The organism is Streptomyces sp. NPDC101151, assembly GCF_044768335.1.
GTDB lineage: Bacteria > Actinomycetota > Actinomycetes > Streptomycetales > Streptomycetaceae > Streptomyces.
Window position 1 is genome coordinate 1 of the sequence record NZ_JBIWPP010000030.1, and the last position, 102,136, is coordinate 102,136.

General features: G+C 71.7%; 80 protein-coding genes, 1 tRNA gene and 1 rRNA gene. 27 read left to right on the top strand and 55 right to left on the bottom strand.

Features of this window, described 5'->3' with window-relative positions; all coding sequences use genetic code 11:
• Nucleotides 1-130: 130 nt before the first annotated feature.
• Nucleotides 131-3,031 carry a vitamin B12-dependent ribonucleotide reductase gene (locus ACIRU3_RS36170; protein WP_404065770.1) on the bottom strand — a complete coding sequence of 967 codons (2,901 nt, stop codon included), beginning with the start codon at nucleotides 3,029-3,031 and terminating at the stop codon, nucleotides 131-133.
• A 164-nt stretch (nucleotides 3,032-3,195) separates the two neighbouring features.
• Complete coding sequence (nrdR, locus tag ACIRU3_RS36175; RefSeq protein WP_404065773.1) at nucleotides 3,196-3,747, bottom strand: transcriptional regulator NrdR; 552 nt, start codon at nucleotides 3,745-3,747, stop codon at nucleotides 3,196-3,198.
• 565 nt (nucleotides 3,748-4,312) lie between these two features.
• On the opposite strand from nrdR, the gene lexA reads away from it, so the two are divergent.
• Entirely contained in the window at nucleotides 4,313-5,092 is a 780-nt protein-coding gene (gene lexA, locus ACIRU3_RS36180; RefSeq protein ID WP_404065775.1) for a transcriptional repressor LexA, read from the top strand.
• A gap of 144 nt (nucleotides 5,093-5,236) precedes the next feature.
• Here the strand turns inward: lexA and ACIRU3_RS36185 are convergent, their stop codons facing one another.
• The 4 genes from ACIRU3_RS36185 to ACIRU3_RS36200 form a co-directional block, all read right to left on the bottom strand.
• Nucleotides 5,237-7,213 carry an ATP-dependent DNA helicase gene (locus ACIRU3_RS36185; protein WP_404065777.1) on the bottom strand — a complete coding sequence of 659 codons (1,977 nt, stop codon included), beginning with the start codon at nucleotides 7,211-7,213 and terminating at the stop codon, nucleotides 5,237-5,239.
• A gap of 192 nt (nucleotides 7,214-7,405) precedes the next feature.
• The gene (locus ACIRU3_RS36190; RefSeq protein ID WP_404065780.1) at nucleotides 7,406-8,251 is read right to left on the bottom strand and encodes a GNAT family N-acetyltransferase; all 846 of its coding nucleotides are present in this window, start codon (nucleotides 8,249-8,251) and stop codon (nucleotides 7,406-7,408) included.
• Nucleotides 8,252-8,319: 68 nt separating this feature from the next.
• Nucleotides 8,320-10,341 (bottom strand): IucA/IucC family protein, encoded by a 2,022-nt coding sequence (locus ACIRU3_RS36195; protein WP_404065783.1) that lies wholly within the window; start codon nucleotides 10,339-10,341, stop codon nucleotides 8,320-8,322.
• A 173-nt stretch (nucleotides 10,342-10,514) separates the two neighbouring features.
• Nucleotides 10,515-11,987 carry a diaminobutyrate--2-oxoglutarate transaminase family protein gene (locus tag ACIRU3_RS36200; RefSeq protein WP_404065786.1) on the bottom strand — a complete coding sequence of 491 codons (1,473 nt, stop codon included), beginning with the start codon at nucleotides 11,985-11,987 and terminating at the stop codon, nucleotides 10,515-10,517.
• Nucleotides 11,988-12,477: 490 nt separating this feature from the next.
• Between ACIRU3_RS36200 and ACIRU3_RS36205 the strand changes: the two genes are divergently transcribed.
• A complete protein-coding gene (locus tag ACIRU3_RS36205; protein ID WP_404065788.1) occupies nucleotides 12,478-13,704 on the top strand; it encodes a trypsin-like serine peptidase in 1,227 nt (408 codons plus the stop codon).
• A gap of 134 nt (nucleotides 13,705-13,838) precedes the next feature.
• Nucleotides 13,839-15,032, top strand: coding sequence for a trypsin-like serine peptidase (locus ACIRU3_RS36210; RefSeq protein ID WP_404065791.1), 1,194 nt, complete (start codon nucleotides 13,839-13,841; stop codon nucleotides 15,030-15,032).
• A 76-nt stretch (nucleotides 15,033-15,108) separates the two neighbouring features.
• Here the strand turns inward: ACIRU3_RS36210 and hflX are convergent, their stop codons facing one another.
• The 6 genes from hflX to miaA all read right to left on the bottom strand — a co-directional run bounded on the left by hflX (nucleotide 15,109) and on the right by miaA (nucleotide 23,325).
• Complete coding sequence (gene hflX, locus ACIRU3_RS36215; RefSeq protein WP_404065795.1) at nucleotides 15,109-16,602, bottom strand: GTPase HflX; 1,494 nt, start codon at nucleotides 16,600-16,602, stop codon at nucleotides 15,109-15,111.
• Between the two features lie 148 nt (nucleotides 16,603-16,750).
• Nucleotides 16,751-18,271: a M1 family metallopeptidase gene (locus ACIRU3_RS36220; protein WP_404065797.1), complete on the bottom strand. Its 1,521-nt coding sequence runs from the start codon at nucleotides 18,269-18,271 to the stop codon at nucleotides 16,751-16,753.
• A 114-nt stretch (nucleotides 18,272-18,385) separates the two neighbouring features.
• Complete coding sequence (locus ACIRU3_RS36225) at nucleotides 18,386-20,569, bottom strand: RelA/SpoT family protein (protein WP_404065800.1); 2,184 nt, start codon at nucleotides 20,567-20,569, stop codon at nucleotides 18,386-18,388.
• Between the two features lie 281 nt (nucleotides 20,570-20,850).
• Entirely contained in the window at nucleotides 20,851-21,720 is an 870-nt protein-coding gene (gene dapF / locus ACIRU3_RS36230) for a diaminopimelate epimerase (RefSeq protein ID WP_404065803.1), read from the bottom strand.
• Nucleotides 21,721-21,765: 45 nt separating this feature from the next.
• Complete coding sequence (locus ACIRU3_RS36235; protein ID WP_404065971.1) at nucleotides 21,766-22,278, bottom strand: hypothetical protein; 513 nt, start codon at nucleotides 22,276-22,278, stop codon at nucleotides 21,766-21,768.
• 108 nt (nucleotides 22,279-22,386) lie between these two features.
• Nucleotides 22,387-23,325 carry a tRNA (adenosine(37)-N6)-dimethylallyltransferase MiaA gene (gene miaA / locus ACIRU3_RS36240; protein WP_404065806.1) on the bottom strand — a complete coding sequence of 313 codons (939 nt, stop codon included), beginning with the start codon at nucleotides 23,323-23,325 and terminating at the stop codon, nucleotides 22,387-22,389.
• Between the two features lie 175 nt (nucleotides 23,326-23,500).
• Between miaA and ACIRU3_RS36245 the strand changes: the two genes are divergently transcribed.
• The gene (locus tag ACIRU3_RS36245) at nucleotides 23,501-23,773 is read left to right on the top strand and encodes a hypothetical protein (RefSeq protein ID WP_404065808.1); all 273 of its coding nucleotides are present in this window, start codon (nucleotides 23,501-23,503) and stop codon (nucleotides 23,771-23,773) included.
• A 25-nt stretch (nucleotides 23,774-23,798) separates the two neighbouring features.
• Entirely contained in the window at nucleotides 23,799-24,071 is a 273-nt protein-coding gene (locus ACIRU3_RS36250) for an antitoxin (RefSeq protein WP_404065811.1), read from the top strand.
• A 147-nt stretch (nucleotides 24,072-24,218) separates the two neighbouring features.
• Here the strand turns inward: ACIRU3_RS36250 and ACIRU3_RS36255 are convergent, their stop codons facing one another.
• Entirely contained in the window at nucleotides 24,219-24,932 is a 714-nt protein-coding gene (locus ACIRU3_RS36255; protein ID WP_404065813.1) for a class III extradiol dioxygenase subunit B-like domain-containing protein, read from the bottom strand.
• A gap of 200 nt (nucleotides 24,933-25,132) precedes the next feature.
• The gene (gene miaB, locus ACIRU3_RS36260) at nucleotides 25,133-26,659 is read right to left on the bottom strand and encodes a tRNA (N6-isopentenyl adenosine(37)-C2)-methylthiotransferase MiaB (RefSeq protein WP_404065816.1); all 1,527 of its coding nucleotides are present in this window, start codon (nucleotides 26,657-26,659) and stop codon (nucleotides 25,133-25,135) included.
• Between the two features lie 103 nt (nucleotides 26,660-26,762).
• On the opposite strand from miaB, the gene ACIRU3_RS36265 reads away from it, so the two are divergent.
• A complete protein-coding gene (locus tag ACIRU3_RS36265; protein ID WP_404065818.1) occupies nucleotides 26,763-27,188 on the top strand; it encodes an SRPBCC family protein in 426 nt (141 codons plus the stop codon).
• Nucleotides 27,189-27,246: 58 nt separating this feature from the next.
• Here ACIRU3_RS36265 and ACIRU3_RS36270 read toward each other — a convergent pair whose 3' ends face one another.
• From ACIRU3_RS36270 to ACIRU3_RS36350, 17 genes are all read right to left on the bottom strand, one after another.
• Complete coding sequence (locus ACIRU3_RS36270) at nucleotides 27,247-27,525, bottom strand: hypothetical protein (RefSeq protein WP_404065821.1); 279 nt, start codon at nucleotides 27,523-27,525, stop codon at nucleotides 27,247-27,249.
• A 124-nt stretch (nucleotides 27,526-27,649) separates the two neighbouring features.
• Nucleotides 27,650-29,200 (bottom strand): hypothetical protein, encoded by a 1,551-nt coding sequence (locus tag ACIRU3_RS36275; protein WP_404065824.1) that lies wholly within the window; start codon nucleotides 29,198-29,200, stop codon nucleotides 27,650-27,652.
• A 6-nt stretch (nucleotides 29,201-29,206) separates the two neighbouring features.
• Nucleotides 29,207-31,705 (bottom strand): GTPase-associated protein 1-related protein, encoded by a 2,499-nt coding sequence (locus ACIRU3_RS36280; protein WP_404065827.1) that lies wholly within the window; start codon nucleotides 31,703-31,705, stop codon nucleotides 29,207-29,209.
• Nucleotides 31,702-32,892 carry a hypothetical protein gene (locus tag ACIRU3_RS36285; RefSeq protein ID WP_404065830.1) on the bottom strand — a complete coding sequence of 397 codons (1,191 nt, stop codon included), beginning with the start codon at nucleotides 32,890-32,892 and terminating at the stop codon, nucleotides 31,702-31,704. The genes ACIRU3_RS36280 and ACIRU3_RS36285 overlap by 4 nt, the downstream gene beginning before the upstream one ends.
• A complete protein-coding gene (locus ACIRU3_RS36290) occupies nucleotides 32,892-35,093 on the bottom strand; it encodes an Hsp70 family protein (protein ID WP_404065833.1) in 2,202 nt (733 codons plus the stop codon). The genes ACIRU3_RS36285 and ACIRU3_RS36290 overlap by 1 nt, the downstream gene beginning before the upstream one ends.
• Nucleotides 35,090-37,324 carry an AAA family ATPase gene (locus ACIRU3_RS36295; RefSeq protein WP_404065835.1) on the bottom strand — a complete coding sequence of 745 codons (2,235 nt, stop codon included), beginning with the start codon at nucleotides 37,322-37,324 and terminating at the stop codon, nucleotides 35,090-35,092. The genes ACIRU3_RS36290 and ACIRU3_RS36295 overlap by 4 nt, the downstream gene beginning before the upstream one ends.
• On the bottom strand, nucleotides 37,321-38,790 hold the full coding sequence (locus ACIRU3_RS36300) for a hypothetical protein (RefSeq protein WP_404065837.1): 1,470 nt from the start codon (nucleotides 38,788-38,790) through the stop codon (nucleotides 37,321-37,323). The genes ACIRU3_RS36295 and ACIRU3_RS36300 overlap by 4 nt, the downstream gene beginning before the upstream one ends.
• Nucleotides 38,787-39,437 (bottom strand): 4Fe-4S single cluster domain-containing protein, encoded by a 651-nt coding sequence (locus ACIRU3_RS36305; RefSeq protein WP_404065840.1) that lies wholly within the window; start codon nucleotides 39,435-39,437, stop codon nucleotides 38,787-38,789. Before ACIRU3_RS36305 ends, ACIRU3_RS36300 begins: the two co-directional genes overlap by 4 nt.
• Nucleotides 39,425-40,576: a hypothetical protein gene (locus ACIRU3_RS36310; RefSeq protein ID WP_404065843.1), complete on the bottom strand. Its 1,152-nt coding sequence runs from the start codon at nucleotides 40,574-40,576 to the stop codon at nucleotides 39,425-39,427. The genes ACIRU3_RS36305 and ACIRU3_RS36310 overlap by 13 nt, the downstream gene beginning before the upstream one ends.
• 2 nt (nucleotides 40,577-40,578) lie before the next feature.
• Nucleotides 40,579-41,427 carry a protein phosphatase 2C domain-containing protein gene (locus ACIRU3_RS36315; protein ID WP_404065846.1) on the bottom strand — a complete coding sequence of 283 codons (849 nt, stop codon included), beginning with the start codon at nucleotides 41,425-41,427 and terminating at the stop codon, nucleotides 40,579-40,581.
• On the bottom strand, nucleotides 41,424-42,194 hold the full coding sequence (locus tag ACIRU3_RS36320) for a VWA domain-containing protein (protein WP_404065849.1): 771 nt from the start codon (nucleotides 42,192-42,194) through the stop codon (nucleotides 41,424-41,426). Before ACIRU3_RS36320 ends, ACIRU3_RS36315 begins: the two co-directional genes overlap by 4 nt.
• Nucleotides 42,191-42,385 carry a hypothetical protein gene (locus tag ACIRU3_RS36325; RefSeq protein WP_404065852.1) on the bottom strand — a complete coding sequence of 65 codons (195 nt, stop codon included), beginning with the start codon at nucleotides 42,383-42,385 and terminating at the stop codon, nucleotides 42,191-42,193. Before ACIRU3_RS36325 ends, ACIRU3_RS36320 begins: the two co-directional genes overlap by 4 nt.
• Before the next feature lie 151 nt (nucleotides 42,386-42,536).
• A complete protein-coding gene (locus ACIRU3_RS36330; RefSeq protein ID WP_404065855.1) occupies nucleotides 42,537-43,682 on the bottom strand; it encodes a macro domain-containing protein in 1,146 nt (381 codons plus the stop codon).
• Nucleotides 43,683-43,744: 62 nt separating this feature from the next.
• Entirely contained in the window at nucleotides 43,745-44,416 is a 672-nt protein-coding gene (locus ACIRU3_RS36335) for an RES family NAD+ phosphorylase (protein ID WP_404065858.1), read from the bottom strand.
• Nucleotides 44,416-45,108 carry a hypothetical protein gene (locus ACIRU3_RS36340; protein WP_404065861.1) on the bottom strand — a complete coding sequence of 231 codons (693 nt, stop codon included), beginning with the start codon at nucleotides 45,106-45,108 and terminating at the stop codon, nucleotides 44,416-44,418. Before ACIRU3_RS36340 ends, ACIRU3_RS36335 begins: the two co-directional genes overlap by 1 nt.
• Complete coding sequence (locus ACIRU3_RS36345; protein WP_404065864.1) at nucleotides 45,105-48,587, bottom strand: CHAT domain-containing protein; 3,483 nt, start codon at nucleotides 48,585-48,587, stop codon at nucleotides 45,105-45,107. Before ACIRU3_RS36345 ends, ACIRU3_RS36340 begins: the two co-directional genes overlap by 4 nt.
• Nucleotides 48,588-48,685: 98 nt before the next feature.
• A complete protein-coding gene (locus tag ACIRU3_RS36350) occupies nucleotides 48,686-49,228 on the bottom strand; it encodes a hypothetical protein (protein ID WP_404065867.1) in 543 nt (180 codons plus the stop codon).
• 424 nt (nucleotides 49,229-49,652) lie between these two features.
• Here ACIRU3_RS36350 and ACIRU3_RS36355 point away from each other — a divergent pair, with 424 nt between their 5' ends.
• A complete protein-coding gene (locus ACIRU3_RS36355) occupies nucleotides 49,653-50,402 on the top strand; it encodes a CHAT domain-containing protein (protein WP_404065870.1) in 750 nt (249 codons plus the stop codon).
• On the opposite strand, the gene ACIRU3_RS36360 is transcribed toward ACIRU3_RS36355, so the two are convergent.
• The gene (locus ACIRU3_RS36360; protein ID WP_404065873.1) at nucleotides 50,368-51,117 is read right to left on the bottom strand and encodes a PP2C family protein-serine/threonine phosphatase; all 750 of its coding nucleotides are present in this window, start codon (nucleotides 51,115-51,117) and stop codon (nucleotides 50,368-50,370) included. The genes ACIRU3_RS36355 and ACIRU3_RS36360 overlap by 35 nt on opposite strands.
• A gap of 131 nt (nucleotides 51,118-51,248) precedes the next feature.
• Between ACIRU3_RS36360 and ACIRU3_RS36365 the strand changes: the two genes are divergently transcribed.
• The 5 genes from ACIRU3_RS36365 to ACIRU3_RS36385 all read left to right on the top strand — a co-directional run bounded on the left by ACIRU3_RS36365 (nucleotide 51,249) and on the right by ACIRU3_RS36385 (nucleotide 55,425).
• Complete coding sequence (locus tag ACIRU3_RS36365) at nucleotides 51,249-52,205, top strand: MerR family transcriptional regulator (RefSeq protein WP_404065876.1); 957 nt, start codon at nucleotides 51,249-51,251, stop codon at nucleotides 52,203-52,205.
• A 22-nt stretch (nucleotides 52,206-52,227) separates the two neighbouring features.
• Nucleotides 52,228-52,908: an FMN-binding negative transcriptional regulator gene (locus tag ACIRU3_RS36370; protein WP_404065879.1), complete on the top strand. Its 681-nt coding sequence runs from the start codon at nucleotides 52,228-52,230 to the stop codon at nucleotides 52,906-52,908.
• A complete protein-coding gene (locus tag ACIRU3_RS36375) occupies nucleotides 52,905-53,264 on the top strand; it encodes a DUF6204 family protein (RefSeq protein ID WP_404065882.1) in 360 nt (119 codons plus the stop codon). Before ACIRU3_RS36370 ends, ACIRU3_RS36375 begins: the two co-directional genes overlap by 4 nt.
• A gap of 45 nt (nucleotides 53,265-53,309) precedes the next feature.
• The gene (locus ACIRU3_RS36380) at nucleotides 53,310-53,750 is read left to right on the top strand and encodes a MarR family winged helix-turn-helix transcriptional regulator (RefSeq protein ID WP_404065885.1); all 441 of its coding nucleotides are present in this window, start codon (nucleotides 53,310-53,312) and stop codon (nucleotides 53,748-53,750) included.
• A gap of 244 nt (nucleotides 53,751-53,994) precedes the next feature.
• Entirely contained in the window at nucleotides 53,995-55,425 is a 1,431-nt protein-coding gene (locus tag ACIRU3_RS36385) for a hypothetical protein (protein WP_404065888.1), read from the top strand.
• Between the two features lie 3 nt (nucleotides 55,426-55,428).
• Here the strand turns inward: ACIRU3_RS36385 and ACIRU3_RS36390 are convergent, their stop codons facing one another.
• A complete protein-coding gene (locus ACIRU3_RS36390) occupies nucleotides 55,429-55,836 on the bottom strand; it encodes a MazG nucleotide pyrophosphohydrolase domain-containing protein (RefSeq protein WP_404065890.1) in 408 nt (135 codons plus the stop codon).
• A 107-nt stretch (nucleotides 55,837-55,943) separates the two neighbouring features.
• Here ACIRU3_RS36390 and ACIRU3_RS36395 point away from each other — a divergent pair, with 107 nt between their 5' ends.
• On the top strand, nucleotides 55,944-56,942 hold the full coding sequence (locus ACIRU3_RS36395) for a TAXI family TRAP transporter solute-binding subunit (protein ID WP_404065893.1): 999 nt from the start codon (nucleotides 55,944-55,946) through the stop codon (nucleotides 56,940-56,942).
• Between the two features lie 219 nt (nucleotides 56,943-57,161).
• Here the strand turns inward: ACIRU3_RS36395 and ACIRU3_RS36400 are convergent, their stop codons facing one another.
• Both ACIRU3_RS36400 and ACIRU3_RS36405 read right to left on the bottom strand, forming a co-directional pair.
• The gene (locus ACIRU3_RS36400) at nucleotides 57,162-58,574 is read right to left on the bottom strand and encodes a sensor histidine kinase (protein ID WP_404065896.1); all 1,413 of its coding nucleotides are present in this window, start codon (nucleotides 58,572-58,574) and stop codon (nucleotides 57,162-57,164) included.
• A gap of 9 nt (nucleotides 58,575-58,583) precedes the next feature.
• A complete protein-coding gene (locus tag ACIRU3_RS36405; protein ID WP_404065899.1) occupies nucleotides 58,584-59,270 on the bottom strand; it encodes a response regulator transcription factor in 687 nt (228 codons plus the stop codon).
• A 295-nt stretch (nucleotides 59,271-59,565) separates the two neighbouring features.
• Here ACIRU3_RS36405 and ACIRU3_RS36410 point away from each other — a divergent pair, with 295 nt between their 5' ends.
• The 8 genes from ACIRU3_RS36410 (at nucleotide 59,566) to ACIRU3_RS36445 (ending at nucleotide 65,850) form a co-directional block, all read left to right on the top strand.
• Nucleotides 59,566-60,342, top strand: a complete 777-nt coding sequence (locus ACIRU3_RS36410; protein ID WP_404065901.1) for an amino acid ABC transporter ATP-binding protein — start codon at nucleotides 59,566-59,568, stop codon at nucleotides 60,340-60,342.
• A 77-nt stretch (nucleotides 60,343-60,419) separates the two neighbouring features.
• Entirely contained in the window at nucleotides 60,420-61,253 is an 834-nt protein-coding gene (locus ACIRU3_RS36415; RefSeq protein WP_404065904.1) for a glutamate ABC transporter substrate-binding protein, read from the top strand.
• 75 nt (nucleotides 61,254-61,328) lie between these two features.
• On the top strand, nucleotides 61,329-61,994 hold the full coding sequence (locus ACIRU3_RS36420; protein ID WP_404065906.1) for an amino acid ABC transporter permease: 666 nt from the start codon (nucleotides 61,329-61,331) through the stop codon (nucleotides 61,992-61,994).
• Nucleotides 61,991-62,884 carry an amino acid ABC transporter permease gene (locus ACIRU3_RS36425; protein WP_404065908.1) on the top strand — a complete coding sequence of 298 codons (894 nt, stop codon included), beginning with the start codon at nucleotides 61,991-61,993 and terminating at the stop codon, nucleotides 62,882-62,884. Before ACIRU3_RS36420 ends, ACIRU3_RS36425 begins: the two co-directional genes overlap by 4 nt.
• A gap of 176 nt (nucleotides 62,885-63,060) precedes the next feature.
• The gene (locus ACIRU3_RS36430) at nucleotides 63,061-64,662 is read left to right on the top strand and encodes an FAD-dependent monooxygenase (protein WP_404065910.1); all 1,602 of its coding nucleotides are present in this window, start codon (nucleotides 63,061-63,063) and stop codon (nucleotides 64,660-64,662) included.
• A 115-nt stretch (nucleotides 64,663-64,777) separates the two neighbouring features.
• Nucleotides 64,778-64,825, top strand: a complete 48-nt coding sequence (locus ACIRU3_RS36435; RefSeq protein WP_309506048.1) for a hypothetical protein — start codon at nucleotides 64,778-64,780, stop codon at nucleotides 64,823-64,825.
• Between the two features lie 69 nt (nucleotides 64,826-64,894).
• Nucleotides 64,895-65,440 carry a cysteine dioxygenase gene (locus tag ACIRU3_RS36440; RefSeq protein ID WP_404065913.1) on the top strand — a complete coding sequence of 182 codons (546 nt, stop codon included), beginning with the start codon at nucleotides 64,895-64,897 and terminating at the stop codon, nucleotides 65,438-65,440.
• A complete protein-coding gene (locus ACIRU3_RS36445) occupies nucleotides 65,437-65,850 on the top strand; it encodes a rhodanese-like domain-containing protein (protein ID WP_404065915.1) in 414 nt (137 codons plus the stop codon). The genes ACIRU3_RS36440 and ACIRU3_RS36445 overlap by 4 nt, the downstream gene beginning before the upstream one ends.
• A 38-nt stretch (nucleotides 65,851-65,888) precedes the next feature.
• Here ACIRU3_RS36445 and ACIRU3_RS36450 read toward each other — a convergent pair whose 3' ends face one another.
• The 3 genes from ACIRU3_RS36450 to recA all read right to left on the bottom strand — a co-directional run bounded on the left by ACIRU3_RS36450 (nucleotide 65,889) and on the right by recA (nucleotide 70,527).
• Complete coding sequence (locus ACIRU3_RS36450) at nucleotides 65,889-68,417, bottom strand: FtsX-like permease family protein (RefSeq protein WP_404065917.1); 2,529 nt, start codon at nucleotides 68,415-68,417, stop codon at nucleotides 65,889-65,891.
• 172 nt (nucleotides 68,418-68,589) lie between these two features.
• Complete coding sequence (gene recX / locus ACIRU3_RS36455) at nucleotides 68,590-69,408, bottom strand: recombination regulator RecX (RefSeq protein WP_404065920.1); 819 nt, start codon at nucleotides 69,406-69,408, stop codon at nucleotides 68,590-68,592.
• A gap of 3 nt (nucleotides 69,409-69,411) precedes the next feature.
• Nucleotides 69,412-70,527 carry a recombinase RecA gene (gene recA, locus ACIRU3_RS36460; RefSeq protein WP_404065922.1) on the bottom strand — a complete coding sequence of 372 codons (1,116 nt, stop codon included), beginning with the start codon at nucleotides 70,525-70,527 and terminating at the stop codon, nucleotides 69,412-69,414.
• Between the two features lie 313 nt (nucleotides 70,528-70,840).
• On the opposite strand from recA, the gene ACIRU3_RS36465 reads away from it, so the two are divergent.
• Nucleotides 70,841-71,584, top strand: a complete 744-nt coding sequence (locus tag ACIRU3_RS36465; protein WP_404065924.1) for a hypothetical protein — start codon at nucleotides 70,841-70,843, stop codon at nucleotides 71,582-71,584.
• Nucleotides 71,585-71,606: 22 nt separating this feature from the next.
• Here ACIRU3_RS36465 and ACIRU3_RS36470 read toward each other — a convergent pair whose 3' ends face one another.
• Together ACIRU3_RS36470 and ACIRU3_RS36475 are read right to left on the bottom strand one after the other, a co-directional pair.
• Entirely contained in the window at nucleotides 71,607-72,854 is a 1,248-nt protein-coding gene (locus tag ACIRU3_RS36470; RefSeq protein ID WP_404065926.1) for an AI-2E family transporter, read from the bottom strand.
• Between the two features lie 60 nt (nucleotides 72,855-72,914).
• Nucleotides 72,915-73,109 carry a DUF3046 domain-containing protein gene (locus ACIRU3_RS36475; RefSeq protein ID WP_404065929.1) on the bottom strand — a complete coding sequence of 65 codons (195 nt, stop codon included), beginning with the start codon at nucleotides 73,107-73,109 and terminating at the stop codon, nucleotides 72,915-72,917.
• A gap of 80 nt (nucleotides 73,110-73,189) precedes the next feature.
• On the opposite strand from ACIRU3_RS36475, the gene ACIRU3_RS36480 reads away from it, so the two are divergent.
• On the top strand, nucleotides 73,190-74,134 hold the full coding sequence (locus ACIRU3_RS36480; protein WP_404065931.1) for a hypothetical protein: 945 nt from the start codon (nucleotides 73,190-73,192) through the stop codon (nucleotides 74,132-74,134).
• Between the two features lie 12 nt (nucleotides 74,135-74,146).
• On the opposite strand, the gene ACIRU3_RS36485 is transcribed toward ACIRU3_RS36480, so the two are convergent.
• From ACIRU3_RS36485 to ACIRU3_RS36495, 3 genes are read right to left on the bottom strand one after another with little or no spacing between them, the layout of a single operon-like run.
• The gene (locus tag ACIRU3_RS36485) at nucleotides 74,147-74,455 is read right to left on the bottom strand and encodes an AzlD domain-containing protein (protein ID WP_404065933.1); all 309 of its coding nucleotides are present in this window, start codon (nucleotides 74,453-74,455) and stop codon (nucleotides 74,147-74,149) included.
• The gene (locus ACIRU3_RS36490; protein ID WP_404065935.1) at nucleotides 74,452-75,315 is read right to left on the bottom strand and encodes an AzlC family ABC transporter permease; all 864 of its coding nucleotides are present in this window, start codon (nucleotides 75,313-75,315) and stop codon (nucleotides 74,452-74,454) included. Before ACIRU3_RS36490 ends, ACIRU3_RS36485 begins: the two co-directional genes overlap by 4 nt.
• A 23-nt stretch (nucleotides 75,316-75,338) precedes the next feature.
• Complete coding sequence (locus tag ACIRU3_RS36495) at nucleotides 75,339-76,178, bottom strand: AraC family transcriptional regulator (protein ID WP_404065938.1); 840 nt, start codon at nucleotides 76,176-76,178, stop codon at nucleotides 75,339-75,341.
• Nucleotides 76,179-76,331: 153 nt separating this feature from the next.
• On the opposite strand from ACIRU3_RS36495, the gene ACIRU3_RS36500 reads away from it, so the two are divergent.
• From ACIRU3_RS36500 to ACIRU3_RS36510, 3 genes are read left to right on the top strand one after another with little or no spacing between them, the layout of a single operon-like run.
• Nucleotides 76,332-81,335, top strand: a complete 5,004-nt coding sequence (locus tag ACIRU3_RS36500; protein ID WP_404065940.1) for an ATP-dependent helicase — start codon at nucleotides 76,332-76,334, stop codon at nucleotides 81,333-81,335.
• A 57-nt stretch (nucleotides 81,336-81,392) separates the two neighbouring features.
• Nucleotides 81,393-82,247: an Fpg/Nei family DNA glycosylase gene (locus tag ACIRU3_RS36505; protein ID WP_404065943.1), complete on the top strand. Its 855-nt coding sequence runs from the start codon at nucleotides 81,393-81,395 to the stop codon at nucleotides 82,245-82,247.
• 36 nt (nucleotides 82,248-82,283) lie between these two features.
• Nucleotides 82,284-83,048 (top strand): SDR family NAD(P)-dependent oxidoreductase, encoded by a 765-nt coding sequence (locus ACIRU3_RS36510; protein WP_404065945.1) that lies wholly within the window; start codon nucleotides 82,284-82,286, stop codon nucleotides 83,046-83,048.
• Between the two features lie 361 nt (nucleotides 83,049-83,409).
• On the opposite strand, the gene ACIRU3_RS36515 is transcribed toward ACIRU3_RS36510, so the two are convergent.
• The 9 genes from ACIRU3_RS36515 to ACIRU3_RS36555 all read right to left on the bottom strand — a co-directional run bounded on the left by ACIRU3_RS36515 (nucleotide 83,410) and on the right by ACIRU3_RS36555 (nucleotide 97,868).
• Nucleotides 83,410-83,880, bottom strand: coding sequence for a Dps family protein (locus ACIRU3_RS36515; protein WP_404065974.1), 471 nt, complete (start codon nucleotides 83,878-83,880; stop codon nucleotides 83,410-83,412).
• Nucleotides 83,881-84,075: 195 nt separating this feature from the next.
• Complete coding sequence (locus tag ACIRU3_RS36520) at nucleotides 84,076-84,450, bottom strand: helix-turn-helix domain-containing protein (RefSeq protein WP_404065948.1); 375 nt, start codon at nucleotides 84,448-84,450, stop codon at nucleotides 84,076-84,078.
• A 109-nt stretch (nucleotides 84,451-84,559) separates the two neighbouring features.
• Nucleotides 84,560-85,105 (bottom strand): CinA family protein, encoded by a 546-nt coding sequence (locus ACIRU3_RS36525; RefSeq protein ID WP_404065951.1) that lies wholly within the window; start codon nucleotides 85,103-85,105, stop codon nucleotides 84,560-84,562.
• Entirely contained in the window at nucleotides 85,102-85,905 is an 804-nt protein-coding gene (gene pgsA / locus ACIRU3_RS36530) for a CDP-diacylglycerol--glycerol-3-phosphate 3-phosphatidyltransferase (RefSeq protein WP_404065953.1), read from the bottom strand. The genes ACIRU3_RS36525 and pgsA overlap by 4 nt, the downstream gene beginning before the upstream one ends.
• The gene (gene rimO, locus ACIRU3_RS36535; RefSeq protein ID WP_404065956.1) at nucleotides 85,902-87,374 is read right to left on the bottom strand and encodes a 30S ribosomal protein S12 methylthiotransferase RimO; all 1,473 of its coding nucleotides are present in this window, start codon (nucleotides 87,372-87,374) and stop codon (nucleotides 85,902-85,904) included. Before rimO ends, pgsA begins: the two co-directional genes overlap by 4 nt.
• Nucleotides 87,375-87,467: 93 nt before the next feature.
• Nucleotides 87,468-88,310: a helix-turn-helix domain-containing protein gene (locus ACIRU3_RS36540; protein ID WP_404065959.1), complete on the bottom strand. Its 843-nt coding sequence runs from the start codon at nucleotides 88,308-88,310 to the stop codon at nucleotides 87,468-87,470.
• Between the two features lie 279 nt (nucleotides 88,311-88,589).
• Nucleotides 88,590-91,331 carry a DNA translocase FtsK gene (locus tag ACIRU3_RS36545; protein WP_404065962.1) on the bottom strand — a complete coding sequence of 914 codons (2,742 nt, stop codon included), beginning with the start codon at nucleotides 91,329-91,331 and terminating at the stop codon, nucleotides 88,590-88,592.
• Nucleotides 91,332-91,455: 124 nt separating this feature from the next.
• A complete protein-coding gene (locus tag ACIRU3_RS36550) occupies nucleotides 91,456-92,136 on the bottom strand; it encodes a two-component system response regulator (protein WP_404065964.1) in 681 nt (226 codons plus the stop codon).
• 272 nt (nucleotides 92,137-92,408) lie between these two features.
• Nucleotides 92,409-97,868, bottom strand: a complete 5,460-nt coding sequence (locus ACIRU3_RS36555; protein WP_404065966.1) for a HAMP domain-containing protein — start codon at nucleotides 97,866-97,868, stop codon at nucleotides 92,409-92,411.
• A gap of 412 nt (nucleotides 97,869-98,280) precedes the next feature.
• Here ACIRU3_RS36555 and ACIRU3_RS36560 point away from each other — a divergent pair, with 412 nt between their 5' ends.
• Nucleotides 98,281-101,037 (top strand): SpoIIE family protein phosphatase, encoded by a 2,757-nt coding sequence (locus ACIRU3_RS36560; RefSeq protein ID WP_404065968.1) that lies wholly within the window; start codon nucleotides 98,281-98,283, stop codon nucleotides 101,035-101,037.
• Nucleotides 101,038-101,111: 74 nt separating this feature from the next.
• Here the strand turns inward: ACIRU3_RS36560 and ACIRU3_RS36565 are convergent.
• The 3 genes from ACIRU3_RS36565 to rrf all read right to left on the bottom strand — a co-directional run.
• Nucleotides 101,112-101,184: transfer RNA gene (locus tag ACIRU3_RS36565), tRNA-Thr, on the bottom strand.
• Nucleotides 101,185-101,267: 83 nt separating this feature from the next.
• The gene (locus tag ACIRU3_RS36570) at nucleotides 101,268-101,930 is read right to left on the bottom strand and encodes a DegT/DnrJ/EryC1/StrS family aminotransferase (protein ID WP_404065976.1); all 663 of its coding nucleotides are present in this window, start codon (nucleotides 101,928-101,930) and stop codon (nucleotides 101,268-101,270) included.
• Between the two features lie 114 nt (nucleotides 101,931-102,044).
• A 5S ribosomal RNA gene (gene rrf, locus ACIRU3_RS36575) occupies nucleotides 102,045-102,136 on the bottom strand; the annotation flags it as partial.

The following is a 102,136-nucleotide window of genomic DNA, read 5'->3' on the forward strand; positions in this document are numbered from 1 at the left end:
GGTGTGTGTGGGGCCCCGCGCCCCGCGGGGCCGGCTGCGCGGGGGGGGGGGGGGGCCCGGCCCCCCCCCGCATCGTGGGGGGGGCGCCCGGCCCGGCCCCCCCCCCCCTCACCTCAGGAACCGCGTGTCATCAGCTGCAGCCGCTGGTCGAGCCGCAGCCCTCGCAGATGTAGCAGGAGCCGGCCCGCTGCATCTTGGTGCCGCAGGAGAAGCACAGCGGGGCGTCGGCCTGGATGCCCAGCTGCATCTCCACGAGCTCGGCGCTGGTGTGCGCCTGCTTCGGGGCGGGCTCGGCCACCTCGGGCTCGGCCTTCGGGGCGGCGACGGCCTTCAGGTCGGTCTGACGCGGCGCCGACTGGGCCAGGCCCTCGACGTCGACCTCGTCGTCCTCCATGGACTGCTCGTAGGACCCGGTCTCCAGGTGCCGCTGGCGCTCCTCGGCGGAGTGGATGCCGAGGGCGGAGCGGGTCTCGAAGGGCAGGAAGTCCAGCGCCAGGCGACGGAAGATGTAGTCGACGATCGACTGCGCCATCCGCACGTCCGGGTCGTCCGTCATGCCGGCCGGCTCGAAGCGCATGTTGGTGAACTTCGAGACGTACGTCTCCAGCGGCACGCCGTACTGGAGGCCGACCGAGACCGCGATGGAGAAGGCGTCCATCATGCCCGCGAGGGTCGAGCCCTGCTTGGACATCTTCAGGAAGACCTCGCCGAGACCGTCGTCCGGGTAGGAGTTGGCGGTCATGTAGCCCTCGGCGCCGCCGACCGTGAAGGACGTGGTGATGCCGGGACGACCCTTCGGAAGGCGCTTGCGGACCGGGCGGTACTCGACGACCTTCTCGACCGTCTCGCGGATGGTCGCCTCGGTCTTCTGCGTGATCTCGGCCTTCTCCTTCTGCTTGGTCTTGGCGGAGAGGGGCTGGCCGACCTTGCAGTTGTCGCGGTAGATCGCGAGCGCCTTGACGCCCAGCTTCCAGGCCTTGAAGTAGATCTCCTCGACCTCCTCGACGGTCGCCGACTCCGGCATGTTGACCGTCTTGGACAGGGCGCCGGAGATCCACGGCTGGATCGCGGCCATCATGCGGACGTGGCCCATCGCGGAGATGGAGCGCTCGCCCATGGCGCAGTCGAACACCTCGTAGTGCTCGTGCCTGAGGCCCGGGGCGTCGACGACATTGCCGTGGTCGGCGATGTGGGCGACGATCGCCTCGATCTGCTCCTCCTGGTAGCCCAGGCGGCGCAGAGCCTGCGGGACGGTGCCGTTGACGATCTGCATCGAGCCGCCGCCGACCAGCTTCTTGAACTTGACCAGGGCGAGGTCGGGCTCGAGACCGGTGGTGTCGCAGGACATGGCGAGACCGATGGTGCCGGTCGGCGCGATGACGGACGCCTGCGAGTTACGGAAACCGTTCAGCTCGCCGAGGCGGACGACGTCCTGCCAGGCCTCCGTGGCGGCGGCCCAGATCGGGGTGTCCAGGTCGTCCATGCGGACGGCCTTGCCGTTGGCGTCGGCGTGCTGCTTCATGACGCGCTTGTGCGCGTCGGCGTTGCGGGCGTAGCCGTCGTACGCGCCGACGACCGCGGCCAGCTCGGCGGAGCGGCGGTACGACGTGCCGGTCATCAGGGAGGTGATGGCACCCGCCAGGGCGCGGCCGCCTTCGGAGTCGTACGCGTGACCGGTCGCCATCAGCAGGGCGCCGAGGTTGGCGTAGCCGATGCCGAGCTGGCGGAAGGCGCGGGTGTTCTCGCCGATCTTCTGGGTCGGGAAGTCCGCGAAGCAGATGGAGATGTCCATCGCGGTGATGACGAGCTCGACGACCTTGGCGAAGCGCTCGACGTCGAAGGACTGGCTGCCCTTGCCGTCGTCCTTGAGGAACTTCATCAGGTTCAGCGAGGCGAGGTTGCAGGACGTGTTGTCCAGGTGCATGTACTCGCTGCACGGGTTCGAGCCGTTGATGCGGCCGGACTCCGGGCACGTGTGCCAGTGGTTGATCGTGTCGTCGTACTGGATGCCCGGGTCGGCGCAGGCCCAGGCGGCCTCGGCCATCTTGCGGAACAGGGCCTTGGCGTCGACCTCCTCGATGACCTCTCCGGTCATCCGCGCGCGGAGGCCGAACTTGCCGCCCTGCTCGACGGCCTTCATGAACTCGTCGTTCACCCGGACCGAGTTGTTGGCGTTCTGGTACTGGACGGACGTGATGTCGTCGCCGCCCAGGTCCATGTCGAAGCCCGCGTCCCGCAGGGCGCGGATCTTCTCCTCTTCCTTCACCTTGGTCTCGATGAAGTCCTCGATGTCGGGGTGGTCGACGTCGAGGATGACCATCTTGGCGGCACGACGGGTGGCACCGCCCGACTTGATCGTTCCCGCCGAGGCGTCGGCGCCGCGCATGAAGGAGACCGGGCCGGAGGCGTTGCCGCCGGAGGAGAGCAGCTCCTTGGAGGAGCGGATCCGGGAGAGGTTCAGGCCGGCTCCGGAGCCGCCCTTGAAGATCATGCCCTCTTCCTTGTACCAGTCGAGGATCGACTCCATGGAGTCGTCGACGGACAGGATGAAGCAGGCAGAGACCTGCTGGGGCTGCGGGGTGCCCACGTTGAACCACACGGGGCTGTTGAAGCTGAAGATCTGGTGCAGGAGGGCGTACGCCAGCTCGTGCTCGAAGATCTCGGCGTCGGCGGGCGAGGAGAAGTACTTGAAGTCCTCGCCGGCCTTCCGGTACGTCTTCACGATGCGGTCGATGAGCTGCTTGAGGCTCACCTCGCGCTGCGGGGTGCCGACGGCACCACGGAAGTACTTGCTGGTGACGATGTTGACCGCGTTCACCGACCAGAAGTCGGGGAACTCGACGCCACGCTGCTCGAAGTTGACCGAGCCGTCGCGCCAGTTGGTCATGACGACGTCACGGCGCTCCCACGCCACCTCGTCGTACGGGTGTACGCCGGGGGTGGTGTGGACGCGCTCGATACGCAGCCCCCTGCTGGCCTTGGACCCCTTGGCTCGGGAACCTCGTGCCGGGCCGCTCGCCGTCTCTGTCATGCCGCCTCCCTGTACGGGCTAAAACGCCCTGAAGTGCCACGATGTTCCCGTGGCACGGTGTTCTGTCTGGTGTTGCGGGCACCCTCACGCTTCCGCCCACAACAGGTCCTGGTCGCCGCGTCCCGGCCGGAACCCGGGTCTCCATCCGGTTTCCGGCCCGCCGGTCAGTCGGCGGCGTGGGCGGGCACGGGAACCTGAGAGGTCCCTCCGCGCCCGCGATCGTCTTCCTGGCTCCCCGCTCCCGCGTCTTCGTCGTCCGCGGCGGGGTCCCGCGTCGCTTCCCTCAGCTCCGCGATCGCGGCCTCGAAGTCCTCGAGCGAGTCGAACGCCCGGTACACGGAGGCGAATCGCAGATAGGCGACGAGGTCGAGTTCCTGCAACGGGCCGAGTATGGCCAGGCCCACGTCATGGGTGGTCAGCTCGGCGCTACCGGTGGCCCGCACCGCCTCCTCGACCCGCTGGCCGAGCTGGGCGAGTGCGTCCTCGGTGACAGGCCGCCCCTGGCATGCCTTGCGCACGCCATTGATGACCTTGGTACGGCTGAAAGGCTCGGTGACTCCCGACCGCTTGACCACCATGAGCGAGCACGTCTCCACGGTCGTGAAACGACGGGAGCAGTCAGGGCACTGGCGGCGCCTGCGGATCGACGTGCCGTCGTCGGTCGTACGACTGTCGACCACACGGCTGTCGGGGTGCCTGCAGAAGGGGCAGTGCATGATCTCCAACCCTCCTCACAGCAGACTAAACAGCCCCCAGGGACCTCAGGGGCCCCTCGAAGCAGCCTCAAGCATAGGCGATCGCGGAGCCGTCTCAGACCCGGGGGACCACAACTTGTGGGCTGCTGTAGCAATCCAACCACTAGATGTGGGGATTGGCTGATACACCGACAGCTCTCGCGTGTCGCGGCCGCGGACACCCGGACGGCGGATCCACCCCCGCCACACGTGAGAACACGCGCGCGCGGACGTACCACCAGGACACTTACGGAGATAGCGTGGGCGCCGCACGGAGGACGCGTAGGACTCCGGCGCAGAAGGGACCCGAATCCCGGTCGACGGGGTTCCGGATGGCAGACTGGGGAAGCAACCCACGAGGTGACCCACCCCGGCGGTGAAGCGTACAACAATGGGCGCTTTTGTCTGTCAGGCGTCGCGTGAGCCATACACCCAGACACATGACCGCGTCAGGTGAATCGCACTTTTTCACTCGAACGTGTGTTTGGCGCAACCTTTCGAAAGCAACTACCGTTGTCCAGCAGGGAGACCATCGAGAGGGGCCGACGTGACCACCACCGCAGACAGTGCCACCATCACTGCCCAGGACCGCTCCCAGGGCCGAGTCGAGCCGGTACATGCGATGAACGAAGCCACGAATCCCGAGGGGCCCAAGCGCTCCCTGCCTGGCCGACCTCCAGGCATCCGGGCGGACAGCTCGGGGCTCACCGACCGGCAGCGCCGGGTGATCGAGGTCATCAGGGACTCCGTGCAGCGGCGCGGCTACCCGCCGTCGATGCGCGAGATCGGCCAGGCCGTCGGTCTCTCCAGCACGTCCTCGGTCGCGCATCAGCTGATGGCGCTGGAACGCAAGGGCTTCCTGCGCCGCGACCCGCACCGCCCGCGCGCATACGAGGTGCGCGGTTCCGACCAGGCCGTGACCGTGCAGCCCACGGACACCGCCGGCAAGCCCGCGGCGTCGTACGTCCCGCTGGTCGGCCGTATCGCGGCCGGCGGCCCGATCCTCGCCGAGGAGTCGGTCGAGGACGTGTTCCCGCTCCCCCGGCAGCTGGTCGGTGACGGCGAACTCTTCGTCCTCAAGGTCGTCGGCGACTCCATGATCGAGGCCGCGATCTGTGACGGCGACTGGGTCACCGTCCGCCGTCAGCCGGTCGCCGAGAACGGCGACATCGTGGCGGCCATGCTCGACGGCGAGGCCACCGTCAAGCGCTTCAAGCGCGAGGACGGCCACGTCTGGCTCCTCCCGCACAACTCGGCCTACGAGCCGATCCCTGGCGACGACGCGACCATCCTGGGCAAGGTCGTCGCAGTGCTGCGGCGCGTGTGACGGCTGCGGCGGGCAGGCCGGACAGGCCGCCTGCCCCCTGACCGGGCCCCGGGACCCCTGCGCCGGTTCCGGGGCCCTGTGCGTTCGGCTCCGCCCAGAGCCGGCGTCAGCCCACCTGGGCCTGGCGGCCCAGGTGGGAGAGCTTCATTGGGCTTCCGCCTGCTTCGCGGCCGCGTCGATCGCCGCGAGCGACCTGCGCACCTGATCACGGTCCGTGGTGTACCAGAATTCGGGCAGTGACGCCTTGAGGTATCCGCCGTACCGCGCGGTGGCGAGCCGCTGATCCAGTACGGCGACCACACCGCGGTCCCCGGTCGCCCGAACGAGACGGCCGGCGCCCTGTGCCATGAGCAGGGCAGCGTGAGTCGCGGCCACCGCCATGAAGCCGTTGCCGCCCGCCTCCTCGACCGCCTTCTGGCGGGCGCTCATCAGCGGGTCGTCGGGGCGCGGGAACGGGATCTTGTCCATGACCACCAGCTGACAGCTGGCTCCTGGGACATCGACGCCCTGCCACAGCGACAGCGTGCCGAAAAGGCAGGTCTCGGGGTCGGCGGCAAAGTTCTTGATCAGCTCACCGAGCGTCTCCTCGCCCTGGAGCAGGATCGGGAATTCGGGGATCCGGGAGCGCAGCTCCTCGGCGGCGAGCTGGGCGGCCCGCATGGACGAGAACAGTCCGAGGGTGCGGCCGCCTGCCGCCTGGATCAGCTCGGTCAGCTCATCGAGCATGTCGGTGCGCTCACCGTCCCGTGCCGGGCGCGCGAGGTGCTTGGCCACGTACAGGATGCCCTGCTTGGGGTAGTCGAAGGGTGAGCCGACGTCGACGCCCTTCCACTGCGGCAGGTCCTCGCCCTCCACACCCTCGGGTCCCAGTCCCAGGGAGGCACCGACGCCGTTGAAGTCGCCGCCGAGCTTGAGGGTCGCCGAGGTGAGGACGACGCTGCGGTCGGCGAAGAGCTTCTCCCTGAGCAGTCCGGAGACCGACATGGGGGCGACGCACAGGGAGGCGCCGAAGCGGTCGTGGCGCTCGTACCAGACGACGTCCCATTCCGAGCCGTTCACGACGCGCTCCGCCACGTAGTGCACCGTCTCCACCGAGGCCAGTGCCTGCTTGCGCACCGCGTCCTCGTCCTGGACGGACTTGTCGCGGGTCGCGCCGATCGCGGAGATGACCGTACGGGCCGCGTCCCGCAAGGCCATCAGGGCGTAGCCGAGGTCCTCCGGGATCTCCTCAAGGCGGCCCGGCAGGGCCAGCTCCATCACCCGCTCGAAGCCCTCGGCGGCGGTCTGGAGCTGGTCGGCCGCCTTCTCGTTGACGAGCTTGGCGGACCGGCGCACGGCCCGGTTGACCTGGCCGGGTGTGAGTTCGCCGGTGGCGACGCCGGTGACGCGGGAGACGAGTTCGTGCGCCTCGTCCACGATCAGCACCTCGTGCTGCGGCAGCACCGGGGCGCCCTCGATCGCGTCGATGGCGAGGAGTGCGTGGTTCGTGACGACGACTTCGGCGAGCTTGGCACGCTCGCGGGCCATCTCCGCGAAGCACTCGGCGCCGTAGGCACACTTCGAGGCGCCCAGGCACTCCCGGGAGGACACGGACACCTGCGCCCAGGCGCGGTCGGAGACACCCGGCGTGAGATCGTCGCGGTCGCCGGTCTCGGTCTCGTCCGACCAGTCCCGCAGGCGCAGCAGGTCCTGGCCCAGCTTGCTGGTGGGCGCGGCGGCCTCGAACTGGTCGAAGAGTCCGTCCTCCTCGTCCTGCGGCATGCCCTCGTGCAGGCGGTGCAGACACAGGTAGTTCGACCTGCCCTTGAGCATGGCGAACTCCGGGCGGCGGCGCAGCAGCGGGTGCAGGGCGTCGACCGTGCGGGGCAGGTCGCGTTCCACGAGCTGCCGCTGCAGTGCGAGCGTGGCCGTGGCGACGACCACTCGCTCCCCGTGCGCCAGCGCGGGCACGAGATAGCCCAGCGACTTTCCGGTGCCGGTGCCGGCCTGGATGAGCAGGTGGGATGCGTCGTCGATCGCCTCGGCGACCGCTTCGGCCATGGTCACCTGGCCGGGACGCTCCGTACCGCCGACGGCTGCGACCGCGGCATGCAGGAGTTCGGGGAGTGGGGGCTTCGTCATAGCCCGACCACCCTACGGCCCGGCACTGACATTCGGGCGATCACGGCTGGGACGAGGGGTGGGATCACTGCCGGGACTCCTGGGGCGGGACGGGGGCCGGTCGGGTCGGCCGGGGTCTGCGGATGTCGTGAGGGAGGGAGAGCCGGATCGGCGCAACCCGCCCACCTTCTGCGACACAAGAACCACGCAGCGCTACAGCAGACCGCGCAGGCCTCGGTCCCGGATCATGAGGGCGGCCCGCTTGCCCGGCAGGTCGACCTCTGCCCCGAACCGGAATCCGGCGGTCAGGAAAGCGGCCACGGAGGGGGTGTTGCCGAGGTCGGGCTCCGCGACGACGCGGGAGCAGGCGGGGCGACGGTCCAGGACCAGGTCGGCCACGGCTCTGAGCAGGGCGGATCCCAGCCCTCTCCCCCGGTCCGCGGCACCACCGATGAGGAGGTGGATCCCGGTGTCGTGCGGACGGGACGGATAGTGGCGGGCCAACGGATCCAGGTCCGCCCGGTAGATCTCCCAATAGCTCATGGGGGTGCCGTCCAGCATGCCGAGACACGGCATGCTGCGTCCGTCGCTGTCGAGTTGGGCGCGCACATGCCTCGCCGTCTCGTTGTGGGATCCGGCCAGCTCCCAGAACGCGGCGACAGCTGGGTCGTTCATCCAGCCGTGGATGAGCTGCAGGTCGTGCTCCACGTCCACCGGCACCAGCTGGAACCGGCCTACGGGTGTGACGGTCGGCCCCCACGCGGGGATGTCGTCGAGGAGGTCGTCCGTGACCTCCGTGAGATGCGCGCGGCCTGGGCCGAGCTTCGCCGCGGCCCACGCGGATCCCTGCCCCGCTCCCCGAGCACCGCTGCCCGCATCGGCCGTCCCTCCGGCGAAGAGAGCGACGAACTCGTCGGGCAGCCGGAGGTCCAGCGTGTCCTCGCCGTCCCCGAAGGATGCGGTGTCCCTGGTGCCCTCGGTCTCTCGGGGGCCGGAGCGGCCCGGGGCGACGGGGACGGAGGCGGGGCCTGGGCCGGCGCTCGCGTCGGTGGGAGGCACAGTGCGCTCCTCTCAGGAGACGAAGGGGGTCATGGTCCTCGGCGATGCAGGCAGAGAGTGCGGTTCGTTCAGGAGTGAAGGGGGTTGGCGATGGTGACGTAGACGGACTGGGTGTCGACCGGGCCGACGAGTTCGTCGAGACCGTGCAGCCGGGTCAGCAGGTTGGCCTTGCAGCGCAGGACGGGTGAGTCGAGCAGCAGGCCGGGCAGTGAGGAGCCCAGCGCGAGGGGCCCCGAGGCGACGTCGGTGAGGAAGCGGCGGGACGCCGCGAGGAGCAGGCGCTCGTCGGCGAGGCGCTGGGAGCCGAAGGCGCCGATCAGGCCGAGCACATTGTTGACGGCGAGGTAGTAGGCGAAGCGTTCGTCGGTGACGTCGTCGGAGACGAACGTGTCGCTGCGCTCGCCGATGCCGGGCAGCCGCGCGTCGAGGTCGGCGCGCCGGGACTCGCGGAAGTAGTAGCCCTGGTTGTCGCGGTAGCGGCCGCCGGCGGGCCAGCCGTTGGGGTCGAGCAGGAGGAGGGTGTTCTGCTGGTGGGCCTCGAGGGCGATGCCGGCCTCGCCGTCCAGCCACAGCACGGGCCGGACGACCTGTTCCAGGTAGCGCAGGAACCACTCGGCGGCGACGGCTTCGACCGGCCGGCCGGTGCGTGCGGCCAGTCCTGCCACGAGCTGGGCCAGCCGGGACTGGTGGTGCCAGGAGTTCTGCGCCGGTGAGGCACCGGGTTCGGCGAGGGGCCGGGGCGTGACGAGACCGGCGACGCAGCTGACGTCGTCGGCCGGGGTGAACGGGTTGTGCCGGATCACGACATCGAGGCCGGGCACGGGCCGGCCGTCCGGGTCGTCGACGGCGAGCCAGGCCGGGTCGCGGACGACGTCGAAGCCGGGGTGCACGGCCTGCCACTGCTTGAAGAGGCCGCTGCGCAGCAAACGGTGCACCTCGACTCCGCGGTGGAGTTCCTTGCGCAGGTTCTCGCGGCGGGAGTTGGTGATGCGCAGGCCCAGCGACAGTTTGAGCATGGCGGGGCCGCCGGAGCGGTGGACGGTGCGTACGGAAGAGGTGGGGTGCCATGGAGAACCGAGAGGACCGAGGTCGCGGAGGGCCCCGGTGTCGAGCAGGGCGGCGACGCCTTCGCGGTGCCTGACCTCGCGCGCCTGCCAGGGATGCAGGGGCAGGGCGGCGTATCCCTCGGGCAGGGGCAGGGCCGGTCCGGCGAGACGCTGGGTCAGGTGGTCCGCGGGGACGGGACGGCCGCGCTCGGTCCACGCCGAGTCGGTCGCGAGCAGGGAGGGAGCGACCGCCATCCAGTGCAGGGGGAAGGAGCCGCGCAGTTCCGGTGAGTACAGCCGGGCTTCGGCTTCGGTCAGGCCTTCCCGGCTCTTGGGGGTCGGGTGCAGGGGGTGTCCGAGGACGAGGGCCTGTTCGGCGCCGAGGAAGAGGTCGGGGCCGTCGGCCGGGTGGGCGCGCCGGTCGCGGATGAAGGTCGCGGTGCGGCGCAGGGAGTCGGCCACCCCGGCGACGAGGTCACCGTCCGGGTCGACGGGCTTGGGGGTGCCTGCGGTGGAAGTGCCAGTGGCGCTGGAGGTGCTGGTGGTGCTGGTGGAGCCGGGTGCGCCGGTGGTGCCAGTGGCGCCGGGTGCGCCGGTGATGCCCTTGCCGCCGGGCGTCTCCCTGGCGAGCAGGGCCGCGAGGGTGACCGCGTCGACGGGTGGCGCCGTTTCGGGGGCACCCGCGAGACAGGGAGGTCCGAAGCGGTGCCAGCCCGTCGGGGACCAGTGGCGGACCGGTGCGATCAGGGCGGTGCCGCTGGTGGGCAGCGGGATGCGGAGCGTGCTGGTGGTGGGGGCGGCGAGGTCCGTCTCACGTACCCAGCAGCGGAGCAGGTTCTCCACGGCGGCGGCCTGGGCGGCGGTGTGGGGGTCGGGATCGTCCAGTGGGTCGGCGCCAAAGGCTCCTGTGCGTGCGGCGTCCGGAGTGCGCCGCTTCTGCTGGGGAACCGACTCGGCGAGTGGCACGGGCGAGGGCTGGGCGGCGGAGTCTCCCTGTTCGTCGGGGCCACCGGAACGGCCGTCGGGTGCGGGGGTGGCGTTCAAGACGGCTCCTTGAGGGCTGGGCTGGGGTTGTTCGGGGGTGGTACTCGCTCGGTCTCGTCCGCTCGGTCGTCGTGCCGTCGCCGATGGGGGTCCTGGTGGGAGTGCAGTCGTGACGGTGTGTGGTGCGGGTCGTCGTGTGTCGGCCTCGGCGGCGGGGCGCCGCCGTGCGGCCGTTATCCGGTGTGTCGGGCAGGGCTGTCGTGCTGTCGATCGCGGCGGCCGTGGTCCTGCCGTTGGCGGGCCGCCGCTGCCACCGCGTCGGCCAGGCGGTCGAGCACCGCCGCAGCCTGTTCGTCGCTGATGGTCAGAGGGGGCAGGAGCCGTACGACGCCGTCGTGGCGACCGCCGAGTTCCACGATGAGACCGCGGTGGAGGCACTCCCGTTGAACGGCCGCGGCGAGTTCGGGGTCGGCGGGGCGAGGGGTGCGGAGGGGCTCAAGCCCGTTCATCACCACGCGGTCGTCGCCGGTGGTGGGATCTTCGCCGGGTCCGGTGGTCTCGCCTTCCGGGTTCACCAGCTCGACCCCGATCATCAGGCCGCGTCCCCTGATGTCTCCCACGCACGGGAACTCCGCCTGGAGCTGTCGCAGTTGGGACAGCATCCGGGAGCCGAGGGCGGCGGCCCGTTCGGCGAGGCCGTTCTCGCGGACGTGGGCCAGGGTGGCGGTGCCCGCGGCCATGGCGAGCTGGTTCCCGCGGAAGGTGCCCGCGTGGGCGCCTGGCTGCCAGACGTCGAGGTCGTCGCGGTAGACGACCACGGCCAGCGGGAGGCTGCCGCCGATGGCCTTGGACAGGACCATGACGTCGGGCGTGACACCGCTGTGTCCGACACCCCAGAAGGCGCCGGTCCGGCCGACGCCGGTCTGGATCTCGTCGGCGATCAGCGGGATGGAACGCTCGGCCGTGATCTGCCGCATGCGGCGCAGCCAGTCGTCCGGCGCCGGGATCACTCCCCCCTCGCCCTGGACGGGTTCCATGATCATCCCGGCGGGCAGCGGCACGCCCGACTTGGGGTCGTCGAGGAGGGACTCGGTCCAGCGCGCGGCGAGTTCGGCGCCGCGCGGTCCGCCGATGCCGAAGGGGCAGCGGTAGTCCTGCGGGTACGGCAGGCGCGCGACCCGTACGTCGCCGGCACCGCCGGAGGCGGCCAGGGCTCCGGACGTCATGCCGTGGTAGGCGCCGGTGAAGGCGAGCATGCCGGTGCGTCCGGTCGCGGTCCGGACCAGTTTGAAGGCGGCCTCCACGGCGTCGGTGCCGGCCGGTCCGCAGAACTGGACGCGGGCGCGGTCGGCGAGGCCGGGCGGCAGAGTGCGGAACAGCTCGGTGATGAAGGCGTCCTTGACGGGGGTCGCCAGGTCGAGGACGGAGAGCGGGGCGCCCGAGTCGAGGACCCGGCGGATGGCTTCCAGCACGACCGGGTGGTTGTGGCCGAGGGCGAGGGTTCCGGCGCCGGAGAGGCAGTCCAGATAGCGGCGGCCGTCGGCGCCCTCGATGGTCAGCCCCCGCGCTCGCACGGGCACGATGGGGAGGGCCCGCGCGTAGGTGCGCGCCGCGGATTCGCGCGCCGACTGACGCCTCAGGATCCCCTCGTGCACGGCGCGCGGCCCCCCGTACGTGCCTTCGGCCACCGACTCGGTCACAGCCACGGCTCGCTGTCCTCCCCGCTGTCCAGAGGCGAGTTGATCCGCGGGGACCGGGCACAGGCAGCAGGCCCCCCACCGCTACAACAGCGGACCGGCCCGCGGGTTACGGGTGACCGCGAGATCAATGTCCGTCGACGGTCCGCTCCGCCGTCGTAGGGGGGTTCCGTTGTCTCTGGATTCGTCCGGCACGGGGGTCCGGCCGGCGGAAGCCGTCCGAGTGGCGCGTGCGGCCCCGGAGCTGTGCGCGGGCGGGGATTCGGACGGGCTTCGGGAGCAGCAGGCGGAGCTCGCGGGCCTGCTGCGAGAGCTGAGGACCAGGTCAGGCAGCTCGTAGCGAAACCGTTGCCGTTCCGTCGGAACTCCCCCACAGCGACCGCATAGTGTGTGGTCCCGTTCCCACAGGGTCCTGGGACCGGCATGAACTCCCCGTGAGTTCCGCGCCGGTGCCGGGGTCGAAGCGCCGAGTTCCTTTACAGCAGGGGGAGTCAACACCATGCGATCCATACGGCCGTCGTTCACCGTTCGCCGAGGGAGGGGCGCGTCACGCAGAACCTCCCCCGTGCTGGCGACGGTCGCCCTCGTGTCGGCGCTGGCGCTGACCGCCACCGCCTGCAACGGCGACGGTGACGACAAGGCCGACAGCAAGCCGACCGCCACCGCTACGGCGGCCGGCGACGGAAAGATCCAGATCCCGGACGACATCAAGAACAAGCTCAAAGAGCACGGGATCGACATCGACAAGTGGAAGAACGGCGCCTGGAAGAACTGGAACAGGGACGACTGGCTGCGCGAGGCCAACGACTTCGTCAACCCGATCATCAAGGGCTTGTGGGACCCGGACCGGATGCGGGACGCCGACGACCCGGACAAGGGTGTCGACGACAACGACATCTCCGGTGACCAGGGCGTGACGGACCCGACGCCGGCGCCGGTGAAGGCGCAGGCGGTCAGGCCGCCGTACCACACCAACGCGGCCACGTCCGGCAAGCTCTTGTTCGACTCGCCCGAGGGCACCATGGTCTGCTCGGCGACGGTCGTGGAGGACCCGGCTCACCCGGGCAAGTCCAACCTCATCTGGACGGCGGGCCACTGTGTGCACGCCGGCAAGAAGGGCGGCTGGTACCGCAACATCGCCTTCGTGCCGTCGTACAACAACGCGGGCAAGTCGGCCGACCAGATGCAGAACGCCACCCGTGAGGAGATCGCGCCGTACGGCGTCTGGTGGGCCGATGCCGCGAAGACGTCCCAGCAGTGGATCGATCAGGGTGGTCAGACCGGCGGCAACGGTGCCTCCTACGACTTCGCCGTGATCCATGTGACGCCGGAGCAGGGCAACGCCGGCAAGTCCCTGGAGGAGACGGTCGGCGGCGCGCTTCCGGTGAACTTCGACGCCCCGGCCGTGCCGAAGGTGCAGAACATCACGGCGACCGGCTACCCGGCGGCGCCGCCGTACGACGGTCAGCTGGCGTACCAGTGCCAGGACAAGCCGGGCCGCCTGTCGATCAACAAGTCGGACCCGACGATGTACCGCATCGGCTGCACGATGACCGGCGGCTCCTCCGGCGGCGGCTGGGTGGAGACGGGCTCGGACGGCAAGCCGGCGCTGGTGTCCAACACGTCCATCGGCCCGGTGACTTCGGGCTGGCTGGCCGGTCCCCGTCTGGGCGATGTGGCCAAGGGCGTGTACGACTCGGTCAGCAAGAAGTTCGCCGGTCGGTAACGACTGCCGGCACAGCGGGGTCACGGGTGGCGGCGAGGCGTCTCACAGGAACCTTCACCGTCTCGCCGCCGTCCGTCCCCAGTCCCACGGGCATAGTGGGGTGTCACCAACGCTTCAACGGGGGTAATCGCACCATGCGTTCCGCACGTAGGTCCTCGACGCGCCGTCGTCGTACCGTTCTCGCCGCGACCGGACTCGTCGCCGCTCTGGCGCTCACCGCCACGGCCTGCAACGGCGACGACAAGGCGGACGGCCAGGCCGGCGCCGGCGCTTCCCAGGCCGCCGACGACGGCGGCAAGGTCCACATCCCGGCCGACATCGCGAACAAGCTCAAGGAGCACGGCATCGATGTCGACAAGTGGAAGAACGGCGGCTGGAAGGACTGGGACAAGGACAAGTGGCTCAGTGAGGCCAAGGACTTCGTCAACCCGGTGATCCAGGGCCTGTGGAAGCCTGACCGGATGCAGTCCGCCAAGGAGGCCAACAAGACGGTCTCGACGAAGGACGCCGCCGCCGACCAGGGGGTCAGCGACCCGGAGCCGCAGCCCGTGCAGGCGCAGGCCGAGAAGACGCCGTACCACGACAACGCGGCCCCCGTGGGCAAGGTCTTCTTCGACTCGCCCGAGGGTTCGATGGTCTGCTCCGGCACGGTGGTCAAGGACGTCAACCACCCGGGCAAGTCCAACCTGGTGTGGACGGCCGGTCACTGTGTGCACGCCGGCACGAACGGCGGCTGGTACCGCAACATCGCCTTCGTGCCGTCGTACAACGACCTCGACAAGTCGGAGTCCGACCTGGCGAACGCGACGACCACGCAGATCGCCCCGTACGGCACCTGGTGGGCGGACTGGGCCTCCACCTCGAACCAGTGGATCCAGGGCGGCTCGGAGACGGGCGGTGCGGGGGCGGCGTACGACTACGCCGTGCTGCACGTGAAGCCCGAGTCCGGGGCGAAGTCGCTGGAGGAGACCGTCGGGGCCGCCCTCGACGTCGACTTCTCGGCGCCGTCCGCGACCGAGGTCCCGAGCATGGGCGCCTGGGGCTACCCGGCGGCGCCGCCGTACAGCGGGCTGAAGATGTTCAAGTGCCTCGACCGGCCCGGCCGGCTGTCGCTGAACGCGTCGCTGCCGACGATGTACCGGATCGGCTGCACGATGACCGGCGGCTCCTCCGGTGGCGGCTGGTTCCGCGTGGTGAACGGCAAGACCGAGCTGGTGTCGAACACCTCCATCGGCCCCTCGAACAACACCTGGCTGGCCGGCCCACAGCTGGGCCAGGAGGCGCAGGGGCTGTACGAGAACATGAGCAAGACGTACGGCGGCCGGTGACACCTGCCGCATGCCGAAGGCCCGCTCCCGGTGACAGGGAGCGGGCCTTCGGGCTTGATGAGTGCGCTGCGACGGCTCAGGCGAGCGACGCCGGCACGTACGGTGCCAGGTCCGCCGCCAGCTCCTCGTGCACCCGGACCTTGAGCAGGGTGCCCTCCGCGGTGTGCTCCTCGGAGATCACCTCGCCCTCGGTGTGGGCACGGGCGACGAGCTTGCCGTGCGTGTACGGCACGATCGCCTCGATCTCGACCGAGGGACGCGGCAGATCGTTGTCGATCAGCGCGAGCAGCTCGGCGATGCCCTGGCCGGTGCGGGCCGAGACCGCGATGGAGCGCTTCTCGTTCCGCATCAGCCGCTGGAGCACCAGTGGGTCGGCCGCGTCCGCCTTGTTGATCACGACGATCTCGGGCACCTTGGTGGCCCCGACATCCCGGATCACCTCGCGCACGGCGGCCAGCTGCTCCTCCGGCACGGGGTGCGAGCCGTCCACCACGTGCAGGATCAGGTCGGAGTCGCCGACCTCCTCCATCGTGGAGCGGAACGCCTCGACCAGGTGGTGCGGCAGATGGCGGACGAAGCCGACGGTGTCCGCCAGCGTGTACACGCGGCCGCTCGGGGTCTCCGCGCGGCGGACGGTCGGGTCCAGGGTCGCGAACAGGGCGTTCTCGACCAGGACTCCGGCGCCCGTGAGGCGGTTGAGCAGCGAGGACTTGCCAGCGTTGGTGTAGCCCGCGATGGCGACGGACGGCACCTTGTTGCGCTTGCGCTCCTGGCGCTTGATCTCGCGGCCGGTCTTCATCTCCGCGATCTCCCGGCGCATCTTCGCCATCTTCTCGCGGATCCGGCGCCGGTCCGTCTCGATCTTGGTCTCACCGGGACCACGGGTGGCGAGGCCGCCGCCCTTGCCGCCGCCCATCTGCCGCGACAGCGACTGACCCCAGCCGCGCAGCCTCGGCAGCATGTACTGCATCTGCGCGAGCGCGACCTGCGCCTTGCCCTCTCGGGACTTGGCGTGCTGGGCGAAGATGTCGAGGATCAGGGCCGTACGGTCGATGACCTTGACCTTGACGACGTCTTCGAGCTGGATCAGCTGGCCCGGGCTCAGCTCACCGTCGCAGATGACGGTGTCGGCGCCCGTTTCGACGACGATGTCGCGCAGCTCCAGCGCCTTGCCGGAGCCGATGTAGGTGGCCGCGTCGGGCTTGTCGCGGCGCTGGATCACGCCGTCGAGCACGAGCGCGCCCGCGGTCTCCGCGAGGGCGGCCAGCTCCGCGAGGGAGTTGTCCGCGTCCTGCACGGTTCCCGTGGTCCACACCCCGACGAGCACGACCCGCTCCAGACGGAGCTGTCGGTACTCGACCTCGGTGACGTCTTCCAGCTCGGTGGAGAGGCCCACCACGCGACGCAGGGCCGCGCGCTCGGAGCGGTCGAACTGATCACCGTCCCGCTCGCCGTCGATCTCGTTGCTCCAGGCGACGTCCTCTTCCATCAGGGCATCGGCCCGAAGACCTTCGGGATAGTCGTGCGCGAGGCGCTTGGTGTCCTGGGAAGGGGAAGAAGAGGAGGTCATTGGATCCTTACGTCGATGGGATTGCCGAGTCGGCGGTGCTGACATCAGCCTTCATCTCTGCAACGCACGAGCGCCCCGCGAGATTCCCGTGTCCCGTGCCGCGCCGACCTGAAGATGGTCGCACGGAACGGGGCGTCTCGTCACCGCCTTATTTCCGGGCCGGGGCCTTGGCGCTCTTGGCCTGCTTCTTGGCGCTCTTGGTCTGCTTCTTGGCCTTCCAGTCCGGGTGGCCGGGCATCGGCGGGGTCTTCTCGCCGTACAGCCAGTTCTGGAAGAAGCCGCTCAGGTCGCGGCCGCCGACGGCCGAGGCGAGGCGGACGAAGTCGGCGGTGGAGGCGGTGGAGTCACGGTGCTCCTTGACCCACTGCTTCTCCAGCCGCTCGAAGGCCTGTACGCCGATCTCCTGGCGCAGGGCGTACAGCACCAGCGCCGCTCCGTCGTAGATGTTGGGACGGAAGATGCTGATCTTCTGGCCGGGCGCCGGTGCCTTGGGCAGGGCGGGCGGGCCGCCGGAGGCGCGCCAGCCGTCGGAGGAGGCGTATGCGGCCTTCATGCGGTCCTTCAGCGGCCGCTGCGCCTTCTCGTCCGCGTAGAGGGCCTCGTACCAGGTGGCGTGCCCCTCGTTCAGCCAGACGTCGGACCAGGAGCGGGGGCTGACGCTGTCGCCGAACCACTGGTGCGACAGCTCGTGCACCATGATCGACTCCAGGTACCACTTGGGGAAGGTGGGCTCGGTGAACAGGTCCTTCTCGAAGAGCGAGAGGGTCTGTGTCTCCAGTTCGAACCCGGTGGAGGCCTGAGCCATGAGCACGCCGTACGTCTCGAACGGGTACGGGCCGACCTTGCTCTCCATCCAGGCGATCTGGTCGGGCGTCTTCGCGAGCCACGGTTCGAGCGCCTTGCGGTCCGCGCTGGGCACGACGTCGCGGACCGGCAGTCCGTGCGGGCCCTCGCGGTGCAGGACGGTGGAGCGGCCGATGGACACCTGGGCGAGTTCGGTGGCCATGGGGTGCTGGGTGCGGTAGGTCCAGGTGGTGGACCCGCCGACCCGGTTCACTCCCGTCGGCACGCCGTTGGCGACGGCGGTGTAGCTGTTCGGGGCGGTGATCCGGAAGGTGAACATCGCCTTGTCGGACGGATGGTCGTTGCACGGGAAGACCAGGTGCCCGGCGTCGGCCTGGTTGGCCATGGCGAGGCCGTCGGCGGTGCGCACCCAGCCGCCGTCCTGGTCCTTGCCGGCGACGGGATCGCTGGTGTGTTTCACGGTGATCCGTGTCCAGCTGTCCTCGGGCAGGCGGTGGTCCGGCGTGACCACCAGGTCCTCACCCGCGCTGGTGAAGGCGGCGGGACGGCCGTCGACCTCGACGGACTCGACCGTGCCGTGCGCGAAGTCGAGGTTGACGCGGTCCAGGTCCTTGGTCGTCCAGGCGCTGATGGTGGTGACGGCCTGGAGCGGCTTGTCGTTGGTGTCCGGGTAGGTGAAGGACAGGTCGTACGACGCCACGTCGTATCCCGGGTTGCCCAGGTACGGGAAGAGGCGGTCGCCGACACCCAGGGGCGTGGCGGGGGCCCCGGCGGCGAGGAGGCAGACGGAGACGGCGGCGGCGAGCAGGGCCGCCTTGCGGTGGCGGAGCCGGTGGCTCGCGCGCGGGCGAGGGTTGAGCGGCATGCATCACCGCTACCAGCGCGCGCATGCGCCGCAGCGGCGGCGCGCGATCGGCCCACCCGAACGGGTTGGCCTGGGGCGCCTTCTGAGGCAGGGCCACCCTCGGCCGGCTTCCCCTCAGGAGGCCGGCGCCTGGTGCTGGGCCCTGCTCACGTCGTACACCCCGGGCACGTCGCGCATCGCACGCATGAGGGCCGGGAGGTGTGTCGCGTCGGGGAGCTGGAGGGTGTAGGTGTGGCGCACCCGCTGCTGGCTGGGCGGTTCCACGGTCGCGGAGACGATCTCGGCGCCCTCCAGGGCGATCGCCTCGGTGAGGTCGGCGAGCAGATGGGGGCGGCCGAACGATTCAGCGACCAGCGTGACCCGGCACTCGGTGGTGTCTCCCCAGCGCACATCGACCTCCGCGCGCCCCCGGCTCTTCATGTGTGCCACCGCGGTGCACCCCACACGGTGCACGGTCACCACTCCCCCGCGTACGGCGAAGCCGGTGATCTCGTCGGGGGGTACGGGCGTGCAGCACCCGGCGAGGCGTACCGCGGCTCCCGGCCGGTCCACCAGGACGTCCGCGCCGCGCGGGCGGGCCATGGGGGCGCCCTCGGTCTCGGCGGACCGCACGGCCGAGCCGCCCGCCCCCGCCGTGCCGCTCTGCGCGCCCGCCGCGCTGCGCCCCGTGCCGTCGGATTCGCTCCCCCCGCCCCCGCCCGGATGCGTCGCCAGCCACCGTTGGATGGCGATGCGGGCGGCCGCGGTGTGGGCGTGCTCCAGCCACTCGCGTGAGGGCTCGGAGGCCGGGTCCTGGCCCATGAGGAGCTGGACCGTGTCGCCGTCTCTCAGGACCGTGCTGAGGGTCGCCAGGCGGCCGTTGACGCGGGCTCCGATGCAGGCGTGGGCGTCCTCGCCGTACTGCGCGTAGGCGGCGTCCACACAGCTTGCTCCCTCGGGCAGGCCCAGGGTGCCGCCGTCGGGCCGGAAGACGGTGATCTCGCGGTCCTGGGCCAGGTCCTCGCGCAGCGTGGACCAGAAGGTGTCGGGATCGGGCGCGGCCTGCTGCCAGTCGAGGAGACGGGAGAGCCAGCCGGGACGGGTGGGGTCGGCGCGCTCGCCGTCGGCCGTCGTGGCCTGCTCCTCCGCAGGAGGAGCGTAGGGATTGCCGAGCGCGACGACTCCGGCCTCGGCGACCTTGTGCATCTGGTGGGTGCGGATGAGGACTTCGGCGACCTGGCCGCCCGCGCGGGCGACGGCGGTGTGCAGGGACTGGTAGAGGTTGAACTTCGGTACGGCGATGAAGTCCTTGAACTCCGAGACGACCGGCGTCATACAGGTGTGCAGTTCGCCGAGGACGCCGTAGCAGTCCGCGTCCTCGCCGACGAGCACCAACAGGCGGCCGAAGTCGGCGCCGCGCAGCCGTCCGCGCTTGCGGGCCACGCGGTGCAGGGAGACGAAGTGGCGCGGGCGGATGAGGACTTCGGCCGGGATGTCGGCCTCGCGCAGTACCCCTCGGACCTCGTCGGCGATCTCCGCCAGGGGGTCGTCGCGGCGGGCCGCGTTCTCGGCGATCAGTTCCCGGGTGTGTGCGTACTCCTCGGGGTGGAGGATGGCGAAGACGAGGTCTTCCAGTTCGGTCTTCAGGGCCTGTACGCCCAGGCGTTCGGCGAGCGGAATGAGGACGTCGCGGGTGACCTTGGCGATCCGCTCCTGTTTCTCGGGGCGCATCACGCCGAGGGTGCGCATGTTGTGCAGGCGGTCGGCGAGTTTGATCGACATCACGCGCACGTCGTTGCCCGTGGCTACGAGCATCTTGCGGAAGGTCTCGGGCTCGGCGGCCGCCCCGTAGTCGACCTTCTCCAGCTTGGTGACTCCGTCGACCAGATAGCGCACCTCCTCGCCGAACTGCTCCCGCACCTGATCGAGTGTCACATCGGTGTCCTCGACGGTGTCGTGGAGCAGGGAGGCCGTCAAGGTGGTGGTCTCCGCGCCGAGTTCGGCGAGGATCAGGGTCACCGCCAGCGGGTGCGTGATGTACGGCTCACCGCTCTTGCGCATCTGCCCACGGTGCGAGGACTCGGCCAGGACGTAGGCGCGGCGCAGGGGTTCGAGGTCCGCGTCGGGATGGTGCGCACGGTGCGCCTCGACGACATGGCCGATCGCGTCGGGCAGCCTGCCGCGGGCGGCCGGGCCGAGCAGCGCGGCCCGGCCCAGCCGGCGCAGATCGATCCGGGCCCGGGACTTCCTGCGGGCCGCTGCGGGCGCCGGGGGCGCTGCCGGGCCAGGGGTCGCAGGGTTCGTGGCCTCCGCACTCATGGGCACCTCCGGCTCGTGTACCGGCGTACGGAGCCCAGGGCATGCGCGGCTCAGGGATGGCGACGTTCCCCCGTCCGTGCCGGTGCTTGATGCTACCGAGCCCACCACGCGCGACTGACCGTCTCTCGCCGAGCGTGAAACGGATCACCCATTCGAGCGATGAGGAGGAGGTTTAGAGTTTGCGCCAACTGCCCTGCACTCGGCCGCGGTTTCGAACGGCTCCGGCCGCCGGGAATCGCTGATCCAGGCGTCCGGAGCCGCTGAGGCACGGTTTCCCGAGGTCAGCGAAGCGCGTTTTCCAGCCACTCGCCGTCGATCTCGCCCTCGGCGACGATCACGGCGGGTCCGGTCATCTCGACCTCTCCGTCGGGCCGCTCGGTGATGACCAGGCGGCCGCCGGGCACGTCCACCGTGTACGTCGCCGGAGCGCCGGTGACGGCCGGGTCGACGCCGTCGCGCCGGGCGGCGGCCACGGCGACCGCGCACGCGCCCGTGCCGCACGAGCGGGTCTCGCCGGCGCCGCGCTCGTGCACACGCATCGCGACATGGCGGGGGCCGCGGTCGACGACGAACTCGACGTTGACCCCGTCCGGGTAGGCGGCGGCGGGACTGAAGGGCGGCGGGGCGTACAGGTCGCCGGCGTGCGCGAGGTCGTCGACGAAGGCCACGGCGTGCGGGTTGCCCATGTTCACGTTGCGCGCGGGCCAGCTGCGCTCGCCGACGCTCACCGTGACGTCCCCTTCGGGCAGGCGTGCGCTGCCCATGCCGACGGTGACGTCACCGTCCTTGGCGATGTGGACGGTCTTCACCCCGGCGCGCGTGGCGATCGCGATGTCGCCCTCGCCCGCATGTCCGGCATGCAGGAGGTAGAGGGCGAACACACGCGTGCCGTTGCCGCACATCTCCGCGATCGATCCGTCGCCGTTGCGGTAGTCCATGAACCACTCCGCCTCGGCGGCCATCTCCCTGGCCTCCGGGTGGGCGGCGGACCGCACGACGCGCAGCAGGCCGTCGCCACCGAGGCCGGCGCGGCGGTCGCACAGGGCGGCGACGGCGGCCGGGGTGAGGTCGAGGGCGTTGTCGGGGTCCGGGAGGATCACGAAGTCGTTCTCGGTGCCGTGACCCTTGAGGAAGGCGATCCGCGTGCTCATTCCTCGATCGTAAGGGGTCCGTACGACAACCCCGCCGGACGGGCCCTAGCGCAGCCGGGCCACCCGCCACACGGCGAGGACGGCGACGACCGCCACCAGCAGGACGTAGGCCAGCACGACGCGCCAGTCGGGGCGCCCGCCGGAGCCGCGCGCGGGCAGGCCCGGCCAGGTGTATCCCACGCGGCGGGCGGCCATCATGCCCCAGCCCGCGGCACAGGAGCAGATCAACAGGCCCAGCATGGCGATCACCGCGCCGCTGTCGCCGAAGTCGAAGGCGAGCGGGAAGGCGAACATCAGGGAGCCGCCGGCGGCCAGGGCCACGATGGGCGCGAGCTGCCAGATGCGCAGCCGCCGCTGCGGGCGCAGCTCGACCTCGACCTCCGGACCGCCCGCGTACATCTCCTCGGGCGTCGGACCGTCGGCGGTCACACCGCCCGAGGTCTCGTCTGGCCCGTCGTCGGTCAGGTCGGCCAGACGGTCCTCGCCCTGTTCCGGTTCGCCACTGTCGGTGGTGACGTGCTCGGTACTTCGTGCGGTGTCGCGAGGGCCGGCCTCCATCGCCACGCGCCCTCCCAACTAGGACTCCACTTGGTCGATCGAAGCTCGATGATGGCACGGCGCCGAAGGCCGCGCTGACCGGCGGCGCATCCCGATGCCATGACGTGATCAGGCTGTAACCGGTCGTTCGACGAACGCCAGAGCCAGTCGGGGAAGTTCCCCGCGGTCCGCCACGGCTCCGCTCAGCCAGTGCACCCGGGGATCGCGCCGGAACCAGGAATCCTGGCGGCGCGCGAAGCGCTTGGTGGCGCGAACGGTCTCGGCGCGCGCCTCCGCTTCGGTGCACTCCCCGGCGAGCGCCGCCAGTACCTGCTGGTAGCCCAGCGCGCGCGAGGCCGTGCGGCCCTCGCGCAGTCCCTGCGCCTCCAGCGCACGCACCTCGTCCACGAGCCCCGCGTCCCACATCCGGTCGACGCGGCGCGCGATGCGCTCGTCGAGTTCGGGGCGGGCCACGTCGACACCGATCTGGACGGTGTCGTAGACGGAGTCGTGGCCCGGGAGGTTGGCGGTGAAGGGCTGCCCGGTGATCTCGATCACTTCCAGGGCACGGACGATACGGCGGCCGTTGCTGGGCAGGATCGCGCGGGCGGCCCCGGGGTCGGCGGCGGCCAGGCGCGCGTGCAGCGCACCGGAGCCGCGCAGCGCCAGCTCCTCCTCCAGACGGGCCCTGACCACAGGGTCGGTGCCGGGGAATTCCAGGTTGTCGACGGCTCCGCGGACGTACAGACCGGAGCCGCCGACCAGGATCGGCCAGCGGCCCTCGGCGAGCAGGGCGTCGATCCGGGCGCGGGCCAGTTTCTGGTACTCGGCGACGGAGGCGGTGACCGTCACGTCCCAGATGTCCAGCAGGTGGTGCGGGATGCCGCCGCGCTCCTCGGGCGTCAGCTTGGCGGTGCCGATGTCCATCCCTCGGTAGAGCTGCATGGAGTCGGCGTTGACGACCTCGCCACCGAGTCGCTGGGCCAGGAAGACACCAAGATCGGACTTTCCGGCCGCTGTGGGTCCGACGACGGCGATGACGCGGGGGGCGGGGGGTGCGCTGCTCACCGCACCAGTCTCGCAAACCTCACGGCCGGGCCTCGAACGAGTTACGTGACGGCACGTGTCCCGGGTCGTTGCACCGAGGTGCCCGCCGATGGCCGGACACGGTGACCGGGGTGGCGCAAATGGACGCACCGTGTGACGCGGGATTTCGCCCGCACGAGTAACGTATGGAGTGGATATGGGCGTTTTTGCACGGCTCCTCGGCAGGTCTAAGGCGACGCAGGAGGCGGCGGCCGTCGAGGCGCAGCCCGGCACCGAGCCGGGAGCGACCGAGGCGGAGGAAGCGGATCGGGCAGCGGAGGCGAAGGGGTCGGCGCAGGACGGGCGCGAGGCCGCGGCGGAGGAGTCGGAGACCGCCGAGGCCGGCGCGGCCGAGGGCGCCGAGATCCCCAAGCAGCAGTCCGCGGACGAAGCCGCAGACAGCGAGGCCGGTGAGGGCGCCCGCACATGACTGTCCCCGTGAGGGAAGGTGGACCATGGGTCTTATGGACAACGTGAAGGCCAAGCTCGCCCCGGCCAAGGACAAGGTGTCGGACCTCGCGCGCCAGCACGGGGACAAGGTCCAGCACAGCATCGACAAGGCCGCCAAGGCCGTGGACGACCGGACCAAGGGCAAGTACCACGAGAAGATCCACGCGGGCACGGGCAAGGCGAAGGAGGCGATGGACCGCCTTGCGCACAAGGAGGGTCCGCAGGTCGGCGACGCCACGACTCCTACCCGGCCGGAGGGCCCGCCGCCGGCTTCCTGAACGGCACGCAGATCGGCGGACGGCCGCGGAGCCCCAGAGTTCCCGGCCGTCCGCCGTTTCGCGTCCGCCGCCGGGCGGGCCTCCGCGGCTGCCGGGCCCCCACGACCGGGTGGGCCTCCGTTGCCGGGGCGCCCGGCCGGGCAGGACCTAGGACCAGGTGGCGACCAGGTATCCGACGCCGTACGGGGCGTCGTCGTACAGCAGTGTCCCGCTCAGCCCCGCGCCCCCGGCCGCACCGGCGAGGACCTGCCAGGGCGCGCGGCCGGAAGCCTTCAGTTCGTACGCCAGCTCGGTGTCCAGCGCCTCGAGGGCCGCCACGTCCGCCGCGCCCAGCGCCCGCGCGACCTCGGCGTCGAAGGGCGCCGCCCGCTCGTCGAGGTATCCCGGTGCCTTGAGCGTGCGGCACGCGCTGGCGTCCCCCATCACCAGCAGCGCCACCCGCCCGGCCCGGGTGCCGATGCCCCTTCCGACCTCGATGCACCGCTCGGGTGCGAGCGGTTCCCCGACGCCGAGTCCCTCGATCGGGGCATCCGCCCAGCCGGTGCGTTCCAGCAGCCAGGCGGCGACGGCCAGTGAGGGCGGCAGCTCGCGCTCGGGTACGGCCTCCGTGGGGGGCCCCAGCCGTACGTCGAGGTCGACGCCGAAGCCCCGGAAGGAGCCGGGGGTGCCCTGGGGATGCGGGCCGCGCCCGCTCTGCTCGGCGGGTCCGACGACCACCAGCGTGTCGGGCCGGGCGGCGGCGAGCACGCCGAGCGCGTCGGTGCACGCCACGCGCGCGGGGTCCAGTTCGGGTGCGGCACCCGCGGCGACCTGGGGCACCAGCAGCGGCGGGCAGGGGCAGACTGCGGCGGCGACAAGCATGATCGGCAGGGTACGCCGTACGACGGCCGGGCGTTACCGGCGCCGAGCGGGCGCGGACGCCCGGTCACACCACCGCCCACGACAGCGGGCGGGCCCGCGGCGCGGCCACGAGGCCGCGCCACCGCCACCGCCACCGCCACCGCCACCGCCACCGGCGGATCGGAACCGGGCGGCAGCCGGCCGGGACGAATCCGGTCGTCCTAGTCGCAGCCGCAGGCGCTCGTCGCCGCCGGGAGAGGCGCCGGGACGCCGATCTTCGGCAGGCCGAGCATCACGCCCGCCGGCTTGGCGGCCTCCGCCGCGTTGCGCTTCTCCCAGGCGTCACCCGCGCCCGTGCGGCGCACGCCGAGGACGGCGCCCTCGGCGAGGAGGTGGTGCGGGGCGGCGTACGTGACCTCGACGGTGACCACGTCGCCCGGGCGGACCTCCTGCTCCGGCTTGGTGAAGTGGACCAGGCGGTTGTCGGGGGCGCGGCCGGAGAGGCGGTGGGTGGCACCGTCCTTGCGGCCCTCGCCCTCGGCGACCATCAGCTCCAGCGTGCGGCCGACCTGGTTCTTGTTCTCCTCCCAGGAGATCTCCTCCTGGAGGGCGACGAGACGCTCGTAGCGCGCCTGGACGACCTCCTTGGGGATCTGGTTCTCCATGGTGGCGGCCGGGGTGCCGGGGCGCTTGGAGTACTGGAAGGTGAACGCCTGCGCGAACCGCGCCTCGCGCACCACGTGCAGCGTGTCCTCGAAGTCCTCCTCGGTCTCTCCGGGGAAGCCCACGATGATGTCGGTGGTGATCGCCGCGTGCGGGATGGCGGCCCGCACCTTCTCGATGATCCCGAGGTAGCGATCCTGCCGGTAGGAGCGGCGCATCGCCTTCAGGACGGTGTCCGAACCGGACTGGAGCGGCATGTGCAGCTGCGGCATGACGTTCGGCGTCTCGGCCATGGCGGCGATGACGTCGTCCGTGAAGTCGCGCGGGTGCGGAGAGGTGAAGCGGACGCGCTCCAGGCCCTCGATGGCGCCGCAGGCACGCAGCAGCTTGCTGAAGGCCTCGCGGTCGCCGATGTCGGAGCCGTAGGCGTTGACGTTCTGCCCGAGCAGCGTGATCTCCGAGACGCCCTCGGCGACCAGCGCCTCGACCTCGGCCAGGATGTCGCCGGGGCGGCGGTCCTTCTCCTTGCCGCGCAGGGCCGGGACGATGCAGAAGGTGCAGGTGTTGTTGCAGCCGACGGAGATCGAGACCCAGGCCGCGTACGCGCTCTCGCGCCGCGTCGGCAGGGTGGAGGGGAAGGCCTCCAGCGACTCGGCGATCTCGACCTGCGCCTCCTCCTGGACGCGGGCGCGCTCCAGCAGGACGGGCAGCTTGCCGATGTTGTGCGTACCGAAGACGACGTCCACCCAGGGCGCCTTCTTGACGATGGTGTCCCGGTCCTTCTGCGCCAGGCAGCCGCCGACCGCGATCTGCATCCCGGGCCGGCTCGCCTTCCTGGGCGCGAGGCGGCCGAGGTTGCCGTAGAGCCGGTTGTCGGCGTTCTCACGCACGGCGCAGGTGTTGAAGACGACGACGTCCGCGTCGCCGTCCGACCCCTCGGGGGCTCGCACGTACCCGGCGTCCTCGAGCAGCCCGGACAATCGCTCGGAGTCGTGGACGTTCATCTGGCACCCGTAGGTACGGACTTCGTAGGTCTTGGGTGCTGAGACGTCCACTGCCGGGCTCCGGTCGCTGCTGATGGTCATGCCTCAAGGGTAGGCGGTCGCGGGAGAGCCCCGCCCCGGCTCCTCCCGGGCGCACACTGGAAACCGAAGGCCATGGGTCATGAGCCGCACCTGGAGGTGAGCCATGAGCACCCTCGAACTACATGTCGACGTCGCAGTTCCGGTGGATACGGCCTGGGAGAACCTGCACCAGGTGGAGAACTATCCGAGCTTCGTGGAAGGGGTGCGGGGCGCGCGTACGGAGTCGGGGGGCCGAGCCCGTCTGGACGTCGACTCCGGCGGCCGGGCGCGGGAGGTCGAGGCCGAGGTCTCCGACCGCGGGGAGCGGGTGATGGAGTGGCTCACCACGGGCGCCCCCGAGCTGACGGGTTCCTTCTCGCTGCAGCCGATCGAACAGAACCGCACCCGGATCCAGGCGCGGCTGGAGTACGACCCCGACACCGTCCGGGACGCCTTCGGCGGGCCGAAGGGGTTCGCCCAGACGAACGCGATCGAACGGCTCGTCCGCACCGATCTGGAGCACTTCAAGGAGTACCTGGAACGCGGGTGAGCGGCAGGAAGCGGTAGGAAGAGGCGGGCACGGCGGCGTCGGGCGGCCGGTACGCCGGTCAGGTCTCGATCACGGCATCGCAGTCGGGGCAGACCACGGAGGCGTATTCCGCCGGGTACCAGGCCGCCCCGGGGTGCTCGGAGGGATTCCAGCCGGCCGTCTCCATGGCGAACGTGTCCTTGCCGCAGAGGGTCCGCGGTCCCGTGGCGGTGGGTGTCCCCGGGGCGGCGGGTGCCGCGTGCACCCTGCGGACGCGCCGTTCCGCCCCGTCCGGTGTTCCCGGGAGCGAGCCCGTTGCCACCGTCCTGTCGAGTTCGTAGACGACGATCTCGGTCATGTCTCCACCGTAGGCGGTCGCGCGGCCGAACCGCCTGCGGCCAGGGGCGAACCGCCGCGGCCAGGCCGCAGGGGCGCCCACGACAACGCCGAGAGGCGGGCGCCTGCGGTCACCCCCTGCCGCGTCAGCCCCGCAGGCACCAGTCGACGAATCCGGAGACGCCGGCGTCCACCTGGCCGTCCTCGTCCGCCACAGCGGCCGTGCAGAAGAACCGGACCTCATGGAAGTGCAGGTCCATGGCCTGCACGAGGCTGTGCAGGCCCAGCTTGTCGCGGACCCAGGCGCGTGCGGCGTCGCTGTCGTCGAGACGGTCGGGGACCAGGCCGTGCTCGGCGAGCAGGTCCGTCTTGCTGACGGCGACGGCGAGGCGTGACGCGTCCACCGGCGCGCCCATCGCGGCCACCGCGAGGACCGACCGGCCGAAGACCTCCTCCGGATCGACCGTCGAGGCGAGGGTGCGGTCCACCAGAGGGCCGGGCGACGGCTCCAGCCTGGTCCAGAAGTCCGCGACCGCCATCGGGTCGAGCACGAAGACGAAGGTGCGCGCGGCCCGGGCGTAGCGCAGTGCGTCGGTCTCGTCCCGGTCGACGAACCGCTCGCCGGCCGTGTCGAACAGGTGGACCAGCCGCTCGGAGCGGCCGGTGCCGAGGACGAAGGAGTGTGCCCGGGGCAGGTCCTTCTGGGTGCCGCGGGTGTGGCCCCGCATCCGCAGGACCTCGCGGAGCACCTGATAGCCGGCGTCGGACTCGGCATCGGCGGGACGGATCGCCGGACCGCCGTTCTGGGCCGCGTTCTCCAGCGACAGCAGCATGGCCGCCATCAGCCGGGTCTTGCCCGCGGCCTGGCCGCCGATCAGCGGAAGGACCACCTCGGGCATGTGCCCGGCGTCCGCGTTCATCGGCTTTCCGCAGTTCGTGTGGGTGCAGTACGCCTGCAGGCGCGCCTCCCTGCTCATCAGCATCAGCAGGGTGGGCATCCGCTGTTCGCACTCGCAGCGCCGCCGGAGGATGCCGTACGTCCCCGGGCGGATGTCCGCGTGCCGGCGTCGGCAGGTCGGGCGCGGGCAGTCGTACGCCGGGTAGGGGACGCGTTCGTAGCAGTGCGGGCAGATCATGCCGGTGGGCAGTCGCCTCCGGTACAGCAGGGCCCGGTCGACGGCCCGCAGGGAGCCGGCGGCCACACGGGCCCCGCCCATCAGCAGGGCGAGGACGAGTGCGTGCAGCCCCAGCAGCAGGACGAGCGGCGGCACCGCAAGGCCCGCGCCCAGGCCGAGGCCCACGTGCAGGGTCACGCCGTAGGGGACGGTGACAGCCCGGCTCCTCGCGGGGGCGAGGAACTGCCGCGAGGTCACGTTGCGGAAGGAGTCGCCGACCGTCCTGACGTACGACCGCCTGTCCAGCGTGCCGAGCTGACGCAGGTCCCGGGCGCCGGGTCCGAAGAAGTAGTTGCGGTACGCCTTCACCTCCTCGTCCTGCGGACGGTACGGCGGCAGCGTCCGGAACTCGGGAGTGCGCCGGTACAGGACACCGGTCAGCAGCCGTATGTGGCCCCGGAGGAGTTCCATCACGAGGGCGAGGGCCCGCAGGGCCACCAGGGCCGGGGCGACGACCAGGTACACCGTGAGCGCGGCGGCATAGAGCAGGGGGACGAAGACGTACGCGACGATCTCGGGCACGGCGGGTCACTCCTCCTCGTTCTTGCGGGAGTTGCGCCGGGCGGGCCAGAGGGCCGGGAGTCTGCGCGCCAGCTTCCGCGGGCCGCTCCGGCGGGACTCGGCCCATTCGCGGTAGTACTCGGCGAGCCGTGCGTGGTGGGGGCGCACCGCGCGCTCCAGCCGTTCCAGGTCCGCCGGCGGCCAGTGCTGGGCCGTGTGGATGCGGACCGCGTCGACGACGTCCCGGTGGGTCTGCGCGAGCCCGCCCTGCGTGCGCATCGCGGCGACCGCGGCGACATGGCTGAGCCGGACGTCGTCGATGCGGCCGCCCTGCACCGCCGCCCGGTGTACGGCCGCGAGATACCGGTCCAGGAGCGAGTGGCCGAAGTCCGGGAGCCGGTCGCTCAGCCGGCCGACCTCGGCGGGCAGGCGCAGCATGGCGGGGACCAGGCGGTACCGCTTCAGCGCCTGCGGACCCGACCACATGTCGGCCTCCAGGATCGTGAAGGCGCGGGCGAGTTCCGTGGCCTCACGGGCCTCGTGCAGCCCGGTGTCCAGATCCAGCGTGGTCGTCACCCGCCGCTGGGCGTCGGCCGGCAGCCGGGCGAAACGGGCCGGGGCGGAGAGCACCTCGCACAGCTCCAGGCAGAGTTCGAGCTGCGCTTCGTCGTCAATCGTCCGGTTGACCGCACGGTCCAGCCACTGGCCGACCGCCTCGTCCAGGAACCCATCGGGGGTGAGCCCGCGGGCGATGTCGATCGCTTCCCGGTGGGTCCACGTCCGTGAGGGGTGCCGCCACAGTTCGCGCAGCAGCGCCCCGTCGGGCGAGGCCTGACCGCGGACCCGGAGGATCCGGAACATCAACTCCACCGTGCGCGCGGGCTCCCGCTCGGCCCGTGCCCGCAGGTGGTGTTCCAGAAGCAGCGGACGGCCCTGCAGGTCCCGCTCGTCGAGCAGTGCGGCGGGGAACTGCGAGAAGAGCTGCTCCTGTCCGTCGCGCCGCTCCAGCGCCTCCTGCACCGCAATCGCCAGGGCTTCCCGCATCCGGGGCATCGCGCGTACGAGCCGCTCGGCCTCCTGCCGGAGGCGGGCGCCGGGAGAGGACGAGCCGAGCAGGGCGCGGGCCACGGCGAGCGTCTCGCGTTCCACGGTCTCCGGTGCCGGGGCCAGCCGGGCACCGAGAGCCCAGAGCAGGAGCCGTATCCGCTGCCGGGTGGTCGTCACCTCCGTCTGGAGCAGCCGCTCCCACAGGGCGGTCGCCCGCTCTCGTAGGTCCGCGTCGACGAGGGGTGCGGGCTCCGGGGCGCCCTGGTCGTCGCTCATGTGGGCCCGCATCCGGGACTCGTGCAGTTTCCCCTCGATCTCCTGGTGCAGTGCTATGTCCCCGGCGGCCTCGGCGACGGAGCTGAGCACGGCCAGTCGGCCGTCGTCCAGGGCCCGGTGCCCGCGGTGGATGTCCGCGGCGACGTGGGCCCGGCGCGGCCCCAGGTGGTCCGCGCCGGCCAGCCAGCCGATCAGTGCGTGCACGTCGGCTCCGGTGAGGGCGATGCCGCCCGACAGGGCCGCCGCGGCGACCGGGGCGTGCCAGTCCCCCGGCCGTTCCTCCCGGCCGTGGGTGAAGTCCTGCGTCCAGGCCCAGACCGGGCGGACGGACCCGACCCCGATCCTGGTGAGGAGCCCCACCAGATGGCGGACGCCGGCGTCGACGGCGACATCCTCCGGGAAGCGGCCCCGGGAGAAGTCGAAGACGGTGTAGGCGTCCTCCTCGTCCGGTCCGAAGTCGAGCTGTGCCCCGGGCAGCGTGCCGATCAGGTGCAGCCTGCTGCGGGCGGGCCGGAAGACGTAGGTGGCGAAGGAGAGCCGGCGGGCGAGCGGCGGCGGCAGCAGGTAGGAGACCGCCGCGAACCAGTGCGCGATCCGCTCGGTGGTGTCGTCGGCCACGACGACCGAGCCGTGGTCGGTGAGGGCGGCGAACACGGCGGCCAGCAGCTTCGGCAGCTGCTCGCCGTGGGGGTGCGCGCGCAGGAAGTCGCGCACGGCCGGGGTGCCGAGCGGGCCGCGCCGGGGCGCTATGACGACCGGGATCTCCGTGGTCGGGGACGCCTGACGGGTCCACACCGGCGAGCCCCACAACTCGATGCCGAGCAGCCCCCGGCCGGCCGCCGGGAAGTCCTCGCTGTGCAGCGCGTGGGCGAAGTAGTTGCCGAAGCGGCGGGCCGAGTCCCGGCCCACGTAGTGCACGCACAGCGCGGTGGCCCGGCGCCCCTGCGGGTCGTACGGCCGGTAGCACAGGTTGACCGGGCAGCGGTCGAGCAGCTCCGGGGTGTCCGACTCCACCATGGAGCGCGGCGGCTCGTACCCGGCGAGCGCCTCGACGGCCTGCCGGGTCTCGGCGGTGACACCCTCGCTGACGGCGTTGAACTGGAACCCGGAGAACCCGGTGAGCCCGTGCTCGCAGGAGGTGTAGTACATCTGCTGGAAGTGCGCCCCGGCGCCGGGCGGCCGGGGAGCGGCGCCGTCGGTCATCCACGTCCCGCCTTCGGCACCGAACCGAACTCGCTCAGCAGCCACAGCAGCGGGTCGGCGACCCGGTACGGCTGGATGCCGGTGGGGGCGACCCGGGCGTCGGGGGTGGGGTTGCGGCCGAGGGAGGAGACGCCGAAGTAGCGGTAGCGGGTGTAGTGGTTCTCCAGGAGCTGGTCGATCGGGACGCCGTCCCAGTCCTTGAGGAGTCTGCGCACCTCCTCGTGCACGCTGAGGCTGTCGCCCACGTCGAACCGGCCGCGCGGGGGTGCGTAGTCGCGCAGCGGGCTGGCGCTCTCCAGCAGGTGCCAGAAGGCGTCCATCTTGGAGAAGACCACCGCGATCGGGGTGTCGATCTTCTGCGCGGACCGGCCGCTGCGGGGCGCGAGCAGCAGACCGGTCACCCGCGACAGGACGTTCATGGGCGCGTCGAGTCCCTCGGTGCCCGGCAGCGGTGTACCGGGCAGCGCGCCGTCCCGGGCACCCGGCATCTGCAGCGGGTCGAGCAGCAGGATGATGCCGTCGGCACCCGCCAGATAGCGGGTGTTGAGTTCCACGCTCTCGCGGGAGCTGAAGTCCTCTCCGGCGGTGTCGAAGAACGACAGCACGGTGTGCTGCGGGCGTTCGCCGAGCAGGGTGCGCCGGCGCATGCTGAAGCGGAAGACCAGGGGGTCCACGCGGTTGAGGTTGGTGGAGGCGGTCTGTGTTCCGGGGAACATCTGGTTGTCGCGGTAGAGGCGGTCCTCGTAGTCGGCGCTGTAGCGGCGCATCGTCGCGTCGTCCAGGCCCATGAGGGCGGCTCCGAACGCCTCGCCCACCCGGTTCCTGATCTCGTGCAGCAGCACCGTCATATACACCGTCTTGCCCGACGCCTTCGCACCGACCATCGCTATCAGGCGGTTGTCCACCATGCCGAACTGCACGGGCAGTTCGGAGTGGCACACCGGGCAGATCCGGTACGTCGTCTCACCGTCGCAGTCCGGGCAGACGGCCGTGGGCCTGCGGCCGTCCGCGGCGAAGTCGGGGCCTAGGTCGTGACTGCGGCGGGGGCCCATCCGCTCGTCGAGCACCTGGTCGCGGCGCCGACCGCACTGCTTCCCGGTCCGGCTCAGGCGGCTGTTGCAGCGGAATCGGATCTCGCCCGGGGCGAAGTTCTCGTAGCAGTAGGGGCAGGTGAGCCGTCTGGCCATCACGTCACTCGCAGTCTGTGCAGCGCCGTCGGGCGGATGTCGATACCGGAGTCGGCGACGGCGTCGCCGTCCGCCGGGAAACAGACCAGCCAGGAGGGACCCCTGGTGGCGGGCAGGGGGAACTCCACGGTCAGCGGGGTACGGGCGGGCAATCGCTGGGCGGGCACCTCGTGCAGGACGGTGCCCTCGGCCGTGCTGGTGGGGCGGAACCGGCCAAGGCCGTGGACGATCCGGAGACCGGGCAGTTCGCAGCCGGTCTCGGAGGTGAACGTGACCGTCGCCATCCGGCCCTTGACGCGCCGGCGCACGCTCGGCTCGTACTCCACCACCGGCGGCTGCGGGGGCACAAGCAGCGCCGAGCGGCCCTCGCAGTCAACGCCGGAGGCCGCGACCAGGGCCTCCACCGTGAGGGTGACCGCCTCCCGGCCCACGGCCAGGTCGAGGCCGCCGTCGTGCTCGTACACCCGGCGCCGGCAGATCATGTCCCCCTCCCTCGGCCCGCCGCCCGCGGTGCTCCCCTCGCGCCGCCAGCGGACGCGCGCGCTGAGGGAGCCGTCGGGCCAGGCCCACAGGACGAGGAGGTGGTCTCCGCGCCGGACGGCCTGGAGTTCGCCGACGGGGACGGCCAGCAGGGTGTGCGGATCCGGGGCGGCGTCCGGGGAATCCGACGTCGTGACGCCCCGGGTCGAGGGGGCGGGCCTCGCCGCGCCAGGGGCTGAGAGGCCCGGGGCGGAGGTGGCCGGCTCGGGAGGGGTCGGGGGCGACGGGGGTGACGGGGGCTCCGCCGATGGTGGTTGGGGCGACCTGGACGGTTGGTACTGCTGGGACGGCTGGGACGGCTCTGCCGGTCGCCGAGGGCCGGGGACTGCGGTCGGCGAGGGGCCGGATCCGCGGGTGGGGCCGCTTTCCGGCCGGGAACCCGGGCCGGGTACGGCGCCCCCGCCGCGCGGGGAGCCCGAGCCGGGCCCGGCAACGGATCCCGGTGTGCCTCCCACACCGGACAGGGGCCCTGTTCCCGGCGACGAGTCCGTGCCCGGCGTGGCCCCGGTGTCCGCACCGGACAGCGACCCGAGGCCGGGCCGGGTACTGGATCCCGGCAGGGAATCCGCTCCCGACACGGGGTCCGAGCCCGGGCCCGAGCCGTACGTGGCACCGGTGCCGGTCCGCACCCCGGCGCCGGCGGCGGTGCCGGCAGCCGCGTCTCCCCGGTTGCCGAGAGGGTCAGGGTCCTCCGGCACCGGAGGCCAGCCGCGGGGGTCCGGGTCCGACAAGGCAGCGGGCTCGGGGAAGACGTATCCGTCGTACGTCGGGGACGACCTGGCGGCCGGGCCGGTGACGATGCGCAGGACATCGAACTCCTGAAGTCGCAACAAGCCCTGTACGACGGCCGGAGCGGGCCTCTCGCAGCGCACCGTCAGGCCCTGCGCGGCCGGCAGCTCCTCGATCTCGGCCCGTCGGCCGGGCATGGCGCACAGGCCGCCGGCCAGCAGGACGGCGTCGACGGCCGGGTCCCCGGCGGTCAGCTCCGCCGTCACCGCGGCGAGGGTTTGCGCCCGCAGCGGCGCCACGGCCGCCTCGAAGTCGGCCCGGTCCAGGGTCAGCCGGTGCTGTCCGCCGGCCGGGTCGCTCACGTCCGCGGTGACGCTGTCCTCATCTCCGAGCCCGCGCCGGAGGAGCTCCGCCGTCCGGCGCGGGTCGACCCCGTCCGGCAGCCCTCGGGCGAGACGGGCGGCGAGTGCGGCATCCCAGTCGTCGCCGCCGAGTCGGTGGCTGCGGGTGCGCACGACGCGCACGGTGAGGTCGGGGGTGATGGCGAGCACGGTCAGGTCGAGCGTCGTCGCCCCCTGGTCGCAGACGAGGACCGTGCGGTCGACGCCCTCGGCGACCGCACGGTAGTGCAGGGCCACGGCCACCGGGTCCGGAACGACTCGCTCCACGCGGAGCCCGAGGCCGTCCGCGGCCCGCCGCACCTCGTCCTCCCGTCCACCGGACGCGGGCAGGCCGAGGACCACCGCCCGGTCGGCCTCCGCTCCCCCGGCCGCCGTGCCGCCCGGGACGAGCCCGGCCAGCGCGTGCAGCGCCCGGGCGGGGTCGAGGACGCCGTCGGCCGCGTCGAACTCGGTCTCGGTCACGTCCGGTTGTCCGTCGGGGCCGATCCGCCCGACACGCCCGAACCGGTGCCCGAGGTCGATGGCGATCATGTCCACCCGCTCCCTTCCGCCGTGACGCGTACCTCGCCGTCCGGTCCGGCCGCGGCCCGGATCCGGCTGCCCGGGGCCGGGCGGTGCGCCAGCAGATGGCCCACGACCGCCGCCCGCACCCGCTCCAGTTCGTTGCGGATCTGCCGCCCGCCGTATGCCTGGTGCTCGGGATCCGACATCTGCTCGGTGATCCACGGGTGCAGGGTCGCCGTGTCGTGGACCAGCTCGACCCGGTGGCGTTCGCGCACGGACTCGGTGAGCTGTCCGAGCAGCCGGTCGGCGATCCTGACGATGTGCTCGCGGCGCAGCATGTCGAAGACGACCACGCCAGGCTTGAGCCGCCCGTAGATCTCCGGCCTGCCGATCTGCCGGAACTTGTCCTCCACGGCCCGGGTGAAGTGGGCCTCCAGCTCGGCGTAGGACAGTTCCTCGTCGCGCTTCTCCAGCAGGGTCTGCAGCTGCTCGGCTCCCGTGTTGGAGGTGAAGATGATCAAGCACTCCGAGAAGTACGCCGTCTGCCCGCGTCCGTCGGTGAGCCTGCCGTCCTCCAGGACCTGCAGGAACTTGTCCAGCACCTTGGGGTGGGCCTTCTCGATCTCGTCGAAGAGCAGCACGCTGAAGGGCCGTTCCTGCACCCGCCGGGTCAGCTCGCCACCCTGCTCGTAGCCGATGTAGCCGGGCGGTGCGCCGGCGAGGCGTTCCGCGGCGTGCTCCTGCTGGTACTCGCTCATGTCGAAGCGGGCGTACGCGCTCTGGTCGCCGAACATCATCTCGGCCACGGCCTTGGCGAGTTCGGTCTTGCCCACGCCGGTGGGACCGACGAAGAAGAACGCTCCCCGGGGCCGGGCGGTGCCGGAGTTCCCGAAGTCGACGCCGACGAAGGCGGACTGAAGAGCCGAGGCCACGGCGTTCACGGCGGTGCTCTGGCCGACCACCCGGGCGCCGAGCAGATCGGCGGCGCGGGCGATGGTGTCCCGGTCCAGCTGGGTCCACGGGTCGACGCTCACATTGAGCCGGTGCAGTTCCAGGAGCTTGTCCGGCTTCTGTACGGGTGCGCCGCGCAGCCAGGAGGTGCGGGCGAGGGACTCGATGTCCCAGCCGGCCATCCCGTCGGTGGCTCCGACGAGGGCTTCGAGGTCGGCGCGCGAGGCGTCCGGCGCGCCGTTGAAGCGCTGCAGCAGCCAGGTCAGCCAGAGACGCCGCTCGCTCGGATCGGGCGGGCCGATGTGCAGCGTCGCGATCCGCGGGTCCTCCAGGTGGAACCAGCCGGGCAGTCGTCCGACGTCACCCACCGCGCACAGGACGGCGTTGCGGGCGTGCGGGTGAGGTCCTTCCGCGGAGTGCGGGGTCACGGCCCCGGTCATCGCGGCGCGCAACCGCAGATACCCCAGATGTGCCTCGGGCTGGCCGGGCGGCAGGTGGTGGTCCACGTCCTCGAAGACGAAGGCCGTGGTGGACTCGGGCGAGGCGACGAGGCGCTGCACGGTGGCGACGACGTCGTCGAAGGACCGGGGCCGTCCGGGTGGGCGGGCGGCGAACAGGCGCTCACGGCTGCGCTGCCGCTCTTGGCCGCGCCGATCGTGATCCGTCGGGGCTTCGCCGTCCGGCCGCCGGCCCGGGGCGCCGCCGCTCTCCCCGGGGCGTGCCCCCGCTCCATCGGCCGGGGTGCCGTCGCTCCCCCCAGGTGGTGCACCGGATCCGTCGGCCGCGGGGCGCTGTTCCGGCCGGCCGGCCCCGCCGCCGGTCTCCCACGGCCGTGCGTCCGGTCCGCCGCCGTCGGCGCGCTGCGCCGGCCGGCCGGCCGTGCCGCCGGGCTCCTGGTCCGCGGGCAGCCCGGCCACCAGGCGGTCGAAGCGTTCCGCGTGCCCCGGCAGCGGGAAGCCGAGCCCGCCCACCGGATCCCACCAGCCGACCACGTCGGCGCCGCGCACCGTCAGCAACCCGGCGACCACCTCCCGGAAGGAGGCGGGCCGGTCGTCGAACCACCAGCGGTCCCGGATGTGCCCGTTGAGGATCACCTGCCGCCCGCGCCTCAGCTCCCAGCCGAGGGAGACCGCCCACAGGGGCATCATGCCGTCGGCGACGGCGGGCTCCCCCTCCCGCGCGGGGCCACCGTCGTGGGTGTGCGGGGGCCGCCGCACACCGCCGCCGCTTGTCTCGTGCTTGGACCAGTCGACCTCGTTCACCGGGTCCGTGTTCACCGGTTCCCTGTTCACCGGTTCCTCGTTCACCGGGACCACTTCCACTCCTCCGCACCCGGCAGCTGCTTGGCCTGCCGCCCCGGCGGCTTGCCCTGCCAGGTGAGTTCACCCGGGACGAACCCGTCCTGCTCGACGATCGCCTCGTGCACCCGCTCCAGGAGGTCCTCGGTGCGGTCGCAGACGGCGCCCTCCGGGGCCGGGTACAGCATCACGTCGGGCTCGCCGTCCACGTGGTAGACCAGCACCGGGGTGCCGTCGGCCTCGGTGACGACCGTGGTCTCGTACGTCGCGCCGCTGGGGCGTGCGAAGTGCAGCACGACGGAGTCGCCGCGGTCGCCGCCACCGGTGAAGGCGAACCCCTCGCCGAGCATGGCTTCCTGCAGGGCCTCCGCGAGATCGCTGCGCCGGGTGTGGGCGAGATGCAGTTCGTCCAGTCGGGCCTCGGCCCCGGCGAGCAGCCCCTCCAGGGCCCCGACCGCGCGCAGTGCGTAGTCCGCAACCGCGGTCCCGAGCGCGCCCGTGGCGGCGCGCAGTGCCGCCTCGATCCGCTCGGCGAGGTCCGGGTCGGCGAGGTCATGTGCCTCGGCCGCCGCCTGCTCGGCGGACCGGTGCACGACGCCGAGGCGGTCCGTCGCCTCGGCGAGCGCCGCGGCGACGCGCTCGCGTTCGGCCTCCTCGGCGGCAGCGGCGCGCTCACGTTCCGCCTCCTCGGCGGCGGCCTGTGCCGCGGCGCGTTCCTCCGCCTGCCGTCGCGCCTCCTGCATCCGCAGCCGCTCCTCGTCGGCCTGCTGCACCACGGTCGCGGCGTGGCGGGTGAGCGCGTGTTCCGCCGTGCCGAGCAACGCCTCGAACCGGGTCTCCGCGCCCGGGCCGGCCGCGTCCCGCAGCCGGTCCAGCAGTTCCTCGCAGCGCCGACGGCCTTCCGGGTCGTAGGCCGGAGCATCCGGTCCGGTGAGGGCCAGCCGCTGTTCGAGGCCGGCCAGTACGGCGGCACGGTCGTCGGACCCGGGTGCGGGAGTACCGCCGGGACGGCTAAGCAGGACGACGCGGCCGCGGACGTCCTCGATCGCCCCGCCGAGCTGCTCCGAACGGCCGATACCTTCCTGGAGCCGGTCCAACTGCCGCTCCAGTGCATCGAGTTCGGCGACCGGGGCGCCGGGCTGGGCGGCCCGCGCCTGTGCGAGCAGGTTCCGTACCTCGCCGAGACGACGGGTGTCGGCGCCGGCCTGCTCCTGATGGATCCGGGAGGCATGCGCCTCCTGCTCGGCGGCCCGTCGGGTCGCCAACTCGTTCTTCCTGCGCGCGGCCTCGACCTTCGCCCGCTCCCGGCGGGCCGCCGCCTCCTGGGCCCGCCGCGCGGCGAGTTCGGCACGCTGATCGGCGCGTTGTTTCTGCTGCCTGCGGCGTTCCTCCTCGCGTTGCCGACGCCGCTGCGCCTCGCGCAGCGCGTAGGCGGAGGCGACCGCGACGGTGCTGTACTTCGGTGATCCGCTCATGCTTCCCTCCGGGCCTGGGCGTGCAGGACGAAGCCCCGCGCCGCGAGTTGTGCCTCAAGTCCCTCCCGGAAGCCGGGAGTCGGCGGTACTCCGGCCCAGGAGAGCGATCCGTCGGGCTCCATCGAGACCTCGACGCCGGCGCCGGTGTCGGGTTCGGACCGGATGTGCGCGTAGCGGTCGGTGAGGGCGAGGATGCGCTGGTTGGCCGAGCCGCGCCAGCGCAGACCGGCGTGGCGCGCGGCCACGTACGGGCCGTCGACCAGGAGGTCGAGGCGCCGCAGCAGGGCGCGCCGGTCCGGGCCGCCCTTGCACAGGGCCTCGTACCGGAACCCCGAGTAGGCCATCGCGCCGAAGTCCGGGCGCCGCACCCGTACGGCGTCGAGCAGCGCGGCCAGCCCGGCCGCCTGACTGAAGGGCTCGCCGCCGGACAGGGTGACACCCTCCACGTCGGGCAACCCGCAGAGCCAGTCGGTGAGTTCGGCCACGGTGTACGCGGTGCCGCCCTCGAAGGGCAGTGTCTCGGCGGCGACGCAGCCCCGGCAGCGCAGCGGGCAGCCCTGTACCCAGAGCACGGCGCGGGTGCCCGGGCCGAGGACGGTGCAGTGGTCCAGCTTTCTGGCCACGGAGAGACGGGTCACTTCTGCCATGGGTCGTCCTTCCCGTCGTCCTGCCCGGCGGCCTTCCCGTCGTCCCGCCCGGCGGCCTTCCCGCCGTCCCGCCCGGCGGCCTTCCCGCCGTGCTGCCCGACGCCTTCCGGGCCGGCCTTCCTGCTGTGCTTACGGCCGGTCTCGGCGAGGTCGCACCAGGGACACCAGGGCCGCTCCACCGTGTGCACGTGCCGGGCGTCGGCCGCGCAGGTCCTCAGTCGTCCCGGAGCCGACTCCGCGGCCAGCGCCTCGGCCCAGGCCGACGCCGGGGGCCTCACCCCGCCGAACGCGGCCCGGAACAGGTCCCTGAGCCGCCGTGGCAGCAGGTCGGCGGGCGGCGCGGAGCGGGGCAGGACCACCGACGTACGGTCCAGCAGGCGGCAGCGTCCGTGCAGGATGTTGTCGTCGTAGGAGAGGTAGTCGCGGCCGTCCGCTGGATGCCCGGCGAAGGGATGCAGACCGTCCGTCAGCAGCTGATGGACCAGGACGGCGAGGACGAAGCGGTCCGACGCGCCGTCCGGCGGTGTGCCGCGGGGTGCGCCGATCCGTTCGGGGGCCGTGTGGCCGGGGGTACCCATCCGTCCGGGGAACGTCTCGCCGCCGTCCGTGAACTGCCAGGAGTCGACGTCCGCGATACCGACCCCGCCCCGCTCGTCCACCCAGAGGTTGTCGGGTTTGAGGTCGCCCACCGTGTACCCCTCGGCGTGCAGGTCCGCGAGGAGGCGGGCGAGCGAGCGGGCGGCACCGAGCGTGGTGGCCCAGGTCGCGCCCGGCAGGAAGACGCGGCGGGCCGCCGGGGTCAGCATGTGCGCGAACGGCTGGTAGGCGTGGCGCATGTCGGTCATCAGATAGCCGTCGACCCCGTCCGCCCCCGGGCCTCCGGTGCGCACCACCACCATCGGCCAGGCGACCCGCACCGGCGCCCCGGCGAGCAGCCGGACGGTGCGCGGCTCGCGGCGCTGACGGACCAGACGGGCGATGCGGCGCCGGTAGGCGGCGGGGGCGGGCGGGTCGGGGACGAGCTTGGCCACCAGGGGGCGGGCGTCGTCGACGCCGTACACGATGCCTTCCGAACCGCTGCCGATCCGCTCGGTGAGGCGCCATTCGCGTCCGGTGCCGGACACCACGGTGAGGGCCATGGTCAGCCCCCGTCCACCAGGGCGCACAGCACCGTCAGGTCGTCGCCGGTGCGGGCCGCTTCGGGTCCGGAGAGCAGGGCCCTGAGGGGTTCGGCGTCGCCGCCGCCCGCGCGGAGCGTCGCGGCGAGGCCGCAGAAGAACCGCGCGGATGGCAACGGGCCTGCCTGCGGCGGGAGTTCGCGGACCGAGGGATGGTCGAGGGCCAGTGCCGCACACCCGTCGGTGGCGAGGACGACCCCGCTGAGCCGTGGTTCCCACACGACGAACGACCTGACGCGCAGCGCGGCCCCGGGCGAGGAGAGGAACACCGGCTCCGGTGCGCCCGGGCCGGGCGGCGGGAGCACGAGATGGCACCGCTCGACGACGTCCGGCGCCGGTCCGCCGCCGGCCGCCTCGCGGGTGAGCACCGTGCCGAAGCAGTCGCCGACCGAGACGAAGGCGGCCCAGGGCGGACGTACGACCGCCGCGGCGACCGTGGCGGCCAGTGCACCGGTGTCCACCGGCTGCCCGGCGGGTATCGGCGGGCCTGCGGCTGTCGGTGGGCCGGCCGCCCGCAGCAGGCCTTCGACGGCGCCCAGGTAGCCGGCGACCAGCCGGGCCCCGCCGGCAGCGATCCATCGTGTCCATGCCTCCGGGGGCTCCAGCACGTCCGGTACGTCCTCGGCCAGCACCCGGCAGGCCGTGTCCACGGCGATGTGGGCGCCTAGCGCGCTGCGCTCCCGGCCGCCCGCGCCGTCCGCCACCGCGAGGACCACCGTGTCGCCCAGGTCGGCCGCCTTGAACGCGTCCTGGCATCCCTGTGCCGCGGCCAGGTGCCCGGTTCCCTGTACGGCGGCGCCCGCGACGATCACTGGTACTTCTCCTCGAGCAGCCGCAGCCGCTCCTGCCGCTTCACCTGGTCGGCCATCTCCCGGTGGATGTCGGCGGCGGCCTTGTCGGGCGTGACCCGGTCCGAGCTCTGGAACAGGATGTCCAGGATCTGCCCGAAGTTCAGGTGTTCCAGCATCAGCGCCGCCTTGGGCGCCAGGGCCTGGAGCAGTTCCAGGTCGGCGCCGCGCACCCCGATCGCCTGCAGGACGAAGTGCCCCTGCTCCTCGCCGAGGCGCACCTTCCGGGCCGTGCCGGCCAGGGCGGCGGGGTCCATGCGGTGCCCGTGGGCGTCGCTCGGCGCGCCGTCCGTCAGCACCCACAGGAACGGCCGCCGCACCGGGACCCGCCGGTCCTGCAAGGTCCGATACCGGTCGCGGGCCAGGTCGAGGGCCGTCTCCACGGCCTCCGTCATCCGGGTGAGCCCGGACGCCCGCAGCCGAGGCGGGCGCATCCGGTGCACCGGCACGAAGAGCCGGTCCGCCGTGGCCTGTTCGACCGGCACCAGCAGGCCCTGGCCGGGATCGAAGACACGCACCCGCGAGTCGAAGGTGATGAGACAGACCTCCACCCGTGCACGAAGCCGCGGCGTCGTCTGCTCCCCGTCGAACCAGCGGGCCAGCGCGTCGTTGAGCTCGTCGATCCGCGGGCTTTCGGCGGGCCGTCCCATGGAGTCCGAGGTGTCGAGGAGCAGCACGACGGGCTGCTGTTCGTCGTAGCCCTGTGCGGGGCCGAAGTCGGGCGTGCTCATCCGCGGGCCGCCCCGTCCTCGTGCGGCGCCGACGGCTTCTCCCCGGTGGCCGTGCGGGCGACGAGCCGCCGCCGTATCGCGTCGTATCCCACGACGACCTCCGTTCCCACAGGGGTGTCCGGGGAGTCCGGGAGCATGCGCAGCAGCACGCCCTCGACCAGTACGAATGTGTCGGGCGCCGGCCAGGTCACGGTCCGGCCATGCGCCCCACGAGCCCACTCTTCCATCCCGCCACCCATGCGCCAACAGTATGTGACTGTTTGTCAACTGTCCTTGCCACCACGGAAATCAGGGCGAGCGGGCCTCCCCCCACGAACCCGCTCGCCCTGCCCTCGCTCCGGCTCACGCCGAGCGGGGGTCTGCTTCCATTCCACCGGGCCGGCCGGTCGCCCGCCGGTCGTGCGCCGGGCGGATTCCGGCTGGTATGCGCTCCACGAGCGCCGCCGCCTCGGGCGTGCGCACCACGAAGTGGACGTCCCACCCCGCGCCGCGTGCCAACTCCGCCTCCACGGCGGCCCATACGGCGGCCAGGCTGATGTCGTACGGGAGTCCGCCGCGCCCCGAGCCGAGCAGCGGGAAGCACACCGAGCGCAGCGGCGGGGCGAAGCGGTCGTGTTCGTCCGCCAGGACCGCGAGAGCCCGGGACGCGGCCCGGGTGACATCGGAGGGCAGCACGTCGTAGTCGTTGGTGCCGGCCCGCGGAACGGCGACCGCCGCGTGGTAGATCCGGCGTACGCCCTGTTCGGCCAGTGCCCCCGCACCGGTGGCGGCCACGGTGCCGGGGCGCACGGCGCGTCCCGACGTGCCGTGCCGTGCCGTCCACTTGCGCAGCTCGTCCTGGACCGGGTCGTCCAGGACGTCACCGGTGACTCCGCACACGGAGGCCGCCCGGCGCAGCGATGCGGCGACCGACGACTTGTACTGCTCGGGCAGCGCGAAATGGACATTGGACGGGGAGACGACCACGTCCACGTCGCGCAGCAGGTCCACGGGGTGCACATGAAGGGTGAGCGTCACGGGCCGGTCCGCGGCCCTGACCCGCACGGTCCGGTGGGTGCCGGCGCCCTCCTCGGCCGCTGCGGCGGCACCGGACGGCGCGCCCGCCTCCGCCACCAGCCGCACGATCTGCTCGGCGACCTGTTCGAGGACCATCACCTCGTGGTCCTTGCGGAACCGCTCGACGCTCACCCCGTACACCGAGGCCGCCCTGGCGCGGCGGGAGGACGCCGGCCAGTCCCGGGTGCCCTGGGCCAGCCCCAGGGTGTACTCGGCGGCGGTGCGCAGGGTGCCGGCGTCCAGACGCGACACGGCGAGCCGCAGCAGTGTCTCGACAGCCGCGCCCTGAGTCCGGGCGGCGGTCGCGGACACCGCCTCCGCCGCCGAACCCACGGCGGGCAGCGTGCGTCCGCGCAGCCTGACCAGTCCCGCCCGTCTGACTTCCTTGAGTTCAGCCAGAAGTGACACACGATCAGGAAGCGACGATGCCATGCGGCCACGATCGCATCACGCGTCAACCGCGGACAAGCGGTACTGGCCGGTCCCTCAGGATGTCACTGCCACACGGGCTCCGAAATCATCGCCCGCAGCGGTTCGAGGATGTCGTTGGCCTTCTTCATGCCCTCCTGGGAGCCGAGGTCCGGGATCCCTCCGCCCTGCAGCACCTCCAGCGGCCCGCCGTCGCACTGCTCGAAACGGTCGTGGAAGAGCACCAGGGCGAGCTGCGAGCGGTTCCGCCGGGACTCCCAGATCAGTCCCATGGCGTCCGGAGCCTGCGCCCTGATCTCACTCGCCCAGCGCCGGGCCTTCGCATAGTTGCTCTCGTCCTCCAGGAGCGTGGAGTCCTGGCAGACGGCGGCCAGATCCTTCCCCTCGATCAGGGAGACCAGATTCAGCTCGCACCGGGTGCGCAGGACGCTGAGCGACCGTTGCCAGACCGTCCGGTAGGGGATCCGCCGCATGCCGGCCGGCGGTTCGAAGGTCCGGGAGCGCAGCACGCTCTCCGCGAGGGCCGTGATCGAGGTGTTCGCCAGATACAGGCTGTGGTACGGATCCAGCAGCGTGCCCTCGAAGCGGCCCCCGTCGAAGTGGATGTCCGCGAGCTTCGGGTTGAACTGGCCCGCCCCGTACTTGGAGTGGTGCACCCGCCACAGCTCCGTGTCCGCCGGGATCACATGACGGTTGGGGCGCAGCTCCAGCTCGATCATGGGGAAGAAGTCGCTCATCAGTCTCCCTCCACCAGTGCGACGGCCGCGCCGACCAGCCGATGGTCCGGCAGCCGGCCGAGGAGCGACGCGGGTGTCCCGCCCAGCCAGGTGTTGCCGCTGAGCCACCAGGCCGCGGCGCCCCAGGGATCGATCTCCGCGAGGAGCAGACGGTTGACCTCGAGGACGACCTGGTGCGGGGTGCCGTCGCCCGCGGCGAACTGGAACTCCGGGTAGCGGTCGCCGTCTGCGGAATCCGGCAGTCTGATCAGCTCGGGGGGTGGTGCGCCGCCGCAGCGGGCCCGGGCCTCACCGGCGGAGACGGCCGGTGCCTGGAGCAAGTCGTCCGGTGCGGTGTCGCCGGCCGTCTGCGGGGACGGCCGGGGGCTCGCCAGCAGGTCGATCAGCTCCCGTGCCCCCGCCACGGTCGTCGGCCCGGGCGGCGCCCCGACCAGCCGTACGGTGTCCAGCGCGATATGCACCGGATGGTCGAGCGGCAACGGGAGCAGAGCCAGTCTGACGCCCTGGACCGCCCTGCGGACCGCTCTGTCGTCCTGCGGAGCCACCGCGGCGAGGCCTTGCAGCCGGGCGAGCAGCAGCGCGTACTGCTCGTCGTCGAACGCCTCGCGGATGGAGTCCCGGTGCTCGCCGACCAGGGCGAGCAGCCGCTCCGCCCGGCCGCCGGGGCCGTCACCCGTACCACCGTCGTTCATGCGTTCCCCCCTTCCGTGTCTGTCGTTGCTTCTCCCGTGCATCCGGTCCGTGCCTCTCCCGGGCCCGGATGCCCCTGGTGGATGAAGGCGGCCCAGAGCGGGATCCGGTGGAGATCCGGTCGTTCCAACTGCCGCAGCAGCTCGCCGTGGAGCGAACCCGGGTTGGCACGGCCGGGGTCGAGCATCCACAGCTGGGCGGCCCTGAGCGCGTCTACGGGGCCGAGTCCGTCGACGGTCAGGTGGTGGTGGAACACCGCCATCAGCAGCGCCGACGCGCTGTCCTGGGTGGTCCACCGTGATCCGACGACATCGCGTGCGCCACCCGCGACGAACGCCGTGGTGAGGGTCAGCGCCTCGTCGTGGTCGCGGGTGCTCAGGTCGGTCTGGCAGGCACTGAGGACGACCAACGGTCCGTCCTCGGGCGCATGGTGTGCCTCCGGCCGGTCGAGGAGCCGGGTCACGGTCAGCATGCCCGGGCCCGCCTCGGACCCGGGTGCGCCGTCGTCGGCGCGCGCGTGCCCGGTGCCCCCGGAGGCAGCGAGATGCAGGGCCGAGACCGTGGGACGTGTCCCCGCCGATCCGTGCGAGGCCACATGGAGCAGCGAGGCCCCGTCGGCGAGGAAGGCGAGGACGTCGTCGGGCGTGCCGGGGGCCAGCTCCTCGTCGGGCACCTCGAAGAGGCCTCCGCACATCCGGGCCTGCCGGTAGAAGGCGTTCCGCAGAGCCATGACCTCGACCTCCGCATGCGTCAGGTCCATGGTCGGGTCGGCCAACAGGACGGGAGCGGCCGCCGGTTCGCGCGGCGCGCGCCCGAGCGTGCGCAGGAACTGGCTGCCGGACGCCGCGTAGCTGATCACGGCGGTCCGGCAGAGGTGGTCGTGGGGTGCCTCGTCCGGGAAACGCGCGGCGTGCCAGGGGACGATGCCGAGCCGCCCGCAGGGCACCAGGACGAGCCGGAGCGGGCGGTCGTCCCGGTCGCCTTCGGCCGCGAGCCGATCCTCCATACCGGCGAGGACGGGGCCGAGCACCTGGAAGGCCCAGTCGCAGAGCTCCGTGAGGGCCTCCTCCCAGGCCTGTTCGACGGCCGGATCGCGTCGGCCACCCTCGCCTGTCCCGGCATCCCGTACGGCGACGGCGTCGAGGTAGCGCTCCAACGGGCCGCTCCCGGCGCCGGACAGAGGCGGCCGTACCGCCATCCCTGCGCCGAGCTGCGGGCCCACGACGATCACCACGCCGGCGTCGCCGGTCTCGCCGGGAACCAGATAGACGAGCGCGTCCGCACCGCTCTCGGCGACCCCGTCGGCGAGTTCGCTCAGTGTGGGCGTGTGGACCAGGCTGCCCTCCCGGCGGTAGCCGAGGGCTTCGAGGGCCTGACGGCGCAGTGTGCTGGGCAGTTCGCCGGGGACTCCGCCGTCGTCGGCGGTCCCGTGGCCCCGGGCCGCGCCGACCGCCCGCCAGGCCTCGGCCAGTTCGTGATACCCGCCGGCGTCGAGGAGTTCGGGCACGGCCGAGGAGGCGGACGCCGCGTGCAGCACCAGGGCCCGGCCCAGTTCCAGCGCGGCCACCGCCTCGTGCAGCCGTCCCTGCGAGGCCGCCCACAGCGCGGCCTGCACGCCCCTGCTCGCCCCGGCACGGGCCGCGAGGAGTCCGTGTTCCGCGCCGGCCTGGAGGAGGACGTCCGCACCGAGCGCCGTCAGCGCCTCCTTGGCGGCTTCCAGGGCCGCGATGTCCTTCACGTCGTCGTGGGCGACACCGCGCTCGCGGTAGGCCTCGGCCAGGTGCCACAGCGCCTCGGCGGCGATCCGCGGTGCCCTCCCCTCCCGGACGCCGTCTCGGACGCGCTCCAGCTCGTCGATCAGCGTGTCGAGGAGTGCGGGGTCGTGGGTGAGGGCATAGCGCACGCGCAGGGAGAGGGCGGAGGTGTGCAGCTCCTCCGTGGAGGCCTGCGGAGGCGGGGGAACGTGATCGGGCACCGGCTCCGTGCCGCCGCCGGTGAGGCCCGCGCGCAGCAGATCGAGGTCCGGGATGTTCGGCAGGGGGATGTCGGCGGCGAACGGGAGCCCGCTGTCCCTGATACCGGACCTCCCCTTCTCGTAGTACGGCAGGGCCCGCAGGAGCATCTCTTCGTCGCGGGTGACGATGCCGAGCCTGCCGTAGGCCGCGCCCAGGGCCAGGAGGACCGGACCACGGAACGAGTGACCTTCGGGTACGTCCTTCTCCAGCGCTTCGGCCTCGTCCACCAGGGTGCGGAGCACCTGGACGTCCTCCGTCTCCCCGGCATCCATGACCCGGCTGTACAGCGCGAACGCGCGGCCCAGGACGGCAGGATCCCCCACGCCCGAAGGGAGCGATCCCGAGAGCTTCCGGAAGTGGCGGAGGATCGTCTCGATATGGGCACGGCCGGCCGACCGGTCCTGGAGCGAGCCGCCGGCGCCGTGACCGATGTTGAGCAGAAGAGCCCGCAGGGCCTCCAGGGCGGAGGACGGATCCGGCCCGGGGGGTGGCATGTCCTGCACGGACTTCAGCCGGCGGAGCAGCTCATTGATCGCCCGGGCGGGGTCCTCGCTCTTCAGCGCGTGGTCGAGGCCGTCCGTGGTCGCGTTCACGGCGTCCAGGGCGGCGGCGAGCCGGCGGATGTCGTCGGGCGTGACCATGGACGTCGGGTCCGCGGGCGGGTCGGTGTCCGGCGGCGGGGGTCCCGGGGCATCCGCCGGCGGAGGTTCCGGGGCATCCGCCGCCGGAGGTTCCGGGGCATCCGCCGCCGCGGGTCCCGCGGCATCCGCCCGCCCGTCCGGGGCAGGTCCGGCCATCGCGGACAGACGGTCCAGGATCTGCCGCAGCTGATCCGCGCCGGGAGCCCCGCGGGGCATCATGTTCATCATCGCGTCGGAGAACTCCGGCCCCGGGGGAGTTGTCAGGAGTCCCTGCATCTGCCGGACTTGGCGGTGGTACTCCGGCGGCAGCGGCAGCTCCGCCACCTCCGCGGTCAGCGCCTGGATCTCCGCCGCGACGCCCATCATCCCGGCGGGCCCCACCCGCGAGACCCATGCGGTGAAGGCCGAGAAGTCGGGCGCCCCGCCGAACCCGCCCTGCTGCGGCTGCAACGGCGAGACGAGCGGCAGCAGGAACAACGCCGCCCACCGCCGGTCCTCCTCGGCCGCCGGCGCCCCCAGCGCCGTCCCGGGATCCCGCACCTCGCGCAGCAGCGCCTCCGCGCGCTCCCGGTCCGCGGGCCCACCGCCCCCGGCGACCAGCCGCATGGCCAGCGCACCCGCGAGCCAGACGTTCACCGCACTGCGCAGAGCGGGATCATGGTCCAACAGCGGTGCCAGTGCGTCGAGTTCGGCGACCGAGGCGTCGTAGGCCGACAGCGGCACCGAACCGGCCCCCATGGCGGGGATCAGCCGCTTGACCCGCTCCGCGGCGTCCGCCGCCCAGACCCGCAGCCCCTGTACGCCGCCCCCGTCCTCGTCGCTCACCGGCGTCCTGCCTTTCCGGGTCCTCGACAGCTCTCGGAACGATCGCCACTATGCCGATCCGCCGGACCTGAGGCGACAAGATCCCACGCATCGCCTGCTCAATGCCCGAAATCCGACCAGGAAGCGCCCAGTTCGTCCCTCATCGCGCCCCGCATCCGCCGCAGCCGGCCCCACAGCACGTCGATGTTCGCCTGCACGGCGGCGGGTGAGTCCCCGGCGCGCAGCACGCCGCCGTCCAACCGCCGGAGCATTCCGTACACCGTGCCCAGGTCACGGCTGAGGTCGCCCGCGAGTTCGAGCACGCGCTCCGGCACCCGCATCTGGACCTCCGCGTACACGTCCCGGTACTGGTCACGGGCATCGGTCAGCCGCTGCCGCACGGCCCTGAGGTCCTCGTCGCGGCCCACGGCGTGCAGGTGGTCGGTGAGCGCGGCCAGGTACTGCCGGGCGGAGGTGTTCAGGGCCACGTAGCACGAGCGCAGTTCCCGTGCCTGGCTGCGCCGCTCCTGCAGTTCCTCGGCGCGCTCACGCTCGCGCCGGCGGCTGCGGTCGGCGGCGCGCTGGGTCAGCAGCGCGGACAGCAGCGTCCCGACCACTCCGCCGACCGCGACCACGGGCGCGGTGGCTCCACCGACGTCCACGCTGCCTCCGTCCGTCGTCGCGTCATGACGTCAGCGAAGCAGAGGGCGCCTTGCCGGGTGAACACCCTGCCCGGACGTCGCCCGGTGTTCGCCCCGCGGCCGACCGCGCGGCCAGTCCTGGCGCCGATCCGGGCGCCCTTCGGTCGAATTCCGGTTGCTTGTAATGGAGTTGACCGAAAGGTGGTTGGCGAGCCGGCAGATCTGCAGGACCGCGAGTCGGCAGAACAGACCGGTCGAGCAGGCCAGCGGAACGGGCGATGGGGGGACGGTGGACATGGTGAGCGGCGAGGAGAGCGGCGAAGTCCGTGGGCTGCGGTCGTAGGCCGTAGAGGCGAGCCGGCGTGCGGGCGAGTTGGTCGGCCGGGTGGGCAGCGGGTCGGTGTCCTCCGCGGGCGCCGGTCCCGTGCTGGTGGCGGACCCCGGCATGAGCCTGCCGCACGCGGAACTGGAGGTGACGGCGCTCCATCGGGCCTTCTACCCGCAGTCGCGGCTCTACGGCGAGTCGTACGAGCCGCCCGTCGAACCGGAGGCGCCCGGCACGCCCGACGACCTTCTCGACGTGCCCGGCGGCACCCCGTCCCTGCTCCACGTGGCCTGCCACGGCTCTGCGGGCACCCGTCCGACGGCGTCCGCGCTGCAACCGGCGCTCCCCGGCGACTCGGCGGATCCGCCGCCGGACGGGACCGAGCCCGGTGCGCGACCTGACGGGGGCAGGCTGACGGTGGCCCGGCTGCTCGACCTCCGGAATCCCGAACAGGACGCAGCCGACGGTCCGTTGGTCGTGCCCAGTGCCTGTGAGACGGACCTGGGCAACCGCGACCACGACGAGGCGCTCACGCTGACGACCGCCTTCCTGGCGGGCGGCGCACGCGATGCGGTGGGGTCGCGGTGGGCCACCCAGGACTGCGCCTCGGCGTTGATGATGGCCGTCTCCCACCACTGTCTGTCGGTCGAGGGGCACAGCCCGGCCGACGCCCTCAGGGCCGCCCAGATGTGGATGCTCGACCCGCACCGCCGCAACCCGGGGTCGCTCGGCGGCAGCCTCCTGGACGAGCTGAACAAGCACCCGAAGCCGGACCGCCCGGCGACCTGGGCCGCCTTCGTCCACCAGGGCCGTCCCGGCCCGGCCGGCGACGCGCCTACTCGTCCACGACGCGCACGACCGCCAGCGTGATGTTGTCGGGACCGCCCGCCGCGATGGCGGCCTTCCACAGCTCGAAGGCCGCCCGGTTGTCGTCGCTCTCCCGCAGCACCTCCTCCAGCACCTCCGTCAGCACGGGGTCGGTCAGTCCGTCGGTGCAGATGAGGTAGCGGTCGCCGGGCGCCAGGGGCGCGGCCGCCACATGGGGGCGGATCGGGCGGTAGGTGGGGCTTCCGCCTAGGCACTGGGTGACGATGGAGGTGGTGCGCTGCCCGGGTTCCAGCGGGGGGCTGTCGTCGACGCTCAGCTGGCGCAGCCCGTCCGGGGAGGCCTCGAGGACCCGGCTGTCGCCCACGTTGAACACCAGCAGCGAGCCGGGCTGTACGACGATGCCGGCGACCGTCGTCCCCATGGCGGCCAGCTCGCTTCCCTCGTCGCCACCGGCGGCCTGGTACACGGCGCGGTTGCAGGCGCTCAGGGTGTCGCGGACGGCGTCCTCGCTGCTCAGGGCCGGACCGGCCGACGCGATCCGGCGCACGACCAGCGCGCTGGCCACGTCGCCCCCGGGATGTCCGCCGAGCCCGTCCGCGACGGCGACGACGAGGGGCGCGCCGAGCGGGAAGAACAGGGTCTGCGGGCTCTCGGTCACGGTGGCGCACAGGGTCCAGGGCCCTACGACGAGGCTGTCCTCGTTCCGCTCCCGGAGCAGCCCGGGATGGCTCAGCGCGGTCACAGCCACGTACGCCATGGAACGCCACCGCCTTCCCGTACCCGGCACCCGGCCGGAGGCCGGGCTGCCACCCCAAGTCTAGTAACCGATCACCGGCGCTTGACCTTGCCCCGGGGGGCAAGGTTTAGCGTTTGGGTGAGGTGAACGGTATGAGGATCAGTGAGCTCGCCCGCCGGGCCGGCGTGACGGCCAAGGCGGTGCGCTACTACGAATCGCTGGGGTTGATCACACCCGAGCGCCTCGTCAACGGCTACCGGAACTATTCCGAGTACGACGTACGCCTCGTGTCCGAGATCAGGACGCTGCACCGGCTGGGCATCCCCGTCGAGCGCACCCGGCCCTTTCTGGAGTGCCTGGCGACCGGGCGTCCGTACGCCGACGACTGCCCGGCGTCGCTGGCGAGTTACCGGGAGGCCATCGATCAGCTCACCGGGCGCATCGAGGCACTGTCCGCGCGCCGCGCGACGCTGATCGCCAACCTCGACGCCGCGGCCCGCCGGGGCAGCAAGACCGTACCGCCCGGGAAGACCGGAACGGGCGGCCGGGAGTATCTGACGCTGCCCGCCGGCCTGCCCGCCCCCGAGGACGACGGGGCCGCGGACCACCTGCCCGGCATGAACGTGCCACAGATCGCGCTGCTCGACACGGCGGGCAGGACGATCCGACTGGACGCGCTCGGACCCCGCCGCACGGTGATCTACGTCTACCCCCTCACCGGCCGCCCGGGCACCGACCTGCCGGAGGGCTGGAACTCCATCCCCGGAGCCCGCGGCTGCACCCCGGAGACCTGTGGCTTCCGTGACCACTTCCGGGACCTCCTCGAAGCCGGTGCGGGCCGGGTGTTCGGGCTGTCCAGCCAGGACACCGACTACCAGGGCGAGGTCGTGGAGCGGCTGGGGCTGCCGTTCGACATGCTCTCGGACCCGGCCCTCAGCCTGGCCGACGCGCTGGGCCTGCCGACGTTCGAGGCCGGCGGGATGCGGCTGTTCAAGCGGCTGACGCTGGTCGTCCGCGACGGCGTGATCGAGCACGTCTTCCATCCGGTCTTCCCGCCGAACGAGCACGCCCAGCAGGTCCTGACCTGGCTGCGCGAGAACCCCCTGTGACGATCCGCCCGAAAGGCCGGCCATGTACCTCCCCGAACACTTCGTGCCCGACGAGGCCGCCGTCCGCGACCTGCTGACAGGCTCCGGCGCCTCCGACCTGATCACCATGACCCCGCAGGGCCTTCTGGCCACCCTGCTGCCCTTCGACCACGACCCGGACACCGGAGAGCACGGCGCACTCGTCGGTCACATGGCACGCGCCAACGACCAGTGGCGGCAGCCGGTGCAGGGCGAGGCCCTGGTGATCGTCCGCGGGCCCGACGGGTACGTGACACCTTCCTGGTACGCGACCAAGGCCGAGCACCATCGTGTCGTGCCGACCTGGAACTACGTGACCGCGCACGTGTACGGCCGGCTCGTCGTGCACGACGACCCGGCCTGGATCGCGGCCCGGATACGCCGTCTGACCGACCGTCACGAGGCCGACGGCGCCGAGCCCTGGTCGGTCGACCAGGCCCCGGCGAAGTTCATCGAGGGGCGACTGCGCGCCGTCGTCGGCATCGAGGTGGTCATCAGCCGCGTCGAGGCCAAGTCCAAGCTCAGCCAGAACCAGCCGCGGGAGAACGTCGAGGGCGTCACGGCGGGCCTCGGGGCCCGCGGCCGGGCCGCCGACGAAGCGCTCGCCGCGGCGATGCGCGCCCACACCCGGCCCCCGAAACCCGGTGGAGGCACAGCGCCCGCTGTGCCTAAGGTCGCCGAATGAGTACCCGAACCTTCCGTATCACCGTCCGCGGCGCCTTCGACGGACTCGGCGCGGCCCAGCGGGCCGAGCTGCTCGCCGACGCCGCCCGGCACGATGTGCTGCACGCCGCCTACACGCCCGAGGGACACCTCAGTTACGACATCGCCGCCCGGCCGGCCTTCGTCTTCCGCTTCTCCGACACCGGGGAGGAAGAGGAGGACATCCTGGAGGCGACCGAGCGGGCCGAGGCTGCGGCGAAGGCCTGGCTGACGGAGCGCGGCTACGGCTTCAAGCACCTCCGGTCCAGCGCGGAGGACCTCTCCCAGGCGCCCTTGGGGAAGCGGCAGCGGCGCGCCGCGCGTACGAGCGGTGCATAAACTTGAGCAGTCAAGGAGATAGCAATGATTGGACGGGGGTGAGCGATGAGTGACGCCCTGGACGCATCGCTGCGGCTGGTGCGGGCCCAGACGGCGCTCGTGCGGCGTTTCGACGCCCGGCTGGGCGGACTGCACGGGGTGAGCCTGGCCGACTTCACGATGCTGCTGCGCCTGGGGCAGGCACCCGGCGGCCGGATGCGCCGGGTGGACCTGGCCGATGCACTGGGCCTGACCGCCTCCGGAGTGACCCGCGGGCTGGCTCCCCTGGAGCGGATCGGACTGGTGACCCGCGAGCCGGACGCCCGCGACGCGCGCGTGGCCTACGCCTCGCTGACCGGGACCGGCCGGCAGCGGCTGAAGGAGATGCGGGCCACGGCCGAGGAGACCGCCGCCGAGATCTTCGGCGGGTCCGCCTGGAACGAGCAGGACCTCGGAGCGCTCTCCGCCCTGCTGACCCGCCTCGGCGGCACGGGACTCCCGGGCTGACCTCGTTCCCCGCCGGGGACCGGCCGGTGCGACCGGCCCCCGGCGGGCCGGGATCCGGCCACCGCGCGGCCTGAACTCAGCGTGTGCCAGCTCACGTTGGAATGTGGGCGGATTGTGAGAAGCCCGCGTGCGCGGCCATGGCATGCTCATGGTTCATCACCGAGTTACCAGCCGGTTCTACCCGTCGGTAGCCGTCTGTCGGTGCTGCCTTCCTTGCCACCCCCCACTCCCCACAGGACCGACCTTGCGCAGACGCATGGGGCACCGGCGTGCCCTCCTGCCCGCCTTCGCCGTGACCGCCCTCTTCCTGTCCGCCGCGTGCTCCTCGCCCGCGCCCCGGGCCGAGCAGCCGGCAGCGGGCCACGGCCAGGACGTGCGGGCCTCCGACGGCCCCACCGACAGCACGGACCACTCGCTCACCGTCGCCGCGGCCCCCGCCGCCACCGCGACCGCCACGGCCGGCCCGTCCGGTACCGGCCGGCGGGCGCACAAGACCACGCTCGCCGTCAGCTCGTACGACAGCCGGACGCGGCGCGCCGTCATCTCCAAGGCCCCCGCGAAGAGCGGGCCCTCGCAGCCCCCGGCGACCCCCTCCCCCAGCGCCTCGGCGGCCCCGCACCAGGCCGCCGTGGGGGACGTCATCGCCAGCGCCCCGGCGCCCGGGGCCCCGCACGGCCTGCTCGCCAAGGTCACCAAGGTGATCGGCGAGAGCGGCCGGGGCACGGAGGTGCAGACCGAACCGGCGGCGCTCAACGCGCTGCTGGGCGACGACACGGCGAAGGGCACCGTGCCGGTCGACCCGGCCTCCTTCTCCGTCGACAAGCTGCTGCCCGACGTCAAGGTCTCCTGGTCCAAGACCGGAGACGTGCACGTCGGCCCCAAGGGCACGACCGTGCCGCTCGGCAGCCTCCGTCTCGACGTCGGCGCGAAGGTGCCCACGGCCGAAGGCGCCCCGGCCTCGGCCTCCGCCTCGGTGTCCGGGTTCGTCCAGGTGGCCCCGCAGGTCGACTTCACCTACGGCGGCACGGGCTCCGACGCGGCACCGGGCTCGGCGTACCTGGGCGTCTCCGGAGACTGGACGTCCGGGTGGGCCGTGAAGGGCCGCGCCGCCGCGGCCACCGGCACCCCGCTGCGGATCCCGTTCGCCAAGCTGCACGCCGACCCCGTCCTACAGGTCGGCCCGGTGCCCGTCGTCGTCAACCTCGACCTGACCTGCTACGTCCAGATCAGCGGCGACGGACACATCACCGTCGACGTCGAGCAGAGCCTCAAGGGCGACTTCAAGGCGGGCGGCACCTTCGGGGCGGCCAAGGGGTGGACCCCGGTCAGCTCCGCGAACATGACGAGCACGCCCGTACGGGCCTCCCTGGCCGCCGCCGGGAGCGCGAAAACGGCTCTCGGCGCGGAGGCGTCCGTCGGCCTCTACGGCACCGTCGGCGTCAGCGCCGACCTCGCGCCGTACGTGCGCGGCGAGGCCTCCGGGACGGTCACCGCCTCCTCGGACACGCCCGGGGCGAAGGCCGAGGGCACCTGGGGGGTGTACGGCGGTGTCGACCTGTCGGGCACCCTGCGCATCCAGTTGTCCATCTTCGGTACGCCGGTGTTCCAGCGCAGCGTCCCGCTGGGCTCGCTGCACCGCGAGTGGAAGCTGGCCGGCGGCTCCCTGCCGTCGTAGGCGTCAGGCTGCGCCGCCGGGTGTCCAGCCCTGACGGCGCAGCACCGCCGACACGTCCGGTGCCAGGTAGTGCTCGCCCTTGAGGACCTTGCCGTCGGCGCGGCGGGCGACCTGGCCGTCGGGGCCCAGCTTGCTCATGTTGGCGCGGTGGATCTCGGCGATCACCGCGTCGAGATCGATCCCGTGGACCAGAGCTGTGCCGTACGCCACGTACACCACATCCGCCAGCTCGTGCGCGAGCCTGTCCAGCGGACCCTCGACCGACACCTCGGCGACCTCCGCCGCTTCCTCGGCGAGCAGTTCCCCACGGTGCGTGGCCAGTTCGGGTGCCACCTCCGTCGGCGTGGTGCGGGCGTCGAGGCCGAAGGCGTGGTGGAACTCGCGGACGAGGCGGGCGGGCGAAGAGCTCATACGGCGACTCTAGTGGCCGCCACTGACCGGCCCGTCGCGCTTCCCCGGGGCCCCGGAGTGACCCCGGCCCTGGTCAGCTGCGCGCACGGCCTGGCAGGATCGCCCGCATGTCCAAGGTGTTCCCCCGTATCAGCAGGCGCCGGGCGCTCGAGGGTGCGACCGTCGGCGTCGTGGCCCTCGGGCTGCTGCTGTGGTGGCTGCTGCCATTGGGCGAGACCCCGCCGAGCGGGACGATCGTCTTCAGTACCGGCACGCCCCGCGGGGTCTACCAGGAGTACGGCGAGCGGCTGCGCACCGAGCTGGGCAGCGACATGCCGGACCTGCAGGTGAAGCTGCTGAACAGCGCCGGTTCGCAGGAGAACGTCGAGCGGGTCGCGACCGGAAAGGCCGACTTCACCATCGCGGCGGCCGACGCGGTGGAGACGTACGAGCTGCGGCACGGCAGCGGCGCGGACCGGCTGCGCGGGGTGGCCCGGCTCTACGACGACTACGTGCAGCTCATCGTGCCGCGCGACTCGGAGGTCAACAGCGTCACGGACCTGCGGCACAAGCGCGTGGCCACCGGGCTGCCCGACTCCGGGGTGCGGCTGATCGCGAACCGGGTGCTCAGGGCCGCGGGCATCGACCCGCGGAAGGACATCACACCGGTCGCGGACGGCATAGACACCGGGCCCGACCGGCTGCAGAAGGGCAGGATCGACGCCTTCTTCTGGTCGGGCGGGCTGCCCACCAAGGGACTGGAGACACTGGCCCGGAAGTCCGGCTTCAAGTTCGTGCCCATCGACAGTGATCTCGTCGCCGAACTGCACTCCGGGGAGCAGGCCAGCCGCTACTACCGCACCACGAACATGCCCCAGGCCGCCTACTCGTCCTTCCGGCAGGGTTCCACCGTGCCCACCATCGCGGTGTCGAACCTGCTGATCACCCGGAAGGACATGGATCCCCGGCTGACCGAGTGGGTGACCCGCACGGTGATCAAGAGCCGCGACGGCATCGGCGCGCACGTCCACTCCGCACAGCTGGTCGACCTGCGCACCGCGATCTACACCGACCCGCTGCCCCTGCAGGAGGGCGCACGGCGCTACTACCGGTCGGTCAAGCCCTAGGGGTGTCGTTCGGCTCAGGCCGGCCGTGACGAACGGCGCGGACCGGCCGACCCGAGCGGTGTCTGGTGCGTGCAGCTGCAAGGCGGCGGAGGGATTCGACGCGGAGCGTCGGCGAGTGACGACGACGCGGCAGATGCGCGTGCCAGACCCCGCGACGCCGGGATGATCCGAACGAGCCCCCCTAGGTGTACCGACCCGCAGGGTTGTTCACGCGGGTCGTCACACCTTGGCGGTGTCCGCGTGCCTGGGCACCGTCACGGTCACCCGGAGTCCCCGCGGCTCGTGGTGGGCGTAGGTGATCGAGCCGCCGCCCGCCGCGAGCAGGGCGCGGCTGATGGACAGGCCCAGCCCCGAGCCCTTGACGTTCTGATGGCGGCCGCTGCGCCAGAAACGGTCGCCCACGCGCGCGAGTTCCTCTTCGGTGAGGCCGGGGCCGGTGTCGGTGACCACGACCGTCGAGGTCGCGCCGTTCGAGGAGACGGTGACCTCGACCGTGCCGCCGTCGGGGGTGAACTTCACGGCGTTGTCGATCACCGCGTCCAGGGCGCTGGACAGGGTGATCGGGTCGGCCCAGGCGGTGGTGGGGGGGCAGTCGCCGACGAGTCGTACGCCCTTGGCGCCGGCGGTCGGTGACCAGGCGGCCACCCGCTCCTCGGCCATCGCGCCGACGTCGGTCAGCCTGAGGTCGGCCTCGGCGTGCTCGGCCAGCGCCAGATCGAGCAGGTCGTCCAGGACCTGCGCCAGACGCTTGCCCTCGGTGCGGACCGAGGCGATCTCCTCGTTGCCCTCCGGGAGTTCGAGGGCGAGCAGCTCGATGCGCAGCAGCAGCGCCGAGAGCGGGTTGCGCAGCTGGTGCGAGGCGTCCGCGACGAAAGCGCGCTGCTGCTCCAGCACATCCTCGACGTTGTCCGCCATTTCGTTGAACGAGCGGGCCAGCCGTCTCAGTTCCGGCGGCCCGCCGGCGGCCGCGACCCGGGACTTGAGCCGTCCGGTGGCGATGTCGTGGGTGGTGGCGTCCAGGACCCGCACCGGCCTGAGCACCCAGCCCGTCAGCCGCAGCGCGGCGCCGACGGCGAGCAGCATCGCGGCGATCTCGCCGGCCCCGATGAACAGCCAGCCGCGCAGGATCAGCGAACGCATCTGCCCGGTGGGCGAATCGGTGACGACGACCGCCACCACGTCCCCGTCCCGGATCACCGGCGAGGCGACGATCAGCCGGCTGCGCTGCCAGGGCCACACCTGCTGGGGATCGTGGCTGCGACGGCTGAGCAGCGCCTCGCCGAACGCGTCCCTGACCTCGCCCGTCCGTGGGACGAACCAGTCGCCCGGGGAGTTGGCCATGGCCGAACCGTTGCGGTAGAAGACACCCGCGCGGATGCCGTAGACGCCGTAGTAGCTGTCCAGTTCCCGGCGCAGCGTCTCCTGGCGCTCGTCCGGGGCGGTACGGCGGGGTCCGCTGGGCGCATCCGTGACGAACTGGGCGAGCGCGGCGAAGCGCGCGGTGTCGTCGATCCGGTCGACGACCACCTTCTGCTGCTGGGCGGCGGCCACGCTGACGGCGAGCGGGAAGCCGAGGGCGAGAAGTACGGCCGCCATCAGGACGATGAGCAGCGGCAGGAGCCGTGTGCGCACCCGACCCCGCTACGCGGCCGGGGCGACGAGCCGGTAGCCGACCCCGCGCACGGTCTCGATCAGCGCGGGCATGCGCAGCTTGGCTCGCAGGGAGGCGACGTGCACCTCCAGGGTGCGGCCCGTGCCCTCCCAGCTGGTGCGCCAGACCTCGCTGATGATCTGCTCCCGCCGGAAGACGACTCCGGGCCGCTGGGCGAGCAGTGCGAGCAGATCGAACTCCTTGCGGGTCAGCTGGATCACCGAACCGTCCACGCTGACCTGGCGGGTGGGCAGTTCGATGTGCACGGACCCCAGCCGCAGCGCGGTCTCGGCACCCGCCGTGACGTCCTCGTGGGTGGTGCGCCGGCTGACCGCGTGGATCCGGGCGAGCAGCTCGCCGGTGTCGTACGGCTTCACCACGTAGTCGTCGGCGCCCAGGTTGAGTCCGTGGATGCGGGAGCGGACGTCGGAGCGCGCGGTGACCATGATCACCGGGATGCTGGTGCGCTTGCGGATCTTGCCGCAGACCTCGTATCCGTCCTGGTCGGGCAGGCCCAGGTCGAGCAGGACCACACCGAATCCGGCGCCCTCGGGCACGAGCGCCTGAAGGGCCTCCTCGCCGCTTCGCGCGTGGGTGACGTCGAAGCCGTGCCGCGCGAGGACCGCGGACAGGGCGGCGGCGACGTGGTTGTCGTCCTCGACGAGCAGCAGTCTCATTCCGGCCCCCTTCGGTTCAACGTTCATACAGTTACGGTTTTCGTCCGCCGTGTAGATCACGTGCTCGCGCGCGTGCACCATGGAAGTCACGCCGATGGACAAGGACGGCGTCAAGAGGGTTCCGGTTGCCTGCCGCTTCCGTTACCCCCCCGATACGCGCACAGGCCTCAAGTGCTACGACACGTGTCCGATTGCTATCGGATCGTGATGCTCAGATTCCCCTCAGATGTGATGACGCAGGTCACCGGCCATCACTACTGTCCACCGAAACCGAGGAGGACGGAGCCTGAGAGCGATGACCGAAGTATCGGTGGCCAAGGAAGATGTGGCCGCATCCGGCGAACTGGTCGTCCTGAAGAGCGTCAACAAGCACTTCGGCGCGTTGCACGTACTCCAGGACATCGATCTGACGATCACCCGTGGTGAGGTCGTCGTGGTCATCGGGCCCTCCGGGTCCGGAAAGTCGACCCTGTGCCGCACCATCAACCGGCTGGAGACGATCGACTCGGGCACCATCACGATCGACGGAAAGCCGCTGCCCCACGAGGGCAGGGAGCTGGCCCGGCTGCGCGCCGACGTCGGGATGGTCTTCCAGTCCTTCAACCTCTTCGCGCACAAGACCGTGCTCGAGAACGTGATGCTGGGCCAGGTCAAGGTCCGCAGGACGGACAAGAAGCAGGCCACGGAGAAGGCCCGCGCCCTGCTCGACCGGGTCGGGGTGGGCACCCAGGCCGACAAGTACCCGGCGCAGCTGTCCGGCGGCCAGCAGCAGCGCGTGGCCATCGCCCGCGCGCTGGCGATGGGCCCGAAGGTCATGCTCTTCGACGAGCCGACCTCGGCGCTCGACCCCGAGATGATCAACGAGGTCCTCGAGGTCATGCAGCAGCTCGCCCGCGAGGGCATGACGATGATCGTCGTCACCCATGAGATGGGCTTCGCACGATCGGCTGCAAACCGGGTGGTCTTCATGGCGGACGGCCGCATCGTCGAACAGGCTGCGCCCGACCAGTTCTTCAGCAATCCGCGCAGCGACCGGGCCAAGGACTTCCTGTCGAAGATCCTGCACCACTGATCCGCCCGGCCCTCCGGACGACCTGAGTCACCCGTCTCTCACGGACCTCGGTCCTCACCACTCAAAGGAAGTTCACGATGAAGCTCCGCAAGGTCACCGCCGCCTCGGCCGTCGTACTCGCCCTCGCCGTGTCCGCCACCGCGTGCGGCGGTGACAAGAAGGACGACAACGGTTCCGGCGGCGGCAAGAAGATCACCATCGGCATCAAGTTCGACCAGCCCGGCATCGGCCAGAAGACCCCGCAGGGCTACTCGGGCTTCGACGTCGACGTCGCCACCTACGTCGCCGGCAAGCTCGGCTACAAGCCGGACCAGATCGAGTGGAAGGAGTCGAAGAGCGCCGACCGCGAGACCATGCTGCAGCGTGGTGACGTCGAGTTCATCGCCGCTTCCTACTCGATCAACCCGGAGCGTCAGAAGAAGGTCGACTTCGCCGGCCCGTACCTGCTGGCCCACCAGGACGTGCTCGTCCGCGCGGACGACAGCACCATCAAGTCCCCGGCGGACCTCAACAGCAAGAAGCTGTGCTCGGTGACCGGGTCGACCTCGGCGCAGAACGTCAAGGACAAGCTGGCTCCCAAGGCGCAGCTCCAGCAGTACCCGGCGTACTCGGCCTGCCTGACCGGTCTGCAGAGCAAGGCGATCGACGCCCTGACCACGGACGACTCGATCCTCGCCGGTTACGCCGCCCAGTCCCAGTTCAAGGGCAAGTTCAAGCTCGGCGGCTTCAAGATGACCAACGAGAACTACGGCATCGGCGTCAAGAAGGGCAGCGACCTCAAGGCCAAGATCAACAAGGCCCTTGAGGAGATGGTCTCCGACGGTTCGTGGCAGAAGGCCGTGGACAAGAACTTCGGTCCGGCCGGCTACAAGAACGAGCCCGCTCCGAAGATCGGCGACATCAAGAGCTGAGGCAACGCCCGGCGGATGCGCCGTCCCTGACGGCGGCGCATCCGGGCATCCCTATACGCGAAAGCGCGGGAGATCGTGTTCGACTTTCTTGACAAGTACGACGTGCTGGGAGCCTTCTGGACGACGGTGCAGCTCACGCTGCTGTCCGCCGTGGGCTCCCTGATCTGGGGCACCCTGCTGGCCGCCATGCGGGTGGGCCCGGTGCCGCTGATGCGCGGTTTCGGCACCGCCTACGTGAACATCGTGCGGAACATCCCGCTCACGGTGATCATCCTGTTCGCCTCGCTCGGGCTGAACCAGACGCTGCGCATCGACCTCGGCTCGGACCAGGTCGACACGACCAACTTCCGGCTGGCCGTGCTCGGTCTGATCGTCTACACGTCGGCCTTCGTCTGCGAGGCGATCCGCGCCGGCATCAACACGGTGCCGGTCGGCCAGGCGGAGGCGGCCCGGGCCCTCGGTCTGAGCTTCACGCAGGTGCTGGGCCTGATAGTGCTGCCGCAGGCCTTCCGCGCGGCCGTCCTCCCGCTGACCAACGTGCTGATCGCGTTGACGAAGAACACGACGGTGGCGGCCGCGATCGGTGTGGCGGAAGCGGCACTCCTGATGAAGGAGATGGTGGAGAACGAGGCGCAGCTGCTGCTGATCTCCGCGGTCATCGCCTTCGGGTTCTGCTGTCTGACCCTGCCGACCGGTCTGATCCTCGGCTGGGTGGGCAAGAAGGTGGCGGTGAAGCGATGAGTTCGGTCCTGTACGACGCCCAGGGCCCCCGGGCCAAGCGGCGCAACATCCTTTACACGGCGGGCTTCCTGGTCGTCCTCGCGGCCGTCCTGTGGTGGGTGTACAAGGCCCTCGACGACAAGCACCAGCTGGACTGGGTGCTCTGGAAGCCGTTCTTCGACGGCCCGGAGGCCTACTCGACGTACATATGGCCGGGTCTGCAGAACACCCTGAAGGCCGCGGCCCTGTCCATGGTCATCGCCCTCCCGCTGGGCGCCGTGCTCGGCATCGCCCGCCTCTCGGACCACGCATGGATACGTGTCCCGGTCGCGACGGTCGTCGAGTTCTTCCGCGCGATCCCGGTACTGGTCCTGATGATCTTCGGGCTCGCCCTGTTCGCCGAGTACACCGACGTCAGTTCGGACGACCGCCCTCTGTACGCGGTCGTCACCGGCCTGGTGCTGTACAACGCGTCGGTGCTCGCGGAGATCGTCCGCGCGGGCATCCTCGCCCTGCCGAAGGGCCAGTCCGAGGCCGCCATGGCGATCGGTCTGCGCAAGAACCAGGTGATGCGGATCATCCTGCTGCCGCAGTCGGTCACCGCGATGCTCCCGGCGATCGTCAGCCAGATCGTCGTGATCGTGAAGGACACCGCACTCGGCGGCGCGGTCCTGACCTTTCCCGAGCTCCTGTCCTCGGCCAACACCATGAGCGGCTACTACGGAGCCAACACCATCGCCTCGTTCACGGTCGTCGCCGTGATCTTCGTGGCCATCAACTTCTCGCTGACCTCGTTCGCGAGCTGGCTCGAGGGACGGCTGCGGCGGCGCAAGAAGTCGACCGGCGTGGTACTCGGGTTCCAGGACGCGGCGGCGATCGCGGGGACGGCAGCGACCGGCACCGAAAGATGACGATCATTCAAATAGCATGAACCCCCCAGAGGCAGTGGCATGATCGCCACTGCCTCTGGTCACTTGACGCAAACTCTGCCAATGGGTTGCATACGTTCTGTGATCGTGCACCCCGCTTCACCTTCCTGTTCCACCATGTCCGTCAGGGCACCGCTGCGGGCAGGAGGCGCTGCGCCGTGGAACCGGTGATCATCGTCGGAGCCGGGCCCGTCGGGCTCACGCTCGCCCTGGCCCTGGCCCGTCAGGAGGTGCCGGCCGTCGTCCTGGACGAGGGCCCCGGCAAAGAGGAAGCGCGCCCGGCGCGCACGGCCGTGCTGCGCGAGGACACGGCCGCCCTGCTGGAGCGGCTGACCTCGGTCGCGCTCGACGACCACGGCGTCAGATGGGCCGGATGGCGGTCGGTGCGGCGCAAGCAGGTGATGAGCGAGATCACCTTCGACGAGGGCGATCTCGCACCGCTGCACATCGCGCAGCACGTCATCACGGGCGCCCTGCGCACCGCCATCGCGGACGAACCACTGGTCAAGGTCGCCGTGGACAGCCGGCTCGACTCGATCGAGCAGGAGCGTTCCGGCGTCGCCGCCCACACCCGCGGCCCCACGGGCACCTGGTGGCGCGGCAGCTACCTGGTCGGCTGCGACGGGCCCCGCTCGACCGTGCGCAAGCTGCAGGACATCCGTTTCCCGGGCCGTACGGCGGTGGAGCGGCATGCGGTCGCCGCGCTGCGCACGGAACTTCCGTGGGAGCGTCAGGCGTTGCTCCATCGGATGCCGCCCTGGCGGTCGTCCGGGCCCACGGCCGGGGAGGTGACCGCCCGCCCCCTCCCGGACGGCGTGTGGCGTCTGGACTGGCTGCTGCCGCCGGGCAAGGACCTGGTCACGCCCGAGATCCTGGTGGCCGGGATCCGCGAGACCCTCGCGGGCTGGACGGACGGCGCCACTCCGGCGTACGACCTGCTCGACACCGGTGTCCACACGGTGCACCACCGGCTGGCCCGGCGCTGGCGTGCCGGCCGGGTCTTCCTCGCCGGGGACGCGGCCCATCTGCTCGGGGCGCTCGGCGCCCAGGGGCTCGACGAGGGCCTCCGGGACGCCGACAACCTGGCCTGGAAGCTGGCCACGGCGTGGCACCACGGCCCCTACGAGGCACTGCTCGACAGCTACCAGGCCGAGCGGCGGGCGGTGGTCGCCGCCCGGCTGCGCGCCGCCGACCAGGTACTTCCGGTGCTCCGCGGCGGAGCCGGGCTGCGCCACTACGTCCCCGGAACGGCCCGGGGCCACGACGCGCTGCTCACGGACGGTCACCTGGGGCGCGGCCCCGTGGGTGCCCCGGGGTCGTACGCCGACTCGCCGCTCGCACCCCGGCACCTGGAGGCGGAGATCCCGGTCGACACCCCGTTCGGCGCACCGGTCATCGATGTGCGGGTCACGGCGGAGGATGGTTCCTTCGTTCAACTGCGCGACCGGATGGGCCGTGACGCGCTGCTCGTCGTGCTGATCGCGCCGGGCACAGGGGTGTGGGAGCGCAAGCACTGGGTGTCCGCGGGCGTCATGCCCCGGCTCGCGGCCGCGGTGACGGCACTCCCGCACCCGGCCGAGCTGCTGGTCGCCGAGAGCTACCCGGGTGCCCCGGCCCACAGCGTGCTGCTCGTGCGCCCCGACGGCCACCTGGTCACCGCGCTGAGCGGGGTCCGCCCGGCCGATCTGTACGCCGCGGCCGAGGCGACGCTGGGCGGCGCCGTGAAGGAGGAGGTGCAGGCCGGCTCCGGCGCGCGCTGACCGTGCGCCCGGCGCCCCCTGTCCACATCGTGACGGTCAGTTGACCGGCGTGCGGCAGCGTGCTGTACTCCGGATCGTGACCGACACCTGTGTGCACCTGTGGCGGAGGGTCCATATGGACCTCGTCCGCTATGCGGGTTGCGTGTGTCGCCCGTCCTGCTGAATTCGCTCCCCCACCTTCTCCGGGCGCCATCGTGCGCCCGTTCGGCGAACCCTCTTCAGGACGGTGTACGTGTCTGTATCCCCTTCCGTGTCCCCTGCGGCCACCGGCGGTGCCGCCGGCGCGGCTCCGACCCAGGCGGACCTCCTCGACTTCGTCCGGCGCACGGCCGCCGACACCGCGCTGATCGCCTCGCTCCCGCTCGACCCGGAAGGCCGCACCTGGGTGCGGCTGAAGGGCCCCGGCGGCAGCGAGGCCTGGATGATCGGCTGGCCGCCCGGCACCGGCACCGGCTGGCACGACCATGCCGACTCGGCCGGCGCTTTCCTCACCGCCTCGGGTGAGCTGAGGGAGTACTCGCTGGCCGCCCGGCTGCCCACCGACGGCTGGAAGACCCTGGAACTCGCCGAGGACGTGGACCGCGAGCGCCGGCTGCCCGCCGGGGAGGGCCGCTCCTTCGGCCGCCATCATGTGCACGAGGTGCTCAACGAGTCCCGCGACCTGCACGCCATCTCCGTACACGCCTACTACCCGCCCCTGCCAAGGATCCGTCGCTACAGTCGCACGGGCCAGGTGCTGCGCCTGGAGCAGGTCGAGCGCCCGGAGGACTGGCAGTGAGCGGCGGCACGAACAGACGGCCCGTCGGCATCGACGACCTGCTGGAGGAGGTCCGCGCGGGCTATCGGCGCATCGAAGCGCGGGAGGCGCACGAGGCGGCGCGCACCGGTGAGGCCCTGCTGGTCGACATCCGGTACGCGGCTCTGCGCGAGCGGGACGGGCTGATCCCCGGCGCTCTCGTCATCGAGCGCAACGAACTGGAGTGGCGCCTCGACCCCCTGGGCAGCCATCGGGTCCCCGAGGCGACCGGCCACGGCCTGCGCATCGTCGTCATCTGCAACGAGGGCTACGCCTCCAGCCTGGCCGCCGCCTCCCTCCATCACCTGGGCCTGCACCGGGCGACGGATCTGGTGGGCGGCTTCCAGGCGTGGCGGACCGAAGGGCTGCCGGTCGAGCCGGTCACGGGCTGACGGGGCCGCACACCGGGCGGCAGCCCTCGTCCGACGGCCTACTCCCTCGCCGTGGCCACTGTCACCGCCCGTACGCGGAGTGCGGCGCGCCCGGGAAGCGCACTGGAGACGAGCGCGAGCAGGGCGGCGATCGCGACCACGCTGACGTAGAGCAGAGGGGTGACGGACGGGGCCGCCCGGCCGGTCATGCCGACGCTGAAGGCGGTGAGGACGGCGAGGGAGATGCCGCTGCCGAGCGAGGTGGCGAGGAGCAGCACCGACAGCACCTCGGTGCGCAGCACGCGCAGCACCTGGCGGCGGGTCGCCCCGGCGAGGCGGAGCAGCGCGAACTCCCGGACACGCTCCGCGACCGACATGGCGAGGGTGTTGACGACCGCGATGGCGGTGAAGGCCAGTACGAGTCCCATGGCCAGATAGTTGACCTCGGCGTTCGTCTGCTGCCGGTCGGCCTGGAGAGAGTCCGCGGCGGCCGGCGAAAGAATCCGCAGACCCGGGAACTCACGCAGCGTAGTCGCGAGTTGTGTCTTTGTACGGGTCGTGCTGACCAGGACGGAGGAGGCGAGCGGGTTGTCGACGTGCTGGGCCACGAGGTCGTGGGCGAAGGTGAGATCGCCGAAGCCGAGACCCCGGGCGTAGACGGCGGCGACGGTGAGCTTGGCGGGCGTGCCGTCGCCGAGGGTGAGTTGGAGAGTGCTCCCGGGCTTCAAGTGGTGCTGATCCGCGGTCAGTTCACTGACGGCGACGGTGCCGTGGGCTAGATCGCCGAGGGAACCGGCGGTGACGTTCGGGTCCCAGGTGCGGGTCAGTCCGGCGGGCGTGACGCCCTGGGCCGGGTATTTGTCGAGGCCGACACGGACGGTCGTGCGGACCACCTCGGTGACGGTGTCGTGCTGCGCGCGCAGCCGCCGTGCGGCCTCGCCCGGGACGCCGGGCCCCTGGGCGGCGACGACCCAGTCGGCCGTGGCACCCTCGCGCGCCTGGGCCCGGGCGGCGTCGCCGAGGGTCGACTGGACGAACAGGACGGTGCAGGTCATGCCGATGAGCAGGGTGAGGGGGGTGACGACGGAGGCCATCCGGGTGGCGTTGCCACGCAGGTTGGCGGTGGCGAGGCGGCCGCCGTGACCGGTGAGCCGCAGCGGACCGGCGAGCAGCAGCGTGGCCGCCTTGACCAGCAGCGGGCCGAGCAGGGCGACGGATCCGGACAGGACGACGACGGCGAGGAAGGTCACGGGAGTAGAGGCGGGCTCGGTGCGCAGGGAGCTGAGCACGACGACGAGGACGACCCCGCCGGCCAGAAGCAACAGACCGGCGGCGATACGGCCCCAGGCCGGCCGGCCGCGCTCGCTTCTGGCCTCCGCCAGGGCCTCCGCCGGGCGGATCCGGACGATCCTGCGGGAGGCGATCCGGGCCGCCGTCCAGGCCCCGAGCAGGGTGGCGGCGAGGGCGGCGAACGGCGGGAAGACGCCCACGGTGTGCTGGAGCGTGGCGGGTACGGCGCCCAGGGCGACGAACCTGGAGTGCAGCCAGGCACCCAGCGGCAGCCCGAGCAGCGCGCCGGTGGTGCCCGCCGCCGCCCCGATGATCAGGGCCTCCCGGCCCAGCAGCCTGCGGATCTGGCCGGGTGTGGCGGCGATGGCGCGGAGCAGGGCGAGTTCGCGGTGCCGCTGCTGGACGCTGAGCCCGAAGGTTCCGACGACCACGAGCACCGCCACCAGCAGTGAGGTGCCGCCCATCGCGCCGCCCATGCTGACCAGCCGGGTGCGGGCGGCGGCCGCGTCCAGGAACTCGACGGGCCCGCGGGCGTCGCCGGTGCTGACCTGCGCGGTGCTGCCGTGCAGCACTCGCGTCACGGCCTGCCGTACCGCCTCCGGGTCGGCGCCCTTGACCGGGAGCACGCCGAACGCGGTGACCTGCCCGGGGTGCGCGGCCAGCCGCTCGGCCTCCGGAGCGGAGAAGAACAGGGACGTCTGGTGGCGTACGGCGGTGGCCGGGGTGGCGATTCCGGTGATCCGGTAGGTGCGCGGGGACTGCGTCGACTGCACGGTGAGGCGGTCGCCGGGCCGGAGGTGGGCGCGTGCGGCGAGGTCGTGGTCGATGACGAGGTCGCCGGCGGCCTTGGGTGCGCTGCCCGCGCTCAGCCGGTACGGCGTCAGCGCGGCGGAGTCCCAGGCGTGCCCGTAGGCGGTACGGCCACCGGTGCCTGCCGGGGTCGACGGCTGTGCGAGGAAGGTCAGTTCGGGGACGACACGGGCGACGCCGGGGGTGCGGGCGAGGGTTGCTCCCAGGTCCGCGGAGAGCCAGGCGCGTTCGGCGATGGGTTTCGCCTTGTGTTTGACCTTGGTCTTGCCCTTCTTTCGCTTGACCGTCGTCCGGTGGACGTACTGGTCGGCGGAGACCACGACGGGAGCGGCGGCGTAGCGCTCGGTGCGGATCGAACCGCGCAGGCCGGTGTCGAGGAGGGTGCCGCAGGCGGTGATCAGAGCGGCCGCGCACATCAGGGCGAGAAAGGCGCCGAGGAAGCCCGCCTTGCGGGCGCGAACGGTCTGGAGGGCGTAACGCAGCATCATCGGGGCGGGCTCTCTTCTGTTGTGCGTCCGGAGTCCATGCGCCCGACGGTCTCGGCTTGGGCCGTGGTCCTGGGCGTGGATACAGACTCGCCCGTCCACGGGTCCGGAAGCACTGCGGTGGCCCGGCGTCTTGAGCGGGGGTTATCCCCACCGACCGCCGGGCGCCCGGCTGTCAGAAGCCCTCGTCCTCCAGGAACTCCGTGTCCTCGCCCTCTTCCTCCAGGGCCTGGCGGACGACACGGAGGGCCATGCCCTCGGGGTAGCCCTTGCGGGCGAGCATTCCGGCCAGACGCCTCAGCCGCTTGTCGCGGTCGAGACCGCGGGTGGCCCGCAGCTTGCGGGCGACCAGTTCGCGGGCGGTCGTCTCCTCCTGCTCGGAGTCCAACTGACCGACGGCCTCGTCGATCAGGGCGGAGTCGACGCCCTTGGTGCGCAGCTCCTGGGCGAGTGCGCGCCGGGCGAGCCCCCGGCCGTGGTGCCGGGACTCCACCCAGGCGTCCGCGAACGCGCCGTCGTCGATGAGCCCGACCTCCTCGAACCGGGACAGCACCTCCTCGGCCGCCTCCTCGGGGATGTCCCGCTTGCGCAGGGCGTCCCCGAGCTGCTTGCGGGTGCGCGGGGTCCCGGTGAGCAGGCGCAGACAGATCGCCCGCGCCCGCTCGACCGGGTCCCCTGAAGACTCCCCCTGCTCGGCCCTCGACGAGGAAGGGGTGCCTTCGTCCTCACCCGGCGGCTCCCCGAAGCCGCCCCGCCGACGGCCGCGTCCCCGGCCGCCCCGCGATCCTGCGGCGCCCCGCGAACCGCGCCCGGGTGAGCCTCCCCCGTGAGGCTCGTCGCCCGGGTGCGTGCCGCCGCCGTACCCGCCGTGCTCCGTGTCCCCGTACCCGTCGTCACCGGCCGTGCCCGAGCCGGTGTCACCGCCGGTGCCCCTCCCCCGTGGGGCACCGGGGGTGGCGTACTCGTACTCGGCCCAGTCGGTTCGTCGTGTCACGGGTCAGCTCTTGGCGGTGGCGGCCTTGGGCTTGGTGGCCTTGGCGGGCGCCGCCTTGACGTCGTCGCCGGCAGCGGTGGTCACCGCCGCGTCCGCGCCCGGCTCGGTGGCGGGCTCCTCCGGCCGGACACCCACGCCCAGCTTCTCCTTGATCTTCTTCTCGATCTCGTTGGCCAGGTCCGGGTTGTCCTTGAGGAAGTTGCGCGCGTTCTCCTTGCCCTGGCCGAGCTGGTCGCCCTCGTAGGTGTACCAGGCGCCGGCCTTGCGGACGAAGCCGTGCTCCACGCCCATGTCGATCAGGCCGCCCTCACGGCTGATGCCCTGGCCATAGAGGATGTCGAACTCGGCCTGCTTGAAGGGCGGCGCGACCTTGTTCTTGACGACCTTGCAGCGGGTGCGGTTGCCGACCGCCTCCGTGCCGTCCTTCAGGGTCTCGATGCGGCGGATGTCGATGCGCACCGAGGCGTAGAACTTCAGCGCCCGGCCACCGGTCGTGGTCTCCGGGGAGCCGAACATCACGCCGATCTTCTCGCGGAGCTGGTTGATGAAGATCGCGGTGGTCTTGGACTGGTTGAGCGCGCTGGTGATCTTCCGCAGCGCCTGGCTCATGAGCCGGGCCTGCAGACCGACGTGGCTGTCGCCCATCTCGCCCTCGATCTCCGCACGCGGGACGAGCGCGGCGACGGAGTCGATGACGATGAGGTCGAGCGCACCGGAGCGGACCAGCATGTCCACGATCTCCAGCGCCTGCTCGCCGTTGTCCGGCTGGGAGAGGATCAGGTTGTCGATGTCGACGCCGAGCTTCTTCGCGTACTCGGGGTCGAGGGCGTGCTCCGCGTCCACGAACGCGACCTGGCCGCCGGCCTTCTGCGCGTTCGCCACCGCGTGCAGGGTCAGGGTCGTCTTACCGGAGGACTCCGGGCCGTACACCTCCACCACACGGCCACGCGGCAGGCCGCCGACGCCGAGGGCGACGTCGAGTGCGGTCGACCCGGTGGGGATGACCTCGATGGGCTCGTTCGGCCGCTCGCCGAGGCGCATGACGGCACCCTTGCCGAATTGCCGTTCAATCTGTGCGAGCGCGGCGTCGAGCGCCTTCTCGCGGTCGGTTCCTGCCATGGGTTCCACCCGGTTTGCTTGAGTCGATCGCTTCACGTCAAAGACGCTAACGCCTGCCACTGACAATGCGCCCCGACGTCGGCCCGGCCTGTGGATAACAAGGGGACATCTCCGACCGAACCAGGTCGAAATACCCGTCGAAAGCCTCGCCCGAGCCTCCATGAGAATGGATGTTCGATTTTCGTGTCAAGCGCACCACGCGGTGTCCGGAGCCCCCTGCCCACCGCGGCGCAGACCGCTACTCCCGGCGTCGTACGCCGGGTGTCTTCGGCCGGACGACGACCGCGCAGGGCGCTCCCGGGAGCCTGGGGCCATGACGATTCCGCGCCCCGCCGAGCGCCTGTGCCACCTGACCGGTCTGCTCCTCGCCCTCTCCGGTCTCGCCCACCTGGTGGTGTTCGCGGTCGACGGCGGCCCCTGGGACGGCCCGGTCTCCTGGCGCAAGCCCGTCACGTTCGGGCTCTCCTTCGGGGTGACGCTGATCGCGCTCACCTGGGTCACGTCGTACCTGCGGATCGCGGCGCGGCTGCGCACCGTCCTGCTCGTCGTGTTCGCCGTGGACTGCGTGGTGGAGGTCGGCGGCATCACCCTTCAGGCATGGCGCCGGGTGCCCTCGCACCTGAACATGGAGACCCCCTTCGACACGGCGGTGTCCATGACGCTCGCGGTGGGCGGCGGTGTCCTGATGGCGCTGCTCACCGTCTTCGCCGTCGCGTCCTTCCGACACCGGCCGGCAGGCCCCGCCGGCATGCCGCTCGCGGTGCGCTCCGGGTTCGCGATCCTGCTCGTGGCGCTGGCCTCGGGCGCGGCGATGATCGCGCGCGGGGTCGTGCTCACCCGGACCGGCCACCAGGAGGCCGCCTATCACTCGACGGCCCCGCTCAAACCGCTGCACGGAGTGAGCCTGCACGCGGTCCTGGTCCTGCCGCTGCTCGCCCGGCTGCTGTCCCGCACCTCCTGGAACGAGCGGGTGCGCCGGCGGATCGTGGCCACGGCGGTGGGCTGCTACGCGGCGGCCGTCGCAGGCGCCGGGGTGTGGGCGGTCCTGACGTACTGACGACGGCCCCGGACGCGACCCCCTAGGAGGTTTCCTCCGTACCGGGCCGCCGCTCCCACAGCCGTCGCATGCGGGTGCCCACCCCTGAGCCGCCCGGCCCCCGCCGACGGTGTCCGTGCACCCGGGGATCGTCCGTGACGGCGTACCGCTTCACATACGCCCCCAGGAAGGCCTGCAGCGTGGCGACCGCCGGGATGGCGATCAGCGCGCCGACCGCGCCCAGCAGCGCGGTGCCCGCGATCACCGAGCCGAAGGCGACGGCCGGGTGGATGTCGACCGTCTTGGAGGTCAGCTTGGGCTGCAGCATGTAGTTCTCGAACTGCTGGTAGACCACGACGAAGATCAGCACCCACAGCGCGTACCAGGGGTTCACGGTGAATGCGATCAGCATCGGCAGCGCGCCCGCGAGATAGGTGCCGATGGTCGGGATGAACTGCGAGACAAGGCCCACCCAGACACCGAGCACGGGCGCGTACGGCACACCCAGCGCCTGCAGCAGGATGTAGTGCGCGATCCCGGAGATGAGCGCCATGAGGCCGCGCGAGTAGAGGTAGCCGCCGGTCTTGTCGACGGCGATCTCCCAGGCGCGCAGCACCTCAGCCTGGCGCGCGGGCGGCAGGACGGAGCACAGTCCGCGGCGCAGCCGGGGGCCGTCGGCGGCGAAGTAGAACGAGAACAGCACGACCGTCAGCAGCTGGAAGAGACCGCCGAGCACCTGGGCGGACACGTCGAGCACTCCGGCCGCGCTGTTCTGCGCGTACTTGCGCAGGAAGTCGGAGTGCAGCAGACCCTCCTGGATGTCCACGCGCCGGAGGTCCGTGTGGAACGTCTGGTTGATCCAGTTGATGACCGAGTCCAGGTAGCCGGGGAAGCCCTCGACCATCTTGATGATCTGGCCGGCCAGCATCGAGCCGAGCAAGGTGATGAAGCCCGCGGTGAGGATCATCAGGCCGAGGAACACCAGGAAGGTGGCGAATCCCCTGCGCATGCCGTGAGCGGCCATCCAGCTCACCGCAGGCTCTATGGCGAGGGCCAGGAAGAACGCGATCAATATGTTGATGAGCAGCCCGGTCAGCTGGTGGAAGGCCCAACTGCCCAGCTGGAAGGAGGCTATGAGCGCCAGCGCGAGCACCATGGCGCGCGGCAGCCAGCGCGGCATGCGGCCGGCCGGAGCGGTGGCGCCGTCGGCCGTGGGCCCGGCGGGCGGCGTCGTAGCGGTCGGGGATGCTGCGTGCCGGTCGGCCGGCTCGTTGTCGTCAGTGGGTGCCACGCGCCAAGTCTCGCCCACGCCACCGACAGCCCGCTGCCCGCCCGGGGTCTTCGTGCCCGGTCAGTGCCTTTCCCCGGGCACGTCCATGACCGAGCAGACCACGCGCCACACGTCCTTGGCCGCCCAGCCGGCGTCCAGCGCCTCGTTCACCGTGCGTCCGCCCAGATCCGTCATCACATGATCACGCGCGAAGGTGTCGGCGTACCCCGGACCGAAGTGTTCCGCCATCCGCTGCCAGAAGACCGTCAACCGCATGCCTCCAGTATCCCGCCCCTGGGGGTGGGGCCCGCCCGGGACCGCTTGCCGAGACCGCTTTCCGCCCTACGGTCTGTCGCATGGCCGAAACAGGAGCTTCCCCACTCCCCCCTACGCCCCCGGCGCACTCCCCGCTCTTCCTCGCCGAACAGTTCGTCTGGCTCTCCGCGCGCGTTCTGGAGCAGCGCCTCTTCGCGTACCACTTCCTGAACGGCGCCGCCGGTCCGGTGGAGGCGGCGCTGGACGCCTACCGCAACGAGGACGGCGGATACGGTCACGCGCTGGAACCCGATCTGCGCGGCCCCGTCAGCCAGCCCCTGCACACCGGTCACGCGCTGCGCGTGCTGGACGCCGTCGAACGCTGCGGCGGGCAGCGGGTGGAGCGGGTGTGCCGATATCTGACCTCCGTCTCCACCGCCGACGGCGCCCTGCCGGCGATCCATCCCAGCCAGCGCGGCTATCCGGCGGCGCCGTTCGTGCCGGTCGTGGACGACCCGCCCAGCGCACTTCTGGCCACCGGTCCCGTGGTGGGCCTGCTGCACCGCAACGAGGTGTGGCACGCCTGGCTGTTCCGGGCCACCGACTTCTGCTGGCAGACGGTGGAGTCCTTGGAGAAGTCCCACCCCTACGAGGTGGAGGCCGCCGTGGCCTTCCTGGACTCCGTCCCCGACCGCCCGCGCGCGCAGGCCGCCGCCGACCGTCTCGGCCGGCTGGTCCGCGAGCAGCGGCTGGCGGCCCTGGACCCGGAACATCTCGACGCCCACCCGGTCGCTCCCGGATACGCCCCGGGCGAGCACCACTTCCCGCACGACTTCGCGAAGAACCCTCAGTCGCTCGCGCGCGCGTGGTTCACGGACGAGGAGATGGCGCGCTCCCTGGACTTCCTCGGTGCCGAGCAGCAGGAGGACGGCGGCTGGCCCGTCCGCTGGCGCCAGTGGGCGCCTGCTCCCGCTCTGGAGGCGCGCCCCGTCGTGACGATCGAGGCGCTGCGCACCCTCAGGGCGTACGGCCGTTTCGTGGGCTGAGCCCGGCCGCGCTCACCCACCGATCGCCCGCACCCCCGCCGTCACCACCACGGCCGCCGCGACGACCAGCAGGAACGGTGCACGCAGCACCAGCGCGAGGGCGGCTGCGCCGAGCCCCGCGGCCCGGGCGTCCAGCACGAGCGCGTGCCCGTCGGCGAACGTCTGCTGGGCGGTGAGCGCGGCGAGGAGGGCGACGGGCAGCAGGGCGGCGAGCCGCCGCACGAGCGGCCGCTCCACGGCGCCCGCGGGCACCAGCAGCCCGGCGAGCTTGAAGGCGTAGCAGCCGAGCGCGGTCACGCCGATCGCGATCCACGTGTTCATCGGTCCTCCTGCGATTCGCCCGGTGCATCGGTTCCGTCCCGTCCGGCCGGTGCATCGGTTCCGTTCCGTCCGGCCGGTGCATCGGTTCCGTTCCGTCCGCCCGGTGCATCCGTTCCGTCCCGTCCGCCCGGTGCGTCCTGTCGGGCACGACCGCTGCGCCGGCCCTCGGCGAGCAGGGCGGCCGGCGCCGCCAGCGCCGCCACCAGGACGGGCACACCGGCCGGCAGGACGGGCAGCAGGCCGAGGCCCAGCAGGATCGCGAGGCCCGCGACCGCCCGCTCGGTGGGCGTCTTCAGCATCGGGGCGAGCAGGGCCAGGAAGACGGCGGGCCCAGCCGCGTCCAGGCCCCACGCGTCGGTGTCCCCGACGGCTTTCGCGCCCAACGCGCCGAGCAGCGTGGTGAGGTTCCACAGCAGGTACAGGCTGAGCCCGGTGACGGTGAAACCGATCCGCGCGGCACGCCGGCCCGGCTGGGCCAGGGTCACCGCCGTGGTCTCGTCGATCACCCACTGGGCGGCGAACGGCCGCACCGCGCGCGGGAGGGCCAGCAGGTGCGACAGACGCAGCGCGTAGAAGGCGTTGCGCACCCCCAGGAAGAACGCGCCGGCGGCGGCCGCGAGCGGGTTGCCCCCGGCGGCGAGCGCCCCCACGAGGGCGAACTGGGAGGCGCCGGTGAACACCAGGAGGCTGAGCGCGCAGGTCTGGAGGAGCCCGAGTCCGCTGCCGACCGAGGTCACCCCGAAGGCGAACCCGGACAGGCCGACGGCGACGCCGACGCCCAGGGCGTCCCGTACGACCGCGGCATCGGGCTTTTCAGTGCCGTCGGCGGCCTGGTCCACGAGTGCTGTCTGTTGTGCCACGCCCCGGACGCTACGGCCGGACGTCAGCCCGGGTCTTGTACGTTCTTGCGCTCGCGCTGGTAGGCGCCCGGGGGCACGCCGACGATCCGGGTGAAGTGCCGGTTGAGGTGCGGCTGGTCGGTGAAGCCGACGGCGACGGCGGCCTCGGCGGGTGCCGACCCCGCGTCCAGCAGGAGCCGTGCGCGGCGCACCCGGGTGTCGGTCAGCCAGGTGTGCGGCGGCATGCCATAGGCGTCGCGGAACGCCCGCAGCAGGGCGAACGGGCTGGTCCCGAGGTCGGTGGCGAGGCGCTCCAGGGTCGGCGGCTCGGCCATCCGCTCTTCCAGCACGGCACGCGCGCGTGCGGCAATCCGCGCCCCGGCCGTCCGCGTCGGCCGCCGCGGAAGCGGACCGCCGTTGAGCCGCAGCAGCCTGGTCACGGCCACACGCAGCAGGGTGTCTGCGGCCAATGCGTTGCCCTCCTCCGCGGCACGGAGCACCCGGTGGACCAGACGCACGGTGTACGGATCGTCGAGGACCGGGCTGACGAAGCCGGGCGTGCCGCGGATCGTGGTGGTCTCGGCCGCGATCTCGGCCACCACCTCGGGCGACGGGTAGACCGCGCCGTACCGCCAGCCCTCGGGAACTCCGGCCCGGCCCGTGTGCGGGGTGTCCGGATTGACCAGCGCGAGGGCTCCCGCGCCGGCGGACACGTCGGAGCCGCGGTGGTGGAAGACCTCGACACCGTCGGCGATGGCCGCGATCACGAAGTTCTCGTGGGTGTGCCGGACGAAGGTCTTGCTGATGTAGTGGGCGCGCAGCAGGTCGACGCCTGGCAGCTCCTCGTACCGCCAGTGCCGCGCCCGCTCCGCCGAACCCGCCATACGCCCATTCTCCGCCAGGCCACCTGCCCGCCGCGGGCGCAGGGCCCGTCGCCCGCCTCGGGCAGGACCCGCTGCCCACCGCGGCCCAGGACCACGCCGGTCCCGTTTGCGCAGGTCGGCGTGATTGTCAGTGGCCGGGTGCAGGATGGACGCATGGTCAGCTCCGCACATCGAGCCCTCGACGGCTTCTCCCCCGCGACCCGCGGCTGGTTCACGGGGGCGTTCTCCGCGCCCACCGCGGCCCAGTCGGGCGCGTGGCAGGCCATCCGGGAGGGTTCGGACGTGCTGGTGGTGGCCCCCACCGGCTCGGGCAAGACGCTGGCCTCGTTCCTCGCCGCGCTGGACCAGCTGGCCTCGTCCCCTCCCCCGGCCGACCCGAAGAAGCGCTGCCGGGTGCTGTACGTGTCACCGCTGAAGGCTCTCGCCGTCGACGTCGAGCGAAACCTGCGCAGCCCGCTCACCGGTATCCGCCAGGAGTCCGTGCGCCTGGGTCTGCCCGAGCCCGAGGTGAAGGTGGGCATCCGTTCCGGCGACACCCCGGCCGCCGAGCGGCGCGCTCTGTCCACGCGCCCGCCGGACATCCTGATCACCACCCCCGAGTCGCTGTTCCTGATGCTGACGTCGGCCACGCGGGACGCGCTGACGGGCGTGGAGACGGTGATCCTGGACGAGGTGCACGCGGTCGCGGGCACCAAGCGCGGCGCGCACCTCGCGCTGTCCCTGGAGCGGCTGGACGAGCTGCTGCCGAGGCCGGCCCGCCGGATCGGTCTGTCGGCCACCGTGCGCCCGGTGGACGAGGTGGCCCGCTATCTCTCGCCGCGCCGCAAGGTGGAGATCGTCCAGCCGGACTCCGGCAAGGAGTTCGACCTCTCCGTCGTCGTCCCGGTCGAGGACATGGGCGAGCTGGGCGGCTCCCCGGCGGCGGACGGCAACGAGGGGGCGGAGCGGCCGTCGATCTGGCCGCATGTGGAGGAGCGGATCGCCGACCTGGTCCAGGCGCACCGCTCCACGATCGTGTTCGCCAACTCGCGGCGCCTGGCCGAGCGGCTGTGCAACCGGCTCAACGAGATCGCCTACGAGCGCGCGACCGGCGAGCCCCTGGCGGAGCATCACGCCCCGGCCGAGCTGATGGGCGGCTCGGGCGCGGCACAGGGCGCGCCCCCGGTGATCGCCCGCGCGCACCACGGCTCGGTCTCCAAGGAGCAGCGTGCTCTGGTGGAGGAGGACCTGAAGGCGGGCCGGCTGCCCGCCGTGGTGGCCACGTCCAGCCTGGAGCTGGGTATCGACATGGGTGCCGTCGACCTCGTCGTGCAGGTCGAGTCCCCGCCCTCGGTGGCCTCCGGGCTCCAGCGCGTGGGCCGCGCGGGGCACCAGGTGGGCGCCGTCTCCACCGGCGTGGTCTTTCCCAAGTACCGCGGCGACCTGGTCCAGGCGGCCGTGGTCACCGAGCGGATGCGCACCGGGGCCATCGAGTCCCTGAGGGTCCCCGCGAACCCGCTGGACGTGCTCGCCCAGCAGCTCGTCGCCATGACGGCGCTGGACACCTGGCAGTTCGACGACCTGCTCGCCGCGGTCCGCCGAGCCGCCCCCTTCGCCTCGCTGCCCGAGTCGGCGTTCACGGCGACCCTCGACATGCTCGCCGGCCGCTACCCGTCCGACGCGTTCGCCGAGCTGCGCCCGCGCGTGGTGTGGGACCGCGTGGCCGGCACGATCACCGGCCGGCCGGGCGCCCAGCGCCTCGCCGTCACCTCCGGCGGCACGATCCCCGACCGCGGCCTCTTCGGGGTCTTCCTCGCCGGTTCCGACCCCAAGAAGGGCGGCGGCCGGGTCGGCGAGCTGGACGAGGAGATGGTGTACGAGTCCCGGGTCGGGGACGTCTTCACTCTGGGCACGAGTTCCTGGCGCATCGAGGACATCACGCGCGACCGTGTCCTGGTCTCCCCCGCGCCGGGCGTGCCGGGCCGGCTGCCCTTCTGGAAGGGCGATCAGCTGGGCCGCCCGCTCGAACTGGGGCGCGCGGTGGGCGCGTTCCTGCGCGAGGTCGGCTCGCTGTCCAAGGACGACGCCAGGCTTCGGCTGCTCGCGGCGGGCCTGGACGCGTGGGCGGCGGACAACGTCCTGTCCTACCTGGACGAGCAGCGCGAGGCCTGCGGCCATGTCCCGGACGACCGCACAATCGTGGTCGAGCGCTTCCGCGACGAGCTGGGCGACTGGCGGGTCGTCGTCCACTCCCCCTTCGGCGCCCAGGTCCACGCACCCTGGGCCCTCGCGCTCGGTGCCCGCCTCTCCGAGCGGTACGGCATGGACGCGCAGGTCATGCACGCGGACGACGGCATCGTGCTGCGCCTGCCCGACGCCGGCCTGATGAGCCTGGACCTGCTCGACCAGGAACCCACGAAGGCCGGCACCGAGTACGACAGCGAGCAGGCGCCGGTGGGTGCGGGGGACGTCGCCTTCGACAAGGGCGAGGTCGACCAAGTCGTCACCGACCAGGTCGGCAGCTCCGCCCTGTTCGCCTCCCGGTTCCGCGAATGCGCCGCCCGCGCACTGCTGCTGCCGCGCCGCAACCCCGGCAAGCGCACCCCCTTGTGGCAGCAGCGCCAGCGGGCTGCGCAACTGCTTCAGGTGGCGAGCGAGTTCGGCTCGTTCCCGATCGTCCTGGAAGCGGTCCGCGAGTGCCTCCAGGACGTCTTCGACGTCCCTGGCCTCGTGGAGCTGATGGGCGACATCGAGTCCCGCAAGGTCCGTCTGGTCGAGGTCACCACACCGGAGCCGTCCCCCTTCGCCCGCTCACTCCTCTTCGGGTACGTCGCCCAGTTCCTGTACGAGGGCGACTCCCCGCTCGCCGAGCGGCGCGCGGCCGCGCTGTCCCTGGACTCCCGGCTGCTGGCCGAGCTGCTGGGCCAGGCGGAGCTGCGCGAGCTGCTCGACGCGGAGGTGCTGGCCGAGCTGGAGCGCGAGCTCCAGTGGCTGACGGAGGACCGCCGCGTCAAGGACGTGGAGGGCGTGGCCGACGTCCTGCGCCTGCTCGGCCCGCTGACCGACGCCGAGCTGACCGAGCGGGGCGCCGACCCGCAGTGGGCACGGGAGCTGTCCGCCGCCCGCCGCGCCATCCGGGTCCGCATCGCAGGCGGGGACCACTGGGCGGCCGTCGAGGATGCGGGCCGGCTGCGGGACGCGCTCGGCACGGCGCTGCCGGTCGGCGTCCCAGAGGCCTTCACCGAGCCCGTGAAGGACCCGCTCGGCGACCTCCTCGCGCGCCACGCCCGCACCCACGGCCCGTTCACGTCGGCCACCGCGGCGGCCCGCTTCGGCCTAGGCGTGGCGGTCACCGAGGGCGCCCTGCAGCGGCTCGCCGCGAACGGCCGTGTCGTACAGGGTGAGTTCCATCCTGCGGGCATCGGCCAGGAGTGGTGCGACGCGGCCGTACTGCGTCGGCTGCGCCGTCGCTCCCTGGCCGCGCTGCGGCACGAGCTCGAGCCGGTTCCGCCGGCCGCGCTTGCGCAGTTCCTGCCGCAGTGGCAGCACATCGGCAAGGGCCACGGGCTGCGGGGGATCGACGGACTGGTGCGCGCCGTCGAGCAGTTGCAGGGTGCCTCCGTGCCGGCCTCCGCGCTGGAGAAGCTGGTCCTGCCCTCCCGGGTGGCGAACTACACGCCGTCGATGCTCGACGAACTCACCGCCGCGGGCGAGGTGGTGTGGGCCGGAGCGGGCGCCCTGCCCGGCAAGGACGGCTGGGTCTCGCTGTATGTGGCGGACGCGGCCCCGCTGCTGCTGCCACCGCCGCACCCCCTGGAGCTGACCGCGCTCCACCGGTCCGTCCTGGACGCCCTCTCCGGCGGCTACGGCCTGTTCTTCCGCCAGATCGCCGACCAGGTGCGTGCCACCACGCACCCCGACGTCACCGACCCCCAACTGGCCGACGCCCTGTGGGACCTGGCCTGGTCGGGACGGCTCACGAACGACACCCTCGCCCCGATGCGCTCCCTGCTGGGCTCGGGGCGTACGGCGGGCTCGACGGCCCACCGCGCCAAGCGCACCGTCCCGCGCGGCCGTTACGGCTCCCTGACGGCTGCCGCCCGGACCGCTTCCCGCACCGGCCCGCCGACGGTGGCCGGCCGCTGGTCCCTGCTCCCGGCGGCGGAACCGGACGCCACGGTGCGCGCGCACGCGCTGGCTCGTACCCTGCTCGACCGGCACGGCGTGGTCACCCGGGGAGCGGTCGCAGCGGAGGGCGTCGAGGGCGGGTTTTCCGCGGTGTACCGCGTGCTGTCGGCGTTCGAGGAGAGCGGACAGGCGAGGCGCGGTTACGTGATCGAGGGCCTCGGCGCCGCACAGTTCGCAATGGACGGGGCGGTCGACCGGCTGCGCGCCGTGTCCAACGCCCGCGACCGGAGCGAGGGCCTGCCCGCGGGTCTCCCGAACGGCTTCGGCAGCGGAGGCGGAAACCCCACGTCCTTCGTCGACGGCGGTCACACCACTCCGAGCGCCTTCGACCAGGCCGACGGCGGATTCGCCCACCCGGGCCTCGACGGCGACTTCACCTGGCCGCCGGACGACCGCCCGGCCACGCCCGGCGACTTCAGCTGGCCCCCGGAGAACCCGCGCCCGGGCGAGTACGTCTCTCCCCGGGACCTGGCCCCGCCCACCGACCCCTTCGTCTCTCCCGGCTACGGCGGCCCCCGGGGCGGCGGCTCCGCCTCCCCCTACGGCTCACCGGGGACCCGAGGTTTCGGTGACCGTCGTGCGCGCTCGTCGTCCCCCGACCCCCGCGCCGTGGTCCTGGCCGCGGCCGACCCCGCCAACGCCTATGGTGCGGCGCTCCCCTGGCCCGAGCCGCCGACCGGGGCCGGGCACAAGCCGGGCCGCAAGGCGGGCTCGCTGGTCGTGCTGGTGGAGGGCGAGCTGACGCTGTACATGGAGCGCGGCGGCAAGACGCTCCTGGCCTGGCCTTCCGACCCGGATGCCGCGGCCACCGACGACCCACGTCTGCGCACGGCCGCGGAGGCCCTGGCCGCGGCCGCCCGGGCGGGCTCCCTCGGCACGGTCACGGTGGAGCGGGTCAACGGCGCCCAGGCCCTGACCTCCCCCATAGGCACCCTCCTGGAAGCGGCGGGCTTCATCGCCACCCCGCGCGGCCTGCGCCTCAGAGCCTGAACACGGCGGCCTCAGGCACGACGGCCGCATGTCACCCCTGCGTGGCACTCTTGACGCATGCCCGAAGGTGACACGGTCTGGCAGGCCGCGCGGCGGCTGCACGAGGCCCTCGCGGGCAAGGTGCTGACCCGCAGCGACTTCAGGGTGCCGAAGTACGCGACGGTCGATCTCACGGGCCGTACGGTCCTCGGCACGACCCCGCGCGGCAAGCACCTGCTCACCCGCTTCGAGGGCGGTCTGACCCTCCACACGCACCTGCGCATGGAGGGCGCCTGGAAGGTGTACGGCACGGGCGAGCGCTGGCGGGGCGGCCCGGCGCACCAGATCCGCGCCATCCTCGGCACCGCCGATCGCACAGCCGTCGGCTATCGCCTCCAGGTGCTGGAGTTGCTGCGCACCCGCGAGGAGGAGCGGGTCGTCGGCCACCTCGGCCCCGACCTGCTCGGCCCGGACTGGGACCCCGAGCGCGCCCTCGCCAATCTCCTCACGGACCCCGCCCGCCCCCTCGGCGAGGCCCTGCTCGACCAGCGAAATCTCGCCGGCATCGGCAACATCTACAAGAGCGAGCTGTGCTTCCTGCTCGGCGTGACGCCCTGGCTGCCCGTCGGCGCCCTGCCCGCGGACCGCGCCGCCAAGCTGCCCGCCCTCGCCAAGAAGCTCCTGGAGGTCAACCGCGACCGCCCGGTCCGCCAGACCACGGGCCTGCACCGGCAGGACCTCTTCGTGTACGGCCGCGCACCCCGCCCCTGCCTGCGCTGCCGCACGTCGGTCCGGGTGGCCGACCAGGGCGACGGATCCCAGGAGCGCCCCACCTACTGGTGCCCGACCTGCCAGACGGGCCCCGCACCGACGCCGGATGCACCGCAGAAGTGGCGTGAGCGCCAGGCCCGCAGGCCGTCCCCGTCCAACTAATTGACGACCCGTCAGAAACGCTCGTACCGTCGCTGCATGCCCCTCACGGCGTACGACCTCACCGGACGCACCGCGTTCGTCACCGGAGCCGCCGGCGGCATCGGCCGCGCCTCCGCCGTCCTGCTCGCACAGGCGGGAGCCACGGTGCACTGCGCCGACCGGGATCCGGACGGCCTGCACGGCACCGCCAAGCTGGTCGAGGACCGCGGCGGCACGGCCCGTACGCACGTCCTCGACGTCACCGACCGGGCGGGGCTCGGCGAGGCCGTCCGCTCGTGCGGCCGCCTGGACGTGATGGCGGCGATCGCCGGGATCATGCACAGCAGCACGGTCCTCGAGACCCGGGACGAGGACCTCGACCGGGTACTGAACGTCAACTTCAAGGGCGTGCTGTACGCCTGCCAGGAGGCCGCCCGGCTGATGCTCGCCCAAGACACCCGGGGCAGCATCGTCACCATGGCCTCCGGCGCGGTCGACACCGGAGGCCCCGGGCTGCTCTGCTACGGCGCGGCGAAGGCGGCCGTGGTCCAGCTGACGAAGACACTGGCCACCGAGGTCGGCCGGCACGGCATCCGGGTCAACGCGGTCGCCCCGGGCTGGATCCGGACCCCCATGACCGACCGCCACGACCGGGACGCACAGGCGCACACCGAGTCCGTGATGGCTCGCATGTCCCCACTGGGCCGGGTCGGAGAGCCGGACGACGTCGCGCACACGGTGCTGTACCTGGCGTCGGACGCGTCGGCGTTCACGACAGGTCAGATCCTGCGCCCGAACGGGGGCGTGGCGATGCCCTGGTAGCGTCGGCCGCCTGCCATGCAGCCGCCCAGCGCCCCGCTTCGACGGCCCCCACGGCCCGTCCCTTGGGCACACAGTGCACCGGCAGCACGCTCAGCCCCCACCCGCCGATCGCGACGGCGCCTTCGATCACCCCGGAACCCGCCCCCAGGGCGATCCGCAGCACGGCCCACCACCACACCGCCCCCAGTCCGAGAACGGCCCCCCAGCGCAGTATCCGCCCCACCATGGCCGCCACCTCCAGCCGGACGCTAGAACGCCGCATGACCCGCGCGGGAGGCGCACCAAAGGGCTCACCGATGCAACGCAGGCCCACGAGCACTGCCCCAACCCGGTGCCGGGCAACCATCCCGGGCCGACTCTCCTACGCGTTCTCCGCCTGGAACATCCAGTGATGCTTCTCCAGGTCCGCCGTGATCCCGATGAAGATGTCCTGGGACACCGGATCCGGCTCCCCGGTGGCCTCGACCCGCTCCCGCATCCGGGTGATCACCGCGCCGAGGGCGTCCACCATGGCCCGGACCGCGTCCGTGTCCTTGATCCAGCCGGCCGGGGTGGTCGCGATACTGCTGCCGGAGGCCACCGTGGCCGCGCGGCCGTCGGGCGGGACGCCGAGTGCGGACGCCCGCTCGGCCACCGTGTCGGAGTGGGTGCGTGCGGAGGCGACGACCTCGTCGAGCTGGAGGTGGATGGACCGGAAGCGGGGCCCGACGACATTCCAGTGGATCTGCTTGGCGACGAGCGAGAGGTCCACCAGGTCGAGCAGGGCGCCCTGCAGCGCCTCGGACACGGTCTTCAGATCCGCGTCCGGCAACGGGCTCTTCACGACGTACATCCGCTTCCTCCGGTGGTTCGGCGTCGTCACGTTCCTCCACCATGACCGCAGCATCGAACACCGGCAAATGGGCGCAAAAGAGACGAAGGTCACCTGCACGGACAACACGAAAGCCCCGGCAGGGCCCCCAGGTCTCCCTGGGGAACCCCGGCCGGGGCTTCACACGATCGGGTCGCTAGGCCGCGTACGCGGACATCACGCGGCGACCACGTCCACCGCTTCGGCAGGCGCCTTGATGGTCACCCGTTCCGGTGGCACACCGGACACCGACACGGAACCCAGCATCGGACGGACCGGCGTGGGCACAGGCTCGGTGGCCCTGGCGGACTGGGCCAGTTCGGCGAGCGCCAGCTCGTCGCTCACTTCTCGCATCAGTTCCGACATCCGTACGTCCAGCGCGTCGCAGATGGCGGAGAGCAGCTCGGAGGAAGCCTCCTTCTGCCCCCGCTCCACCTCGGAGAGATAGCCGAGTGAGACTCGGGCGGACGAGGAGACTTCGCGCAGAGTACGGCCCTGGCGTTGGCGCTGCCGACGCAGCACGTCACCAAGCAGGCGACGGAGCAGAATCATCGGTGGCTCCCTCCTCGGACCGCGTAGCCGCATCCTTCTCGCCCCACCGTACCGCCTCGCGCCGCGGCCGTGCGGGGAGCGATGTCGTGTTCACTCAGGGCTGCAAACATCAAAACCCCCCGTTCCGTTCCGTATCCTGTGCCCGCTCATTCCCGGTCTGTTCGCCCGCAAGCTCCCTCAGGAGCAGTGCGAGTACGCTCCGTACACTCTCCATACGAATTTCCGTACGGCCGCCGTTCAACCGCAGGGCCTCCACTTTTCCGCCACCGGCAGAACCCGAGCCGGGCGTCAGGGGTCCGTCGACGGCCACGAAGACCGTCCCGACGGGCTTGCCGTCCTGCGGATCGGGCCCGGCGACACCCGTCGTCGCGATGCCCCAGTCGGCTCCCAGGGCCTTGCGCACCCCGGCCGCCATCTGGGCCGCGACCTGCGGATCCACCGCCCCTCGCTCCGCCAGCAGGGTGATGTCGACCGCCAGCAGCTCGTGCTTCAGCTCGGTGGCATAGGCCGTGACCGAGCCGCGGAAGACCTTGGACGCCCCGGGGACGGCTGTGATCTCCGCCGCCACCAGACCACCGGTGAGCGACTCCGCGACGGCGAGGCTCTCGCCCCTCACGGTCAGTAGTCGCACCAGTTCGGTGGCCGCGGAACTCACGCTTCCTTCTCCTCCAACGCTGCCGCGCGCTCGGCGATTCCCCGTCGGCGCAGCACAATGGCCTGTCTCACGTAGTCGAGGCCGGTGACGACCGTGAGGACGACCGCCACAGCCATCACCCAGAACCTCAGGGTGGCCAGCCACCCCGTCAGTGCCAGGACGTACATCCCGACGGCCACGCCCTGGGTGAGCGTCTTGAGCTTGCCGCCCCGGCTCGCAGGGATCACGCCGTAGCGAATGACCAGAAAACGCATCAGTGTGATGCCGAGTTCCCGGCCGAGGATCACGGCCGTCACCCACCACGGGAGATCACCCAGGGCGGACAGACAGATGAGCGCCGCCCCCATGATCGCCTTGTCGGCGATGGGGTCGGCGATCTTCCCGAAGTCCGTGACCAGGTTGTAGGTGCGCGCCAGATGCCCGTCGAACAAGTCGGTGATCATGGCGACGGCGAAGGCCGCCCAGGCGAGCGAGCGCCAGGCCGGGTCGTAGCCACCGCCCGCCAGCATCAGCGCCACGAATCCGGGCACCAGCAGCAGCCGGAGCATCGTCAGCAGATTGGCGACGTTCCACACGCTCGCCTGGTTGACGGCGGCGGCCGTCAACTTCCCGCCGCGGGCGGGCTTCACGTCGTCGGCAGCGGAGCCGGAACCCTCGGCAGCGGAGCCGGAACCCTCGGCAGCGGAGCCGGAAGCAGTACCGGAGACCTCGGAAACAGCGCCGTCGGCAGCGGCGGCGGACCTCCGGGTGCTCTGCGCACCGGAGGAGCCGCCCGCGGCGGATGCCGGGACTCCGGTCATCTGCCCGCCTCCTCACTACACGCGAGCGAGCCCGTCAGCGGCTCGGCAACCAGGTCGACACCTTCCGTACCGACCACCTTCGCCTCGACCATACGTCCGACGCTCAGACCCTCGCCGCTCGTGAGCAGCACCTGGCCGTCCGTTTCCGGGGCCTGGTGCGCGGCACGGCCGTACACACCCTCCTCCTCGTCCACGGACTCCACGAGGACGTGCACGCTCTGGCCGACGCGCTCCTCGGCACGCTGCGAGACGAGTTCCTCGGCGAGCCGGGAGATGTGGGCCAGGCGCTCGGCGACGACGTCCTCGTCGAGCTTGGTGTCGTACGTCGCCGCCTCCGTGCCCTCCTCGTCGGAGTAGCCGAAGACACCGATGGCGTCCAGACGGGCGCCGTTCAGGAACCGCTCCAGCTCGGCCAGGTCCGACTCGCTCTCGCCGGGGAAGCCGACGATGAAGTTGGAGCGCACGCCGGCCTCGGGGGCCTTGCCGCGGATGGTGTCCAGCAGCTCCAGGAAGCGGTCGGTGTCGCCGAAGCGGCGCATGGCGCGCAGCACGTCGGGCGCGGAGTGCTGGAAGGACAGGTCGAAGTAGGGGACGACCTTCGGGGTGGACGTCAGCACGTCGATCAGGCCCGGGCGCATCTCGGCCGGCTGCAGGTAGCTCACCCGCACGCGCTCGATGCCGTCGACCTCGGCCAGATCCGGCAGCAGGGACTCCAGCAGACGGATGTCGCCCAGGTCCTTGCCGTAGGAGGTGTTGTTCTCGGAGACCAGCATGATCTCCTTCACACCCTGCTCGGCCAGCCATCGCGTCTCGTTCAGCACGTCGCTCGGGCGGCGGGAGATGAAGGAGCCACGGAAGGAGGGGATGGCGCAGAAGGAGCAGCGCCGGTCACAGCCGGAGGCGAGCTTCACCGAGGCGACCGGGGAGCCGTCCAGGCGACGGCGCAGGGGCGCGCGCGGGCCGGAGGCGGGCGCGAGCCCCTGCGGCAGGTCGGCCGGGGCGTGGCCGGGCAGCGCGACGGAGGCGGCCGATTCCTGCCGCTCGGCCGGGCTGATCGGCAGCAGCTTGCGGCGGTCGCGGGGGGTGTGGGAGGCGTGGACGCCGCCGGACAGGATGGTCTGCAGGCGGTCGGAGATGTCGGAGTAGTCGTCGAAGCCCAGCACGCCGTCGGCCTCGGGCAGCGCCTCGGCCAGTTCCTTGCCGTACCGCTCGGCCATGCAGCCCACCGCCACGACGGCCTGGGTTCTGCCATGACCCTTGAGGTCGTTCGCCTCCAGCAGGGCGTCGACGGAGTCCTTCTTGGCGGCTTCCACGAAGCCACAGGTGTTGACCACGGCGACATCGGCGTCCCCGGCGTCCTCGACGAGCTGCCAGCCGTCCGCCTCCAAACGGCCTGCGAGCTCCTCCGAGTCCACCTCGTTACGGGCGCAGCCGAGAGTGACTAGTGCGACGGTACGGCGTTCAGGCATGGGCTCAAGACTACTTTGTCTGTCCGACACCCCATGTCGAAGGGGTTGGCCGATCTTGGCCAACCCCTTCGCATCAGCTCCCCCAAGGGCCGCTCATCCGGCCTCGGGGTCGCCCTTCGTATAGGTGAGGCGCTCCACCGCGCCCTTCTGGAAGTTGTCCTCGATCTTCTTGCCGTTGACGTACAGCTGGATCGCGCCGGCGTCGCCGAGGATCAGATTGATCTTGGAGCTGTCCTGGAAGGTCTTGGACGCGCCCTGCTTCAGCAGCCCGTCGAAGAGCATCCGGCCGTTGTGGTCCTTGGCCGAGATCCAGCTGCGCCCGCCCGCCGCGCTGACCTGGACGGTGACCTTGTCCTGCGGCGCGGCCGCGATGGCGCTGTCGGACGCCTCGGACGTCGGCGCAGCGGGCTTGTCCTTCGTGGGTGCGGGCGAGGCGGTCTTGCTGGGGGTGGTGGTGGCGCCCTCGGCGACCTGCGACTTGGCGTCGTTCCCGCTGTGGCCACCCTTGAACGCGGTGAACCCGACGAAGCCGACGACGGCGACGATCGCGGCGACCATGGCCGCGGTCCAGTTGGGCCCGCGGCGCTCGGGGCGGATACGTTCCGCCTCGAACAGGGGCGCGGCCGGGGTGGGCGCGGGGCGCCCGCCGTGCTCGGCGTCGAACTGCGCGATCAGCGATGCGGGGTCGAGGCGTACGGCCCTGGCCAGCGTGCGGATGTGCCCGCGGGCGTAGACGTCACCGCCGCAGGGGGCGAAGTCGTCGGCCTCGATGGCGTGCACGATGGCGATACGGACACGAGTGGCGCTGCTGACGTCGTCGACGGTGAGCCCGGCCGCGATGCGCGCCTGCTTCAGGGCGCGGCCCACGGAGGGACGGGCTTCCTCGGAGACGTCCTGGAAGGGACGCTCGTCTTCAGGGGAGTTGCCGATGGACACGGGGGCGCCTTTCGAGCGTTTAAGCCGCCTGTGCTGGAGGTTCAGTCTAGGGGGGTGCCAAAGGGTGGGGCGACCGGGCGGTGCTATTTGTACGCCATCAGAATGGCCGCTCATCCTGACGGCGGGGCAGGCACGAACCCCAGCATGGGCCTCGCATCTGTCCTCTCGCTCAACTTGACGTACGACAAAGGGAAACGGTTGCCCGCCGCTCTCTAACGGGTGGATCACGACGGTGCCGCCACCCGGCGTAAACCCGACACGCCGGGCAGTTCGCCGTCCTTACCCGTCAGACTCCCCGCGAATCACCGCGAGCACGCCGTCCAGCTCGTCAGCCTTCACAAGAACGTCACGAGCCTTGGATCCCTCGCTGGGCCCGACGATGTTCCGGGACTCCATCAGGTCCATCAGCCGCCCGGCCTTGGCGAAGCCGACGCGCAGCTTGCGCTGGAGCATGGACGTCGACCCGAACTGGGTGGAGACCACCAGCTCGGCCGCCTGGCACAGCAGGTCGAGGTCGTCGCCGATGTCCTCGTCGATCTCCTTCTTCTGCTTGGTGCCCACGGTGACGTCGTCCCGGAAGACGGGCGCCATCTGGTCCTTGCAGTGCTGGACGACGACCGCGACCTCCTCCTCGGTCACGAACGCGCCCTGCATACGCGTCGGTTTGTTCGCGCCCATCGGCAGGAACAGGCCGTCGCCCTTGCCGATCAGCTTCTCGGCGCCGGGCTGGTCGAGGATGACCCGGGAGTCGGCGAGCGAGGAGGTGGCGAAGGCCAGCCGGGAGGGCACGTTGGCCTTGATCAGACCGGTGACCACGTCGACGGACGGGCGCTGGGTGGCGAGCACCAGGTGGATGCCGGCGGCGCGCGCGAGCTGTGTGATGCGCACGATCGAGTCCTCGACGTCCCGCGGGGCGACCATCATCAGGTCGGCCAGCTCGTCCACGATCACCAGCAGGTACGGGTACGGCTGGAGCTCCCGCTCGCTGCCCTCCGGCGTCTTGGCCTTGCCCTCACGGACCGCGCGGTTGAAGTCGTCGATGTGCCGGTAGCCGTATGCCGCGAGGTCGTCGTAGCGCAGGTCCATCTCGCGTACGACCCACTGCAGCGCCTCGGCGGCCCGCTTGGGATTGGTGATGATCGGGGTGATGAGGTGCGGGATGCCCTCGTAGGCGGTCAGCTCGACGCGCTTGGGGTCGACCAGGATCATCCGGACGTCCTCCGGAGTCGCCCGCATCATGACCGAGGTGATCAGACAGTTGATGCACGAGGACTTGCCCGAACCGGTCGCACCGGCGACGAGCATGTGCGGCATCTTCGCCAGCGAGTGCATCACATACCCGCCTTCGACGTCCTTGCCGAAGGCGACCAGCATCGGGTCGTCGTCCTCGGCGGACTCCGCGAGGCGCAGCACATCGCCGAGGTTGACCATCTCGCGGTCGGTGTTCGGGATCTCGATGCCGACCGCGGACTTGCCCGGGATCGGGCTGATGATCCGCACATCCGGGCTGGCCACGGCGTACGCGATGTTCTTGGTCAGCGCGGTGATCCGCTCCACCTTCACGGCGGGGCCGAGCTGGACCTCGTAGCGGGTCACGGTCGGGCCACGGGTGAAGCCGGTGACGTCGGCGTCCACCTTGAACTCGGAGAAGACGTTGCGCAGGGCGTCGACGATCACGTCGTTCGCCGCGCTGCGTGCCTTGCCGGGGCCTCCGCGGGTGAGGAGGTCGAGCGACGGCAGCCCGTAGGTGACGTCGCCGGAGAGCTGGAGCTGCTCCGCGCGCGCGGGCAGGTCGCGGGGCGCGTCGGGTGCCGACTTCGTGAGGTCGGGAACGCTCTCGACCTTCAGCCGCTCCTGCTTGGGGCGGGCGGCCGGAACCGGCGCCGGCGTGGGCAGCGGCGCCGGCGTGGGTACCGGTGTGGTCTCCTCGCGGTCGCCCACGCTCACGCCCTGGGTGAGGTCGGCGACGAGCGGGGACGGCGGCATGCCGTGCAGGACGGCACCGTCGAGCGCGGCCGCGGCGGCCGCCGCGACGTCCACCGCGTCCATCTGCCGCTGCAGATCGGGCTGGGGCACCGCGGAGCGCCTCGGGCGGCCCCGGCGCTGTGACAGGGCTTCTTCCTCGGCGCTTTCGGGGTCGAACGCCTCGGGGGCGCTCCGGCGCCTGCGGGGGCGCGCGGGCAGCGCCTCGCGCCATTGCTCGTCGTAGCGCGCGTCCTCCTCGGAGGGCTCGTGCTCCTCCGGGTCGGGCAGCAGGCCCAGGCGCACGCCGAGCGCGCGCAACCGCTGCGGGATGGCGTTGACCGGGGTGGCGGTCACCACGAGCAGCCCGAAGGTCGTCAGCAGCACCAGCAGCGGTACGGCCAGCACCTCGCTCATGGTGTACGTCAGCGGGGTCGCCGCCCCCCAGCCGATCAGGCCGCCGGCGTCCCTTATGGCCTGCATGCCGTCGCTGCGGGCGGGCGAGCCGCAGGCGATGTGAACCTGGCCGAGCACGCCGATGACGAGCGCGGACAGACCGATCACGATCCGGCCGTTGGCCTCCGGCTGTTCCGGGTGCCGGATGAACCGTACGGCGATCACCGCGAGCAGTATCGGCACCAGCAGGTCGAGCCGGCCGAACGCACCGGTCACCAGGATCTCCACCAGGTCGCCGACGGGCCCGCGCAGATCGGCCCAGGTACCGGCGGCGACGATCAGCGCGATGCCGAACAGCAGCAGTGCGATGCCGTCCTTGCGGTGGGCCGGGTCGAGGTTCTTCGCACCCTGCCCTATGCCCCGGAAGACGGCGCCGACGGCGTGCGCGAGGCCCAGCCAGAGGGCGCGCACGAGCCGGTACACGCCCCCGGTGGGATTCGGTGCCTGCTTGGCCGGCGCTGCCTTCTTCGCCGGAGCCTTCTTCGTCGTGGCCTTCTTGGCAGGCGCCTTCTTGGCCGGGGCCTTCTTCGCGGCGGCCTTCCGCGCCGGAGCGGCCGCCTTTTTCGCGGGCTGCTTCTTGGCTGCGGAGGGACGTGAGGCCATGGGTGTGAGATTACCGGGAGAGACGACGGCGGACACGCGTGCCCACCGCTTCACCCGTTCGTGTCGCCCATGTCGGGGCGCGGAACTGACGCTCGCTCATGGGCAACAGTGCTCCCGGCGGGCGTCAGTTCTGCGTCGGCACCGACGCGGGGCCACTGCCCGTGCCCGGCTCCAGGGCGTCGAGCGCGCGGCGCAACCCCGTGAGTTTGCGTTCCAGATGCGCGGCCGTGGCCACCGCGGCCGCGTCGGCGGACTCGTCGTCCAGTTGCTTGGACAGCGCCTCGGCCTGCTCCTCGACGGCCGCGAGGCGCGCGGACAGCTCGGCGAGCAGTCCGGCCGACTCCTTGCCGCCGACCGCACCCTTGCCGCCGCCCTCCAACTGGAGCCGCAGCAGCGCCGCCTGCTCCCGCAGCTGGCAGTTCTTCATGTACAGCTCGACGAAGACGGACACCTTCGCGCGCAGCACCCATGGGTCGAACGGTTTGGAGATGTAGTCGACCGCGCCCGCCGCGTAGCCCCGGAAGGTGTGGTGGGGGCCGTGATTGATCGCGGTCAGGAAGATGATCGGAATGTCTCGGGTCCGCTCGCGCCGCTTGATGTGCGCGGCGGTCTCGAAACCGTCCATGCCCGGCATCTGGACATCCAGCAGAATGACCGCAAAATCGTCCGTGAGCAGTGCTTTGAGCGCTTCCTCCCCGGACGATGCCCGCACCAGTGTCTGATCGAGCGCAGAGAGGATGGCCTCCAGCGCCAGCAGATTCTCCGGCCGGTCATCGACCAGGAGGATCTTGGCCTTCTGCACCATGGCCCGCCCTCCTCGCCCCGGCGGTACACCGGGCGCCGCCCCAGGGGACGACTCCCTTTCGCCGCCCGTCCTTGTGCCGGTCATCGTAGCCGCACCCCGGCTGTCGCCACACCCTGTCACCGCGATGTCACTGTGCACGCAACGGAAACGCGGCAGGAGTCCGGAAGGTTCCCGGAATCCGGGATTCCTACACGTCCTCCGTCCCACCGATCCGACAACTCCCCGTACACACCCGGAGTTCCCGCGGCGTTCACATCCGCTCCTGCCGCCCGTCAGTCCTCGCGCATCCACTGCCGCATGACCGCCAGCAGATGGTCCGGGTCGACCGGCTTCGTCACATAGTCGGAGGCGCCCGACTCGATCGCCTTCTCCCGGTCGCCCTTCATCGCCTTCGCGGTCAGCGCGATGATCGGCAACCCGGCGAACTGCGGCATCCTGCGGATCGCCGTGGTCGTCGCATACCCGTCCATCTCCGGCATCATGATGTCCATCAGCACGACCGCCACGTCGTCGTGCTGCTCCAGCACCTCGATGCCCTCACGGCCGTTCTCGGCGTACAGCACCGACAGCCCGTGCTGTTCCAGAACGCTGGTGAGCGCGAACACGTTGCGGATGTCGTCGTCGACGATCAGCACCTTCTCGCCGCCGAACCGCACCGGGCGGACCGGGTGCGGTGCGCTCTCCTGCTCGGCGATGGTCGTCCAGTGCTCGAACCGCTGCTCGGACGACGGCAGGCTCCGGCGGCGGCGCCTGAAGAGCGCGGCGGGACCGTTCTGCGTCTCCTGGTACGACTTCACCTCGGCCGGCGTCTCGATCTCCACGGCGGACAGCTCCGAGGACGAGGACAGAGCCTCGGAGGCGACCAGCTCGACCGCCTCCAGCGGGGCCACCGACTGCTGGTAGCCCTGCGGCGGGAGTTCGCTCGGGTGCATCGGCAGGTACAGCGTGAACGTGGAGCCGCGGCCCGGTTCGCTCTGCGCGTGGATCTCACCGCCGAGCAGCTGCGCGATCTCCCGCGAGATCGACAGGCCCAGGCCGGTGCCGCCGTACTTGCGGCTGGTCGTGCCGTCCGCCTGCTTGAACGCCTCGAAGATCACCCGCATCTTGCTGGCCGCGATGCCGATGCCGGTGTCGGTCACCGAGAACGCGATCAGGTCGGCATGCGGATCGGTGAGCGACCCGGCCTCCAGCAGCTGCTCCCGGATGATCTGCGGAACGTCCGCACCGGCAGGCCGGATCACCAGCTCCACGGAGCCCGAATCGGTGAACTTCACCGCGTTGGACAGCAGGTTCCGCAGCACCTGGAGCAGCCGCTGCTCGTCGGTGTGCAGGGTCGCCGGCAGCTCCGGCGAGACCCGCACGGACAGATCCAGGCCCTTCTCCGCGGTCAGCGGCCGGAAGGTGGCCTCCACGTAGTCCACGAGCTGCACGAGGGCGATACGCGTCGGGGAGACGTCCATCTTGCCCGCCTCGACCTTCGACAGGTCGAGGATGTCGTTGATCAGCTGGAGCAGGTCGGAACCCGCGCCGTGGATGGTCTCGGCGAACTCGACCTGCTTCGGGGAGAGGTTGCCCTCGGCGTTGTCGGCGAGCAACTTGGCCAGGATCAGCAGCGAGTTGAGCGGTGTACGCAGTTCGTGCGACATGTTGGCGAGGAACTCGCTCTTGTAGCGCATCGACACCGCGAGCTGCTCGGCACGCTCCTCCAGGACCTGCCGGGCCTCCTCGATCTCGGTGTTCTTCACCTCGATGTCCCGGTTCTGCCGGGCCAGCAGCTCGGCCTTCTCCTCCAGTTCGGCGTTGGAGGCCTGCAGCGCCTTCTGCCGGTTCTCCAACTCGGCCGACCGCTCGCGGAGCTGCTCGGTCAGCTCCTGCGACTGCTTCAGCAGCAGCTCGGTCTTGGTGTTGACCGAAATGGTGTTGACGCTCGTCGCGATCATCTCGGCGATCTGGTTCAGGAAATCCTTCTGGATCTGCGTGAACGGCGTGAAGGACGCCAGCTCGATCACTCCGAGCACCTTGCCCTCGAAGAGGACCGGCAGCACGATCACCTGCGCGGGCGGGGCCTCGCCGAGCCCGGAGGAGATCTTCAGATAGCCGCTCGGCGCGTTCTCCACCAGGATCGTGCGCTTCTCCTGGGCGGCCGTGCCGATCAGCCCCTCCCCCGGCCGGAACGATGTCGGCATGGAGCCCATCGAGTAGCCGTACGAGCCGAGCATCCGCAGCTCGTAGCGGTCCTCGGCGTCGCTACTGAGGTCCTGGTCCATGAGCGGCATCGTCACGAAGAAGGCGCCGTGCTGCGCGGAGACCACCGGGGTCAGCTCGCTCATGATGAGCGAGGCCACGTCCGCCAGGTCCCGGCGGCCCTGCATCAGCGCCGAGATACGGGCGAGGTTGCCCTTGAGCCAGTCCTGCTCCTTGTTGGCGATCGTGGTGTCACGCAGGTTGGCGATCATCTTGTTGATGTAGTCCTGCAGTTCCTGGATCTCGCCGGAAGCGTCGACGTCGATCTTCAGGTTCAGATCGCCACGGGTCACCGCGGTCGCCACGCGCGCGATGGCACGCACCTGCCGGGTCAGGTTCCCGGCCATCTCGTTCACCGACTCGGTGAGGTCCCGCCAGGTGCCGTCGACGTCACGCACGCGCGCCTGACCGCCGAGCTGCCCCTCGGTGCCCACCTCGCGGGCGACTCGGGTGACCTCCTCCGCGAAGCTGGACAGCTGATCGACCATCGTGTTGATCGTCGTCTTCAGTTCGAGGATCTCACCGCGCGCGTCGATGTCGATCTTCTTTGTCAGGTCACCCTTGGCGATGGCCGTGGTGACCATGGCGATATTGCGCACCTGACCGGTCAGGTTGGACGCCATCTGGTTCACGGACTCGGTGAGGTCCTTCCACGTACCCGCCACACCGGGTACGTGCGCCTGGCCGCCCAGAATGCCGTCCGTGCCCACCTCACGGGCCACCTTGGTGACCTGATCGGCGAACGAACTCAGCGTCTTCACCATGGTGTTGATGGTGTCGGCGAGCTGCGCCACCTCACCGCTCGCCTCGATGGTCACCTGACGCGTCAGGTCACCGTTGGCGACGGCCGCGGCCACCTGGGAGATGTTCCGCACCTGCATGGTCAGGTTGTTGGCCATCAGGTTGACGTTGTTGCTGAGGTCCTTCCAGATGCCCGTGACACCCGGAACGTTCGCCTGGCCGCCCAGCATGCCCTCGGTACCCACCTCACGGGCCACCCGGGTCACCTGCTCCGCGAAGCTCGACAGCTGGTCGACCATGGTGTTGACCGTCGTGACGAGCTCGAGAATCTCGCCCTTCGCGTCAACAGTGATCTTCTTGGACAGGTCGCCCTTGGCGACAGCGGTCGTGACCTCGGCGATGTTGCGCACCTGGATGGTCAGGTTGTTCGCCATGAAGTTCACGGACTGCGTGAGGTCCTTCCAGGTGCCGGAGACGCCCTGGACCTCAGCCTGGCCGCCCAGCATGCCCTCCGTGCCCACCTCACGGGCCACACGCGTGACCTCCTGGGCGAAGGACGACAGCTGGTCGACCATCGTGTTCAGAGTGTTCTTCAGCTCCAGGATCTCCCCGCGCGCATCCACGGTGATCTTCTGGGAGAGGTCACCACGGGCCACGGCGGTGGCCACCTGGGCGATGTTGCGCACCTGGGCGGTGAGGTTGCCGGCCATGCCGTTCACGGAGTCGGTGAGGTCGCGCCACACACCGGCCACGCCCGGCACCTGTGCCTGACCGCCGAGCCGGCCCTCCGTACCCACGTCACGGGCGACCCGGGTCACCTGATCGGCGAAGGCCGAGAGCTGGTCCACCATCGTGTTGATGGTGTTCTTCAGCTCCAGGATCTCCCCGCGCGCGTCCACGTCGATCTTCTGCGACAGGTCACCACGCGCCACGGCCGTCGTCACCTGGGCGATCTGCCGCACCTGCGAAGTGAGGTTTCCGGCCATGAAGTTGACGGAGTCCGTCAACTCCTTCCAGGTGCCCGAGACACCGTCCACCCGGGCCTGGCCGCCCAGCCGGCCCTCCGTACCCACGTCCCGGGCCATGCGGGTCACCTGGTCGGCGAAGCTCGACAGCTGGTCCACCATCGTGTTCACGGTGTTCTTCAGCTGGAGCATCTCGCCGGAGACGTCCACAGTGACCTTCTGCGACAGGTCGCCGTTGGCCACCGCCGTCGTCACCTGGGCGATATTGCGCACCTGTCCGGTCAGGTTGCGGAATGCGGTGTTGACGGAGTCCGTCAGGTCCTTCCAGGCACCGGCCGCGCCCGGCACCTGCGCCTGACCGCCCAGCTCACCCTCGACACCGATCTCGCGCGCGACCCGGGTCACCTCGGCACCGAACGCCGACAGCTGGTCGACCATGCCGTTGACGGTGTTCTTCAGCTCCAGCATCTCGCCGGCCACATCCACGGTGACCTTCTGCGACAGGTCACCGCTGGCCACCGCGGTCGTCACCGCGGCGATGTCCCGCACCTGCGTGGTCAGGTTGCGGAACACCGTGTTGACCGAGTCCGTCAGGTCCTTCCAGGTGCCCGCAGCGCCCGGCACGTTCGCCTGACCGCCCAGCTGGCCCTCCGCGCCGACCTCGTTGGCCACGCGCGTGACCTCGTCGGCGAAGATCCGCAGCGTCTCGGTCATCTGGTTGATCGTCTCGGCGAGCTGTGCGACCTCGCCACGCGCCGGAACCGTCACCTTCTGCGACAGGTCACCGTTCGCGACAGCGGTCGTGACCTGGGAGATCCCACGCACCTGTGCGGTCAGATTGCCCGCCATCGTGTTGACGGAGTCGGTCAGCTCCTTCCACACACCGGCCACCCCGGGCACCTGCGCCTGTCCACCCAGGATGCCCTCGGTGCCCACCTCGCGGGCGACCCGGGTCACCTCGGAGGAGAAGGAGGACAGCTGCTCCACCATCGTGTTGACGGTGTTCTTCAGCTCCAGCATCTCGCCGGCGACGTGAACGGTGACCTTGCGGGACAGATCACCCCGGGCGACCGCTGTCGTCACCAGGGCGATGTCCCGCACCTGGGCGGTCAGCCGGTTCGCCATCGTGTTGACGGACTCCGTCAGGTCCTTCCACGAACCGGACATACCGCGCACCCGGGCCTGGCCGCCGAGCTTGCCCTCGGTACCCACCTCACTGGCGACACGTGTGACCTCGTCGGTGAACGTCGACAGCTGGTCCACCAGATTGTTGACGGTACGGCCGACCTTCAGGAACTCGCCACGCAGCGGATGCCCGGTGCCGTCGGGCGCCTGGGTGCGCAGGTCCATGCGCGGCGAGAGATCGCCCTCGGCGACCCCCGTCAGGACCCGGCTGACCTCCGAGACGGGCCAGACGAGGTCGTCGACCAGCGCGTTGGAATTGTCGATGGCGGCCGCCCAGGAGCCCTCGCAGGCGCCTGCTTCCAGCCGTTCCGTGAGTTTTCCCTCACGTCCCACCACGCGCCGCACCCGGGACAGCTCACCGGTCAGATGCAGATTGCGGTCGGCCACCTCATTGAAAACCGCCGCAATCTCGGACATCACGCCGTCCCCGGACACCGTGAGCCGCTTGCGGAAGTTCCCGTCGCGCATCGACACGAGGGCCGCCAAGAGCCGGTTCAGGGCAGCCGTGTCCACGGGGGTGGTACCGCCGTTCCTGCCCAGGGACGGTCCGCCTTTCGCGCGCGTCTTCGTGCCCCGCGTCGCTGCGCCAGACTCCACTGTGTCCCTCCCGAAGGGGTAGACCGTTGCTGCCGTGCCGGGCCGCGTCGGTCCGGCCTGCCGGTCCCCCGGCTCACCGGATACTTCCGCGTACCCGCTACTGCTCGGTATTTCTGCCAGACGAGATCCGGCCACACCAGGGGCTGCTGCCCGCTGTACACGGAACACACGCAGCATGACCGGACCTACATCAGAAGCTTGCCCAGTGTTTCACCCCGGCCGAACCAGGCCATAACAGTTCGGCAGCTTCGCACATCGTCCGCACACCCTGGGGGCGTAAACACCGGCAACCGGCATCCGCTCGGACGGCGAAGGTAAGTAACCTTGCATGCGGCTGTCCAGCCGCACCGGTCCCGACCGGCCTGGGCGGTGGCACGAGAACGAGCGGGCATCGGAGGGGCGGCCGCAGACCATGACCACCGGACTGATCCCCGGGGGACCTCCCCCGGAGCAACGGCCGACGGGCGAGCGGATGCCGCAGCAGCGGCGCGAGCCGGTCGGCCATGCTGTCCTGCACGTCGACAACCGGCCGAGGAGTTCTGTGATCACCGCGCGCGCGGCCGCCAGCTTCGAGCCCGTCGGGCGGTCGGTCGCGACCGCCCGGTCCTTCGTCCGCGACACCCTCCAGGGGTGGGGCTTCGCCGACATCGTCGACGATGCGGTGGTCCTCACCAGCGAGTTGGTGACCAACGCGGTGGTGCACGCGGGCACCCACGCGGACGTGCTGTGCCTGCGCACCGAGGACGGCGTGCGCATCGAGGTCTCGGACCGCTATCCGGAGCGCGAGGTCCCCCTGCAGAGCTCGCCGGCCGCCATGGGCAGCCCCGACCGCGAGGGCGGCCGCGGCCTGCAGCTGTGCGCGGCCCTGGCCGCCCGCTGGGGGGTGGACTACACACCTACGCACAAGAACGTCTGGTTCCACCTGGACCTGCCCGAACGGCCGGTCGGCACCCGCGCCGCCGGGCCGTCCCTCCCCGCCGATCTTCTCCCGCTGGCCGACGGCCGGGTGCGGGTCGCGGTGCTCCAGATCGACCGGAAGGGCTCCATCAGCGCCTGGAACGAGGACGCGGAGGAACTGTTCGGCTACCCGGCGGGCGAGGTCATCGGCAAGCCCCTGACCGACCTCGCCGCCTGGCCGCACACCCCGGGCACCGGCACCGGTATCGCCGAGGCGCTCCAGCTCTCACGCTGGGAGGGCAGCTACGGCGTCCGCGGCGCCGACGGCCGGGTCGCCCCGGTCTACGCCTCCCACCTCAGGGTCCGCGACACGGGCGGCGAGCCCTCCACCGTGTGCCTCCTGGTGCGGGACCACGAGAGAGCCGTCCTGCAGACACCGCTGCGCGTCCCCTCCACCGACCAGTCGGCCTCCTCGGACGGCCAGAGCACCGACCCGTTCGAGGTGTTCATCGGCTCCCCCGCCCCGGACGACCTCGACGGCCTGCTGCAGCGCACCGTGGAGCGGGCCCGCGACATGCTCGACGGCGACTCCGCGTTCCTGCTCCTCGCGACCGACGACGAGACGGAGCTGGAGGTCCGCGCCTCCACCGGCCTGCCCTCCGCCCGCCAGCGCTTCGCCCGCGTCCCCGTGGAGGCGGGCCCCGGCCGCTACGGCTCCGCGCGCATGCCGGCCGTCCACGACGACCTCACGGCCGTACCGGGCGCCGTACCGCTGCTGTCCGGCACCGGCATGCGCTCGGTTGTAACCGTCCCGCTCAAGGTCGAGGGCCGCCTCACGGGCTCTCTCGGCGTGGCGGCCGAGGCACCCGGCCGGTACTCCAACGAGGAGGCCCTGCGCCTGCAGTTCGCCGCCGACCGCATCGCCCTGGCCGTCGAATCGGCCCGCCTCGGCGAGCTGGAGCGACTGCGCCGCGGTTCCCTGAGCTTCCTGGTCGAGGCCTCCGACCTGCTGGCCGGCACCCTGGACCGCGACCAGACCCTGGCTCTGATGGCCCAGATGACCGTCCCGACGCTGGCCACCTGGTGTGCCGTCTACACCATCGCCGACCAGGCCTCAGAGCCGTACCTGTCGTACGTGCTGCACGAGGACGAAGAACTCATCGACGGCATCAAGTCGTTGCTGTCGAAGGTCTCCCCGCCCGACCCGGTACCCACGCCCGGCGCCCGGGTGTGGACCGCTCCCGGCGAGGTCGCCCACCAGGCGGCCCTGCGCACCTCGATGCGCAGCCTCGGCCTGGCGGGCGGCCCCACCCACCAGGTCACCTCGGCCATCGGGCCGACGCTCGCGACGGCCTCCGCGGTCGGCGGCGAGACAGTCGTCCTGCCGCTCGTCGCCCGCAACCGCGTGATCGGCATGCTGGTCCTCGGCAAGCCCACCGACGAACACTTCCGCCAGGAAATCCTGGAACTGGCCGAAGACTTGTCCCGCCGGGCCGCCCTCGCCCTGGACAACGCCCGCCTCTACTCGGAGCGCACGGCCATCAGCCAGGCCCTCCAGCGCAGCCTGCTCCCGCCCGGCACACCGCACATCAATGGCGTCGAGGTCGAGGTCATCTACCGCGCGGCCGGCGAGGGCAACGAGGTCGGTGGCGACTTCTACGACCTCTTCCCCATCGGAAACGGCGCCTACGGCTTCGCCATCGGCGACGTCTGCGGAACCGGCCCGAACGCGGCGGCCGTGACGGGCCTGGCCCGGCACGCGCTGCGCCTGCTGGCCCGGGAGGGCCTGTCCGGCCCTGCGGTCCTGGAGCGCCTGAACTCCGCGATCCTCGACGAGGGCGACCGCAGCCGCTTCCTCACCCTGCTCTACGGCGAGTTGCGGCCGCAGGAGGACGGCAGCGCCGAGCTGAAGGTGGTCTGTGCCGGCCACCCGCTCCCGCTGCGCCTGCGCCAGGACGGCACGGTGGTGGCGGCGGCCGAACCCCAGCCGCTGCTCGGCGTCATCGAGGACCTGGAGCTGTACGAGGAGACCGTCACCCTCGACCCCGGTGACGTCCTCCTCTGCGTCACGGACGGCGTCACCGAGCGTCGCGAGGGCACCCGCATGCTGGGCGACGACGGCCTCACCGACGTCCTCACCACGTGTACGGGCCTCACGGCGGGCGCCGTCGCGGCACGCATCATGCGGGCCGTGGAGCGCTTCGCGTCCGACGCCCCGTCCGACGACATGGCAATTCTGGCCATGCGGGTCCCGGGACTTCAGCAGGACTGAGGTTCCCGGGCCCCGCCCGGGCTCACGGACACACGAAGAAGGCCCCGCCCGATAGGGCGAGGCCTTTTCTTCGGAGCCCCCAAACGGAATCGAACCGTTGACCTTCTCCTTACCATGGAGACGCTCTACCGACTGAGCTATAGGGGCCTGTCACTTTTGAGGTTTCCCTCGCGGCAACAGGAAGAGAGTACCTCGAAGAGGCCCGACTTCCCAAATTCGTTCGTGCCCGATCAGAAGGCGGGCTGGAGCAGTCCACCAAGGGCATTGCAGGCGGAGACGATCCGCTGCATCTCACGCTTCGTCAGCGAGGCGTCCACGGGCAGCGCGAGAGTCTCGTCCGCGGCCCGCTCGGTTTCCGGCAGCGCCACGCAGCGCCGGAATTCGGGCAGCCGGTGCACGGGCGTCTTCACGGGAACCCGGCACTCGACTCCCTTGGCACGCAGGGCCCGGGCGAAGGCATCGCGGTCCGGCCGGCCGTTGCCCGGCACCCGCACCACGTACTGCTGGTAGGTGTGCGCGTCCCCGCCGTCCGGCGTGCGTACGCCCTTCAGTTTGGCGTCGAGATAGGCGGCCCGCTCCCTGCGCTGCGCCATCTCGTCGTACGGCGCCTCGGACTCGCCCTGTTCGAGCACGAGCAGTCCGTGCCGCTGCCCGACCTCGTGCAACCGCGTGATGTCGGCGCGCCGCCCGAAGCGGTGGACGACAACGACGGCCACTGTACGCGGGGTTATGGCTGCCTCCACGGCGGACGCGTCGAGACAGTAGGTGACCGGATCTATGTCGGCGAACACCGGGAGCGCACCCGTCAGGGTGACGGCCTCGGCCAGTTCGACGTTTCCGAAGGCCGGTACGACGACCTCGTCACCGACTCCGACGCCGGCGGCCCTGAGCATTGCAGCAGTACCCATGTAAGGGATGCTGAGCGCGGAACGTGAACTTGAAGTTACGCATACCAAAAAAGGGTCGGACCCTGAACCGAAGTTCAGGGTCCGACCCTTTCAAGTTTTGTTCGGCGGCGTCCTACTCTCCCACAGGGTCCCCCCTGCAGTACCATCGGCGCTGTGAGGCTTAGCTTCCGGGTTCGGAATGTAACCGGGCG

What these genes read in the sequence shown, in the direction of transcription:
- ACIRU3_RS36170 (WP_404065770.1), bottom strand. Translation starts at nt 3,031, where the DNA reads ATGACAGAGACGGCGAGCGGCCCGGCACGAGGTTCCCGAGCCAAGGGG.
- ACIRU3_RS36360 (WP_404065873.1), bottom strand. Translation starts at nt 51,117, where the DNA reads ATGGCGTACGTGGCTGTGACCGCGCTGAGCCATCCCGGGCTGCTCCGG.
- ACIRU3_RS36310 (WP_404065843.1), bottom strand. Translation starts at nt 40,576, where the DNA reads ATGGCCCTCACCGTGGTGTCCGGCACCGGACGCGAATGGCGCCTCACC.
- ACIRU3_RS36515 (WP_404065974.1), bottom strand. Translation starts at nt 83,880, where the DNA reads ATGTACGTCGTGAAGAGCCCGTTGCCGGACGCGGATCTGAAGACCGTG.
- ACIRU3_RS36475 (WP_404065929.1), bottom strand. Translation starts at nt 73,109, where the DNA reads ATGCGGTTGACGGTCTTCTGGCAGCGGATGGCGGAACACTTCGGTCCG.
- rimO (WP_404065956.1), bottom strand. Translation starts at nt 87,374, where the DNA reads ATGCCTGAACGCCGTACCGTCGCACTAGTCACTCTCGGCTGCGCCCGT.
- ACIRU3_RS36560 (WP_404065968.1), top strand. Translation starts at nt 98,281, where the DNA reads ATGACCACCGGACTGATCCCCGGGGGACCTCCCCCGGAGCAACGGCCG.
- ACIRU3_RS36320 (WP_404065849.1), bottom strand. Translation starts at nt 42,194, where the DNA reads ATGAGCACGCCCGACTTCGGCCCCGCACAGGGCTACGACGAACAGCAG.
- ACIRU3_RS36500 (WP_404065940.1), top strand. Translation starts at nt 76,332, where the DNA reads ATGGTCAGCTCCGCACATCGAGCCCTCGACGGCTTCTCCCCCGCGACC.
- ACIRU3_RS36225 (WP_404065800.1), bottom strand. Translation starts at nt 20,569, where the DNA reads ATGAGTGCGGAGGCCACGAACCCTGCGACCCCTGGCCCGGCAGCGCCC.
- ACIRU3_RS36375 (WP_404065882.1), top strand. Translation starts at nt 52,905, where the DNA reads ATGAGTACCCGAACCTTCCGTATCACCGTCCGCGGCGCCTTCGACGGA.
- ACIRU3_RS36205 (WP_404065788.1), top strand. Translation starts at nt 12,478, where the DNA reads ATGCGATCCATACGGCCGTCGTTCACCGTTCGCCGAGGGAGGGGCGCG.
- ACIRU3_RS36305 (WP_404065840.1), bottom strand. Translation starts at nt 39,437, where the DNA reads ATGGCAGAAGTGACCCGTCTCTCCGTGGCCAGAAAGCTGGACCACTGC.
- nrdR (WP_404065773.1), bottom strand. Translation starts at nt 3,747, where the DNA reads ATGCACTGCCCCTTCTGCAGGCACCCCGACAGCCGTGTGGTCGACAGT.
- ACIRU3_RS36335 (WP_404065858.1), bottom strand. Translation starts at nt 44,416, where the DNA reads ATGAGCGACTTCTTCCCCATGATCGAGCTGGAGCTGCGCCCCAACCGT.
- ACIRU3_RS36250 (WP_404065811.1), top strand. Translation starts at nt 23,799, where the DNA reads ATGGGTCTTATGGACAACGTGAAGGCCAAGCTCGCCCCGGCCAAGGAC.
- ACIRU3_RS36380 (WP_404065885.1), top strand. Translation starts at nt 53,310, where the DNA reads ATGAGTGACGCCCTGGACGCATCGCTGCGGCTGGTGCGGGCCCAGACG.
- ACIRU3_RS36520 (WP_404065948.1), bottom strand. Translation starts at nt 84,450, where the DNA reads ATGATTCTGCTCCGTCGCCTGCTTGGTGACGTGCTGCGTCGGCAGCGC.
- ACIRU3_RS36505 (WP_404065943.1), top strand. Translation starts at nt 81,393, where the DNA reads ATGCCCGAAGGTGACACGGTCTGGCAGGCCGCGCGGCGGCTGCACGAG.
- pgsA (WP_404065953.1), bottom strand. Translation starts at nt 85,905, where the DNA reads ATGACCGGAGTCCCGGCATCCGCCGCGGGCGGCTCCTCCGGTGCGCAG.
- ACIRU3_RS36220 (WP_404065797.1), bottom strand. Translation starts at nt 18,271, where the DNA reads ATGCCGCTCAACCCTCGCCCGCGCGCGAGCCACCGGCTCCGCCACCGC.
- ACIRU3_RS36425 (WP_404065908.1), top strand. Translation starts at nt 61,991, where the DNA reads ATGAGTTCGGTCCTGTACGACGCCCAGGGCCCCCGGGCCAAGCGGCGC.
- recA (WP_404065922.1), bottom strand. Translation starts at nt 70,527, where the DNA reads ATGGCAGGAACCGACCGCGAGAAGGCGCTCGACGCCGCGCTCGCACAG.
- ACIRU3_RS36255 (WP_404065813.1), bottom strand. Translation starts at nt 24,932, where the DNA reads ATGCTTGTCGCCGCCGCAGTCTGCCCCTGCCCGCCGCTGCTGGTGCCC.
- ACIRU3_RS36185 (WP_404065777.1), bottom strand. Translation starts at nt 7,213, where the DNA reads ATGACGAAGCCCCCACTCCCCGAACTCCTGCATGCCGCGGTCGCAGCC.
- ACIRU3_RS36570 (WP_404065976.1), bottom strand. Translation starts at nt 101,930, where the DNA reads ATGCTCAGGGCCGCCGGCGTCGGAGTCGGTGACGAGGTCGTCGTACCG.
- ACIRU3_RS36365 (WP_404065876.1), top strand. Translation starts at nt 51,249, where the DNA reads ATGAGGATCAGTGAGCTCGCCCGCCGGGCCGGCGTGACGGCCAAGGCG.
- ACIRU3_RS36210 (WP_404065791.1), top strand. Translation starts at nt 13,839, where the DNA reads ATGCGTTCCGCACGTAGGTCCTCGACGCGCCGTCGTCGTACCGTTCTC.
- ACIRU3_RS36300 (WP_404065837.1), bottom strand. Translation starts at nt 38,790, where the DNA reads ATGAGCGGATCACCGAAGTACAGCACCGTCGCGGTCGCCTCCGCCTAC.
- ACIRU3_RS36235 (WP_404065971.1), bottom strand. Translation starts at nt 22,278, where the DNA reads ATGGAGGCCGGCCCTCGCGACACCGCACGAAGTACCGAGCACGTCACC.
- ACIRU3_RS36495 (WP_404065938.1), bottom strand. Translation starts at nt 76,178, where the DNA reads ATGGCGGGTTCGGCGGAGCGGGCGCGGCACTGGCGGTACGAGGAGCTG.
- ACIRU3_RS36480 (WP_404065931.1), top strand. Translation starts at nt 73,190, where the DNA reads ATGGCCGAAACAGGAGCTTCCCCACTCCCCCCTACGCCCCCGGCGCAC.
- ACIRU3_RS36465 (WP_404065924.1), top strand. Translation starts at nt 70,841, where the DNA reads ATGACGATTCCGCGCCCCGCCGAGCGCCTGTGCCACCTGACCGGTCTG.
- ACIRU3_RS36395 (WP_404065893.1), top strand. Translation starts at nt 55,944, where the DNA reads ATGTCCAAGGTGTTCCCCCGTATCAGCAGGCGCCGGGCGCTCGAGGGT.
- ACIRU3_RS36280 (WP_404065827.1), bottom strand. Translation starts at nt 31,705, where the DNA reads ATGACCGACGGCGCCGCTCCCCGGCCGCCCGGCGCCGGGGCGCACTTC.
- ACIRU3_RS36285 (WP_404065830.1), bottom strand. Translation starts at nt 32,892, where the DNA reads ATGGCCAGACGGCTCACCTGCCCCTACTGCTACGAGAACTTCGCCCCG.
- ACIRU3_RS36270 (WP_404065821.1), bottom strand. Translation starts at nt 27,525, where the DNA reads ATGACCGAGATCGTCGTCTACGAACTCGACAGGACGGTGGCAACGGGC.
- ACIRU3_RS36245 (WP_404065808.1), top strand. Translation starts at nt 23,501, where the DNA reads ATGGGCGTTTTTGCACGGCTCCTCGGCAGGTCTAAGGCGACGCAGGAG.
- ACIRU3_RS36450 (WP_404065917.1), bottom strand. Translation starts at nt 68,417, where the DNA reads ATGATGCTGCGTTACGCCCTCCAGACCGTTCGCGCCCGCAAGGCGGGC.
- dapF (WP_404065803.1), bottom strand. Translation starts at nt 21,720, where the DNA reads ATGAGCACGCGGATCGCCTTCCTCAAGGGTCACGGCACCGAGAACGAC.
- ACIRU3_RS36390 (WP_404065890.1), bottom strand. Translation starts at nt 55,836, where the DNA reads ATGAGCTCTTCGCCCGCCCGCCTCGTCCGCGAGTTCCACCACGCCTTC.
- ACIRU3_RS36410 (WP_404065901.1), top strand. Translation starts at nt 59,566, where the DNA reads ATGACCGAAGTATCGGTGGCCAAGGAAGATGTGGCCGCATCCGGCGAA.
- ACIRU3_RS36330 (WP_404065855.1), bottom strand. Translation starts at nt 43,682, where the DNA reads ATGGCATCGTCGCTTCCTGATCGTGTGTCACTTCTGGCTGAACTCAAG.
- ACIRU3_RS36405 (WP_404065899.1), bottom strand. Translation starts at nt 59,270, where the DNA reads ATGAGACTGCTGCTCGTCGAGGACGACAACCACGTCGCCGCCGCCCTG.
- ACIRU3_RS36265 (WP_404065818.1), top strand. Translation starts at nt 26,763, where the DNA reads ATGAGCACCCTCGAACTACATGTCGACGTCGCAGTTCCGGTGGATACG.
- ACIRU3_RS36545 (WP_404065962.1), bottom strand. Translation starts at nt 91,331, where the DNA reads ATGGCCTCACGTCCCTCCGCAGCCAAGAAGCAGCCCGCGAAAAAGGCG.
- ACIRU3_RS36370 (WP_404065879.1), top strand. Translation starts at nt 52,228, where the DNA reads ATGTACCTCCCCGAACACTTCGTGCCCGACGAGGCCGCCGTCCGCGAC.
- ACIRU3_RS36550 (WP_404065964.1), bottom strand. Translation starts at nt 92,136, where the DNA reads ATGGTGCAGAAGGCCAAGATCCTCCTGGTCGATGACCGGCCGGAGAAT.
- ACIRU3_RS36485 (WP_404065933.1), bottom strand. Translation starts at nt 74,455, where the DNA reads ATGAACACGTGGATCGCGATCGGCGTGACCGCGCTCGGCTGCTACGCC.
- hflX (WP_404065795.1), bottom strand. Translation starts at nt 16,602, where the DNA reads ATGACCTCCTCTTCTTCCCCTTCCCAGGACACCAAGCGCCTCGCGCAC.
- ACIRU3_RS36355 (WP_404065870.1), top strand. Translation starts at nt 49,653, where the DNA reads ATGAGCCTGCCGCACGCGGAACTGGAGGTGACGGCGCTCCATCGGGCC.
- ACIRU3_RS36415 (WP_404065904.1), top strand. Translation starts at nt 60,420, where the DNA reads ATGAAGCTCCGCAAGGTCACCGCCGCCTCGGCCGTCGTACTCGCCCTC.
- ACIRU3_RS36340 (WP_404065861.1), bottom strand. Translation starts at nt 45,108, where the DNA reads ATGAACGACGGTGGTACGGGTGACGGCCCCGGCGGCCGGGCGGAGCGG.
- miaB (WP_404065816.1), bottom strand. Translation starts at nt 26,659, where the DNA reads ATGACCATCAGCAGCGACCGGAGCCCGGCAGTGGACGTCTCAGCACCC.
- ACIRU3_RS36290 (WP_404065833.1), bottom strand. Translation starts at nt 35,093, where the DNA reads ATGATCGCCATCGACCTCGGGCACCGGTTCGGGCGTGTCGGGCGGATC.
- ACIRU3_RS36510 (WP_404065945.1), top strand. Translation starts at nt 82,284, where the DNA reads ATGCCCCTCACGGCGTACGACCTCACCGGACGCACCGCGTTCGTCACC.